This is a genomic window from Luteimonas colneyensis (assembly GCF_014836665.1).
In the GTDB taxonomy this organism is placed as follows: domain Bacteria; phylum Pseudomonadota; class Gammaproteobacteria; order Xanthomonadales; family Xanthomonadaceae; genus Luteimonas; species Luteimonas colneyensis.
Map to the genome: position 1 here is coordinate 400,245 of NZ_JACSQJ010000002.1, position 111,785 is coordinate 512,029.

At 70.0% G+C, this 111,785-nt stretch carries 109 protein-coding genes and 3 pseudogenes (2 of these 112 cut by a window edge); 58 read left to right on the plus strand and 54 right to left on the minus strand.

Features of this window, described 5'->3' with window-relative positions; translation table 11 throughout:
• Positions 1-52: the 3' end of a 3-oxoacyl-ACP synthase III gene (locus tag H9645_RS05970; RefSeq protein WP_191728802.1), read on the plus strand. Its footprint begins 965 nt before the window's first position; the window shows 52 of its 1,017 coding nt (coding positions 966-1,017); its start codon lies off the left edge, out of view; its stop codon occupies positions 50-52.
• Positions 53-118: 66 nt separating this feature from the next.
• Positions 119-910, plus strand: a complete 792-nt coding sequence (locus H9645_RS05975) for a TSUP family transporter (protein WP_191728803.1) — start codon at positions 119-121, stop codon at positions 908-910.
• A gap of 24 nt (positions 911-934) precedes the next feature.
• Here the strand turns inward: H9645_RS05975 and H9645_RS05980 are convergent, their stop codons facing one another.
• Together H9645_RS05980 and H9645_RS05985 are read right to left on the minus strand one after the other, a co-directional pair.
• Positions 935-1,963, minus strand: a complete 1,029-nt coding sequence (locus H9645_RS05980; protein ID WP_191728804.1) for an alpha/beta fold hydrolase — start codon at positions 1,961-1,963, stop codon at positions 935-937.
• 33 nt (positions 1,964-1,996) lie between these two features.
• Positions 1,997-2,737, minus strand: coding sequence for a UPF0149 family protein (locus H9645_RS05985; protein WP_191728805.1), 741 nt, complete (start codon positions 2,735-2,737; stop codon positions 1,997-1,999).
• 134 nt (positions 2,738-2,871) lie between these two features.
• On the opposite strand from H9645_RS05985, the gene H9645_RS05990 reads away from it, so the two are divergent.
• Positions 2,872-3,789 (plus strand): alpha/beta fold hydrolase, encoded by a 918-nt coding sequence (locus H9645_RS05990; protein ID WP_191728806.1) that lies wholly within the window; start codon positions 2,872-2,874, stop codon positions 3,787-3,789.
• 152 nt (positions 3,790-3,941) lie between these two features.
• Here the strand turns inward: H9645_RS05990 and H9645_RS05995 are convergent, their stop codons facing one another.
• Positions 3,942-4,394, minus strand: a complete 453-nt coding sequence (locus H9645_RS05995) for a YkgJ family cysteine cluster protein (protein ID WP_191728807.1) — start codon at positions 4,392-4,394, stop codon at positions 3,942-3,944.
• A 224-nt stretch (positions 4,395-4,618) separates the two neighbouring features.
• Positions 4,619-5,281, minus strand: a complete 663-nt coding sequence (locus H9645_RS06000; protein ID WP_191728808.1) for a TenA family protein — start codon at positions 5,279-5,281, stop codon at positions 4,619-4,621.
• Between the two features lie 113 nt (positions 5,282-5,394).
• Between H9645_RS06000 and oleC the strand changes: the two genes are divergently transcribed.
• The 9 genes from oleC (at position 5,395) to H9645_RS06045 (ending at position 13,909) form a co-directional block, all read left to right on the plus strand.
• Positions 5,395-7,086 (plus strand): olefin beta-lactone synthetase, encoded by a 1,692-nt coding sequence (gene oleC, locus H9645_RS06005; protein ID WP_191728809.1) that lies wholly within the window; start codon positions 5,395-5,397, stop codon positions 7,084-7,086.
• Positions 7,087-7,103: 17 nt separating this feature from the next.
• On the plus strand, positions 7,104-8,108 hold the full coding sequence (gene oleD / locus H9645_RS06010) for a 2-alkyl-3-oxoalkanoate reductase (RefSeq protein WP_191728810.1): 1,005 nt from the start codon (positions 7,104-7,106) through the stop codon (positions 8,106-8,108).
• A 61-nt stretch (positions 8,109-8,169) separates the two neighbouring features.
• Positions 8,170-8,328, plus strand: coding sequence for a DUF1328 domain-containing protein (locus tag H9645_RS06015; RefSeq protein ID WP_189498052.1), 159 nt, complete (start codon positions 8,170-8,172; stop codon positions 8,326-8,328).
• Positions 8,329-8,397: 69 nt separating this feature from the next.
• Positions 8,398-9,054: a ubiquinone biosynthesis accessory factor UbiJ gene (locus H9645_RS06020; protein WP_191728811.1), complete on the plus strand. Its 657-nt coding sequence runs from the start codon at positions 8,398-8,400 to the stop codon at positions 9,052-9,054.
• Positions 9,051-10,721, plus strand: a complete 1,671-nt coding sequence (ubiB, locus tag H9645_RS06025) for a ubiquinone biosynthesis regulatory protein kinase UbiB (protein ID WP_191728812.1) — start codon at positions 9,051-9,053, stop codon at positions 10,719-10,721. Before H9645_RS06020 ends, ubiB begins: the two co-directional genes overlap by 4 nt.
• Before the next feature lie 8 nt (positions 10,722-10,729).
• Positions 10,730-11,566 carry a pseudouridine synthase gene (locus H9645_RS06030; RefSeq protein WP_191728813.1) on the plus strand — a complete coding sequence of 279 codons (837 nt, stop codon included), beginning with the start codon at positions 10,730-10,732 and terminating at the stop codon, positions 11,564-11,566.
• A gap of 60 nt (positions 11,567-11,626) precedes the next feature.
• On the plus strand, positions 11,627-12,049 hold the full coding sequence (arfB, locus tag H9645_RS06035; protein WP_191728814.1) for an alternative ribosome rescue aminoacyl-tRNA hydrolase ArfB: 423 nt from the start codon (positions 11,627-11,629) through the stop codon (positions 12,047-12,049).
• Positions 12,050-12,066: 17 nt separating this feature from the next.
• Entirely contained in the window at positions 12,067-12,672 is a 606-nt protein-coding gene (locus H9645_RS06040; RefSeq protein WP_191728815.1) for a lysophospholipid acyltransferase family protein, read from the plus strand.
• A gap of 58 nt (positions 12,673-12,730) precedes the next feature.
• On the plus strand, positions 12,731-13,909 hold the full coding sequence (locus H9645_RS06045) for an isoaspartyl peptidase/L-asparaginase family protein (protein WP_191728816.1): 1,179 nt from the start codon (positions 12,731-12,733) through the stop codon (positions 13,907-13,909).
• Positions 13,910-13,960: 51 nt separating this feature from the next.
• Here the strand turns inward: H9645_RS06045 and H9645_RS06050 are convergent, their stop codons facing one another.
• The gene (locus tag H9645_RS06050) at positions 13,961-14,923 is read right to left on the minus strand and encodes a LysR family transcriptional regulator (protein ID WP_191728817.1); all 963 of its coding nucleotides are present in this window, start codon (positions 14,921-14,923) and stop codon (positions 13,961-13,963) included.
• 114 nt (positions 14,924-15,037) lie between these two features.
• On the opposite strand from H9645_RS06050, the gene aceB reads away from it, so the two are divergent.
• Together aceB and aceA are read left to right on the plus strand one after the other, a co-directional pair.
• Positions 15,038-16,654: a malate synthase A gene (aceB, locus tag H9645_RS06055; protein WP_191728818.1), complete on the plus strand. Its 1,617-nt coding sequence runs from the start codon at positions 15,038-15,040 to the stop codon at positions 16,652-16,654.
• Positions 16,655-16,760: 106 nt separating this feature from the next.
• Entirely contained in the window at positions 16,761-18,056 is a 1,296-nt protein-coding gene (gene aceA / locus H9645_RS06060) for an isocitrate lyase (RefSeq protein ID WP_191728819.1), read from the plus strand.
• 87 nt (positions 18,057-18,143) lie between these two features.
• Here the strand turns inward: aceA and H9645_RS06065 are convergent, their stop codons facing one another.
• The 5 genes and pseudogenes from H9645_RS06065 to H9645_RS06085 form a co-directional block, all read right to left on the minus strand.
• On the minus strand, positions 18,144-18,821 hold the full coding sequence (locus tag H9645_RS06065; protein ID WP_191728820.1) for an RES family NAD+ phosphorylase: 678 nt from the start codon (positions 18,819-18,821) through the stop codon (positions 18,144-18,146).
• Complete coding sequence (locus tag H9645_RS06070; protein WP_191728821.1) at positions 18,821-19,219, minus strand: MbcA/ParS/Xre antitoxin family protein; 399 nt, start codon at positions 19,217-19,219, stop codon at positions 18,821-18,823. Before H9645_RS06070 ends, H9645_RS06065 begins: the two co-directional genes overlap by 1 nt.
• A gap of 78 nt (positions 19,220-19,297) precedes the next feature.
• Positions 19,298-19,903, minus strand: a pseudogene (locus H9645_RS06075) (ATP-binding protein); the annotation flags it as partial.
• Between the two features lie 375 nt (positions 19,904-20,278).
• Positions 20,279-20,791: a cyclophilin-like fold protein gene (locus H9645_RS06080; protein WP_225218033.1), complete on the minus strand. Its 513-nt coding sequence runs from the start codon at positions 20,789-20,791 to the stop codon at positions 20,279-20,281.
• A 36-nt stretch (positions 20,792-20,827) separates the two neighbouring features.
• Positions 20,828-21,718, minus strand: a complete 891-nt coding sequence (locus tag H9645_RS06085; protein WP_191728823.1) for a LysR family transcriptional regulator — start codon at positions 21,716-21,718, stop codon at positions 20,828-20,830.
• 158 nt (positions 21,719-21,876) lie between these two features.
• Here H9645_RS06085 and H9645_RS06090 point away from each other — a divergent pair, with 158 nt between their 5' ends.
• From H9645_RS06090 to H9645_RS06105, 4 genes are all read left to right on the plus strand, one after another.
• The gene (locus tag H9645_RS06090) at positions 21,877-22,959 is read left to right on the plus strand and encodes an alpha/beta hydrolase (protein WP_191728824.1); all 1,083 of its coding nucleotides are present in this window, start codon (positions 21,877-21,879) and stop codon (positions 22,957-22,959) included.
• Positions 22,960-23,040: 81 nt separating this feature from the next.
• Entirely contained in the window at positions 23,041-24,279 is a 1,239-nt protein-coding gene (locus H9645_RS06095; RefSeq protein WP_191728825.1) for an MFS transporter, read from the plus strand.
• Positions 24,280-24,487: 208 nt separating this feature from the next.
• Positions 24,488-25,645 carry an MBL fold metallo-hydrolase gene (locus tag H9645_RS06100; protein ID WP_318240497.1) on the plus strand — a complete coding sequence of 386 codons (1,158 nt, stop codon included), beginning with the start codon at positions 24,488-24,490 and terminating at the stop codon, positions 25,643-25,645.
• A gap of 106 nt (positions 25,646-25,751) precedes the next feature.
• Positions 25,752-26,375: a tyrosine-type recombinase/integrase gene (locus H9645_RS06105; protein ID WP_191728827.1), complete on the plus strand. Its 624-nt coding sequence runs from the start codon at positions 25,752-25,754 to the stop codon at positions 26,373-26,375.
• Between the two features lie 136 nt (positions 26,376-26,511).
• Here H9645_RS06105 and H9645_RS06110 read toward each other — a convergent pair whose 3' ends face one another.
• Positions 26,512-27,075 carry a hypothetical protein gene (locus H9645_RS06110; RefSeq protein WP_191728828.1) on the minus strand — a complete coding sequence of 188 codons (564 nt, stop codon included), beginning with the start codon at positions 27,073-27,075 and terminating at the stop codon, positions 26,512-26,514.
• Complete coding sequence (locus H9645_RS06115; RefSeq protein ID WP_191728829.1) at positions 27,072-27,560, minus strand: RNA polymerase sigma factor; 489 nt, start codon at positions 27,558-27,560, stop codon at positions 27,072-27,074. The genes H9645_RS06110 and H9645_RS06115 overlap by 4 nt, the downstream gene beginning before the upstream one ends.
• Positions 27,561-27,727: 167 nt before the next feature.
• On the opposite strand from H9645_RS06115, the gene H9645_RS06120 reads away from it, so the two are divergent.
• From H9645_RS06120 to H9645_RS06135, 4 genes are all read left to right on the plus strand, one after another.
• A complete protein-coding gene (locus H9645_RS06120) occupies positions 27,728-29,173 on the plus strand; it encodes an amidohydrolase family protein (protein WP_191728830.1) in 1,446 nt (481 codons plus the stop codon).
• 2 nt (positions 29,174-29,175) lie between these two features.
• Positions 29,176-29,724 (plus strand): hypothetical protein, encoded by a 549-nt coding sequence (locus tag H9645_RS06125; protein ID WP_191728831.1) that lies wholly within the window; start codon positions 29,176-29,178, stop codon positions 29,722-29,724.
• A 56-nt stretch (positions 29,725-29,780) separates the two neighbouring features.
• Complete coding sequence (locus tag H9645_RS06130) at positions 29,781-29,999, plus strand: hypothetical protein (protein ID WP_191728832.1); 219 nt, start codon at positions 29,781-29,783, stop codon at positions 29,997-29,999.
• A gap of 395 nt (positions 30,000-30,394) precedes the next feature.
• Positions 30,395-32,524 carry a nuclease-related domain-containing protein gene (locus H9645_RS06135; protein ID WP_225218034.1) on the plus strand — a complete coding sequence of 710 codons (2,130 nt, stop codon included), beginning with the start codon at positions 30,395-30,397 and terminating at the stop codon, positions 32,522-32,524.
• Between the two features lie 276 nt (positions 32,525-32,800).
• On the opposite strand, the gene H9645_RS06140 is transcribed toward H9645_RS06135, so the two are convergent.
• Complete coding sequence (locus H9645_RS06140; RefSeq protein ID WP_095209458.1) at positions 32,801-33,424, minus strand: cation efflux transmembrane domain-containing protein; 624 nt, start codon at positions 33,422-33,424, stop codon at positions 32,801-32,803.
• 94 nt (positions 33,425-33,518) lie between these two features.
• On the opposite strand from H9645_RS06140, the gene H9645_RS06145 reads away from it, so the two are divergent.
• Entirely contained in the window at positions 33,519-33,914 is a 396-nt protein-coding gene (locus tag H9645_RS06145; RefSeq protein WP_095208871.1) for a MerR family transcriptional regulator, read from the plus strand.
• An 8-nt stretch (positions 33,915-33,922) separates the two neighbouring features.
• Here the strand turns inward: H9645_RS06145 and H9645_RS06150 are convergent, their stop codons facing one another.
• From H9645_RS06150 to H9645_RS14395, 6 genes are all read right to left on the minus strand, one after another.
• On the minus strand, positions 33,923-34,516 hold the full coding sequence (locus H9645_RS06150) for a cation efflux transmembrane domain-containing protein (RefSeq protein WP_095208872.1): 594 nt from the start codon (positions 34,514-34,516) through the stop codon (positions 33,923-33,925).
• 1 nt (position 34,517) lies between these two features.
• On the minus strand, positions 34,518-37,694 hold the full coding sequence (locus tag H9645_RS06155) for an efflux RND transporter permease subunit (protein ID WP_191728980.1): 3,177 nt from the start codon (positions 37,692-37,694) through the stop codon (positions 34,518-34,520).
• A gap of 22 nt (positions 37,695-37,716) precedes the next feature.
• Positions 37,717-38,688, minus strand: a complete 972-nt coding sequence (locus H9645_RS06160; RefSeq protein ID WP_189495807.1) for an efflux RND transporter periplasmic adaptor subunit — start codon at positions 38,686-38,688, stop codon at positions 37,717-37,719.
• Positions 38,685-39,965, minus strand: a complete 1,281-nt coding sequence (locus H9645_RS06165; protein ID WP_189495809.1) for a TolC family protein — start codon at positions 39,963-39,965, stop codon at positions 38,685-38,687. Before H9645_RS06165 ends, H9645_RS06160 begins: the two co-directional genes overlap by 4 nt.
• 56 nt (positions 39,966-40,021) lie before the next feature.
• Positions 40,022-40,414, minus strand: a complete 393-nt coding sequence (locus H9645_RS06170) for a hypothetical protein (protein ID WP_162202221.1) — start codon at positions 40,412-40,414, stop codon at positions 40,022-40,024.
• Between the two features lie 61 nt (positions 40,415-40,475).
• A complete protein-coding gene (locus tag H9645_RS14395) occupies positions 40,476-40,577 on the minus strand; it encodes an SEC-C metal-binding domain-containing protein (protein WP_095209460.1) in 102 nt (33 codons plus the stop codon).
• 422 nt (positions 40,578-40,999) lie between these two features.
• Between H9645_RS14395 and H9645_RS06180 the strand changes: the two genes are divergently transcribed.
• Positions 41,000-42,532, plus strand: coding sequence for a type I restriction enzyme endonuclease domain-containing protein (locus tag H9645_RS06180; RefSeq protein ID WP_191728834.1), 1,533 nt, complete (start codon positions 41,000-41,002; stop codon positions 42,530-42,532).
• A 500-nt stretch (positions 42,533-43,032) separates the two neighbouring features.
• On the opposite strand, the gene H9645_RS14400 is transcribed toward H9645_RS06180, so the two are convergent.
• From H9645_RS14400 to ubiK, 8 genes and pseudogenes are all read right to left on the minus strand, one after another.
• Complete coding sequence (locus tag H9645_RS14400) at positions 43,033-43,413, minus strand: GIY-YIG nuclease family protein (RefSeq protein WP_191728835.1); 381 nt, start codon at positions 43,411-43,413, stop codon at positions 43,033-43,035.
• Complete coding sequence (locus tag H9645_RS06190) at positions 43,410-44,579, minus strand: hypothetical protein (RefSeq protein ID WP_191728836.1); 1,170 nt, start codon at positions 44,577-44,579, stop codon at positions 43,410-43,412. Before H9645_RS06190 ends, H9645_RS14400 begins: the two co-directional genes overlap by 4 nt.
• Before the next feature lie 653 nt (positions 44,580-45,232).
• Positions 45,233-45,592, minus strand: a complete 360-nt coding sequence (locus H9645_RS06195; RefSeq protein ID WP_191728837.1) for a helix-turn-helix domain-containing protein — start codon at positions 45,590-45,592, stop codon at positions 45,233-45,235.
• Positions 45,593-45,595: 3 nt separating this feature from the next.
• Positions 45,596-46,711 (minus strand): tyrosine-type recombinase/integrase, encoded by a 1,116-nt coding sequence (locus H9645_RS06200; protein WP_191728838.1) that lies wholly within the window; start codon positions 46,709-46,711, stop codon positions 45,596-45,598.
• Positions 46,708-46,941: a hypothetical protein gene (locus tag H9645_RS06205; protein ID WP_191728839.1), complete on the minus strand. Its 234-nt coding sequence runs from the start codon at positions 46,939-46,941 to the stop codon at positions 46,708-46,710. Before H9645_RS06205 ends, H9645_RS06200 begins: the two co-directional genes overlap by 4 nt.
• A 192-nt stretch (positions 46,942-47,133) precedes the next feature.
• Positions 47,134-47,418 (minus strand): hypothetical protein, encoded by a 285-nt coding sequence (locus H9645_RS06210; RefSeq protein ID WP_191728840.1) that lies wholly within the window; start codon positions 47,416-47,418, stop codon positions 47,134-47,136.
• Between the two features lie 504 nt (positions 47,419-47,922).
• Positions 47,923-48,843: pseudogene (locus H9645_RS06215) on the minus strand (YifB family Mg chelatase-like AAA ATPase); the annotation flags it as partial.
• A 10-nt stretch (positions 48,844-48,853) separates the two neighbouring features.
• Positions 48,854-49,150: a ubiquinone biosynthesis accessory factor UbiK gene (gene ubiK, locus H9645_RS06220; protein ID WP_191728842.1), complete on the minus strand. Its 297-nt coding sequence runs from the start codon at positions 49,148-49,150 to the stop codon at positions 48,854-48,856.
• 142 nt (positions 49,151-49,292) lie between these two features.
• Here ubiK and H9645_RS06225 point away from each other — a divergent pair, with 142 nt between their 5' ends.
• The 3 genes from H9645_RS06225 (at position 49,293) to H9645_RS06235 (ending at position 50,503) form a co-directional block, all read left to right on the plus strand.
• Positions 49,293-49,631: a P-II family nitrogen regulator gene (locus H9645_RS06225; protein ID WP_132998728.1), complete on the plus strand. Its 339-nt coding sequence runs from the start codon at positions 49,293-49,295 to the stop codon at positions 49,629-49,631.
• 76 nt (positions 49,632-49,707) lie between these two features.
• Positions 49,708-50,166, plus strand: a complete 459-nt coding sequence (locus tag H9645_RS06230; RefSeq protein WP_191728843.1) for a hypothetical protein — start codon at positions 49,708-49,710, stop codon at positions 50,164-50,166.
• Positions 50,132-50,503, plus strand: coding sequence for a membrane protein insertion efficiency factor YidD (locus H9645_RS06235; RefSeq protein ID WP_191728844.1), 372 nt, complete (start codon positions 50,132-50,134; stop codon positions 50,501-50,503). The genes H9645_RS06230 and H9645_RS06235 overlap by 35 nt, the downstream gene beginning before the upstream one ends.
• Here the strand turns inward: H9645_RS06235 and speE are convergent, their stop codons facing one another.
• Positions 50,504-51,358: a polyamine aminopropyltransferase gene (speE, locus tag H9645_RS06240; RefSeq protein WP_191728845.1), complete on the minus strand. Its 855-nt coding sequence runs from the start codon at positions 51,356-51,358 to the stop codon at positions 50,504-50,506.
• Between the two features lie 111 nt (positions 51,359-51,469).
• On the opposite strand from speE, the gene H9645_RS06245 reads away from it, so the two are divergent.
• Both H9645_RS06245 and speA read left to right on the plus strand, forming a co-directional pair.
• A complete protein-coding gene (locus H9645_RS06245; RefSeq protein WP_191728846.1) occupies positions 51,470-53,317 on the plus strand; it encodes a M48 family metallopeptidase in 1,848 nt (615 codons plus the stop codon).
• An 88-nt stretch (positions 53,318-53,405) separates the two neighbouring features.
• Positions 53,406-55,295, plus strand: a complete 1,890-nt coding sequence (gene speA, locus H9645_RS06250) for an arginine decarboxylase (protein ID WP_191728847.1) — start codon at positions 53,406-53,408, stop codon at positions 55,293-55,295.
• A gap of 24 nt (positions 55,296-55,319) precedes the next feature.
• On the opposite strand, the gene H9645_RS06255 is transcribed toward speA, so the two are convergent.
• The 6 genes from H9645_RS06255 to radC form a co-directional block, all read right to left on the minus strand.
• Positions 55,320-55,784 (minus strand): DMT family transporter, encoded by a 465-nt coding sequence (locus H9645_RS06255; protein ID WP_191728848.1) that lies wholly within the window; start codon positions 55,782-55,784, stop codon positions 55,320-55,322.
• Between the two features lie 40 nt (positions 55,785-55,824).
• A complete protein-coding gene (locus tag H9645_RS06260; RefSeq protein WP_191728849.1) occupies positions 55,825-56,583 on the minus strand; it encodes an SDR family NAD(P)-dependent oxidoreductase in 759 nt (252 codons plus the stop codon).
• Positions 56,584-56,593: 10 nt separating this feature from the next.
• Positions 56,594-56,947 carry a hypothetical protein gene (locus H9645_RS06265; RefSeq protein ID WP_191728850.1) on the minus strand — a complete coding sequence of 118 codons (354 nt, stop codon included), beginning with the start codon at positions 56,945-56,947 and terminating at the stop codon, positions 56,594-56,596.
• A 121-nt stretch (positions 56,948-57,068) separates the two neighbouring features.
• The gene (locus H9645_RS06270; RefSeq protein WP_191728851.1) at positions 57,069-57,887 is read right to left on the minus strand and encodes an SPOR domain-containing protein; all 819 of its coding nucleotides are present in this window, start codon (positions 57,885-57,887) and stop codon (positions 57,069-57,071) included.
• Positions 57,888-59,576 (minus strand): arginine--tRNA ligase, encoded by a 1,689-nt coding sequence (gene argS, locus H9645_RS06275; RefSeq protein ID WP_191728852.1) that lies wholly within the window; start codon positions 59,574-59,576, stop codon positions 57,888-57,890. It abuts the gene before it with no gap.
• A gap of 95 nt (positions 59,577-59,671) precedes the next feature.
• Positions 59,672-60,346: a RadC family protein gene (radC, locus tag H9645_RS06280; protein ID WP_189498102.1), complete on the minus strand. Its 675-nt coding sequence runs from the start codon at positions 60,344-60,346 to the stop codon at positions 59,672-59,674.
• 199 nt (positions 60,347-60,545) lie between these two features.
• Between radC and coaBC the strand changes: the two are divergent.
• The 3 genes and pseudogenes from coaBC (at position 60,546) to H9645_RS06295 (ending at position 64,572) form a co-directional block, all read left to right on the plus strand.
• Positions 60,546-61,759: pseudogene (gene coaBC / locus H9645_RS06285) on the plus strand (bifunctional phosphopantothenoylcysteine decarboxylase/phosphopantothenate--cysteine ligase CoaBC).
• A 25-nt stretch (positions 61,760-61,784) separates the two neighbouring features.
• The gene (dut, locus tag H9645_RS06290) at positions 61,785-62,243 is read left to right on the plus strand and encodes a dUTP diphosphatase (protein ID WP_191728853.1); all 459 of its coding nucleotides are present in this window, start codon (positions 61,785-61,787) and stop codon (positions 62,241-62,243) included.
• A 16-nt stretch (positions 62,244-62,259) separates the two neighbouring features.
• Positions 62,260-64,572: a phosphomannomutase/phosphoglucomutase gene (locus tag H9645_RS06295; protein WP_191728854.1), complete on the plus strand. Its 2,313-nt coding sequence runs from the start codon at positions 62,260-62,262 to the stop codon at positions 64,570-64,572.
• Positions 64,573-64,580: 8 nt separating this feature from the next.
• On the opposite strand, the gene H9645_RS06300 is transcribed toward H9645_RS06295, so the two are convergent.
• Complete coding sequence (locus tag H9645_RS06300; RefSeq protein ID WP_191728855.1) at positions 64,581-65,597, minus strand: polysaccharide deacetylase family protein; 1,017 nt, start codon at positions 65,595-65,597, stop codon at positions 64,581-64,583.
• On the opposite strand from H9645_RS06300, the gene H9645_RS06305 reads away from it, so the two are divergent.
• Entirely contained in the window at positions 65,596-66,519 is a 924-nt protein-coding gene (locus H9645_RS06305) for a glycosyltransferase (protein ID WP_191728856.1), read from the plus strand. The genes H9645_RS06300 and H9645_RS06305 overlap by 2 nt on opposite strands.
• 19 nt (positions 66,520-66,538) lie before the next feature.
• On the opposite strand, the gene H9645_RS06310 is transcribed toward H9645_RS06305, so the two are convergent.
• Both H9645_RS06310 and pyrE read right to left on the minus strand, forming a co-directional pair.
• Complete coding sequence (locus tag H9645_RS06310) at positions 66,539-67,180, minus strand: hypothetical protein (RefSeq protein ID WP_191728857.1); 642 nt, start codon at positions 67,178-67,180, stop codon at positions 66,539-66,541.
• A gap of 26 nt (positions 67,181-67,206) precedes the next feature.
• Positions 67,207-67,869 (minus strand): orotate phosphoribosyltransferase, encoded by a 663-nt coding sequence (pyrE, locus tag H9645_RS06315; protein WP_191728858.1) that lies wholly within the window; start codon positions 67,867-67,869, stop codon positions 67,207-67,209.
• A gap of 123 nt (positions 67,870-67,992) precedes the next feature.
• Here pyrE and H9645_RS06320 point away from each other — a divergent pair, with 123 nt between their 5' ends.
• The 4 genes from H9645_RS06320 to H9645_RS06335 all read left to right on the plus strand — a co-directional run bounded on the left by H9645_RS06320 (position 67,993) and on the right by H9645_RS06335 (position 71,784).
• Positions 67,993-69,204: a cytochrome-c peroxidase gene (locus tag H9645_RS06320; protein ID WP_318240498.1), complete on the plus strand. Its 1,212-nt coding sequence runs from the start codon at positions 67,993-67,995 to the stop codon at positions 69,202-69,204.
• A gap of 111 nt (positions 69,205-69,315) precedes the next feature.
• Positions 69,316-70,140: an exodeoxyribonuclease III gene (locus H9645_RS06325; protein ID WP_191728859.1), complete on the plus strand. Its 825-nt coding sequence runs from the start codon at positions 69,316-69,318 to the stop codon at positions 70,138-70,140.
• Positions 70,137-71,435: an AmpG family muropeptide MFS transporter gene (locus H9645_RS06330; RefSeq protein WP_225218036.1), complete on the plus strand. Its 1,299-nt coding sequence runs from the start codon at positions 70,137-70,139 to the stop codon at positions 71,433-71,435. Before H9645_RS06325 ends, H9645_RS06330 begins: the two co-directional genes overlap by 4 nt.
• A gap of 79 nt (positions 71,436-71,514) precedes the next feature.
• Positions 71,515-71,784 carry a hypothetical protein gene (locus tag H9645_RS06335; protein ID WP_191728983.1) on the plus strand — a complete coding sequence of 90 codons (270 nt, stop codon included), beginning with the start codon at positions 71,515-71,517 and terminating at the stop codon, positions 71,782-71,784.
• 115 nt (positions 71,785-71,899) lie between these two features.
• Here the strand turns inward: H9645_RS06335 and H9645_RS06340 are convergent, their stop codons facing one another.
• Positions 71,900-73,039 carry an anhydro-N-acetylmuramic acid kinase gene (locus H9645_RS06340; RefSeq protein WP_318240499.1) on the minus strand — a complete coding sequence of 380 codons (1,140 nt, stop codon included), beginning with the start codon at positions 73,037-73,039 and terminating at the stop codon, positions 71,900-71,902.
• 13 nt (positions 73,040-73,052) lie between these two features.
• Entirely contained in the window at positions 73,053-74,546 is a 1,494-nt protein-coding gene (locus H9645_RS06345) for a M23 family metallopeptidase (protein WP_191728860.1), read from the minus strand.
• A gap of 189 nt (positions 74,547-74,735) precedes the next feature.
• On the opposite strand from H9645_RS06345, the gene tyrS reads away from it, so the two are divergent.
• Positions 74,736-75,953, plus strand: coding sequence for a tyrosine--tRNA ligase (gene tyrS, locus H9645_RS06350; RefSeq protein ID WP_318240500.1), 1,218 nt, complete (start codon positions 74,736-74,738; stop codon positions 75,951-75,953).
• 46 nt (positions 75,954-75,999) lie between these two features.
• Here the strand turns inward: tyrS and H9645_RS06355 are convergent, their stop codons facing one another.
• The 3 genes from H9645_RS06355 to H9645_RS06365 form a co-directional block, all read right to left on the minus strand.
• Positions 76,000-76,398: an MAPEG family protein gene (locus H9645_RS06355; RefSeq protein ID WP_191728862.1), complete on the minus strand. Its 399-nt coding sequence runs from the start codon at positions 76,396-76,398 to the stop codon at positions 76,000-76,002.
• Between the two features lie 172 nt (positions 76,399-76,570).
• On the minus strand, positions 76,571-78,271 hold the full coding sequence (locus H9645_RS06360) for a M28 family metallopeptidase (RefSeq protein WP_191728863.1): 1,701 nt from the start codon (positions 78,269-78,271) through the stop codon (positions 76,571-76,573).
• A 63-nt stretch (positions 78,272-78,334) separates the two neighbouring features.
• Positions 78,335-79,021, minus strand: a complete 687-nt coding sequence (locus H9645_RS06365) for a DUF4097 family beta strand repeat-containing protein (protein WP_191728864.1) — start codon at positions 79,019-79,021, stop codon at positions 78,335-78,337.
• A gap of 63 nt (positions 79,022-79,084) precedes the next feature.
• Between H9645_RS06365 and gpmI the strand changes: the two genes are divergently transcribed.
• From gpmI to H9645_RS06380, 3 genes are all read left to right on the plus strand, one after another.
• Positions 79,085-80,629: a 2,3-bisphosphoglycerate-independent phosphoglycerate mutase gene (gpmI, locus tag H9645_RS06370; RefSeq protein WP_318240501.1), complete on the plus strand. Its 1,545-nt coding sequence runs from the start codon at positions 79,085-79,087 to the stop codon at positions 80,627-80,629.
• Positions 80,626-81,909, plus strand: coding sequence for a murein hydrolase activator EnvC family protein (locus H9645_RS06375; protein ID WP_318240502.1), 1,284 nt, complete (start codon positions 80,626-80,628; stop codon positions 81,907-81,909). The genes gpmI and H9645_RS06375 overlap by 4 nt, the downstream gene beginning before the upstream one ends.
• 94 nt (positions 81,910-82,003) lie before the next feature.
• Positions 82,004-83,557 (plus strand): S41 family peptidase, encoded by a 1,554-nt coding sequence (locus tag H9645_RS06380; RefSeq protein WP_191728866.1) that lies wholly within the window; start codon positions 82,004-82,006, stop codon positions 83,555-83,557.
• On the opposite strand, the gene H9645_RS06385 is transcribed toward H9645_RS06380, so the two are convergent.
• Complete coding sequence (locus H9645_RS06385; protein WP_191728867.1) at positions 83,551-84,243, minus strand: rhomboid family intramembrane serine protease; 693 nt, start codon at positions 84,241-84,243, stop codon at positions 83,551-83,553. The two genes, H9645_RS06380 and H9645_RS06385, sit on opposite strands and share 7 nt — an antisense overlap.
• Before the next feature lie 146 nt (positions 84,244-84,389).
• Between H9645_RS06385 and H9645_RS06390 the strand changes: the two genes are divergently transcribed.
• Positions 84,390-85,730 carry an OmpP1/FadL family transporter gene (locus H9645_RS06390; RefSeq protein ID WP_191728868.1) on the plus strand — a complete coding sequence of 447 codons (1,341 nt, stop codon included), beginning with the start codon at positions 84,390-84,392 and terminating at the stop codon, positions 85,728-85,730.
• Between the two features lie 167 nt (positions 85,731-85,897).
• On the opposite strand, the gene putA is transcribed toward H9645_RS06390, so the two are convergent.
• A complete protein-coding gene (gene putA, locus H9645_RS06395; protein WP_191728869.1) occupies positions 85,898-89,158 on the minus strand; it encodes a bifunctional proline dehydrogenase/L-glutamate gamma-semialdehyde dehydrogenase PutA in 3,261 nt (1,086 codons plus the stop codon).
• A 217-nt stretch (positions 89,159-89,375) separates the two neighbouring features.
• Here putA and coxB point away from each other — a divergent pair, with 217 nt between their 5' ends.
• Genes coxB through H9645_RS06415 form a run of 5 tightly spaced genes read left to right on the plus strand, consistent with a single transcriptional unit; the run spans position 89,376 to position 93,641 of the window.
• Positions 89,376-90,347 carry a cytochrome c oxidase subunit II gene (gene coxB / locus H9645_RS06400; RefSeq protein ID WP_191728870.1) on the plus strand — a complete coding sequence of 324 codons (972 nt, stop codon included), beginning with the start codon at positions 89,376-89,378 and terminating at the stop codon, positions 90,345-90,347.
• A gap of 23 nt (positions 90,348-90,370) precedes the next feature.
• Positions 90,371-92,020 carry a cytochrome c oxidase subunit I gene (gene ctaD / locus H9645_RS06405; RefSeq protein WP_189498136.1) on the plus strand — a complete coding sequence of 550 codons (1,650 nt, stop codon included), beginning with the start codon at positions 90,371-90,373 and terminating at the stop codon, positions 92,018-92,020.
• Positions 92,013-92,144, plus strand: a complete 132-nt coding sequence (locus tag H9645_RS14290) for a hypothetical protein (protein WP_263598379.1) — start codon at positions 92,013-92,015, stop codon at positions 92,142-92,144. Before ctaD ends, H9645_RS14290 begins: the two co-directional genes overlap by 8 nt.
• On the plus strand, positions 92,141-92,734 hold the full coding sequence (locus H9645_RS06410) for a cytochrome c oxidase assembly protein (RefSeq protein WP_191728871.1): 594 nt from the start codon (positions 92,141-92,143) through the stop codon (positions 92,732-92,734). Before H9645_RS14290 ends, H9645_RS06410 begins: the two co-directional genes overlap by 4 nt.
• A gap of 22 nt (positions 92,735-92,756) precedes the next feature.
• On the plus strand, positions 92,757-93,641 hold the full coding sequence (locus tag H9645_RS06415; protein WP_191728872.1) for a cytochrome c oxidase subunit 3: 885 nt from the start codon (positions 92,757-92,759) through the stop codon (positions 93,639-93,641).
• Between the two features lie 101 nt (positions 93,642-93,742).
• Here the strand turns inward: H9645_RS06415 and H9645_RS06420 are convergent, their stop codons facing one another.
• Positions 93,743-93,961, minus strand: a complete 219-nt coding sequence (locus H9645_RS06420; RefSeq protein ID WP_189498142.1) for a twin transmembrane helix small protein — start codon at positions 93,959-93,961, stop codon at positions 93,743-93,745.
• Positions 93,962-94,021: 60 nt separating this feature from the next.
• Between H9645_RS06420 and H9645_RS06425 the strand changes: the two genes are divergently transcribed.
• Genes H9645_RS06425 through cyoE form a run of 4 tightly spaced genes read left to right on the plus strand, consistent with a single transcriptional unit; the run spans position 94,022 to position 97,443 of the window.
• On the plus strand, positions 94,022-94,741 hold the full coding sequence (locus H9645_RS06425) for an SURF1 family protein (protein WP_191728873.1): 720 nt from the start codon (positions 94,022-94,024) through the stop codon (positions 94,739-94,741).
• Positions 94,738-95,328 (plus strand): hypothetical protein, encoded by a 591-nt coding sequence (locus H9645_RS06430; protein ID WP_191728874.1) that lies wholly within the window; start codon positions 94,738-94,740, stop codon positions 95,326-95,328. The genes H9645_RS06425 and H9645_RS06430 overlap by 4 nt, the downstream gene beginning before the upstream one ends.
• A complete protein-coding gene (locus H9645_RS06435; RefSeq protein WP_191728875.1) occupies positions 95,328-96,521 on the plus strand; it encodes a COX15/CtaA family protein in 1,194 nt (397 codons plus the stop codon). The genes H9645_RS06430 and H9645_RS06435 overlap by 1 nt, the downstream gene beginning before the upstream one ends.
• A gap of 1 nt (position 96,522) precedes the next feature.
• Entirely contained in the window at positions 96,523-97,443 is a 921-nt protein-coding gene (gene cyoE / locus H9645_RS06440) for a heme o synthase (protein WP_191728876.1), read from the plus strand.
• 78 nt (positions 97,444-97,521) lie between these two features.
• On the opposite strand, the gene H9645_RS06445 is transcribed toward cyoE, so the two are convergent.
• The 7 genes from H9645_RS06445 to rpsU all read right to left on the minus strand — a co-directional run bounded on the left by H9645_RS06445 (position 97,522) and on the right by rpsU (position 104,251).
• Positions 97,522-98,367: an energy transducer TonB gene (locus tag H9645_RS06445; RefSeq protein WP_191728877.1), complete on the minus strand. Its 846-nt coding sequence runs from the start codon at positions 98,365-98,367 to the stop codon at positions 97,522-97,524.
• Positions 98,368-98,718: 351 nt separating this feature from the next.
• Positions 98,719-99,138, minus strand: a complete 420-nt coding sequence (locus H9645_RS06450; protein WP_191728878.1) for a hypothetical protein — start codon at positions 99,136-99,138, stop codon at positions 98,719-98,721.
• Between the two features lie 16 nt (positions 99,139-99,154).
• Positions 99,155-100,405, minus strand: a complete 1,251-nt coding sequence (locus H9645_RS06455; RefSeq protein ID WP_191728879.1) for a DNA/RNA non-specific endonuclease — start codon at positions 100,403-100,405, stop codon at positions 99,155-99,157.
• 188 nt (positions 100,406-100,593) lie between these two features.
• Positions 100,594-102,333: a DNA primase gene (dnaG, locus tag H9645_RS06460; RefSeq protein WP_191728880.1), complete on the minus strand. Its 1,740-nt coding sequence runs from the start codon at positions 102,331-102,333 to the stop codon at positions 100,594-100,596.
• Between the two features lie 129 nt (positions 102,334-102,462).
• Positions 102,463-103,371 carry a YihY/virulence factor BrkB family protein gene (locus tag H9645_RS06465; RefSeq protein WP_191728881.1) on the minus strand — a complete coding sequence of 303 codons (909 nt, stop codon included), beginning with the start codon at positions 103,369-103,371 and terminating at the stop codon, positions 102,463-102,465.
• A gap of 111 nt (positions 103,372-103,482) precedes the next feature.
• Entirely contained in the window at positions 103,483-103,929 is a 447-nt protein-coding gene (locus H9645_RS06470) for a GatB/YqeY domain-containing protein (RefSeq protein ID WP_189498160.1), read from the minus strand.
• Positions 103,930-104,035: 106 nt separating this feature from the next.
• Positions 104,036-104,251: a 30S ribosomal protein S21 gene (gene rpsU / locus H9645_RS06475; protein ID WP_132328402.1), complete on the minus strand. Its 216-nt coding sequence runs from the start codon at positions 104,249-104,251 to the stop codon at positions 104,036-104,038.
• A gap of 135 nt (positions 104,252-104,386) precedes the next feature.
• On the opposite strand from rpsU, the gene tsaD reads away from it, so the two are divergent.
• The 5 genes from tsaD (at position 104,387) to H9645_RS06500 (ending at position 108,798) form a co-directional block, all read left to right on the plus strand.
• Positions 104,387-105,427, plus strand: a complete 1,041-nt coding sequence (gene tsaD / locus H9645_RS06480; RefSeq protein ID WP_191728882.1) for a tRNA (adenosine(37)-N6)-threonylcarbamoyltransferase complex transferase subunit TsaD — start codon at positions 104,387-104,389, stop codon at positions 105,425-105,427.
• A gap of 91 nt (positions 105,428-105,518) precedes the next feature.
• The gene (gene folB, locus H9645_RS06485; protein ID WP_191728883.1) at positions 105,519-105,875 is read left to right on the plus strand and encodes a dihydroneopterin aldolase; all 357 of its coding nucleotides are present in this window, start codon (positions 105,519-105,521) and stop codon (positions 105,873-105,875) included.
• A gap of 21 nt (positions 105,876-105,896) precedes the next feature.
• Entirely contained in the window at positions 105,897-107,183 is a 1,287-nt protein-coding gene (locus tag H9645_RS06490) for a mechanosensitive ion channel family protein (RefSeq protein ID WP_191728884.1), read from the plus strand.
• Between the two features lie 145 nt (positions 107,184-107,328).
• Positions 107,329-107,835 (plus strand): 2-amino-4-hydroxy-6-hydroxymethyldihydropteridine diphosphokinase, encoded by a 507-nt coding sequence (gene folK, locus H9645_RS06495; RefSeq protein WP_191728885.1) that lies wholly within the window; start codon positions 107,329-107,331, stop codon positions 107,833-107,835.
• A 129-nt stretch (positions 107,836-107,964) separates the two neighbouring features.
• Positions 107,965-108,798 (plus strand): DUF6159 family protein, encoded by an 834-nt coding sequence (locus tag H9645_RS06500; RefSeq protein ID WP_191728886.1) that lies wholly within the window; start codon positions 107,965-107,967, stop codon positions 108,796-108,798.
• 18 nt (positions 108,799-108,816) lie between these two features.
• Here H9645_RS06500 and H9645_RS06505 read toward each other — a convergent pair whose 3' ends face one another.
• Positions 108,817-109,554 (minus strand): pteridine reductase, encoded by a 738-nt coding sequence (locus H9645_RS06505; protein ID WP_191728887.1) that lies wholly within the window; start codon positions 109,552-109,554, stop codon positions 108,817-108,819.
• Positions 109,555-109,642: 88 nt separating this feature from the next.
• On the opposite strand from H9645_RS06505, the gene H9645_RS06510 reads away from it, so the two are divergent.
• Together H9645_RS06510 and H9645_RS06515 are read left to right on the plus strand one after the other, a co-directional pair.
• A complete protein-coding gene (locus tag H9645_RS06510) occupies positions 109,643-110,824 on the plus strand; it encodes a class I SAM-dependent methyltransferase (RefSeq protein WP_191728888.1) in 1,182 nt (393 codons plus the stop codon).
• Positions 110,821-111,246 (plus strand): VanZ family protein, encoded by a 426-nt coding sequence (locus H9645_RS06515; protein ID WP_318240503.1) that lies wholly within the window; start codon positions 110,821-110,823, stop codon positions 111,244-111,246. Before H9645_RS06510 ends, H9645_RS06515 begins: the two co-directional genes overlap by 4 nt.
• A 46-nt stretch (positions 111,247-111,292) precedes the next feature.
• Here H9645_RS06515 and H9645_RS06520 read toward each other — a convergent pair whose 3' ends face one another.
• A protein-coding gene (locus tag H9645_RS06520; protein ID WP_191728889.1) for a multifunctional CCA addition/repair protein crosses the window boundary here: on the minus strand, positions 111,293-111,785 show its final stretch. It continues 749 nt past the right edge of the window; only the last 493 of its 1,242 coding nucleotides appear in the window; the start codon falls outside the window, past its right edge — the gene reads right to left on this strand; its stop codon occupies positions 111,293-111,295.

Here is a 111,785-nt window from a genome sequence, read left to right on the forward strand (position 1 = left end):
GCTGGGCATCGGCTCGGGGCTGAACTGCTCGATGGCCGAGGTGGTCTGGTAAGGCCGGACCGCTTCGACGCCTGACCGGGGCCGGCTTGTCCGGCCCCGCGTCGTTTCCGGAGGCTGCATGGAATTCGGGTTCGAGGTACTCGCGTTGCTGGCGCTGGCGGCCTTCGTCGCCGGCACCATCGACGCGCTGGCCGGCGGCGGCGGCCTGATCACCATCCCGGCGCTGATGGCCGCCGGCATCCCGCCGGTGCAGGCCATCGCGACCAACAAGCTGCAGTCCAGCTTCGGCACCACCAGCGCCGTGCTGGCCTTCGCGCGGCAGGGGCGGATCGACTTCCAGCGCTTCCTGTGGCCGGCGGTGGGCGCGTTCGCCGGCTCGGTGGGCGGCGCGATCGCGATCCAGCTGGTGGATCCGTCCTTCCTCGCCGGCCTGGTGCCGGTACTGCTGGTGGCGATGGCGGCCTATTTCCTGCTCGGTCCCAGGGCCAGCGAGGCCGAGCGCCACGCGCGGCTGGGCCAGGCCGCCCTGGTCACGATCATGTTCGCGCTGGGCTTCTACGACGGCTTCTTCGGGCCCGGCACGGGTTCGTTCATGGCGACCGTGCTGGTGGCGCTGTTCGGCTTCGGTCTGGTGTCGGCCACGGCGCATACCAAGCTGCTGAACCTGTCGAGCAACCTCGCCGCCCTGGCGACGCTGGTGATCGGCGGCCAGGTGCTGTGGACGGTGGGTCTGGTGATGGCGGTCGCGAGCATCGCCGGTGGGCAGCTGGGCGCGCATCTCGCACTGGGCAAGGCCGGCGCGCGGCTGATCCGGCCGCTGCTCGTGGTGATGTCGCTGGCGCTGACGGCGAAGCTGCTGGCGGAGCCTGGGAATCCGCTGGTGGAGTGGGTGAGGGGTGTGCCGGGCTGAACGGTCGATCAGCGCCTGCCTTTCTCAGCGCGAAATCCGCCGCACCAGATCCCGATGAAACCGCTCCGGCGCCTGGATATGCGGCGAATGCCCCAAGTCCTCGTATTCCACCAGCACCGCGCCCGGGATCGCCTCTGCGGCCTTGCGCCCCAGCGCGCGGTAATCCCCAAGCCTCGCCTGCACCTCCGGCGCCGCCGCACCCCTGCCCAGCGCAGTCCTGTCATGCACGCCGATGAACAGCGTGGTGGGAACGTCCAGCCGCGGCAGCTCGTACACCACCGGTTGCCACATCAGCATGTCGAACGTCAGCGCCTGGTGCCACGCCACCACCTCGCGGCCCGGGCCCGCGTACATGCCGGCCTGCATCCGCGCCCAGCGCTCGAACTCCGGGCGCCACTCGCCGGCGTAGTACACCGCGGTCTGGTAGTCGCGGATGCTGTCGTAGGTGGTGCGCAGCTCGGCGGCGTAGACCTGTTCCACCGGCTGGTAGGGCACGCCCTCCGCCTTCCAGTCCTCCAGCCCGATGGGGCCGATGAGCGCGAGGTGCTCGACGGCGTCGGGATACATCAGCGCGTAGCGCGTCGCCAGCATGCCGCCCATGGAGTGGCCGACCACCACGCTGCGCTCGATGCCCAGCGATGCGAGCAGGCCGCGGGTGTTGTGCGCGAGGCCCGCGAGCGCGTACTGGTAACCCTCGGGCTTGCTGGACTTGCAGAAGCCGATCTGGTCGGGGGCGATCACGCGGTATCCGGCGTCCGCGAGCGCGGTGATGGTCTGCTCCCAGGTGGCGGCGCAGAAGTTCTTGCCGTGCAGGAGCAGGGCGGCGCGGCCGTTGGCCTCACCGGTCGGCGGTACGTCCAGGTAGGCCATTTCGAGCTGCCGGCGCTGCGATTCGAAGGCGTGGGTGCGGACGGGGTGGGGATAGTCGAAGCCTTCGAGGCGGGGGCCGTAGGTGGTGTCGCCGGCTTCGGATGCCGCGACCGCCGTGCCGGCCATGGCGAGGAGACTGGCGATCAGGGTCGCCGCGCCGGTCGATCCGGTCCACTTGCCCATGATCTGCTCCTGTCAGTTGGTGCGCGGGTGCGCTCAGTGCGTCCCGCAGCACTTCTTGTACTTTTTCCCGCTGCCGCAGGGACAGGCTGCATTGCGCTCCGGCCCCGCATCACGGCGGATCGGCGTGCGCGGCGTCAGCGCGTCCACCCGGTGGTGGTTGAGGTCGGCCATCATCCCGGGGATGTCGATGACGATGCCCAGGCGCTCGCGGTAGTCGACGGGCATCGGTTCGGCAGTGGGGTCTTCGGGGTTGATGGCCTCGCCGCTGGCCAGCCGGTCCAGGCCGTCGAAGATGTCCTCGATCCAGTCGTGGTCGTCCAGCCAGCGGTCCCACTCGGCCTCGCGCAGCATCACCGCGGTGAAGAAGCCCTGGGCCCAGTCGGCGCCGACGTCGAGCTCGTCCTCGCGCAGGGCCTCTTCGCCGGTGAGTTCGGGATCCTCGGGCAGCCACATCAGCGGGGCGAGGTGGTCGGGCAGGTCGCCGTCGTCGTAGCGCACGCGTGCGGTGCACATGTTCAGGTGGCCCATCAGCAGCTGCTGGACCTCGGCGGCCTCGGCCTCATCGTCCCAGGTCGGCGCCTTGCCGCCCCAGACCACGGGCTGCCATTCCTCCGGCGGCACCGACGAAGGCGAGACCGCCAGCGCGGTCAGGAAGCCGTCCAGCGCCTCGAGGTTGAAGCCCTTGAAGGGCACGGCGCGCCGGTCGAGGAGATCCGCGAGGCGTTCGATGCGCGCTTCGTCGAGGTAGGGAGGGGCGGAGGTCGGGCTGGACATGGCGCTCTGCGGAAGGCGGGGAGCATGCATGGTAGTCGCGCCGCGGCGATGGCGGGACGTCCGGCCCGGTGGACCGCCATTGCGATCGGCGAGGGCGTCCTACAATGGCGGCTGTTGTCCGCCATGGCGCCACCATGCATCTCCCGGGTTATCCCTCGACTCCGCATCGCTTCCAGGTTCGCCCCGGCATCGGGATGTCCTATCTCGACGAGGGCCCGCGCGACGGCGAGGTCGTGGTCATGGTCCACGGCAATCCTTCGTGGAGCTACTACTGGCGCACGCTGGTGGCGGGCCTGTCCGATCGCTACCGCTGCATCGTCCCCGACCACGTCGGCATGGGCCTGTCCGACAAGCCCGACGACGCGCCCGACGCCATCCCGCGCTACGACTACACCCTGCAGTCGCGGGTCGATGATCTCGGCGCGCTGCTGGAGCACCTCGGCATCGACGGCCCGGTGACGCTGGCAGTACACGACTGGGGCGGGATGATCGGCTTCGGCTGGGCGCTGTCGCACCAGGCGCAGGTGAAGCGGCTGGTGGTGCTCAACACCGCGGCCTTCCCGATGCCGGACGCCAAGGCCATGCCGTGGCAGATCGCGCTGGGCCGCGACTACAACGTCGGTGAGATGGTGATCCGCGGCTTCAACGCGTTCTCCTCCGGTGCGTCCTGGCTGGGCGTGGAGCGGAAGATGCCGGCCGATGTGCGCCGCGCCTACGTGGCGCCCTACGACAGCTGGAAGAACCGCATCTCGACCGTCCGCTTCATGCAGGACATCCCGCTGTCGCCGAAGGACCGGGCCTGGCCGCTGCTGGAGGAGTCCGGTCGCCGGCTGCATGAATATGCGGGTCTGCCGGTCTTCCTCGGCTGGGGGCTGAAGGACTTCGTGTTCGACCACCATTTCCTCGAGCGCTTCCAGGCCGAACTGCCGGGCGCGGAGGTCATGGCCTTCGACGACGCCGGGCACTACGTGCTGGAAGACCGGCACGAGGTGCTGGTGCCGGCGATCCGCGATTTCCTGGATCGCAATCCCATCCCGTCCCCCGGCCCCTGACACTTCCCTGTAGGAGCAGCTATAGCTGCGACCCGGCGCCTCCGGTCGCAGCTATAGCTGCTCCTACAGGAGGGTGGCGGCGGTCGGGCGGCAGTCAGACGGCAGTAGACGGTGGTCAGGGCGGTGATCATGGCGCCGATCAGGGTTCGCAGTCAGGCGGCGATCGGCGGCGGCAGCGCGGGCGGCGGGGTGCCGCGGTCGTTGGGGTTGTCGCTGCCGTCGGGATTGCCGTCGCGGTCGTTGGCCGCGGCTTCGCGCCAGATCCAGTCGGCCGGGGTCAGCGGCGGCAGGCCGTGGGCGATGCGGGCCTGGTCGCACTGGCGGCTGGGCTCGCCGTATTCCCAGGAGGCCGCCACGTCGCGGCAGGCCTGCGGACGCACCGGATGGATGCTGCAGCGTGAAAACCGCCCGATGTCGGCGTCCAGGGCCACGCAGCGCGGATCGCCGCCGCCTTCGGTGCCGCGCATGGCGCGCTCGTGGCTGCGCAGCGGGACGGTCAGCTCCGACGGCACCAGGCCGCCCAGGGCGGGCTCGGCCTCGGACCAGTGGAAGCTGACGCGGTAATGGGCGCAGCAGGCGCCGCAGCTCAGGCAGGGATGGGGCACGCGGGCGGGTCGCGGAGTGGCGGGCGCGGAATTTTTCGGCAAGCCGCGGTGGCGCGCAAGGGGAATCGGCGCCGGACGGTGGTTCGGTGCATCCGGGCGGATCCGACCGGGTCGGCGAGGCCCCAACCACTGCTGGCTCATGCTGCTTCGGCCCATCCGCATCATTGAGGAAGTCCCCGATGTCCGGCGCCGTCCGCGTCCGCAGGCGTGTTTTTGACGAGGAACTACGCGGCCTCCAAGCCCTGCTCCCAGAAGTCGGCTTCCAGCCGCGAGGCCTTGCGGAAGATCGCCACCAGCTCGGGATAGCGATTGTCGCTGGCGTAGCGGCGGCCGAGATCGTCCAGCCACGCGTGTGCGGCCACGCCCGCCTGCTGGAAGGCCTCGCCGGAGTATTCGGCGATCCAGTCACGGTAGGGATGCCCGGCCGGAATGGCGTCGACGCCGTCGGGCGCAAGCCGGCGGCCGATCTCGGCATAGCCCAGGGTGCAGGGGATCAGTGCCACCTGCAGGTCGAGCAGGTCGCCGGACATGCCGATGTCGAGCACGAAGCGGGTGTAGGCCACGGTCGCCTGCTGCTCTTCGGTGGCCTCCACCTCGCCGGCGGAGAGGCCCCAGCGCTCGCAGACGCGCAGGTGCAGGCCCATCTCGTCGAGGATCGCACCCAGGCCGCCGCGGGCCGCCTGCATGTCGGCCAGCGTGCGGCTCTTGTATGCGGCCAGCGCATGCGCGCGCGCGAACTGGATCAGGAACAGGTAGTCCTGCACCAGGTAGTTGCGGAAGGCGGCCCCGGGCAGGCTGCCGTCGCCCAGGCCGCGTACGAAGGCGTGGTCGACGTAGGCGTTCCAGTCATCGGCGGCGCTGGCCTTGAGGCGTTCGAACAGCGACATGCGCGGTCTCCGGTGCGCGGCCCGGCCGCGGGGCCGGCGATTGTCGGACATCGCGGAAGGCGGAGCCACGGTCCCGCCATGAAGCCGCGGGCGGGAGCGGCGATAATCGCCCGATGACCGAAGCCTGCAACATCGCCGCGGCGCTGCCGCGCATGGCCGCCGTGGCGCCCGACCGGATCGCCATGCGCTGCCCCGGCCGCGATGGCCGCTACGACGTGGCGATCAGCTACGGCGAGCTCGACCGCCGCAGCGACGCCATCGCCGCGGGCCTGGCGAAGCGCGGCATCGGCCGCGGCAGCCGCACGGTGGTGATGGTGCGGCCGACGCCGGAGTTCTTCCTGCTGATGTTCGCGCTGTTCAAGGCCGGTGCTGTGCCGGTGCTGGTGGACCCGGGCATCGACAGGCGCGCGCTGAAGCAGTGCCTGGACGAGGCCGAGCCGGAGGCCTTCATCGGCGTGCCACTGGCGATGTTCGCGCGCGTGCTGCTGGGCTGGGCCAAGTCGGCGACGCTGCGCGTGGGCACCGGGCGGCGGGCGCTGTTCGCCGATGCCACCCTGGCCGAAATCGAGCGCGAGGGGCAGGGTGCAGGCCCGCAGCTCACCGCCACCGCGCCCGACGACGTCGCAGGAATCCTGTTCACCAGCGGCTCCACCGGCGTGCCCAAGGGCGTGGTCTACCGCCACCGCCACTTCGTCGCCCAGGTCGACATGCTGCGCGAGGCGCTCGGCATCACCGCCGACGGCGGCGTCGACCTGCCGACCTTCCCGCCGTTCGCGCTGTTCGATCCGGCGCTGGGCATGACCTCGATCATCCCCGACATGGATCCCACGCGGCCGGCGAAGGCCGATCCGCGCAAGCTGCACGCCGCCATCGAGCGCTTCGGCGTGACCCAGCTGTTCGGCTCGCCGGCGCTGATGCGGGTCCTGGCCGACCATGGCCAGCCGCTGTCGACCGTCGCCCGCGTGACCTCGGCCGGCGCGCCGGTGCCCGCCGACGTGGTGGCGAAGATGCGCACGCTGCTGCCTGCCGACGCCGGGTTCTGGACGCCCTACGGCGCCACCGAGTGCCTGCCGGTGGCGGTGATCGAGGGCCGCGAGCTGGTGACCCTGCGCGAGCGCACCGCGACCGGCGCCGGTACCTGCGTCGGCCGCCCGGTGCCGCCGAACGAGGTCCGCATCATCCGCATCACCGACGAGGCGATTCCCGAGTGGTCCGATGCGCTGCTGGTGAAGCCCGGCCAGGTCGGCGAGATCACCGTGGCCGGGCCCAGCGCCACCGACACCTATTTCAGGCGCGAGGCGCAGACGCGGCTGGCGAAGATCGCGGAAACGCAGCCGGCGGCGGCCGGTGGCGAAGGCGCCCGCCGCATCGTCCACCGCATGGGCGACCTCGGCTATGTCGACGCCGAAGGCCGCCTCTGGTTCTGCGGGCGCAAGTCGCAGCGCGTGGTCACCGCGGCGCGCACGCTGTGCACCGAACAGGTCGAGCCGGTGTTCGATACCCATCCCGAAGTCCGCCGCACGGCGCTGGTCGGCATCGGCGAGCGTGGCGCCCAGCGGCCGTTGCTGTGCGTGGAGTTGAACGCCGGCATCGCGAAGGCCGAGCGCGCGCGCATCGCCGACGAGCTGCGCCACCTCGGCGAAGGCTTCGTGCACACCGCGCACGTCGACACCTTCGCCTTCCACCCCGCGTTCCCGGTCGACATCCGCCACAATGCGAAGATCGGCCGCGAGAAGCTGGCCGTCTGGGCCGCGCGCGAACTCCGCGCCGGCAGGGCTTTCGAACCGGCGACCGCGCCGGACTGACGGCAGCGAGGAACGAGGTGCGGGTACTGGTCACCGGCGGCGGCGGATTCCTGGGGCAGGCGCTGTGCCACGGCCTGGTCGAGCGCGGCCACGACGTCTCGAGCTTCAACCGCGGCCACTATCCGGAGCTCGACGCCATCGGCGTGCGCCAGCTCCGCGGCGACCTTGCCGACCGCGACGCCGTGATCGCCGCCTGCGCCGGCATGGACGCGGTGCTGCACAACGCCGCCAAGGCCGGCGCCTGGGGCAGCTACGACAGCTACCACCGCGCCAACGTCATGGGCACCGGCCACGTGCTGGCCGGCTGCCGCGAGCACTTCGTGCCGAAGCTGGTCTACACGTCCACGCCCAGCGTGACCCACCGCGCCACCCATCCGGTCGAGGGCGGTACCGCCGACACCGTGCCCTACGGCGAAGACCTGAAGGCGCCGTACGCCGCCACCAAGCTGATCGCCGAGAAGATCGTGCTGGCCGCCAACGACGAATCGCTCGCCACCATCGCGCTGCGTCCGCGGCTGATCTGGGGCCCCGGCGACACCCAGCTGGTGCCGCGCCTGGCCGAGCGGGCGCGCGCCGGGCGCCTGCGCTTCGTCGGCGACGGCCTCAACCGCATCGACACCACCTACATCGACAACGCCGCCCAGGCGCACTTCGACGCGCTGGAGCACCTCGGCATCGGGGCCGCCTGCGCCGGACGCGCATACTTCATCAGCAACGGCGAGCCGATGCCGATGCGCGACATCCTCAACGGCCTGCTGCGCGCGATGGGCGCGCCCGAGGTCACGGCCACGCTGCCGTTCCCTGTGGCCTACGCGATCGGCGCGGCCTGCGAGGCGGCCTGGCCGCTGCTGCGCCTGCGCTCGGAGCCGCCGCTGACCCGCTTCCTGGCCGAACAGCTCAGCACCACGCACTGGTACGACATGGCGCCGGCCACGCGTGACTTCGGTTACGTGCCGCGCGTGTCGATCGCCGAAGGGCTCGAGCGGCTGGCGGCCTCGCGGCGCGCTGCCGTCACTTCCTGACGACCCCCGCTTGGCAACCATGGCTCCAGCCGTCCGTGTCCCGACGGACTGGAGAACCGACATGCTCAGCTACGCCGTCATCTTCCTGGTCATCGCCGTCATCGCCGCCGTCCTCGGCTTCAGCGGTATTGCCGGTGCCGCCAGCAACATCGCCTGGATCCTGTTCCTGGTCTTCCTGGTGCTGGCCGCGATCTCGTTCTTCCGCGGCCGGAAGGTCTGAACCACGCCGCCGCGACGGCCATCGTGCCGTCGCGGCGGAGGCGCGGGGCGGGCCGTTACAATGCCGGCCATGGCCCCATCCCCATCTCCCCTGTCCGGCTTGAAGCCGCTGGCCGGCCGCGCGCTGGAGTCGGCGCTCAACCGCGCATTGTCCCTCGATGACGACACCCGCCAAGCGCTGTCGCGGCTGGACGGACGCCGCGTGGCCCTGCACCTGGCCTCGCCGCCGCTGGCGATGTCGATCCGCGTGGACGGCGAGGCAATGCGCGTCGGCCCGGTCGACGGGGCCGGTGAACCGGACCTTGCCGTGCGCACCACGCTCGGCGGCCTGCTGGGCCAGCTTCGCGGCCTGCTGGCGCCTGGCGACGACCACCACGCCACGCCCAGCGGGCGCCTGCGCATCGAGGGCGACGCCGAGCTTGCGCGCGCGCTGCAGCGGCTCGCCCAGCGCTTCGATCCCGACTGGCAGCGGCCCTTCGTCGCCGCCTTCGGCGACGTCGTGGGCGTGCAGGTGGCCAATGCCGCCGCGTCCGCGCTGAAGGGCGCGCGCCGGGCGGGCGAAGGCCTCGCCGCGACCGCGGCGGAGTACGTGGTCGAGGAGTCGCGCGACGTGGTCGGGCGCCACGAACTCGAAGCCTTCCACGATGACGTCGACGTGCTGCGCGACGACGTCGAGCGCCTGGCCGCGCGCGTCTCGCGCCTGGCCGCGGCCGGGGGCGCACGGTGAGGTCGGGCCTGCACGCGCTGAGGATCGGCCGCGTCCTGCTCCGCTACCGCCTGCACACCCTGGCCGAAGGCACGCCGGCTGGCCGCTGGCTGTGGCTGCTGCGTCCCTTCGTGCCGCGCGCCAGCCGCGAGGTCGCCGACCTGCCGCGCGGCGCCCGCGTGCGCCTGGCGCTGCAGGAGCTCGGGCCGATCTTCGTCAAGTTCGGCCAGGTGCTGTCGACGCGCCGCGACCTGGTGCCGCCCGACATTGCCGACGAGCTGGTGCTGCTGCAGGACCAGGTGGCCCCGTTCGACGGCGAGCTGGCGCGCGCGATCGTCGAACGCGAGCTCGGCCGCCCGGTGACCGAGGCCTACTCGCGCTTCGACACCGTGCCGCTGGCCTCGGCCTCCGTGGCGCAGGTGCACGCCGCGCTGCTGCCGGCCACCGGCGACGCGCCGGCGCGCGAGGTCGTGGTGAAGGTGCTGCGGCCCGGCATCGACGCGCGCATCGACGCCGACATCCGGCTGCTGGCGAACATCGCCGCCTTCGTCGAGCGCACGCATCCGAACGCCGACAGGATCAGGCCGCGCGAGGTGGTGGACGAGGTCGCGAGCACGCTGGCGGCCGAGCTCGACCTGCAGCGCGAGGGCGCCAACGCCTCGGTGCTGCGCCGGCACTGGGAGGGCTCGACCGACCTGTACGTGCCGGCGCCGGTGTGGTCGCACAGCACCGAACGCATCCTGACCCTCGAGCGCGTCAGCGGCATCCCCAGCGACGACCTGGCTGCGATAGAAGCCGCCGGCCTCGACCGGAAGCTGCTTGCGGCCAAGGCGGTGCGGGTGTTCTACACCCAGGTCTTCCGCGACAACTTCTTCCACGCCGACGCCCACGCCGGCAACATCTGGGTCGACGATGACCCGTCGCGGCGCGCCAATCCGCGCTTCATCGCGCTCGATTTCGGCATCGTCGGCCAGCTCTCCGGCGACGACCAGTACTACCTCGCCGAAAACTTCATGGCGATCTTCAACAAGGACTATCGGCGCATCGCCGAGCTGCACGTGCAGGCCGGCTGGATGCCGTCTGACCTGCGCCTCGACGAGCTGGAAGCCGCCGTGCGCGGCGTGTGCGAGCCGTACTTCACCCGGCCGCTGGCCGAGTTCTCGCTGGGCGAGGTGCTGTTCAAGCTGATCCGCACCGCGCAGCGCTACCAGCTGACCCTGCAGCCGCAGCTGATCCTGCTGCAGAAGACGCTGCTCAACGTCGAGGGCGTGAGCCGGCACCTGGATCCGTCGATCGACATCTGGGCGGTGGCGCGGCCGGTGCTCGAGCGGATCCTGGCCGAGCGCTACAGCCCGCAGCGCCTGGGCGCCGAGTTCCGCCGCCGCCTGCCCGAGCTGGCCACGCGCGCGCCGGAGATGCCCGGCCTGCTGCACGCCTGGCTGACCCAGCAGGTCGAAGGGCGGCACCAGCTGGGCATGCGCTCGAAGGAGCTGGCCGAACTGGTCGGGGTGATGCGCGCGATGCAGCGCCGCACCGTGGCCGCGATCCTCGGCGTCGGCCTGCTGGTGGTGGCGGCCGTGCTGTACGGCCTCGACGCCGGCGGTCCGCGGCTGTGGTCGGTGCCCGTCACCGCCTGGATCGCCGGCGTCGGCGGCCTCTGGGCGATCATCGCCGCGCGCCCGCGCTGACCGCGGCCATGGCCGACCCCGTAAACACCGAGCCGCCGGATTCCCGCCCGGCACAGCCCCCCTCCGGGAAGCAAACGCTGACTCCTACACCACAGCGCGAGGTCGCGGCTGTAGCTGCTCCCGCGGGGGAGGAGGTCTTGCCGGCGGAGTCACCGGCCCTGCGCGTACTGCATCTGGAAGAGGGATTCGCGGTTGTCGACAAGCCCGCCGGCCTGATGGTCCACGACAGCAAGCTGGCGCGCGGCGAAGACGACTTCGCCGCCGATCGCCTGCGCGCGCAGTTCGGCCGCCCGATCCATCTCGTCCACCGCCTCGATCGCGCCACCAGCGGCTGCCTGCTGCTGGCCTTCGACCGCGACACCGCCTCCGCGCTCGGCAAGTCCCTGATGGCGGGCGAGGTGGACAAGGCCTACCTCGCGGTCTGCCGCGGCTGGCCCCCCGAAGACGCCTTCACCGTCGACCATGCGCTCGACGGCGGCCCCGGGAAGCCGCAGAAGAAGCCGGCCGTCACCCGGTTCGAGCGCCTCGCGATGGCCGAGCTGCCGATCCCGTCGGCGGGATTCGAGACCTCGCGCTATGCCCTGCTGCGCGCCTGGCCGCAGACCGGCCGCTTCCGCCAGATCCGCCGCCACCTCAAGCACCTCTCGCACCACCTGATCGGCGACACCAGCCACGGTGACGGCCGCCACAACCGCAGCTTCCGGATGATGGGCATCCACCGCATGCTGCTGCACGCCGAGCGGCTGGCCTTCCCGCATCCGCGGGAGCCGGCGCGGCGGGTGGAGGTGGTGGCGCCGCCGGACGCGGAGTTCGCGCGCGTGCTGGCATTCTTCGAGCCGCGATGATGGCGTCGGCGGTGCCTGGAGGCGGACAGCCGTGATCGTCGCGCAAGCCACCGGTTGCCAATGCCCATGACGACGACAAGCACCATCGACATTCCGGATGCCGAGCTCGTGGAACGCTTCGTGCGCGCCTCCGGCCCGGGCGGACAGAACGTCAACAAGGTCGCGACCGCGGTCGAGCTGCGCTTCGACATCGCGAATTCTCCGTCGCTGCCGGAGCCGGTGCGCGAACGCCTGCTCGCCCGGCGCGACCGGCGTGTCACCGACGACGGCGTGCTGGTGATCAGCGCCCAGCGCTTCCGCACCCAGGACCGCAACCGGCAGGACGCGCGCGAGCGCCTTGCCGCGTTCATCGAGGCCGGCCTGCGGGCGCCGAAGCCGCGCGTGGCCACGAAGCCGTCGCGCGCCGCGAAGGCGCGGCGGCTGGATGCCAAACGGGAGCGTAGTACGATCAAGCGCGGACGCGCCGGGCGCGACTGGGATTGACGGCGCCAGGGGGAGCCATGACCGCAGCCAGCGACGATCTCCTGCCCGAGCTGCCACCGAGGGTGCCGCGGGTGAAGCCGAACCGCTTCACGCGCTGGTTCGGCCGCAGCATCCTCCGCCTCGGCGGCTGGCGCATGGTCGGTGAGTTCCCCGACGTGCCGCGCGTGGTGCTGATCGGCGCGCCGCACTCCTCCAACTGGGACGGCATCTGGGGCTTCGCCGCCAAGCTCGGCCTCGGGCTGGACATCAAGATCCTCGGCAAACGCGAACTGTTCTGGTGGCCGCTCAGCCTGCTGCTGGATGCGCTTGGCGTGATCGCGATCGACCGCGGACGCTCCTCGGGCGTGGTCGAGCAGGTGGCCGCGATGCTGCGCGGCCGCGAGCAGCTCTGGTTCGGACTGGCGCCCGAGGGCACGCGCAAGCCGGTGGAACACTGGAAGAGCGGCTTCCTGAAGATCGCGCGCGCGGCCGACGTGCCGGTGCTGCCGGTGTATTTCCATTACCCGGAGCGGGTGATCGGCGTCGGCCCGCTGTTCCACGTCGGCGACGACGCGGAGGCCGACATGCGCCGCATCCGCGAGTGGTACCGGCCGTGGAAGGGGCGTAACCGCGGTACGGTATGAGGCTGCCTGCCGGCGACGTTCGCCGGCGGCGAACGGACGTTTTCCGGAGCGCGACGGGATGAAGCGGAACGATGGAGCAGGCCTGCTGGCCACGGCGCTGGCCTGCGTGCTGCTTGCAGCGTGCGGCGGGGCGACGGACAACGGCGCAGCCGGTGATGGCGCGGGTGGCGCGGACATCGCGGGCGTGTCGGTCACGGCAGCCGGCACCTCCGCTGCCGCTCCTGCAGCCGGACCCGTGCTGGCCATCCACGGCGGTGCCGGGGTGGTGAGGGCGGGCCTGTCGGCGGAAGACCAGGCGGCCGCGCGTGCGGGACTTGAGCGGGCGCTGCTAGCCGGACACGCGAAGCTGGCGGAAGGTGCGTCGGCAATGGACGCCGTGATCGCCGCGATCACCGTGCTCGAGGACGACCCGGCCTTCAACGCCGGCCACGGCGCGGTGTTCACCCACGAGGGCCGCAACGAGCTCGACGCCTCGCTGATGGATGGCCGCGACCGCAGCGCGGGCGCGGTGGCCGGCGTGCATCGGGTCCGCAATCCGATCCTGCTTGCGCGCGCGGTGATGGAGCATTCGCCGCACGTGATGCTGGCAGGCGCCGGTGCGGAGGACTTCGCCGAAGCGCAGGGCATCGAGCTGGTGGACCCGGGCTACTTCCGCACCGAGCGGCGCTGGGAGCAGCTGCAGCGCGCCCTGCGCGAAGACGCTGCCGAGGGTGCGGAGGCCGGCGCCGGCATCGCCCCGCCCATGGATGCCGGCGCCCGGATGGCCGCGGATCGCGCCCGGCACGGCGAAGGCCTGAAGTACTTCGGCACCGTCGGCGCGGTGGCGCTGGACGCGGCCGGCCACCTGGCCGCGGGCACCTCCACCGGCGGCATGACCAACAAGCGCTGGGGCCGCATCGGCGACGCGCCGATCATTGGCGCCGGCACCTGGGCCGACGACCGCTGCGCGGTCTCGGGCACCGGCTGGGGCGAGTTCTACATCCGCACCGCCGCCGCGCACGAAGTCTGCGCCCGCGTCCGTCACCGTGGCGAAGGCATCGCCATCGCGGCCGAAGCCGTGATCAACGGCGACGTGGTGGATGCCGGCGGCAATGGCGGTGCAATCGCGCTCGACGCCGCGGGCAGCATCGCCTTCCCCTTCAACACCGAAGGCATGTACCGCGGCTGGATCGGCGCCGACGGCGTGCCGCACGTCGCCGTATTCGCCGATGAGGCGCTGGTGGTGCCGGGGGACTAGGGCGTTTTGCCACGGCGCATCCGCGCAGATCCCGGCAAGGCTTCTCCAGCCTCAGCGCTCGGAATGCCCCGGATCCTCGTGGCTGCGGCGCACGAACAGATCGGGTCTGATCAGGTCGATGAAGGCGCGCGCCTGCACTGACAGCACCTTGCCCTTGCGCACCACCACGCCGTAGCTGCGCGCGGGGAACCACGCGTCCAGCGGCCGGATGGCGAGGCGCTCGCGGTCGGCGTCGTCCAGGCAGATCGAGCTCACGATCGAAATGCCCAGGCCCATCGCCACGTACTGCTTGATCACCTCCCAGCCGCCGACCTCCAGCGACACCGTGTAGGGCACGCGCGCCTGCTGGAACACCAGGTCCACCAGGCGCCAGGTCACCTGCCGCTGCGGCGGCAGGATCAGGCCGTGCTGCGAGATGTCCTCCAGCGTCAGCCGCGGCGCGGTGGCCAGCGGGTGGTCCCGCGGCGTGATCAGCATGGGCTGGAAGGAGTAGACCGGCACGTAGCTGAGGTCGGCGGGCACATCGAGCATCGAGCCGATCACGAGTTCCACCGTATCGGCGCGCAGCAGGTCGGTGCCGTCGGCGCTGATGGTGTTGTGCAGGCGCAGGCGCACCTCGGGGTGCTGCTCGCGGAAGGCGCCGACGATGCGCGGCAGCAGGTAGAGGATGGTCGAGCTGTTGGCCGCGATCTCCAGCTCGCCGGCCTCCATGCCCGCCAGCTGGCGTCGGAAGGCGGCGGGCAGGGCGTCGATGCCCTCGACCAGCGGACGGGCCAGCTCGTACAGCGCCTCGCCCTCCGGGGTTGGCAGGAGGCGGCGCCCGTTGCGCTCGAACAGCGCCGCGCCCAGCTCCCGCTCCAGGGCCTGGAGCTGCTGGCTGACGGCCGGCTGGCTGACGTACAGAGCCTCGGCGGCCCGCGACACCGAACCCAGGCGCGCGACCTGGCAGAAGGCCCGAAGCGGCTTCAGGCGGTCGCCCTTGTAGGCGAATCGGGGAGGGTTCGAGGGCGCCAATGCCGCATTCCGCCTTGTTTATAAGTACAACTTATCCATCGCATTGATATATATGTTTTGTCAAATATCCGGTGCCCGGGGATGGTGGTGGCCCAGCCGCAGCCGGAGCCGACGATGTCCGCAGCCCCCCATCCCGCCGTTCTCCAGGCCCGCCCCGCCGTGGGGGCGGACCCCGCGCCGGATCTGCTGGATGCGCGCGCCCTGGCCCTCCTTGCCGGCCTGCACCAGCGCTTCGAACCTCGCCGGCGCGCGCTGCTTGCCGCCCGCCGCCAGCGCCAGGCCTTCTTCGACGGCGGCGGCCTGCCGGACTTCCGCGCCGACACCGTCGCCATCCGCGAGGGCGATTGGCGGGTGGCGCCCCTGCCCGCGGCGCTGCGCGACCGCCGGGTCGAGATCACCGGCCCGGTGGATCCGAAGATGGTCATCAACGCGCTCAACTCCGGCGCCAGCTGCTACATGGCCGACTTCGAGGATTCGACTGCGCCCACCTGGGATGCCCTGCTCACCGGCCAGCGCGCGCTGCGCGAGGCCGTCGCCGGCACGCTCGCTTTCGATGCCGACAGCGGCAAGTCCTACCGCCTGAAGCCCGAGGCCGAGCGTGCGGTGCTGATCGTGCGCCCGCGCGGCTGGCACCTGGACGAGAAGCACCTGCTGGTCGAGGGCGAGCGCATCAGCGCCAGCCTGTTCGACGCCGGGCTGTTCTGCCTGGGCAACGGCGCCGCGCTGGTGGCGAAGGACCGCGGTCCCTACCTCTACCTGCCCAAGCTGCAGTCGATGGAGGAGGCCGCGCTCTGGAACGACGTGCTCGCGCACATCGAGCATGCGCTGGGCCTGCCCGCCGACTGCATCAAGGTGACGGTGCTGATCGAGACGCTGCCGGCGGTGTTCGAGATGGACGAGATCCTGCACGCGCTGCGCGGCCGCATCGCCGGGCTCAACTGCGGACGCTGGGACTACATCTTTTCCTACATCAAGACCTTCCGCGCCCATCGCGACCGGGTGCTGCCCGAGCGCGGCCAGGTGGGCATGACGGCGCCCTTCCTGAAGGCCTACTCCGAGCTGCTGATCCGCACCTGCCACCGCCGCGGCGCGCATGCGATGGGCGGCATGGCGGCGCAGATCCCGATCTCCGGCGACCCCGAGGCGAACGAGGCCGCGCTGGCCCGCGTGCGCGCCGACAAGGAGCGCGAGGCCGGCGCCGGCCACGACGGCACCTGGGTCGCGCACCCGGCGCTGGTGCCGATCGCGAAGCGGATCTTCGACGCCGCGATGCCCGGGGCGAACCAGCACGGCGTGGCGCGCGAGGACGTGGTCGCCGACCGCGACGCGCTGATCGCACCGTCGCGCGGGACCATCACCCGCGCCGGCTTCGAGGGCAACGTCGAAGTCTGCGTGCGCTATCTCGCCGCCTGGCTCGACGGTAACGGCTGCGTGCCGATCCACTGGCTGATGGAGGACGCCGCCACCGCCGAGATCGCACGCGCCCAGCTGTGGCAGTGGCTGCATGCCAGCGACGGCGGCGGCGAGCCGCTGTGCCTGGACGACGGCAGCGAAATCGACGACTGCCTGTTCGAGCAGTCGCTGCTGAACCTGCCCTCGCGCCTGGCCGCGCTCGGGCCGATGCCCGGCGCCGGCCGCGTTGCCGAAGCCATCGGGATGCTGGAGACGCTCACCCGCAGCGACGTGCTCGAAGAGTTCCTGACGATCCCGGCGTACGAGTGCCTCGCATAAGCACCTGGACCCGGGCCCCTGTCCATCCATTCGTCCCTGTAAAGCTTTTTCATCGCGGCGACGCCGCATTCGCACGACAGACCGGATCCACCGGAGGACTCCCGACATGAGCACCAAGCTTCCGACCGCCGAACAGATCACCCAGACCTGGGCCAACGACCCGCGCTGGGCCGGCATCACCCGCAACTACTCCGCCGAAGACGTGGTGCGCCTGCGCGGCACCGTGCACGTCGAGCACTCGCTCGCCCGCCTGGGCGCGGAGAAGCTGTGGGCTTCGCTGCACGAGCGGCCCTACGTCAATGCGCTCGGCGCGCTCACCGGCAACCAGGCCATGCAGCAGGTCAAGGCCGGCCTGAAGGCGATCTACCTCAGCGGCTGGCAGGTGGCCGCCGACGCCAACCTCGCCGGGCAGATGTACCCCGACCAGTCGCTGTACCCCGCCGATTCGGTGCCGGCGGTGGTCAAGCGCATCAACAACGCCCTGCTGCGCGCCGACCAGCTGCAGCATGCGGAAGGCGACGACAGCATCGACTTCCTGCAGCCGATCGTGGCCGACGCCGAGGCCGGCTTCGGCGGCGTGCTCAACGCCTTCGAGCTGATGAAGGGCATGATCGAAGCCGGTGCCGCCGGCGTGCACTTCGAGGACCAGCTGGCGGCGGTGAAGAAGTGCGGCCACATGGGCGGCAAGGTGCTGGTGCCCACCCGCGAGGCGGTCGAGAAGCTCAACGCCGCGCGCCTGGCCGCCGACGTCTGCGGCGTGCCGACCCTGCTGGTCGCGCGCACCGACGCCGAGGCCGCGGACCTGCTGACCAGCGACATCGACGACAACGACCGCCCGTTCACCACCGGCGAGCGCACCGTCGAGGGCTTCTTCAAGACCCGCAACGGCCTGGATCAGGCGATCAGCCGCGGCCTCGCCTATGCGCCCTATGCGGACCTGGTGTGGTGCGAGACCGGCAAGCCCGACCTCGGCTTCGCCCGCGCCTTCGCCGAGGCCATCCACGAGAAGTATCCGGGCAAGATGCTGGCCTACAACTGCTCGCCCAGCTTCAACTGGAAGAAGAACCTCGACGACCGCACGATCGCGAAGTTCCAGGACGAGATCGCGGGCTACGGCTACAAGTTCCAGTTCATCACCCTGGCCGGTTTCCACGCGCTGAACTACTCGATGTTCAACCTCGCGCACGGCTACGCGCGCCGGCAGATGAGCGCGTTCGTGGAGCTGCAGGAGGCGGAGTTCGCCGCCGCCGAAAAGGGCTTCACCGCGGTCAAGCACCAGCGCGAGGTCGGCACCGGCTATTTCGACGCGGTGACCCAGGCAATCCAGCAGGGGCAGTCCTCGACCACGGCACTGACAGGGTCGACCGAGGAGGAGCAGTTCCAGGAGAAGGCGGTGGCCTGATGCCAGCGGCTCCAGTCCGGCCCGGCCGTCTGCAGGATCCTGCAGGCGGCCGGAGCCGGGCGGCTTCCACATCCGCGTGGGAAGCGCTCAGAACGGAATGACCCGGGCCTCGGTGACGTGCGAGATCGTCTCGCCGTTCCAGTGATACTGCAGGTGCGGGCCCTGCCGCACCGGCTTGAGCATGTCCGGGTGGAAGGCCGCCAGGCAGGTGCCGCCGGGCGCGCGCACGCTGTCGTAGACGATGCCGTTGCTGCCGGCCGTGCGCAGTTCGACGGCGAAGCGCTGGCTGGCGACGTAGCTGTCGGGATCGTGCAGCTCCGGGTGGCCGCCGCTGATGTCGTGGAACCGGCCGTCGACGTCACCGAGGTAGCAGCGCATGTCGAGCACGCAGGCCGGCTCGCGGGTGGCGGCGAGGAAGCGCGACTTGTGGAATACGGTTTCGGCCACCGCGGTCTGCTGTTCGCGAGCGCAGTAGTAGACGCCGAACCAGCCCGGGCTGAAGCGCGAGCCGTCGGGATTGAGGTGGGTGAACGCCGCCATGATTGGCGTCGTGCCCGGCCCTGAGATGCGGCGCTCCGGCGGCACCAGTCCGATCGCACCGAACTCCTCGCGCATGCGCGGATTGGTCATCGACTCCAGCTCGATCAGCGCGGGGATGTCGGCCGGATCGGCTATGGCATCGAACACGCCCACCGGCGGGAAGCGGCTGGGCACCACCCGGTAGCCGGGGCGGAAGCGCACCCGCGCGGTGGGCGCTGCCGGCATCAGCCCCAGCCCCGCTGGGCGTCGAGGTACTGGCGCACCACGAACAGGTCCGCGACCTGGCCGCCGAGCATGCGCTCCAGCGCCGTGCGGCCGCCGAACAGCGGTGCGGTGTTGGCGCGGCCGATCCATTCGTCGGCCTGGCGGCCATTGCTGAAGAGGATGTGCAGGGCCTTGTAGATGCCGAGCACGTAGCTGATGCGCTCGAGCACGTCCTGCGGAAGCTGCCCGGAGAGGTCGCGTTTCCAGCGGTAGAAGGTGGAGCGGCCGGGGCTGCCGAGCAGCACGCGCTCCTGCTCGTTGCTCAGGCCCCACTGCCCGGCGATGTTGAAGAAGGCGCGCAGCGCCGGGCCTGCGAGGTCGCGGCGCACGGGGGCTTCGGCGATTCGGAGCTGGGTCATGGCGTCTGTCCTGTGCGGGACTACGCAATGACTTTAGTCCCTATCGGGACTGGGCGCAAGCCGCATTCCAGTCTCCGTTCAGGCCGCGGCTCCCTGGGCTCGCGGGTCGAAGCCGCGATAGCCGAGTGCCTCGGCGAGGTGCGCGCTGCCGATGGGTCCCGTATCGGCCAGGTCCGCGATGGTCCGCGCCACGCGCAGGATCCGGTGCATGGCCCGGGCAGAGAGCTGCAGGCTCTCGATCGCGTGCTCGAGCAGGGCCTGGTCACTGGCGGCCAGCCGGCAGTGGGCGGCGGTGCCCTGCTGGTCGAGATGGGCGTTGAGCACGCCGGCGCGCTCAAGCTGCACCGCCCGCGCGGCCTCCACGCGCCTGCGCACCGCGGCACTGTGCTCCCCGGCCGCCGCGTCGGGGCGCAGCTCGGCCGGCGCCATGCGAGGAACGTCCACGTGCAGGTCGATGCGGTCGAGCAGCGGGCCGGAGACGCGCATGCGGTAGCGCTGCACGGCGTCGGCGCTGCACTGGCAACGTCCCGAAGCATCGCCAGCCCAGCCGCAGGGGCAGGGATTCATCGCCGCCACCAGCTGGAAGCGCGCCGGGAACTCGCTCTGCCGCGCCGCGCGCGAAACGGTGACCGTGCCGGACTCCAGCGGCTGGCGCAGCACTTCCAGCACGTGCCGGCTCCACTCCGTCTGGGATGTTGGAGTACAGAGCGGGGCTTTAACCACAAAGAACTGATGCCACGGGGTGGATTCCTGTCCCCAGGGGGAGCGCGTCTCGCCCATTCAAGGCTCTAAGTCATCTCTCAGGTAACACGCGGCGGGAGACAAGCAAATGCTTTATCGTGCCGATGCTAATTTGTCGTTTCTTGATAATTGTGGCTAAAAATGGAACGTGGGAGCCGGCTCAAAGCTAACTGTCAGAGATCTGGCACCAACGACGTGGATCAGCAGGACCGACCTAATGCGACCACCTAGCGCAAGACGGTCAGCTCTGGGGGAAACGACCGCTTCCGGCCAAAAGCGGACATCACCGCCCTCGTCGTGCAGCTGGCCCGATGCCGCTCAATCCTTCGCAAAGCGCACGTGGGCCGTACCACGCCCGAGAGCTTCGGCCAACCCGGCCGCGTCGTCGACATGGCCGATGCGCGTATACGAGTAACTCGATTGGAATGTCTCGTAGAAAACGACGAGCGTGGTCGAGCCATAGAGCATCACGTCGCCGCTTTGGATCATTCCCGGACGCGTAGCCTGCGTCGGCAATGCGTCCGGCAGCTCGGCATGCTTTTCGTTGCCATTGAGCTCGGCCATCGTCAGCGTAAAAGGCAGACGGCTCGTCAGCGTGCGTGCGGCCTCGGTATCGGCCAGCGAAACGGCGAAGCGCCGTTCGCCGATGGTCATCCACATGCGTTGGCGCTCCTGTTGATGAGCTCGGGTCCCGTCGTGCGGGGCTCCCGATGTATCCATAGCCGGCTCCTTTGCACGGCAGCCTCCGAACATGAGCATGCCGATCAGACAGACCATTGCCGGCAGGATGCGCGTCCACCGGCCCCGATCACGAGTACGCCAGGTCGTCATCAGTCGTCTCCTCCCTGGCCAGCCCGTCTGCACGGCTCAGGTTCGATAACGCAGCGCATCCAGCACCAACGAGAACGCGGGCGATGGATGGCGCCGACTCGGGTAATAGAGGTGGAACCCCGCAAACGGCGGGCACCACTCCTCAAGCACGCGCACGAGTCGCCCCTGTTCGAGGTGGGGGCTGAATTCGTCCTCGGGCAGGAACGCGATGCCCATGCCATCCAGTGCGGCGGCCACGATGTGGGGTGAGGTGTTCATGATCACTTGTCCCTCGACTCTGACCTCGAGTTCGCGGCCGCGGCGATCGAACTCCCAGGCGTAGAGCCCGCCTGACACTTGTCGCTGTGCGATGCAGCGATGTGCTGTCAGGTCGCTCGGCTGTTTCGGCTTGCCATGGCGGGCGAAATAGTCGGGCGAGGCGGCGGCTGCCATCCGCATCTTCGGCCCGATCGGCACCGCGATCATGTCCTTGTCGACCTGTTCGCCAAGCCGGACCCCCGCATCGAAGCGGTCTGCGACGATGTCGCGGAGCCCGTAGCTCACGTCGAACTCGATCTCGATCTCGGGGTACTCGCGAAGCACGGGCACCAGCTTTGGCCAGAGGTTCGCGCGAAGCACGTGGTCGGCGCAGGTGATGCGCACGGTGCCTGCCGGCTTGTCGCGCAGGGCGGTGAGCGCCGCCAACTCGTCTTCGATCTCATCGATTCGGTGGCCGATCGCGTTTACCAGGCGCTCGCCCGCCGGCGTGAGCGACAGGCTGCGCGTCGTGCGCGTCAGCAGCCGGATATCGAGCCGCGCCTCGAGCGCCTTGATCGTCTGGCTGAGCGCGGACTGCGTGATTCCAAGCACCTTGGCTGCACGGGTAAAGCTCCCCTCCCGGGCGACGGTCACGAAGGCCAGCAGATCGTTCAGGTTGCGTCGCGCCATGCAAGCAGTCTGGCACAGCGCTTTGATAAGCGGAGCTAATAGGGGGTAGTAGGTCCAAGTATCTAATCAACACGATCGCGCAGGTCCAGACTGCTCTCCGTCCCTACGCACCTGCCACCAATCCCCGGTCCCGCCGGTGCCACCACTGGAGCGATCCCATGACTGTCCTGACTTTCCGCCACTCCTTCGCTTTGACCGGTCTCGCGCTCGGCATCGCCCTTTTCGGCGCATCGACGCAGGCAGCGGCGCAGCCCGCCACCCTCGATCAAAGAGCCCCCGCCATGACGCTCACGCAGGAGTGGGACAAGACCTTCCCACGAAGCGACCGGGTCGATCACCGGAAGGTGACCTTCACGAACCGCTACGGCCTGACGCTGGCCGCGGACCTTTACGTGCCGAAGAACCGCACCGGCGAGCGCCTGCCTGCGCTCGCGGTCGGCGGCCCGTTCGGCGCCGTCAAGGAGCAGTCTTCCGGCCTGTATGCACAGACCATGGCCGAGCGCGGGTTTGTCACGCTTGCATTCGACCCCTCGTACACCGGCGAGAGCGGCGGTCAGCCGCGAAACGTCGCCTCGCCCGACATCAACACCGAGGATTTCAGTGCGGCCGTCGATTTCCTCGGCCTGCAGGCGACTGTCGACCGCGAGCGCATCGGCATCATCGGCATCTGCGGCTGGGGCGGCATGGCGCTGAATGCGGCGGCGGTCGACAAGCGCGTCAAGGCGGTCGTCGTGAGCACGATGTATGACATGAGCCGCGTCATGTCGAAGGGCTACAACGACAGCGTGACGCTGGAGCAACGCACCCGCACCCTGGAGCAGTTGAGCAAGCAGCGCTGGGAAGACGCCGAGAACGGCGCTCCGGCCTACGGCCCTGTCATGAACGAGCTCAAGGGCGGCGAAGCCCAGTTCCTCGTCGACTACCACAACTACTACCGCACGCCGCGCGGCTTCCACCCGCGCGCGGTCAACTCCAACGCATCGTGGACGGTGACGAACCCGGTGTCCTTCATGAACATGCCGCTGCTCACCTACATCAAGGAAGTCTCGCCGCGGCCCATCCTGTTCGTGCATGGCGAGAATGCGCACTCGCGCTACTTCAGCGAGACCGCCCATGCGGCCGCGTCGGGGCCGAAGGAGTTGATGATCATCCCGGGTGCGAACCACGTGGACCTCTACGACCGCGTGGACGTGATTCCGTTCAAGCGGATCACGGAGTTCTTCTCGACGAACCTGAAGTAACCCCGAGGCTCCTATAGCCAGGGCCGAGCCTCAGGCCGGTCCTTCTGTTTCCGCATGGGCTCCTTCCGAGGACTGGATGCAATGAATCCAACTGTTTCCGCTGCCACAGGCCGCGCTTCGTCCTGGGGCGGCGTGTTCGCTCTCGCGCTCGGCGCATTCGCCCTCGTCGCCTCCGAGTTCATGCCGGTGAGCTTGCTGACGCCGATGGCCACGGATCTGCGCGTCAGCGAGGGGCAGGCAGGACAGGCAATCACGATCTCCGGCGCGTTCGCGTTGCTGACGAGCCTGTCGATCGCCGCGCTCGCCGGGCGGCTCGATCGCAAGCACCTACTCATCGGTCTGACCGGGCTGATGGTGGTGTCAGGAACCGTCGCCGCGTTCGCGCCGAACTACGTCGTGTTCATGGCCGGCCGCGCACTCATCGGCATTGCCATCGGCGGTTTCTGGTCCATGTCCGCTGCCACGGCGATGAGGATCGTTCCAAACGACCACGTCCCGCGCGCGCTTGCAGTCGTCAACGGCGGCAACGCGCTTGCCACCGTGCTGGCCGCACCGCTGGGAAGCCTGCTTGCGTCAATGGTGGGATGGCGCTGGGCGACGTTCGCGGTCGTGCCCATCGCCGCGCTCGCGCTCATCTGGAAAATGGCGGCGCTGCCGCCGATGAAGCCCCGCACAGCGGTGCGCCGGCGCTCTCTATTTGGCCTTATGAAGGAGCGGCGCATCGTGCTGGGCATGGCGGCGGTCGCGGCGTTATTCATGGGCCAGTTCACGCTCTTCACCTACCTGCGGCCGTTCCTCGAAACGGTCACCGGGGTCACGGCGGGAACCCTCTCCATGTTGCTGCTGATCATCGGCATCGCCGGCTTCATCGGCACCGTTCTGATCGGCCCGTTCCTCAAGGCGGGGCTGTATCGCACGCTCATCGCCATCCCGCTGCTGATGGCCGCGATCGCGATGACCTTGCCCTTCGTCGGAAGGTCCGTGGCAGCGACCGCCATGCTGCTGGCGGTTTGGGGTCTCGTGGGAACCGCCGCCCCCGTGGGCTGGTGGACGTGGCTTGCGCGGACGCTCCCAAATGATTCGGAAGCCGGCGGCGGCCTGATGGTGGCGGTCGTCCAGTTGGCGATCGGGCTCGGTGCCGGCGTGGGTGGATTGATCTTCGACCGGGCCGGCTACCAAGCAACGTTCGGTGCGAGCGCCGCAGTGCTCCTCGTAGCCGCCGCGCTTGCCTGGCTCGCTTCCCGCGCCTCGCTGCATGGTGCAACGCGCAATCAGAACGTTCCCGACCACACGACAGCCCTGGAAGTAGTCCAAGCATGAAGAGGTGTCAGTCTGAAGAAGATCCGCAGGTCAACTGATGCGGAATCGCGTGGATAAGACCCGGCTTCGCAACTTGACCTCCGCTTGCAATTTCGATGGGGCGTCTCTGAATCCTGACGCTGTCCCGGCTCTGCCCAGAAGATGGCGTCGATGGCTCAGCAGGGCCGCAATTGTCATTGCCTCACTCGTCGTTATCGTGGCTGCGGTCGTGGGCGTCGTGTACATGCTGGCTAGCTCCTCGCTGGGCCGCACACCCGAGGGGGCTCGCCTCGAACGGGTGAAGCTGTCACCGCAATGGGATGGCGAGTCGTTCTTCTCGGGACGTGCCTCGTGGTCGCCCGAGTCCAATCCGTCGGAGCCGTCCGCCGCCGCGGCGCCACCGCCCTCGGTCGCCGTGGTTCGCACCGATCCCGCTGTGCTGGAAACGGCACCGGCAACGGGCCTAAGAGTGACCTGGTTCGGCCACTCGAGCACCCTCGTGCAGATCGACGGCATCAACGTCCTCATCGATCCGTTCTGGAGCGAACGGGCCAGCCCGGTACCAGGCATCGGGCCGCGCCGCTGGTATGCGCCGCCGATCGCGCTGGCCGATCTTCCGAAGATCGACGCCGTGATCGTCTCGCACGATCACTACGACCACATGGACGCCGCCACGCTGCGCGCCCTGGACCGTGAAGGTATCCGCTTCGTCGTGCCGCTCGGCGCGGGTGCCCACCTCGAAGACTGGGCGATTCCCGCGGGTCGCATCGTGGAGCTTGACTGGTGGCAGTCCACCAATGTGCACGGTGTCCGCATCCATGCCACGCCTGCGCGCCATTACAGCGGACGGGTCGAGTTCCGGGGCAACGACGCGCTGTGGGTTGGCTATGCGCTCGTAGGACCGCGGAACCGCGTCTACTACACAGGCGATACCTCGTACATGCCTGAGATGGAGGAAGTCGGCCCAAGGCTCGGCCCGTTCGACGTCGTGCTGACAGACTCGGGGCAATACAACCCGGGATGGCCAGACGTGCACCTGGGTCCGGAGCAGGCGGTAGAACTGGCTGCCGCTGTCGGGGCAAAAGCAATGATGCCGATCCATTGGGGCCTGATCCGACTTGCGCATCATGCGTGGCCCGAACCGGCCGAACGGACCCTCGTTGCTGCTGCCTGCCATGGCGTGGGAGTCGTGATCCCGCCTCCCGGACTGCCCGTTGAGCCGGCCGGAAACAACCCGATCCAGAGGTGGTGGCCGCAGATTCCGTGGATGACCTCGACCGAAGCACCCGTCCGCTCCAGCAGGAACGGCGACGGCGCATCACGCTTTCAGCCACGCCCTTGCGTTGAGCAGCCGACGGTACATCCCATGCGCGCTCTGACTCGCTAGCTGCCGCGAGCAGCCTTTTCAGTCCTGCGATGTCCGCTTTGGGTCGATCACGCCCGTCTGGCACCCGTGAGAGAACCATCCCATCCCCTACCAATAGGAGATGGCCATGTCAGTCCTTCACAGATCGCAGCCCTGCCAGCCCTGGAACAAGGGAAAGCTGGTCGGCCAGAAGGCACCGCTCAAGCTCAAGGACATCTGGGCGATCCGGGTCCGGCTGCAGCTACGCAAAAAGGTCCGTGACCTGGCGCTGTTCAACTTGGCGATCGATTCCAAGCTCCGTGCCTGCGATCTGGTCAGACTCCGGGTTTCTGACGTGTCCCATGGCGGCCAGATGGCTTCTCGGGCCATGGTGATGCAGCAAAAGACGGGAAGGCCCGTCCAGTTCGAGATCACAGCAATGACGCGTGAAGCAGTCCAGACTTGGATCCAGAAGGCCGACCTGAACCCATCGGACTTCCTCTTCACCAGTCGGATCGCTGCCTCACCTCACCTGTCGACGAGGCAGTACGCCAGGATCGTCCATCGATGGGTCGAGGATGCCGGGTTGGAGACAGGATCCTATGGGACGCACACGATGCGCAGGACGAAGGCGTCGCTGATCTATCGTCGAACCCGGACCCTCAGGGCTGTCCAGCTTCTCCTAGGCCATACGAAGCTGGAGAGCACAGTGCGGTACCTCGGGATTGAAGTAGACGACGCTCTTGAGATAGCCGAGCAGACGGATGTCTGATGTATGGGGTCGATCCTCGGCCCGGGAAGGTCGAGGAGCGGCTAGGAGCGGTCGCCCGCGCTATCCAGAGGCACTCGCTCGCAACATCCCGAGACACGCTACACGTCGCGTCACTCTCGACCCGCCGCGACCAGCGTCAGCCACCGATCAGCCGCTGAACTGCGCGGTATTCCCGCAGCCAGCGCTGGCGCAACGTGCGGCTCAGCCAGAGGGTCGCCCCGAGCGATGCGACGGCCATGGCCAGCAGGGCCAGTCCGGCATCGCGCCACGCTTCGCCGGCCAGTAGCCAGACGCCCGCATTGGCCACCAGCGCATAGGCGAGCAGCAACCATCCTGTCATCCGTGCCAGCCACAAGTCGCGCAGGCCGGTGCGAAGCTGGGCGAGTCGAAGCCGTGCATACGTGCTCGCGCTACCGGTGGCATCCGTTGCGTGCCGGCGTGGCGCGCGCAGCACGACGGCCCACGCCATCGGCAGGAACACCACGAAGAACGGCATCAGAAGCCAGTGCGCGGGATCAACCTGGCCACTCAGCAGCGCCTGGCCGAACACCAGGAAGGCCACGACCGTCAGCGCCACTTCAAGGGTGCGCAGCAGTCGCAGCCGCAGCTGGCGACGGCGAACGCGGCCGGTCAGGTCCTGCTGCATGGCGGAGTGCGTCTGGCCCTGCCAGGCATCCTTCAGAAGATCGTCGAATTTCATGCAATGCCCTCTGCTTTTGACAGGGATTTCAGGCGCTCGCGGGCGCGATGCAGGCGCACGCCGACGTTTTCCGCACTGATGCCCAGCATGTTGCCGATCTCCTGGTAATCGAAACCTTCCAGTTGCAGCATCAATACCTGCCGCAACATGAGTGGCAGCGTAGCCAGCGCCTCGAACAGCCACTGCGTGCGGGCGCAGGCATCGGCCATGGCCGGGTCCGCGACGTCGTGCAGCGCATCGTCAAACGGCACCGGCGACGGCATCCGGGTTTCCGCGCGCACGTGGCTGGCGCCCAGGTTGTGCGCGATGCGCAATACGAACGGCAACAGCCGGTCCGCTTCGCGCAGCCGCGGGAGGCTCTCCCAGATGGCGAGTAGCACCTCCTGCAGCAACTCCTCGCGCACGGCGGGGTTGAGCTCATAGCCGCACACCGCACGCCAAAGCTGCGGATGGAAGGCTTTTACCTGTGGCCAGAGTGGATGCATGGAGTCGTGTCTGGAGTGGGTCGGCCGTCGACCAGTGGGATGGCCAGCAATACCTCAGTCGGCGCTGGGGGCGCATTTCTTACATGGAAACAAATTTTCTTTTTTTAGTAAGAAATTCCCGGCTTCCCGCCACTCATCAGGCGATCCCACTCGAAAGGACACACATGATGCGACCTTCCACCCTCGCAAGCCTGCTGCTCCCTGCCGCGTTGTACGCACCAGCCCTCGTGCTGGCCGGCGCGCCATCCGTCGACGGCGCCTTGGCGCTCGACAATGTGCATATCGTCGAGGCCGAAGACAACCGCGTCAGCCCGCGCCGATGCGTGCGCGTGGAAGGCGCCGGCATCACCACCATCACCGCGGCCGGCGAACCCGCCTGCCTGCGTGGTGCCCGAGCGATCGACCTGGAGGGCCGCTATCTGGTGCCAGGCCTGATCGACATGCACGCCCACCTCACCCTGGGGCCCATGGAGATCAAGCGCGAACGCGGCCGGGCCGTGATGCAGGCGCTGCCCGATGACGAGATCGCCGAACACAATGCTAGGCGGCTGGTGGCATTCGGCGTCACCACTATCCGCAATCCCGGTGGCGACCTGCACGCAGCGGCGCGGTACGAGGCACGCCTGGCCGCTGGCGAGCTGATCGGCCCCGAGAGCTTCAACGCAGGTCCGGTCATCAACAACGCCGACCTCCCCGGCCTAGCCACCGCGGCGCGCAACGCCGAGGACATGGAGCGAGTGGTCGGTGCACAGGTCGAGGCCGGTGCCGACTGGATCAAGCTCTATACCGGCCTCTCGCCCGAACTGCTGAAGGCCGGCATCGACGCCGCGCACCGGCATGGTCGTCCCGCCGTCGCGCACCTGGAAAGCATCGCGTGGCCCGACGCACTGGCGATGGGACTGGACGGCATCGTCCACCTGATGCCGCTGAGCCCGGACCTGTTGACTGCGAAGCAGCGCGCGGCGTGGCAAGCCACGGCCCGTGGCAGTACGTATTCGTTCTTCGAGTGGTGGGAGCACTTCGATCCCGAAGGGGCGCACGCCGACCAACTGGTCGCCGCCTATCAGGAGCATCGCCCAATCTTCGACGCCACGCTGGTCGCCTTCCATGCCGCCTTCGTGCAGGACCAGGACAACGCATACAGAGACGACGCACGCCGCCATGCCCATCCGAAACTGCTGGCGCATTGGAACGAATGGTTCACCTTCGCCATCGGCTGGCAGCCCGAGGACTTCGAGCGCGCGCGCGCCGTGTGGCCGAAGGTGCAGCGGATGGCCGCGCGGCTGTATGCCACCGATGCGCGCATGACCCTGGGCACCGACATGAGCAACCCGTGGATCGCCCCGGGCATCAGCCTGCATCGCGAAATGCAACTGCTGGCCGAAGCCGGCGTGCCGAACGCACGACTGCTCTTGGCCGCCACCCGCCATGCCGCCGAAGCGCTGGGCGCCGGCCAGCGCCTGGGGCGAGTCGCTCCCGGTTTCGAGGCCGACTTGCTGGTGCTCGACGCTGACCCGCTGGAAGACATCCAGCACACACGCGACATCCACGCCGTCGTACTCAACGGCACGTTGCTCACCGCCGCCGCACTGAACCAACTCAAGGGAGAATGACCATGAAGCGCACGTTCCAACACATCGCCGCCCGCACCCTGCTGGCAGCAGGCTTGGCCCTGGGTCTGGCCAGCACCGCCCACGCCGGCCCCGAGGACTGGGAATCCCCTGAGGCCATCGTGCATGCTCTGTATGAAACGATCTCCGCCGACGCCGGCGCAAAGCGCGACTGGGACCGCTACCGCGCCTTGTTCCTCGATGGCGCCCGCCTGTCGGTGGCCATGGATTCCAGTATCGGAAGCGGCATCATGGGCATGGACAGCGAAGAGCTGATCACCCAGACCGAGAGCGCTTACGCCGCCACGGGCTTCCATGAGATCCCCTTGGTTACCAAGGTCGAGCAGCACGGACTGCTGGCCTCGGTGATGAGCAGCTTCGAGATCCGCCTGCGCCCCAGCGACAAGGAACCGCTCATGCGCGGACTGAACCACTTCCAACTGCTCAACGACGGTGAACGCTGGTGGATCGTGTCCAACGTGGGCACGGTGGAAACGCCCACCTCGCCGCTGCCCGAAGCATTCCAGCTGACGACCCGGGGAGGTGCGAAATGAGTGGCCCCGTTCCAGTCACGCCCGCGGATTCGCACGCGACCCAACGCCGCAAGTGGATGTGGATCAAGCTGGCCGGCACCGCATGCCTGCTGTCGTGGGTGGCACTGGCGGTAGGCATCGGGCTGAAGGTAGACACCGGGGCGATGCTCGTCCTCGCCACATTGGCCGCGGTGACCACCGAAGGCACGATCTGGTTGGCGGCCCTACTCCTCGGGGTAAGCGCCTACCAAGCGCGCCGGCGCCTCTGGGAGAAACTCCGCCTGCGCATGCGTTGAACGACGGCCAAGCGGTCGCCGCTGGGCAGCGACCGCTTGGGGTCGGAAGCGGTCTTGTCAGCGATTAAGCGCGAAGTCGGATCGGCGGCGCCTCGGCCGCCGTCGACCGAACGGCAGTCTGCGCGCCTAGGGGATGCTGCCCCGACACCGGGCGCCCTTGCACGTCCTGGTAGCGGTGGGTCCCCGCGGGCCCGAGCGGTGCGTGGGCCGATCGCGCAAACTATGCGCCATCGTCGCCTTGCCGACCTTCCAAGGGCGTCTGGCCCTGCCCGTAAAAACGCGCTGGCGCCACCCCCACCTGCCGTGCCCCGCCCATGAAGAAGACGCCCCACCCGTCCCGAACCCCCGCCTTGCCCTCACCGCCCGATGCGGCTCGGCGTTCCGAACAGGCCGTGATGGTCGACCTCGAGGCCTTGTGCACCCGGCCGGGCTACATCCACGCCGTCGCGGCTTTGTGCTTTCGCGACAACATGATGTTGATCGGCGAGCACCTGACGGAGTCGGACCTGCAGGATCGGTTCAATCCAAATCGTTTGCTGCGGACCGAGATCAACACGCTGCTAGGGCTGATGCTCAAGGCACCCATCGACTGGTCCGTCCCGACGCGTGAAGTGCTCGGCGAGCACATCCAGGCGAGTGATCGGCTTCTGCAGGAGCTGCACGACGCCCTGTCGGGTGCGTTCGATCTGGGTGAAATGCTCCAAGTCCTGGAATGCGGCGAGACCCACAATCCCTTCGACTCGGGCGAGGTGCTGCGCGAGCCGATCTTCTACGCGGCCGAGTCGGCGTACAACTTCCAGTATCTGGACCTGGCGGCCCGCCGCTACGCCGCCGACGCTGACTGGTTGGCGGCGAACGTCGGCTTCACCATGGAGCAGGCGTGCGCGGTAGCGAACGCGGCCGATCAGTTGCTGATGCACCAATTCCCCGCCATGGTCGAGTCGCTCCGCGACGTGCCGGTGGAGCAGTGGTCCCTGCTCCATGCGTTCAGGATCAATCCTGCGCGCCTCGCGGACGCCACCGGCCTCTCGCGGGAGCTGGTCGAATGCATCCTGCTGCGTTTCACCGTGCCGGACGGGGACTCGAATCCGCGTTTCACCTCGCTCCAGGAGTTCAACCAGATCGCAGCGACGCCGCTGCTTCGCACGCCGCAGGGCGACTTCATCCTGCTGCAGAACTACGCGCTCGCGGAGGCGCTGTACGACTCGCCGTTCTACTGGATGAACGACGACAAGCCCTACCGGCCGCAGCGGGACAAGCATCGGGGTGAATTCACCGAGGACTTCGTTGCTGAGCGCCTGGCGCGCGTCTTCGGCGCCGATCGCGTCCACACCAACGTCGATCTTTGGCACGGCAAGACGAAGGTCGCCGAGATCGACGTGCTCGTGCTGTGGGCCGACCGCGCCGTCATCGTGCAGGCGAAGGCCAAACGGCTGACGGTGGAAGCGCGCAAGGGCAACGACCAGATCATTCGAGATGACTTCAAGAAGAGCGTACAGGACGCTTACGACCAAGGATTGGCCTGCGCTGAAGTTCTCGGCGCCGCGGGGTATACGGCGTCTCGCAACGACGGCTCCACCATCGACGTCTCGGGCATCACCGAGATCTTCATGTTCTGCGTGGTCAGCGACCACTACCCGGCGCTGAGCTTCCAGGCCCGGCAGTTTCTGAAAACCCGCGACGTGGAGCGAGTCCGCGCGGCACTCGTCTGCGATGTCTTCCTGATCGATGTGCTCACCGAGTTCCTGGAGACGCCCCTCCAGCTGCTGAGCTACATCGCCCGGCGCGCGCGGTACGACGACGGCTTGCTGGCCGCGCAGGAGCTCACCATCCTGGCGTACCACCTCAAGCACAACCTCTGGCTCGAGGACCGCACCTCGATGCTGCAGCTCGCCGAGGACTTCACCGCGGGCGTCGACGTCGCGATGACGGTGCGCCGGCGCGGCTTTCCGGGCGACGCGACCCCGGAGGGCTTTCTCACCCGCTTCGAGGGCAAGGCCCTCGGCCGCATCGTGCGCGAGATCGAGCGCCACCCCGAACCGGCCGTGCTCGAGCAAGGCTTTCAACTGCTCGAGATGAGCGGGGACGCCTTTGACGACCTGAGCCGCATGGTGGAACGCATGGCCCTTCGCTCGTCGCAGGACGGCGCGCCGCACGACGTCGCGCTCATCTTTGCCGACGGCAGCGGTGTCACGTTCATGAGTTCGAATGCGCCGGACCACGAGGCGGCCGAGCGGCTGGCGGCGCTGTGCGTTCGACGCAAGTATCGGCAAAAAGCGGATCGCTGGTTCGGCGTATGCGTCAGTGGAGGGGACGCGCGGCTTCGGTTCGGTCTTCGACTGGCCGAGCCGTGGGTGCAGGACGACACGATGGACGCATCCACCCACGGCATGACCCAGCCCCTCACCCCGAAGGCGGCGTACGAGCGCGCGTTTCGAGGTGGCCGAAGCAAGCCCAAGGTCGGGCGGAATGACCCCTGCCCGTGTGGATCAGGGCGGAAGCACAAGAAGTGCTGCATCGCCTGATTGCGTGCGCCGATAACGGCGCATTAGCGTTCCAGTCGCTCCTCACCAGCTCGCCGGTGTTGACCGGACGATGTCCGCTTCCGGCCAGAAGCGGACGTTCTGGCTGACCCGAACTGCCGCTTCGAATCCACTCTTTCAGAGGGTCGGCAGGGATTCGTGTAAAAAACGGCCAAAGGTGAGCTAACTGCCTGTCATAGCTGACTTTCTTGGCCGCTCCAGCCACGCTTCAGAACGGAGCATTTCTTCTTCGAGGACCGGACAACGGGCCGTAACTCGTTATTTCACCTCGTCCCGGTAACTCCGCCAAGCCATGCGGAGTACCCGAGCGGAGGACCGCAGAAACATCAGCAACAGTCCACCGGCGATGACCAGATCGGGCCAGCCGGCATCGAACAGCCACACGCCGGCGGCTGCCAGCAGCACCGCAACACCCTCGTACAGGTCATTGCGCGAGCACTCCCAGGCCGATGACATGTTCACGTCGCCAAAGCGGTACGGGGTAAGCAGCCACAGGCACAAGGCGTTGAACGCAAGATTGATCACGGCGGCGATGCCGATGGCCTCGAAGATCGGCACCTCCGGGTGGGCCAGGCGCCAGCCGATCTGGATGGCGACCGCAACCGCGGCACCGAGGATCAGCAATCCCTTGAACAACGCCACCCTGGCCTTGGCGCGCAGGCTCGCGCCGATCACTGCCAGGCTCAGCAGATAGGTCAACGCATCACCGAGGTTGTCGAGGCTGCCCGACAGCAACGAGGACGAGCCGCTGTAGATCGCTGCGGTGATCATCATCACGAAGCTGGCGATGTTGATTGCCAGCACGATCATCAACACGCGCCGCTGCCCCGCCTCCAGGGCGCGGATATCCACCGTGCTTCCGCAGCCGCACGAATCACTCATGATCATGTCTCCGAGTCGAGCGGGCGTCCGAGGATTTGCGGCCCGCTTCCAGGTCGGCGATCCTAAACCCCGGAGTCGCTACAGAGTCAAGCCCATGAAGATCGGAGAGGTCGCGGAGCGCAGCGGGTGCCATCCCGAAACCGTGCGCTACTACGAGCGCATCGGGTTGTTGCCTGCCCCGCCGCGCACGGCGGGCGGGTATCGCGACTACCGTCCCGCCGACGCGGATCGGCTGCGCTTCATCAGCCGCGGACGCGAACTGGGCTTCTCGCTGGAGGAGATCCGCAGCCTGCTGGGCCTGGCCGAAGACGACGGGTTGTCCTGCCAGGATGTCGACCGTCTTGCCCGCGGGCACCTGCTGGACATCCGGAACCGGCTAAACGACCTTCAGCGGATGGCCTCGGAGCTCGAACGGGTGATTGGCAGTTGCAGCGGCGGCGAGCGCGGCCAGTGCGCCATCCTCGACACGCTGCGCCACCCGCCATCCTAGGTCGGCACTCAAGCGTCCTCTTCGCCACGGGCATCCTGCAGGATCTCGATGCCCCCTTTCAGGGCGATCGCCGCCACTGCGAGCCCCACGACGAGGTCGGGCCAGGCCCGCCCGGTCCACAGCACCAGTCCGCCACCCACGAGCACGCCTGCGTTGGCGATGAAATCGTTGGTGCTGAAGGTCGTCGCGGCACGCACGTTCACATTGGCCTGCCGGATTTTCTTGAGCAGCCACACGCATGTCGCGTTTACCAGGCCGGCCCCCAGCGCCATCACCATCATCGTCGTACCAATGGGCTCGGCGTCACCCAGGAACCGACGGCCCACGTCGACCAGGATCCCAGCGGCGAACAGGATCAGCAGCCAGCCGGACACTTTGGCCGCCGACCGTTTCCAGGCTTGTGAGCGACTGAGTGCGAGCAGGGTGATGATGTAGACGGCGCTGTCGGACGCATTGTCCAGTCCATTTGCGATCAGAGCGCTTGAGCCGGCGGCGACGCCCGTGACCCCGAACCCCGCGGCAAGCGCGAGGTTCAGGGCGAGGACGATCAACAGGATCCGGCGCTGGTGCGCGTCGTGTATCTCGATCTTCTCTTCACTCAACTCAGTGGGCCTCCAGTTGCGGCTTCGCTGCGTCGCCGCGATGCAGAAGACGGTAAAGGGTGGGCAGGACAAGCAGGGTGAGCAGCGTTGAAGACACGATCCCGCCGATCACGACGGTGGCGAGCGGACGCTGCACCTCCGCGCCCGCGCCGACATTGAGCGCCATGGGGACGAAGCCGAGCGACGCGACCAGGGCGGTCATCAGCACGGGCCGCAGCCGCCCGAGGGCGCCGTTGAAGACCGCGTCGTCCAGCGACTGGCCTTGTTCGCGCAGGTTGCGAATGAAGGCGATCATGACCAGGCCGTTGAGCACGGCCACGCCGGACAGCGCGATGAAGCCGACGCCTGCGGTGATCGACAACGGGATGCCGCGCAGTGCCAGTGCGGCCACACCGCCCGTCAGGGCCAGCGGCACCCCGCTGAACACGATCACCGCATCCCTGGCCGAGCCAAAGGCCATGAACAACAGGCCGAAGATGAGGACCAGGGTCACCGGTACCACGACGGCGAGCCGTTGGCTGGCCGAGATCAACTGCTCGAACGTGCCGCCGTAGTCGATCCAGTAGCCCTCGGGCACGTCCACCTGCTGCCCGACGCGCTGCTGCAGCTCTTCGACAAAGCTACCCAAGTCGCGATCACGCACGTTGGCGGTGACCACCACCCGGCGCTTTCCATTCTCGCGGTTGATCTGGTTGGGCCCCAGCAGGCTTTCGATCTTCGCGACCTCCCGCAGCGGTACGGTCCGCGCGGTCGCCCAGCGTGGCTCCAGGCTCGACCGGTCCGCGTTCGCAACGTCGGGCAAGGGGATCGGCAGATCCTGAAGGGCAGTCGGATCGACACGCATCTGTTCCGGCAACCGGACCACGATGTCGAAGCGGCGGTCGCCCTCGAACAGCTGGCTGGCAACCTGACCACCGACCGCGGTGGCAATGGTCTGCTGCACGATCCCCGGATTCAGGCCAAAGCGCGCCAGCGCCGCACGATCCGGGACGATCGTCAGCAGTGGCAAGCCGGTCGCCTGTTCGGTCTTGACGTCCGCCGCGCCATCGACCTGCCTGGCAACCGCCTCGACCTGTTCGGCGACCTCGATCAGCATGTCCAGATCATCGCCGAACACCTTGACCGCCACGTCCGCACGCACGCCGGAGATCAGCTCGTTGGTCCGCATCTCGATCGGCTGCGTGAACTCGTAGTTGTTGCCTGGAAGCGTCGCCACCGCCGCCTCGATCTCCTCGAGCAGCACGTCCTTGGGCTTGCTCGGGTCGGGCCACTGCGCGCGTGGCTTCATCATCAAGAAGGTGTCCGCCACGTTCGGCGGCATCGGGTCGGTGGCCACCTCCGCCGTGCCGATCTTGCTGAAGACCCGCTCCACTTCAGGAACCTGCTGCAGGCGCTCCTCAACGGCGAGCTGCATCTTCACCGACTGCTCCAGGCCCGTGCCTGGGATACGGATCGCGTGCATGGCGATGTCGCCCTCGTCCAGGCTGGGAATGAACTCGCTGCCCAGGCGCGTGGCGACCAGCAGGGACACGGCAACCAGGGCGAGTGCCCCGCCAAGGACCCAGTTCTGCCGGCGGAGCGACCAGGCAAGCAAGGGCTCATAGCGGCCTCGCGTCCACTGGACCAGCCGGTTCTCCTTCTCCTGGACGCGATTGCCCATGAAGATCGCGATCGACGCGGGAACGAAGGTCAGCGACAGCACCATGGCGCCGGTGAGGGCCAGCACCACCGTGATCGCCATGGGATGGAACATCTTTCCCTCGATCCCGGTCAGGGCGAAGATCGGCAGGTACACCGCGGCGATGATGAACATGCCGAACAGGCTGGGCCGGATGACCTCGACCGTGGCGGTAGCCGTCAGGTCGTTGCGTTCTTCACGTGTCAGCGTCCGGCCAAGCCGATGCTGCATCTCGCCAAACCGGCGCAGGACGTTCTCGATGATGATGACCGCGCCATCGACGATCAGCCCGAAGTCGAGTGCACCCAGGCTCATCAGGTTGCCCGAGACGCCTCCGCGCACCATTCCGGTGATCGTGAACAGCATGGCCAGGGGGATGACGGCTGCGGTGATCAGCGCGGCGCGGAAGTTCCCCAGTAGCAGGAACAGGACCACGATCACCAGCAGGGCGCCCTCGACCAGGTTCTTCGAGATCGTCTGCATGGTGCGTTCGACCAGCCCGGTGCGGTTGTAGACCGCCGTTGCGATAACGCCTTCTGGCAGGCTCGCGTTCGCGTCCTGCAGCTTCGCCGCCGCGGCCTGCGCGACGCTGCGGCTGTTGGAGCCGACCAGCATCGACACGGTGCCCAGCACGACCTCTTCGCCGTTCTGGGTGGCCGCGCCCGTACGAAGCTCCGGGCCTTCACCCACCTGCGCCACGTCGGCAACCCGGATCGGCAGGCCTTCGCGCCGGTCCAGCACGATGTTGCGGATCTCGTCGATCCCGCCGACCTGGCCGGGCACGCGCACCAGGTACTGCTGGCCGTTGCGCTCGATGTAACCGGCGCCCATGTTCTGGTTGTTGGCCGCCACCGCGTCGACGATGTCATGCAGCGTGAAGCCGAGTGCGACCAGCCTGGACGGGTCCGGCGTGATGTGGATCTGCCGCTCGAAGCCGCCCATCGTGTTGACTTCGGTCACGCCCGGGGTGTTGCGCATCTGCGGCCGGATCACCCAATCCTGCAGGGTGCGCAGGTCGGTGGCGGTCCACGGCGTGCCGTCCGGTTTGACCGCCTCGGGCGCGGCATCGATGGTGTACATGAAGATCTCGCCCAACCCGGTCGAGATCGGCCCCATTTCGGGTTCCAGTCCCTCTGGGATCTGCGAGCGGATCTGCTGCAGGCGCTCGGCCACCTGCTGCCTGGCGAAGTACAGGTCGGTGCCGTCCTCGAACACCACGGTGACCTGCGACAAGCCGTAGCGCGACAGCGAGCGCGTGTAGTCGAGCCGGGGCAAGCCGGCGAGTGCCGTCTCGATCGGATAGGTGACCCGCTGCTCGGACTCCAGCGGAGAGTAGCCGGGCGCCTCGGTGTTGATCTGCACCTGGACGTTCGTGATGTCCGGCGTTGCATCGATCGGGAGCCGGGTGAAGCTCCAGATGCCTACTCCGATCAGCCCGAGGGTCAGCACCAGCATCATCCAGCGATGCCGGATCGAGAACCGGACGATCCGCTCCAGCAGGCCCGGCTGGCGGCCTATGGCGTCAGTGGTCATGCGCCGCGCCTTCCTTGCCGATGTCCGCCTTGATCAGGTAGCTCTCCGCGACGACCACCTCCTCGCCTTCACTCAGGCCCGAGAGGATCTGCACCTGCGTGGCATCGCGGGCACCGAGTTCGACGTGTCGGGTCAGGTACGTCTCGCCCTCACGTACGAACACGGACTCCTGGCCATCCATCGACTGCAGCGCGGTCAGCGGCACCATCAGGTCCACCGGTTCCTGTGCGACCGTGATCCGCGCCTTGACTGCTGTGCCCGGCCGCCATTGGTTGTCGGCGTTGTCGATCGTCGCGCGTGCCACCGTGCTCTGGCTGGCGGTGGCCATGCCCGGCAGCACGCGTTCGAGCGTGGTTCGGACGGTCTCGCCATCGCTCATGCGGGTGACCGCCACCGGCACGCCGGGCTGGATGTGCTGGGCGTCCGCGCCAAAGATGTGGAGGTCGACCCAGAGCTGCGAAAGATCGGCGATTTCGAACAGGGGCGCACCTTCGCTGGCCAGGCCGCCGACCGAGGCACTGCGCTCGACGACCACGCCGGAGATCGGCGCGGCGACGCTGTAGGTGCTCAGGCTCAGGTTGCTCTCGATCGTCGCCAGCACCTGGCCGGCGCGGACCGGGTCGCCGACGTTGGCGCGCAGCGAACGGATCGGGCCCGGGAAACGGGCGGTGACCTGCGCAACGCGACCCTCGACCGGGGTCAGCAGGCCTTGCACCTCATGCTCGTCGGCGATCACGCCGGGGCCGGCGGGCTGCGTCTTGATACCGGACTTTTCAGCGACTTCCGCAGCGATGACCGTGCTGGCGACTTCATCCGCCTCATGGCCGTGTTCGTCGGCCTCCGTTCCGTGGTCGGCGGCGTCGTTCGCATGTGCGTCCTTGGCCGGCTGGTCCGGCTCGCCACCGCAGGCTGCGAGGACCAAGGCCAGCGCCAGTGCCGGGATCAGGTGGACAGGCTTCATGGGGTTGCTCCTTGGTTGTGTTGCAGGCCCGGGCCGGCGACGAATGCCTGGCCGGTCAGCCGCTGGATCTCGATCAGGGCGCGCTGGGCTTCCAGCGCCGCCGCCAGCTGTTGCTGCCGTGCGGCGGCGTGCTCCGCCTGCAGGCTCGACCACTCCAGATAACTGGCGGCGCCTGCGCGGTACGCGGTGGCGGCCGCGGCTTCGGCCTTGGCCAGACGTGGAAGCACGTCCTCACCTAGCCGCTGTGCTTCCAGGCGGGCCACCCCGAAGCGGCCATGCGCCTCAGCGAGGGTGGAGTAGAGCGACAGCCCCATGGCCTCCCGTTCGATTTCCAGCGCTGTCAACTCGGCGCGTGCGGCACGGATGCCCGGCTGTGCCCGGCGAGTGGTGCCCAGCGGGATAGAGACACTGCCGACCAAGCCGAAGTCATCGCCCTCCGCCATCCGTCGCACGCCCACCTGCCAGTCGAAGTCGGGGGTCGCTTCGCTGCGTGCCAGCTGCAGGCGCGCCTCGCCAATGCGCTGCTGGTCGACGAACTGCGCCAGCTCGGGAGTGCGTTGCAACCAATCGGCGAGTACCGCGAAGTCCGCGACCTGGGGCACATCCAGCGGATCGCCGCCGACGATCTCAAATGCGGGATTTCGCTCGCCCCACAGGGCCGCGAGGTGCTGGCGGGCGGCCGCCTCACGTTGCCGGGCACGGGCGCTATCCAGTTCGGCCCGCGCAAAGGCCGCCTGGGCGGTGAGTACGACCGACTCGGGCGAAGCGCCAGCCTCGTGACGCCGGCGCGCCGCAGCAACGGTGCGATCGCGCTGGTCGACGCCCAACTGCGCAAGCTCGCCTTCGCGTTGCGCACCGACGACTGCTAGGTAGCGGCGGGCCACTTCGGCCAGGAGATCCAACCGCCGCGCCTCGCGCCCGATGGCCAGCGCATCGATCCGGCTTTGCGCGAGCGTGCGGCGGGCATCGAGCTTGCCGCCGCGCTCCAGCACGGAGGCGAGGCTCAGCGTGATCTCGGCGCCATCCAGGCCGCTGGCCGGGCCGGTACCGAGCACGTTCTCGACCTCGGCTCCAGCGACCAGCGCCGGGCGCAACGAGGAGCGATCCAGTTCGGCTTTCAGGGCCTCATGGCGGGCGCCAAACAGGCGCAGATCGGGGTGTGTATCGGCAACGCGGAGGAAAGCGTCGTCCAGGGTGAGGGGGTCGGCGGCGTGCGTGGGGAATGCCACGGCACACACGGCGACGAACGCGGCCAGGGCCGCTGATCGCAAACGCATGGGGGTTGCTCCGATGAATCGAATTGACGGGAGTCGGCATCAGGCCGACGGCGCGGTCATCCGAAGATCGGAGGCTTGAATGGGCTCGGCAGACGCAAGGCGGCCGGGGGCGACGCTTTTTCGACCCCCATTCGACCGGCGACCGGTTGAGTGGAAAATGAATCCAGAACCGGCAACACGGCCGCGGCTGAACCACAGCAATGGGCGAAATCCAGCAACAGGTGCAACGTCTCCGATCCGTCCTGATCGTGCGCGTCCGCCGCGGCGAACTCCGGGTCCAGATCGTTGGCATGCGGGCCGTGGCTGTGCGCGCCAGACGGATCGTGCGCGAGCTCATGCATCTCGCCGGCGGCTGTCATCACCGGTTGGAACGCCAGCCCCAACGCAAGCACACCCAGCACGACGACGCGCAGGAGCGGCAACAAGAAGCGGGGATGCAGGCGGGTCATGGCCGCGCAGGGTACCTGCGGATGATGGGGTTATACAATTCCGCTGAATGCGTCGAGAGGGCTACAGGGAAAAGGCGCGTTCCAGTTGTCGGCCATGGCACCGCTTGTACTTGTTTCCGCTGCCGCACTGGCACGGCTGGTGATCGCGCAGCCCCGACGACAGTGCGTGTCCAGGAACTGGTGCGCCTGCTGCAGCGGTTCGATTTCATGCGCGGGGACACTGACCTCGCCGGGAGCCGCCGGGATGCCCCGGCTCAGTCTCTTCCTAGGGGCTCTTGCCGTTGCATGGGCTGCTAGCCCTTCGATGGCAGACAACAATACCCGGACTGCGCTCTACGAGGTCATGCGGTCGGGCTTGGCTGCCTGAGTGATCCGTGGGACGAAGTGGTGCGCGATGTTCCAACGAGACGTCCGCTTTGGGTCGGAAGCGGCCCATCCCCACGATATCCATCTCTATGCGCACGGAGACAGAGACGGAGCGGAAATCGAGCTTACGGTCGGCCCGAGGAGCGTCAGGCAGCCGCGAAAGGATCCGGGATTCGTAGCTGACCGGGACGATTGCTTCGTCGTCCAGAAGCGCTGGCCATGGCCGAAGGTCGGCTGGCAACGCTGGCCGCCGACCTGGTCGCTCACTGGCAGGCGCGCAAGGAGTCCATCGCCGGAAAGGCAATGATCGTGGCGGTCTCGCGCGAGGCCGCGGTGCGGCTCTACGACGAACTGGTCAAGCTCCGGCCCGAGTGGGCAGGTGACGACGTCGGGAATGGCCGGCTCAAGGTGGTGATGACCGGCAGCTCGGCAGATCCGGCTCACTTCCAGCCTCATCGGACGGACAAGCGTCAGCGCAAACTGCTGGAGAAGCGCTTCAAGGACGCGGACGATACCCTGGAACTGGTGATCGTCCGCGACATGTGGCTGACCGGCTTCGACGCGCCGCCGGTCCACACGCTTTATGTGGACAAGCCGATGCAAGGCCACGGCCTGATGCAGGCCATTGCACGCACCAACCGCATCTGGAAGGACAAACCGGGCGGCTTGATCGTCGACTACATTGGCGTCGGCGAAGAACTTAAGAAGGCCATCAAGCAGTACACCCGCGATGCTGGCAGTGACCGCGAGCCGGTGGACACATCCGGGCGCGCCTTGCAGATCCTGCTGGACACCCTGGACGTGCTGCGCAAGGAGTTCTTCCAAGGGTTTGACTACAGCGGCTTCCAGCACCCCCAACGGGCGCTGGCACTGCTGGGGCCGGCGATGGAGCACGTTCTGAAGCTGGACCCCGAGCCGGACGAGAAGGGCCGCAATCGCGGCGTGCGGGCCTACCTGGATCAGGTGGCGAAACTCACCACCGCCCAAGCCCTTGCCGGCACCCTGCCCGAAGCGATGGCGGTGCGCGAGGAGATCGCCTTCTTCCAGGCCGTCCGGGTAAGTCTGATCAAGCTGACCCGTGCTGGCAGCAACCTGTCTCGCTTCGAGAAGGAGGCCGCGTTGCGGCAGCTGGTGGCTAAGGGCGTGCTGGTGGAGGGTGTCAACGACATCTACGGCACGCTGGGCATGTCCAAGCCCGACATCAGCCTGCTGGACGAGCAGTTCCTCGCGCAGATCCAGGCGATGCCGACCAGGAACCTGGCCGCCGAGCTGCTGGAACGGCTGATCGCCGACCAGATCAAAGCACGGGGCCAGAAGAACGCGCTGCAGGGCAAGGAGTTCGCCGCCAAGCTGGAGGAGGCGGTCAACAAGTACCAGAACCGCGGCCTGACCACGATCGAGGTGATCGAGGAGCTGATCAACCTGGCCAAGGAGATCAACGAGGCCCGCCCCCCGGACGGGATGACTGAGGAAGAGTTCGCGTTCTATCAGGCGCTGGCCGAGAACGAGTCCGCCGTGCGCGAGCTGGGGCATCCCGTCTTGCGTGCCCTGGCACAGGAGCTCACCAACAAGTTGCGCAAATCAGCCACGATCAACTGGCAGAATCGCAAGGATTCCCGCGCCAGGATGATCGCGATGGTTAAGGTGCTGTTGGCCATCCACAAGTACCCGCCGGACAGGCAGGCCGAGGCGACTGAGAAAGTGATCGCCCAGGCGGAGCTATTGGCAGATGCGTGGGCTGCTGAGCGTTAAGCCAAGTGCAAGGAGGCAAGGGCCCCGCAGGGCCCTCGCAGTCGCACTGGGACTTCTACCGCCCCAACCCCCTTCTCGGCGCCCCAGACATGCGATGTCGATGGCGTTGTTCCGTTCTGATTGTGTTCCTGGGTGCTTCGCGACACGCACATCTTCCTGCGGCGCGTGACGCCGGCGCCAGAAGGGTTATATGTGGCGTCGTGTCGGATAAAGCCTACTCACGTAGACCATGGGCGCTGAGACCTCGGTCATCCAGGACGTCGTGCCGAAATGGATCGGCCTTGTGCCGGTGTAGGGCATGCATCCCTACGCCTCCCGAGGCTTCGTAGCTCCGAGAGCGGCCGCCGACTGGCACTTAGCGTGGTGGGGCGAGCTCTGCTGAATAAGAAGCTTTGCCAGATTGTCGTCCATCCGCTTCAAGATCTCCCTGCGTCTCGCAAGCGCGTCGTCCTCAACGATTTGCCCGCTCGACCCTCAGTTCCGTCGATCAGCGAGACATCTTAACCTGACCACGACATGTCATCGTCCTTTCCTCGTATGTCACAGAATGCGCCGGCGCTGTATCGGAACACGAAGGGCGGCGAGCCTCTACTTTGGACGTACACCTGCCATCTCAAATCCAACGACGAAATTTCAGCAAGAATCAGCTTGCGAGCTCGGGGAAGTCGCTTGAACCGATACTCTACCTTCAACGCCTCTGCTCTTGATCCAAGCGGTAGAGCGCCGAGCAGTTTGGTTGGCTCTAGCAATCTCATTGACTTCGCACCTTTGCCGGCTACGTGTTGGCGGAACCTGGAAATGGGATCGATCGAGACGCCGATGTAGATGCCGCGCTTGCAGAGAATGAAGTAGACCCAGACTTGGCCCTCGCAAGCTGTCATGACGTGGGCACAAGGGAGTCAATCAGCTTCAGGTGGGCTGGTGCGAGCGCCTTCACGTACTTTGTGACGCAGGTTCGCGTCAGGCCAAGCATGCCAGTGGCTACGGAAGGGTGGAACGCTTCTGACTGAACCAGCTGGGCGATACTTGATGACTGAAGTTGCTGTGGCTTCACGCCGTACGGGCGGAGCCAAGCGTGCAGTGTGTCGGTACTTAACGGGCTTCCGGCCCTGCGTCCAGGAAACAGAAATGGCGATGCGTCTGTTGCTTCGACCACCGAGAACTCACGACGCGTATCCATCCACACTGCCATTCGTTGGCTAACATCTGGGTCAAGGGGAACCCACTCTTGAGCGAACTGAACTTCCCATAGCTCGTCACGGAGCCGAGCCTGCTCACGTCTGAGCCGTAGGACACGATACGGCGCCTGCCCGTACAGGAGGCAAAGGAGCGATACGATCGCCAAGGCTCGATCGGGTGGGCTGTCGGCCTGCATCAGGATCTGAATGAGATCCTCGTAGGCGTCAGCGCTGAGGATCCCGTCTGGCAGCCCACGAGATCCACCGATTCGTGGAAGTTTTAGGCGGTGGAATCGAGGCGTTTCGGTGTTCAGGTACGCGACAAACCGCCCAAGTCGATTGGGGACGAGGTTGGATTGTGACAGAAGCGCCTGAATATCGCGCTGGGTGATGTCTTGAATAGTAGTGCCCCCGCGCTTTTCAGCGGTCTTTAGAAGATGGGTTGCACCATACATAGCCGACAGCACGCCCTTGGGTGTCATGGGTTCGCGTGTACGTCGGTGGCCACGAGACGCTAAGAATGACCGGCGCTCCAGCAGGTGAGTTTGGAACGAATCGAGCGCGTCCTGTGCCCACTCACTGCGGAGCTCGGCTTTCAGTGTGCAGACCCGCCATGAGGTCAGCGCCCACGAGACCTCTGGATTGGACAAGGATTCGATCAGGCCACTTGAAACAAGATAGCCACAGGCGCGTTGGTAGCGGTACATTTCCCGCGGGCCAATGAGCTGGGCAAGTCGTACATTGGTGAGCTTCGATGCGGATTCGAAGTGACGATCGAGATGCGCGAAGAGACCGACGTCTTTGCGGATGTACCCCGGAATGCTCCTGGACCCTTCGACCCGCTCAAGGAGGAGATCCGTGTAGGCCATGAAGGCTTGCCGCACCCATGTGCGACGCAAGCTTGCGCCGAGGCGCTTAGCGATTTTTGGTATGACGAACCTAGCCGCGTGAAACGAGCATCGTCCGTGGGCGAGACGATAGGACAGCCGTCCGCATTCGACGCATGGAAAGCGCTGTAGAGGACCTTTCGAGCAACTTCGACAAATGAGTGCGCCGTCCTTGTCAGCGTAAGCGAATATCCGCTTGCGCTGTCGGCAAGATGGGCAGATCGGCAAACGCCTCCGTAGGCACTTCGGACAGGCGAGGTGCGTAATGCCGAAGGTGCGTGCGCGTGAGCATAAGCGCGACTCACCTTTGCAATACCAGCACGGGCGCTTCGGTTTAACCTTGTGGTAGCAACACCGGCCAATGATGCCGCCGTCAGGAAGCCGCTTCATGACCCGTGGAACCTGTCGCTTGCAGATGGCGCAGCACTTCTTGGCGAGATCTCGCGCGTTTCGGCATGCACGGCAGCGTGGTGTCTTTGCGCGTCGTTCGGCGCGGGTTCGACGGGCGCAGTCAGAGCAGTCGCGCGGCACCAGGAAGTGGACGTAGCAGTGCTTGCAGTACGTACCCAGCATGGTGATCGTGGCCGGCGCGCCGTGTTTCCCGCATTGGCGACATGGCACGACGGTGGGGGAGCTCACGAGCGCCACCTGCCTTCAGGAAGCGCCGGCACGGCGGGCCCAACGAGCTTCGCAAGATCCTTGGCCTTTGGAGATTCTGGCTCTCGCATCGGGACAACGTTCTTGGTACGTCGCGGCTGATCGACCAGCACCAGAAGGTCTTGGGGTGTCACGCCGAAGCAATGGCAGAAAAGCGCGAGCACATGCAGATTCATGCGCTTTGGCTGACCGCGATAGATTCGCGTCAGCTGGCTTTCGCTCAGTTCCAATCCAAGCGGCTTCAAGCGGACGTAGAGCGCGCGACACGACAACACGCCGTGCTCCGCCGCCACGGTCTGGCCGCGCCAGTGGATCCTCTTGGAGGAACGACGCGGCATCCGTTAGGTGCTGCGACGGTTCTTGCCGTGCGGCTTCTTGGTGCGCGAACGCGCGACGGGGCCATTGACCATTGCGCGCAGGCGTGCGGCCTGTGCCCCCTTGGGGAGCTTGACATAGATTTGGGTCGTCGCCAGGTGGCGATGGCGTCCCAGCATCTGGGCAAATTCTAGGTCGATCCGCTCGCTGGCGTGTGTCAACGTGGATCGTCGGTTGGCGTGGCTTCCGCGTCCCTTGACCCAGAGCCCGGCCTCCTTGAGGTATGCACGGTAGTCCTGCATGTACATCCATTTCGAAAGACGGGTTCCCATCCGGTTCAAGAACACCGCCTTTCGCGCATCCTCGCCCTTCTCTGGAAAGCTAGGGCGAACAACGGAAAAGTACCAATCCGCGATCTGGCGAAAAGCGGGGCTGACGACGGGCGCGATAGCCACAGGCTTTGGGGAACAGCGTGAGGCTTTGCCGCGGACTTTCACGGCCCCGTAGCGACCGAGGGCGGCGCGGGTGGCGACCACAGACTGGAAGTCGCCTCGATTCAGCGCAACAAGCTCATGGATGCGGAGGGCGGCGTAATACTGCAGGGCCGTCATGACCTTGTTGCGTTGGTGTGCCCTCAGGGCAACCAGACAATTTGAGTGGGCTGCGATCTTGAGGTCAATCACATGCTGGAGCCGCCCGAACTCTTCACGTGTCAGTGCTTCAGTGGCATCGCCCTCGGATTCATCTTCAATGCGGTGAACCACAGCGGTGCGCGCGTTCACCGGATTCTCCAGGCGGTGCCCGCAGGCGTGGACGACCAGTGCCTGGAACTCCGGGTCGCCTACCAGGTATGCGTAGAAGCCCTTGACGGCTTGTTGATAGGTGCGCTGCGTGGAAATCTTGATCATTCGTTTGTCGAGCACTGAGAGCATCCAGCGTTCGTAATCCCGTGGGGTGATCTCCCACACCGGCTTGCCTACGAACGCGAGCATGCGCGTCACCAGCGTGCGGTAGTTTTTGATGACGTCGCTCGTCACGCGGCGGATTTTCAAGTGCTGGTCGAAGTACAGCTCGAATGCCACCGCGTCGGAGAGCGCCGACGTGGGCAGCGGTGAGGTTTTAACGAGCGTCAGCGCAGTCATGGCGACGACCTCCGCTGTGGCCCGAATTCGGGCGTGGGAAACCGCGTGCTGAGGTAGTGGGCCAAGTTGGCTCCCGCGTTGGCGCGGGATGTCTTCCTCTTGGCAGGCCGGTGCGCGGCTCGCATGCGCACCTCCAGGGCGATCAATGGGGCCATCGTGTCGGGGATGCGAATTTCCGGGCGCAGGGACGCGCCGTCGCGGCCGATCGCGCGAATTTTGATGATGATCATCGTGAGTCTCCAATCGCTCAGGACACACCTCGCCTGTGCGAGCCGACGAGCGGTCGCATTGCAAGGGGATCAGGGGTTGACCGCGGCGCGGTCGGGGCCGGAGAATCGGAGCTGCTAGCAAGCACCTCCGATTGTGACCAAGCCCGGGCTACCACCCGGGTTTTGTCGTTCTCGGCATCCAGTGTCATTAGTTCATGGCGCGACCTCCTTGCCAGGATGGGGCGCGAGGAACTGCATGCACGTCAGGCCTTGGGCCTGCAGCCATTGCGCAAGCACATGGGTTTTGATGAAGAGGCCGCGACGGTGGCGCAGGCGCATGAAAGGCACTGGGGTCTTGCCGCGGCGCCAAGCGCAGCGCGCCGCCTCCAGCGAGGAGAAAGACAACCAGCGCCAGGCGACGGCAACGGGCACATAGGGGCCATAGTGTCGAACGAGGTTGCGCTCGAGTGCCGGAATGTCAGTCTGAGCGGTTTGCATCAACCTGACCAAAGTGTTGGCGGGATCCCACGAACGCTGCGCGGCTCGCGCGGTCGCGTCAACCCTGGACGCGGGCGAGTGGCGTGTCAGGTCGCGCTTTGTCTGTTGAGTTTTACCTGGCCACTTGAAGGCAACTCGCCTTTGGATGGGTCTGACCGGAATGACCGCTTTTTACCGAAAAGCGGTAGCGAATCAACAGGGTAGGGGCGTCTGGTCACGCAGATCGGTCTCGTCTCCTGCGCGGATGCGGAGAATCGGCCGTTTGTCGGAAAGTGTCTCCAATCTTTCGCTTCGCCGGGATCGGCATTGGGCTCGGCGCGTCGATGCGCGGAGGTCCAGCTAGGCACCGCATCCTGGGCGGTCAGTTACGCATTTAATGCGGAAAGTTAGTGTCGGCATTTAATGCGCGGCGTTAAATGCGGAAGGGGTGCGCCAAGCGCTTGAAGGATGAAGAAAAAGCGCAGGCATCCGGCGCTCCCTGAACGTACTCCCGTATTCCAACATCGGAAGTTCGTCGAGGAACAGCACGCCGTGGTGCGCGAGCGAGATCTCGCCCGGTCGCGGCTCGCTGCCGCCGCCGGCCAGGGCGATGGCGCTGGCGGTGTGGTGCGGGGCGCGGAACGGCCGCTGCCGCCAGCGCGCCGGGTCGATGCCGCGGCCGCTCACCGAGGCGATGGCCGCGGCTTCCAGGGCCTCGGCCTCGCTGGCTTCGGGCAGGATGCCGGGCAGGCGCGAGGCGAGCAGGGTCTTGCCGCAGCCGGGGCTGCCGGCCAGCAGCAGGTGATGCCCTCCGGCGGCCGCGATCTCCAGCGCACGACGCGCGCGCAGCTGGCCGCGGACGTCGGCCAGGTCGGGGATGCCGGGCGCGGGGCCGATGGCCTCGGCGCAAGCCACCGCCTTTGGCAAGGGACGCTGTCCGGTCACGTGCGCGCACACCTCCGACAGCGTGCGCGCCACCCGCACGTCCACGCCGCGGGCCAGCGCGGCTTCGGCACCGTTCGCCGCGGGCACCACCAGCACCCGGCCGGCCTCGCCGCAGGCCAGCGCTGCCGGCAGCACGCCATCCACCGCGCGCAGCTCGCCGGTCAACCCGAGTTCGCCAATGAACTCATGCCCGGCCAGCGCGGTGCGCGGCAGCTGTTCGCTGGCGGCGAGGATGCCGAGCGCGATCGGCAGGTCGAAGCGGCCGCCGCCCTTGGGCAGGTCGGCCGGCGCCAGGTTGACCGTGGTCACCCGCGGCGGGAACTCGAACTGCGCGCAGCGGATGGCGGCGCGGACCCGGTCCTTCGACTCGCGCACCGCCGCCTGCGGCAGCCCGACCATCGACATGCGCGGCAAGCCGCCGCTCATATAGACCTCGACGGTCACTTCCGGCGCGCGCACGCCGGCGCGTGCACGGCCGTGCACGATCGCGAGTCCCGCCATGGCGGTGGCCTCAGTGCGGCTGTTGCGGCTGTTGCGGCGCTGCCGGCGCGGTGCCGCCGGCGGCACCCAGCTGCGCTTCGAGCTGCGACACCTGCGCCTGCAACGCCTCGAGCTTCTCGCGCGTGCGCAGCAGTACCGCCTGCTGCACGTCGAACTCCTCGCGCGTCACCAGGTCCAGCCGCGCCAGCCCGGCCTGGAGCACCGACTTGAAGTTTTCCTGCAGCTCCTCGCGGCCCTCGCGCAGGCCCGGGGGCACCAGGCTGCTGAGGCGGCGGGCGAGGTCGTCGATATGGCCAAGGTCGATCATGGGAAGTTCTCCGGTGTGGCCTGCAGCGTGGCCGAGGCGCGGGCCGCGCACCATCGGGCACGGGCGCGCGTGGGGGTGGGAAAAGGCCCGTCCGACGCCCGGGCCGCGGTATCCTGAGCGCTCTGCAAGCGGAGGCCGCGTGATGAAGATGATCATGGCGATCATCAAGCCGTTCAAGCTCGACGACGTCCGCGAGGCGCTGTCGGAGGCCGGCGTGGCCGGCATCACCGTGACCGAAGTGAAAGGCTTCGGCCGCCAGAAGGGCCACACGGAGCTCTATCGCGGCGCCGAGTACGTGATCGACTTCCTGCCCAAGATCAAGCTCGAGGTCGCGGTCACCGACGACCAGGCCGAGCTGGTCACCGAGGCCATCCTCAAGGCCGCCTCGACCGGCAAGATCGGCGACGGCAAGGTCTTCGTCTACGACCTCGAGCGCGCGGTGCGCATCCGCACCGGCGAACTGGACGCGGACGCGCTCTAGCCTCCGCATCGGAAGATTGCGGTTGCCCGATGCGCTCCGCTACCCTTCCGGTTCGTCAAACGGGAGGGGGCCCGTGATGAAGGCATTTGTCATCGCGTTCGTGGTGTTCGTCGCCGTGTCTATCGTGACCGGCTGGATGCAACTGGGGTGGCTCGGCACCATTGCTGCGCTTGTGGTGGCTGTGGTGGTGTATTCGAGGGTGTCGCGGTCGTCGTCCGCCGCCACAGGAAGCGAGGTCGCGGCCGGCAATGCCGGCGCCGCCACATTTTCGTGGAAGGGCATCGACGTGTATCAGGACCAGGGCTTCTTCACCTACCGCGGCGGCCGCTACGAGATCGCCAACGTCGTCAGGATCAGCTACGAAACGTCCGGCAATCGTGGTTGCCTGGGCGGCACGCACTACAAGATCCACATCCACATGAATGACCTGAAGATGCCGCGCGTGACCGTGGGCGCGGGCAACGTGACGCACGGTGGAAACGACGAGACCGAGCGCAACTATGAGCGCCTGGGCATCGTGCTCGGCTGCCGCTGACCGGTGTGGGCGGGCGCTGCTCGCCTTCGGCATTCACGCCTACCGCGCCTGCCTGCGCCCGCTGATCGGCCGCGAATGCCTATTCGCGGTCGGTTGCTCCGAACACGTGTTGCGGACCGCCCGGCGTGACGGGAGCCGGGCGGCATTGCGCGCGTTCGCCGTGCGCGTGCGGACCTGTCGGGGCGACTTCTCGATCGGCAGTCGCGCCGGCGTGCCTCACGCGCTGACACGCGATGGCATCATCCTGCCGCTCGACCAGCTGGCGGCGGGGACGAGACGGGCCGTCGAGCTGGCCTATACCGAGGCTCGCGAGCGCATCGGGCCGTCGGCCGGCTGATCAGGGCGTCGCCAGCGCTTCAGCCACGAACGGCGGCAGCACCTGCGCCGCCTTGTGCATGTCGGCGCTGTAGTACTTCGTCGCGAAGCCCTTCGCCGCCGCGTCCGCCTCGCGGAAATCGAACCCGCGCCCACCCTTGCGCGCCAGCGTGCAGCTCCACCAGCCGGTGGGATAGCAGGGCTGCGGGAAGGGCAGGGTCTGGAAGCTGTCGAAGCCGGCCTTGCCCATCTCGGCGCGGATGTCGCGGATCAGGTCCAGCAGCACCAGCGGCGACTCCGACTGCTGCACCAGGATGCCGTCGTCCTTCAGCGCGCGAAAGCAGCTGTCGAAGAAGGCCTGGTTGAACAGCCCGGTGGCCGGGCCGACCGGGTCGGTCGCGTCCACGATCACAACGTCCAGGCTGCCCGGCGCGCAGTTGGCCATGTAGGCGATGCCATCGTCGAAGAGCACCTCGGCGCGCGGATCGCCATTGGACTCGCACAGTTCGGGGAAATACTTCTCCGCCATGCGCGTGACCTGCTCGTCGATGTCGCACTGCACGGCCCTGGCCACCCCCGGGTGGCGCAGCACCTCGCGCAGCGTGCCGCAGTCGCCGCCGCCGATGACCACCACGTTCTTCGGGTCCGGGTGGGTGAACAGCGCCGGGTGCGACATCATCTCGTGGTAGAGGAAGTTGTCGCGCGTGGTCACCATCATCGCGCCGTCGATCAGCATCACGTTGCCCCAGTCGGTCGATTCGTAGATCTCGATCTTCTGGAACGGCGACTGCACCTCGTCGAGCTTGCGCGTGACCCGGTAGCCGATGGCGGAGCCGGAGGGTTCGAAGTTCTCGTAGAGCCAGTGCGGGGCGCTCATGGGCGGGGTCCTGGAAGCGTGGGCGAGGGCGCGGATTGTAGCGGAGCGCCAGCGACGGGCCGTACGATGCGCCAGGCGGCGCGGGGGCGCCGAGGGGAAGGGGAAACGGGAATGATGACGGTCCGGGAGCGGCGCGCGCTGGTCGCGCGCCTGGAGGACGAGGCCAAGGCCTCGCCGCGCGCGTACAGGATCCGGCTGGCGCTGCTCGCGGGGCTGGGTTTCGCGGTCCTGGGCGGCGCAGTGCTGCTGGCGCTCGGGATGTCGGTGGGGCTGGTGCTGGTGCTGCTGGCGATCAGCCCGATCCTGCTGCTGAAGCTGGCGAAGGTGATCTGGATCCCCATCGCCTTCGGCTGGATGGTGCTGCGCGCGCTGTGGGTGCGCTTCGAGCCGCCGGCGGGCCATCGCCTCGCGCCAGGCGAGGCGCCGCGGCTGCAGGACGAGGTCGAGCGCCTGCGCGTGGCGGCGGGCGCGCCGAAGCTCGCGGGCATCGTGATCGACGACGAACTCAACGCGGCCGCGGCCAGCGTGCCGCGCGCGCTCGGCCTGCTCGGCCACCGCCACTACCTGGTGCTGGGCCTGCCGATGATGCAGCTGCTCGACCGCGAGCAGTTCGCCTCGGTGGTCGCGCACGAGTTCGGCCATTTCGGCGGCGGCCACGGGCGCTTTACCGGCTGGATCTACCGCGTTCGCAGCAGCTGGTACCGGCTGCTGGACGCGCTGTCCGGACGTGGAAGCTGGACCGGGCGCGTGTTCTCGCGCTTCTTCGACTGGTATGCGCCCTATTTCGACGCCTACAGCTTCGTGCTTGCGCGTGGCAACGAGTACCAGGCCGACGCCACCGCGGCGCGCATCGCCGGGGCCGAGGTGGCGGGGCAGGCGCTGGTGCGCGTGAACGTGGGCGCGGCGCGGCTGCAGCAGGACTTCTGGCCCGGCGTGCTCGAAGCCAACCGCGGCCGGCCGGAGCCGCCGGCGCTGCTGTACCGCGACATGGCGGCCAGCCTGCGCCAGGCGCATGCCGACGACGGCGCGCGCATCGCGCTGCAGCTGGCCGCGTCCCCGGGCATCGAGGACACCCACCCGACGCTGGCCCAGCGCCTCGAGGCGCTGGGCGTGGCGCCGGCCGAGCCGCCGCCGCCGCAGGAGTCGGCGGCCGACGCGCTGCTCGGCACGCTGCTGCCGGAGCTCGAGCAGCAGTTCAGCGCGCAGTGGCGCGAGCGCGTGGACCAGGGCTGGCGCGAACGCCATCGCCAGCACGCGGCCGACGTGGAGCGCCTGGGCGAGCTGGAGCTGGCGGACACGCGCACGCCTGAGGAGGTGGTCGAGCACGCGCGCCTGGTGGAGCTGCTCCATCCGGAGGTGGACGCGCTGGCGCTGTACCGCCGGGCCGCGACCGTGGCGCCCGACCACCCGTTCCTGCAGTACCGCATCGGCACGCTCCTGCTCGCCCGCGACGACCGCGACGGCATCGCGCACCTGCGGCGGGTCATCGCGTTGGACCCGGCCAGCGAGGGCGATGTCCTGCTGGAACTGGCCGCGTTCCATTCGCGCGTGGGCAATGACGAGGCCCTCGAGGTGGTCGAGGTCCAGCTCGCACGCCTGCGCTCGCGGATGGAGGCCTCGAGCCGCGCGCGCGCGGCCGTGTCGCGCGGCGACCGCTTCGAGCCGCATGGCCTGTCCGCGGATGCCCTCGACGCGGTCCGTGATGCCCTGGATTCGACCGGCTGCGTGGCCAAGGCCTGGATCGCCCGCAAGGTGCTGGCGGACGATCCCCACGGCACGCCGCACTACGCCGTGCTGGTGGCGCTGCGCCGCTTCAGCTGGAGCCAGGACAGCGCGCTGCAGAAGGTGGTCGACGCGCTGGAACTGCCGGGAAGCTTCATCGTCTTCACCGCGCCCAACCAGCGGGCGATCGCGCGCCGCGTGCGCAAGGCCGCAGGCAGTCCCGACTTCGTGCGCTGAGGCGGCGCGCCGTGCGCGGCGTGGATCCGGCGCGCACGGCGCGGGGGCTAGAATGCGCGCCTTCCCCAGCGCTGACGGATCCCCGCCCATGACCGCATGGTCCATCGACCAGGCCCGCAAGACCTACTCGATCCCGCACTGGGCCTCGGGTTACTTCGATGTCGACGCGGCGGGCCGCGTGGTCGCGCGTCCGCAGGGCGCGGGCGGTCCGGCGATCGCGCTGGCCGACGTCGTGGACGACGCGCTGGCGCAGGGCGCGAACATGCCGCTGCTGGTGCGCTTCCCCGACATCCTCGGCGACCGCCTGGCCGCGCTGCAGGCGGCGTTTGCCCAGGCGCAGGCCGACTGGGAGTACCGGGGCGGCTACACCGCGGTCTATCCGATCAAGGTCAACCAGCATCGCGGCGTGGCCGGCACCCTGGCCTCGCACGCCGGCGAGGGCTTTGGCCTCGAGGCCGGCAGCAAGCCCGAGCTGATGGCGGTGCTGGCGCTGTCGCGTCCGGGCGGCCTGGTCATCTGCAACGGCTACAAGGACCGCGAGTACATCCGGCTCGCGCTGATCGGCCGCAAGCTCGGCATGAACGTCTTCATCGTGGTCGAGAAGCCCTCCGAGCTGAAGCTGGTGATGGAAGAGTCGGAGGCGCTGGGCGTCGAGCCGGTGCTTGGCGTGCGCATGCGCCTGGCCTCGCTGGGCGCGGGCAAGTGGCAGAACTCAGGCGGCGACAAGGCCAAGTTCGGCCTCAGCCCGCGCCAGCTGCTGGACCTGTGGAAGTCGCTGCGCGACGCCGGCATGGGCGGGGCGCTCAAGCTGCTGCACTTCCACATGGGCTCGCAGATCTCCAACGTGCGCGACATCGCGCGCGGCATGCGCGAGGCCACGCGCTACTTCATCGAGCTGTCGAAGCTGGGCGCGGACATCGACTACGTCGACGTCGGCGGAGGCCTGGGCATCGACTACGAGGGCACGCGCTCGCGCAGCTACAACTCGGTCAACTACAGCATGGGCCAGTACGCCTCGAGCATCGTGCAGCCGCTGGCCGACGCCTGCGCCGAAGCCGGCCTGCGCCAGCCGCGCATCGTCACCGAATGCGGCCGCGCCATGACCGCGCACCACGCGGTGCTGGTGGCCAACGTGTCCGAGGTCGAGGCCGCGCCGGAAGGCCGCGTGCCGGACGCGCACGACGACGAGCCCGCGGTGGTGCGCCACCTGCGCGAACTCCATGCCGAACTCGACGAGCGCCCGGCCGTGGAGTTGTTCCACGAAGCCGCGCACCACCATGCCGAAGGCCTGAGCCTGTACGCGCTCGGCCAGCTCGACCTGGTGCACCGCGCGCGCATCGACGACCTGTTCTATGCGATTGCGCACGCCGCGCGGGCGCGCCTCACCTATGACGAGAAGAGTCACCGGCCGCTGCTCGACGAGCTCAACGAGCGCCTGGTCGACAAGTACTTCGTCAACTTCAGCGTGTTCGAGTCGATGCCTGACGTCTGGGCGATCGACCAGGTGTTCCCGATCGTGCCGATCGAGCGCCTGGACGAGGCGCCGACGCGACGCGGCACCATCGCCGACCTCACCTGCGACTCCGACGGCAAGATCGACACCTACGTCGAGAACGAGGACCTGGACAGCTCACTGCCGCTGCACCCGCTGCGCGCGGGCGAGAGCTACCGCCTGGGCTTCTTCCTGGTGGGCGCCTACCAGGAGATCCTGGGCGACATCCACAACCTCTTCGGCGACACCGATGCGATCGAGGTCAGGGTGGACGGCCAGGGCCATGCAATCGCGCAGCAGCGCCGCGGCGACACCACCGACGTGATGCTCGACTACGTGGGTTACGTGCTCGAAGACCTGCGCGCGGAGTACGACGCCAAGGTGGCGGCCGCGAAGCTGCCGGCCGACGAGTCCGCGCGGCTGCGCGAGGCGCTGGAGGCCGGGCTCACGGGCTACACCTACCTCGACGACGCGCCGATCGACTGACGATCGCGCGCCGCCGCGCCGCCGCTACAGTGGCGGCGAAGGCGTGCGCCACGGCGCGGCCACGAGCAGGACACCCAGCAGCACCAGCGTCGCGCCGGCGATCCGGGTCCAGTCGGCCGGGCGCTGCGCCTGCAGCACGCCGAAGTGATCGAGCGCGAGCGAGGCCACCACCTGCCCGAGCACCGCCAGGCAGATCGCCGCGGCCGCGCCCACGCGCGGGATCAGCAGGGTGAACACCGCGACGTAGACCGCGCCGAGTACGCCGCCGAGCCAGATCCACGCGGGGAAACGGGCGTCGGGCGCCGCGCCCCACGGCGTGCGCGATGCCAGCAGCCAGCACCCCAGCACCACGCTGCCGACGAGGAACGAGACGAAGGCGGCCATCACCGGCCCATGCAGCGCGCCGGCCAGCCGCGCGTTGACCAGGCCCTGAAGCGGCAGCACCGCGCCGATGGCGACGATGGCCAGCATCGCCAGCCACTGGCTCATGCCGCGCACCCCGGTCCGCGGACCCGTGGCGCGCGCGCGGTCACCGCGCCGACCCGCGGTCGATCTGCAGCCCCGCCAGCGACTGGCTCACCGGCATCACTTCCAGCCGGTTGATGTTGAGGTGCGGCGGCAGGTTGGCGATCCACCAGGTGGATTCGGCCACGTCGGCCGCGGTGATCGGCTGCGCGCCGGCATACAGCGCGTCGGAGGCGGCCTGGTCGCCGCCGTTGCGCACGAGGGTGAACTCGGTTTCGGCCAGTCCGGGCTCGATCACGCTCACGCGCACGCCGGTGCCGTGCAGGTCCGAGCGCAGGTTGAGCGAGAACTGCTCGACGAAGGCCTTGGTGGCGCCGTAGACGTTGCCACCTGCATACGGATACACGCCGGCGATGGAGCCGATGTTGACGATCGCGCCGCGCCGCTCGATGAGCACCGGCAGCAGGCGGTGGGTGATCGTGACCAGCGCGGTGACGTTGGTGTCGATCATCTGGCGCCACTGCGCGAGGTCGCAGGCCTGCGCAGGCGCCGTGCCCAGCGCGAGGCCGGCGTTGTTGACCAGCAGGTCGAGGTCGCGGAAGGGCGCGGGCACGGCGTCGAGCGCGGCGGCCATCGCGTCGGCGTCGCGGATGTCGAAGCAGGCGGCGTGGACGCGGTCGCGGCCGAGGCGGTCGGCGAGGGCGTCGAGGCGGTCCTGGCGGCGACCGGTGGCGATCGCGCGCCATGCCCCGGACGAGACGAAGCGCTCCACGATCGCGGCGCCGAAGCCGGCGGTGGCGCCGGTGACGAGCAGGGTTTTCATGCGCCCGATTCTACGCCGCACCCTTGCGCGTGGACGGCTTCGGCGGAGGACGGTCGGCGGCCTTCGACGCCGCGCCGCGGCGACGGCCGGTCGCGGTCTTGCCGGCGGTGCGCGACTTCGCGGCGCGGTGCTTCTCGAGCATGTCCTCGGCCAGCACCACGTCTTCGGAAATGATGCCCGCCGCGCGTGCGATGGCGATCCGGGCCTCGGCGCGGTTCTCGTCAGGGTTGGCCTTCAGCAGTTCGCGGATGACTTCGCGCAGCGCCGCTTCGGCGTCGCGCTTGAGCCGGAGGTCGCTGCTTTCGCGGAACAGCGCCAGCAGCGCGTCGACCAGCGGCTTGACGAGTGCGGCTTCGATGGGCATGGAGGCGTCCTCCCCGGGGGAAGGACAGCCTGGACCCCGGCCATCGCAGCGACCGCGACGGGCCTGGAACCAGCCGGCGGGCCGACTGGCGGGCGGCCCCGGGGGGGGCGTCAGGCCGGGCTCAGCGGGCGCGGATCGCCAGCGCCTCGAGGCCGCCGTTGCCGAGCTTCTGCTTGGCCTCGGCCAGCTCGGACGCGGTGCCGTAGGGGCCCATGCGCACCCGGTACATGGCGCGGCCGTCGATCTCGGCCTGCTCGACGCGGGCGACCAGGCCGAGCATCGCGATGCGCGCCTTCAGCGCCTCGGCATCGGTGTTGCTGGCGAAGGAGCCGGCCTGGAGGATGTAGCGGACGCCGTCGGCGGCGGCCGGTGCGGAGGCGGCGGGCCTCGCCGCGGTCGCGGCCGCAGCCGCGTCCGGCGCCTGGGCTGCGGGCCGCGGCGGCGTGGTGGCCTGCCCGGGCTGCGCCGCGGCATCGGCGGCGAGGTCGGCCGCGTCGGCATCCAGTTCGCGCTGCTGCGCCGCGCGCTCGCGCGCCAGCAGTTCGTCGCGGCGCGCCTGCTCGGCGCGCGCGCTGGCGGCCAGTTCGGCGTCGGTCATGGCCACTTCCTGGCCCGGCAGCAGCGTGTAGAAGTCGTACTGCGTCTCGGCCGGAGCCTCCTCCTGCGCGTCGCCGGACCGGGATCGGGCAGGACGGGCGGGGGCCGGGGCGTCGTCGGCCACGCTTTCGCCGGCATCGCCGCGGGCGGCGGCCGGCGTCGCGTCGGGGTTCGGCGTGGGCCGGAAGAAGCCCGGTTCGCCATCGGACTCGAGCAGCTTCGGGGCCGCCAGCACCACCACGATCGTCAGCAGCACGCCGATGATCAGCCACGCCCAGCCCGGCAGCGGTGTGCCACCGCCGCCGGTACGCCGCGCCTGGGACTTGCCACGCTTGACCGCCACTTACATCGCCTCCGGGGCCTGCACGCCCAAAACAGCCAGTCCGTTCGCCAGCACCTGGCGGGTGGCCAGGGCCAGCGCCAGGCGGCCGTCGCGGACGTCCGCGTCGTCCACCAGGAACTGGTGATCGTTGTAATACGACTGGAAGGCCTGGGCCAGCTCCAGCAGGTATTGCGCCACCAGGTGCGGTTCGAGCAGCTGGCCGGCCGCGGCCAGGAGCTCCGGCCAGCGGCTGATCGACGTGACCAGCTCCAGGGTGGCGGGGTTGTCGAGGTCGAGCGCCTGCGCCAGGCCGTTGTCGAGGTCGAAGCCCAGGCCGCGCTCCTTCAGCTGCCGCAGCAGGCCGCAGATGCGCGCGTGCGAGAGCTGCACGTAGTACACCGGGTTGTCGAGCGACTGGCTGCGCGCCAGATCGATGTCGAACACCAGCTGCGAGTCCGGCTTGCGCGCCACCAGGAACCAGCGCGTGGCGTCGCGGCCGGCCTCGTCGATCAGGTCGCGCAGCGTCAGGTAGCTGCCGGCGCGCTTGGACAGCTTCACTTCCTCGCCGCCGCGCATCACCGTGACCATCTGGTGCAGCACGTACTCCGGATAGCCCTCCGGGATGCCCTTGTCGAGCGCCTGCAGGCCGGCCTTCACCCGGGCCAGCGAGCCGTGGTGGTCGGCGCCGAGCTCGGTGATGGCGCGCTCGTAGCCGCGCTGCCACTTCGACAGGTGGTAGGCGACGTCGGGCACGAAGTAGGTATAGGTGCCGTCGGACTTGCGCATCACGCGGTCCTTGTCGTCGCCGAAGGCGGTGGTGCGCAGCCACAGCGCGCCGCCGTCCTCGTAGGCGTGCCCGCCCTCGACCAGCTGGCGCACGGTCTCCTCCACCTTGCCGTCGGCATACAGCGACGACTCGAGGAAGTAGACGTCGAACGACACACCGAAGGCGGCGAGGTCGCCATTCTGCTCGTTGCGCAGGTATGCGACGGCGAAGCGGCGGATGGCATCGATGTCGTCGGCGTCGCCGGTGGCCTTCACGACCTGGCCCTCGACGTCGACGCTCTCGTGGTCGAGGAAGGCGCGGGCGACGTCGGCGATGTAGTCGCCGCGGTAGCCGTCCTCCGGCCAGCCGGCGTCGTCGGGGCGGATGCCGCGCGCGCGCGCCTGCACCGACTTCGCCAGGTTCTCGATCTGGACGCCGGCATCGTTGTAGTAGAACTCGCGCTTCACGTCCCAGCCGTTGGCGTCGAGCACGCGCGCGATGCAATCGCCGATCACCGCCGCGCGGCCGTGGCCGACGTGCAGCGGTCCGGTGGGGTTGGCCGAGACGTACTCGACGCCGGCGACGCGGCCCGCGCCGCTGGCGTTGCGGCCGTAGGCATCGCCCTGCGCATGCACCTCGCGCAGCTGCCGCTGCCAGGCATCGGGCGCCAGGCGGAAATTGAGGAAGCCGGGGCCGGCGATCTCGACCGCGGCGATGTCGCCGCCGGTGGGGATCCCCGCGGCCAGCGCCTGCGCGATCGCGCGCGGATTGCTGCGCGCGGGCTTCGCCAGCACCATCGCGGCGTTGCTGGAGAAATCGCCGTGCGCGCGGTCCTTCGGACGCTCGATCACGAAATCGGGCGTGGCCAGGTCTGCGGGCAGGATGCCCTGGTCGCGGAGGGCGGCGATGCCCTGTTCGACCAGGGCCTTGAGCGTGGATTTCACTGGGCTGGGGGCTTGGAGCGTACGGCCGCACATTGTACGCGAGGCCCAGCCCCGGCTCCGCCCCGAACCGGGCGGTTGCTGAACCGGCCGGGGGGCTACACCCAGCCGCGCGCCGCCAGCGACACCGGCGCGCCGTCACCGATCACGAAATGGTCGAGCAGGCGCACGTCCACCAGGTGCAGGGCCTGCTTCAGGCGCGCGGTGACGGCGCGGTCGGCGGCGCTGGGCTCGCTGCTGCCGCTGGGGTGGTTGTGGCCGACGATCACCGCCGCCGCGTTGTGCCCCAGCGCCCGGCGCACGACTTCGCGCGGGTGCACCTCGGCGCCGTCGACGGTGCCCCGGAACAGTTCCTCGAAGGCGAGCGCGCGGTGGCGGGTGTCCAGGAACAGCGCGGCGAAGACCTCGCTGGGGTGGCCGCGCAGGCGCTGTGCGAAGTAGCGCCCGGCGGCCTGTGGGTCGGTCAGGGCCTCGCCGCGCTCCAGGCGGGCGGCCAGGTGGCGGCTGGCCAGCTCCAGCGCCGCGCCCATCTGGCAGGCGCTGGCCGGGCCCAGGCCAGGCAGCTTCACCAGCTCGGCGGCCGGGAGCTCGAGCAGCCGCCGCAGCGGCCCGTGGTCGGCGAGCAGCTTGCGCGCGGTGGTCACCGCGTCCAGTCCGCGCACCCCGGAGCCGAGGAACAGCGCCAGCAGCTCGGCGTCCGACAGCACCGCGGCACCGCGGGCCAGCAGCTTCTCGCGCGGGCGTTCGCCGCTGGGCCAGTCGCGGATGTGCATGGGCGGTCTCCAGGAGGATGGTCGTCGGCCGCCGGTGCATCCACGACAGGGGAGCCGCGTGGCGGTGATCAGGGGGCGCCTGCACCGGCAGCCGACGTGGGTCCATTGCACGCGATCGGCGCCTGCGCCGCCGCCGGCCGGTCGCGGGCGTTCGGGTAAGCTGTCGGACCCTTCCCGGGTCAGGACACTCCGAGCGCGCATGGCCAGTGCCGACAGCCACCTCGACGGCGAACGCATCCTGCTCTGCGTGTGCGGCGGCATCGCCGCGTACAAGTCCGCCGACCTCGTGCGCCGCCTGCGCGATGCCGGCGCGCAGGTGCGGGTGGCGATGACCGAAAGCGCGACGCACTTCGTCGGCGCCACCACCTTCCAGGCGCTGTCGGGCGAGACCGTGCGCACCTCGCTGTGGGACCCGGCGGCCGAGGCGGCGATGGGCCACATCGAACTCGCGCGCTGGGCGACGCGGGTGCTGGTGGCCCCGGCCACGGCCAACACGCTGGCGAAGCTGGCCACCGGCTTCGCCGACAACCTCGTCACCACGCTGTGCCTGGCCACCACCGCGCCGCTGGCGCTGGCACCGGCGATGAACCACCGCATGTGGCTGCATCCGGCCACGCAGGCCAACGTGGCGCGGCTGCGCGAGCGCGGCGCGCTGGTGGTGGGGCCGGTGGACGGGCCGCTGGCCGAGGGCGAGTCGGGCCCCGGGCGCATGGCCGAGCCGCTGGACATCGTCGCCGCGCTCGCGACGCCGGCGGCATGAGCGGCGACCTCGCCGGCTTGCGCGTGGTGGTCAGCGCCGGGCCCACGTACGAGGACATCGATCCGGTCCGCTTCGTCGGCAACCGCAGCAGCGGCAAGATGGGCTTCGCCATCGCCGCGGCCGCCGCGCGCCGCGGCGCCACCACCATCCTGGTCGCCGGCCCGGTGGCGCTGGACACGCCTGCCGGCGTCGAGCGCCGCGACGTGCGCTCGGCCGCGCAGATGCACGCCGCGGTGATGGCCGCGCTGCCGGCCGACGTCTACGTCGGTGCCGCCGCGGTCGCCGACTTCACCCCGGCCGCGTTCGCCGAAGGCAAGATCAAGAAGACGCCCGGCGACGAGGGGCTGGTCCTCGAGCTGGTGCGCACCGCCGATATCCTCGCCGACGTCGCGACGCATCCGCGACGCCCGCGGCTCGTCGTCGGCTTCGCCGCCGAGACCGGCGACCTCGAGGCCAATGCGCTCGACAAGCTGGCACGCAAGCGCGTCGACATGGTCGCCGCCAACCGCGTCGGCGTGGCCGGCAGCGGCTTCGAGGCCGACGACAACACGCTGCATGTCTTGGACGCCGGCGGCGGCCGCGTGCTCGGGCCGGCAGCCAAGACCACGCTCGCCGACGCGCTGCTCGACCTCGTCGCCGCGCGCCTGCGCTGACCGACCGACAAGGACCGCCCTCCGCATGCCGCACACGCTGGACCTGAAGATCCTCGACCCGCGCATCGGCGGCGAATGGCCGCTGCCGGCGCACGCCACCGACGGCAGCGCGGGCCTCGACCTGCGCGCGGCCATCGACGCCCCGCTGGAGCTCGCGGGCGGCGACACCGCGCTGGTGCCGTCGGGCATCGCCATCCACATCGCCGATCCCGGCCTGTGCGCGATGGTGCTGCCGCGTTCCGGCCTCGGCCACCGCCACGGCCTGGTGCTCGGCAACGGCACCGGCCTGATCGACGCCGACTACCAGGGGCCGCTCATGGTCAGCCTGTGGAACCGCTCGCGGGAGGCGTACACCGTGCAGCCGGGCGACCGCATCGCGCAGCTGGTGCTGGTGCCGGTCGTGCGCGCGGGGCTGCGTGTGGTGGATACTTTCGACGAGAGCGCGCGGGGGGCGGGTGGCTTCGGCCACACCGGCGTGCGCTGACCCGGGGAGCAACGACGTGAAGCTATCGAACAAGACGCGCCAGGCCGTGCTGCAGTCGCGGCGGGCGCTGCAGCTGCTGGCGGCCCTGCTGGTCCTGCTGGCGGCGTGGCTGGCCTGGACCGGCTGGCAGCAGATGCAGGACGGCGCGCGCCGCGACCAGCTCGGCATCACCCGCGACGCGCTGGCGCAGGCCACGACGCGAGCGCTGCAGAACGAACTCCAGCGCTTCGACGAGCGCCTGGCCTCGACGCCGGTGCGCGACGCCCTGGCCGCCGGCGACTTCACGGCCGCGGCCGCGGCGCTCGGTCGCGACTGGCCGAACCTCGAGCACGCCGCGATCCTCGACACGGGGCTGGACGAGGAATACGCCAATGCGGAACAGGCGGGCTACGGGCGCATCGCGGTGGCCGAGGCCGCGATGACCGAAGGCAAGCCGGTGCTGTGGGTCGTGCGCGACGGCGAGGCCCCCGGGCTGGCGCTGGCCGCGCCGGCGCGCGTGGGCGACGCGATGGTCGGCGTCGCCTATGTCCGCCTGCCGGTGGCGCGCGCCTCCGCGGGGCTCGATGCCGTCGACGTGCCGGGTTCCACCTACCTCGCGCTGCGCCAGGGCGGATACACCCTCGCCGAGCGCGGCGACGCCGCGTACAAGGAGTCCGCCGAACGCATGGCGGTGCCCGTGGACGGGACCGGCCTGCGCGTGGCCGCCGGGCTGCCGCCGCGCCCGACCGCACTGTTCGGCCTGGCCGCGGTGCCATCGTTCGTGGCCGCGGCGATCCTGCTGCTGCTGGCCTACACGCTGTCGCGCCTGCCGTCGCTGGTCGGCAGGAGCGACGAGGACGAGGCCGGCCCCTCCCCCACCCTGGAGCAGACCCTGGAAATGGAACCGGTGAAAGACCCTGAAACCGCCGCCGCGCCGGTGCCGGTGCGCGAGGCGAAGGCGGCGGCGGTCGCGATCGACCCCGGCATCTTCCGCGCCTACGACATCCGCGGCATCGTCGGGCAGTCGCTCGACATCGGCGTGGCCGAGCTGATCGGCCATGCCATCGGTTCGCTGATGCACGAGCAGGGCCTGAAGGACATCGTCGTCGGCCGCGACGGCCGCCTGTCCGGCCCGGACATGGTCGCCGGCCTCACCGCCGGCCTGCGCAAGGCCGGCCGCGAGGTCATCGACATCGGCATGGTGCCCACGCCGGTGGTGTACTTCGGCGCCTACCACCTGCGCACCGGCTGCTGCGTCTCCATTACCGGCAGCCACAACCCGCCCGACTACAACGGCTTCAAGATCGTGGTCGGCGGCGAGACGCTGTCCGGCGCCGCGATCACCGACCTCTACGCGCGCATCGCCGACGACCGGCTGCACACCGCGCCGTCGCCGGGTGGCGTGACCGAGCGCGACATCGGCGACGACTACGTCGAGCGCATCGCCTCCGACGTCCAGCTCGACCGCCCGCTCAAGGTCGTGGTCGACGCCGGCCACGGCGTCGCCGGCGAGATCGGGCCGCGGGTGCTGGAAGCCATCGGCGCCCACGTCGAGCCGCTGTTCTGCGAGATCGACGGCACCTTCCCCAACCACCACCCGGACCCGAGCGAACCGCACAACCTCGCCGACCTGGTGGACATGGTGAAGCGCTTCGACGCCGACCTCGGCATCGCCTTCGACGGCGATGGCGACCGCCTGGGCGTGGTCACGAAGGGCGGCGAGAACATCTTCCCCGACCGCCTGCTGATGCTGTTCGCCGCCGACGTGCTCGAGCGCAACCCCGGCGCGGTGATCGTCTACGACGTGAAGTGCACCGGCCGCCTGCAGGGGCACATCCTGCGCCACGGCGGCAGCCCGCTGATGTGGAAGACCGGGCATTCGCTGATCAAGTCGAAGATGCGCGAGACCGAAGCCGAGCTGGCCGGCGAGATGAGCGGCCACTTCTTCTTCGGCGAGCGCTGGTACGGCTTCGACGACGGCATCTACGCCGCCGCGCGCCTGCTCGAGATCCTGGCCGCGCGCCCGGAGGAGCCGGGCGAGGTGCTGGCCGCGCTTCCGACCGGCGTCGCCACCCCGGAGATCAAGGTCGACGCGCCCAACGGCAACCCGCACGCCTTCGTCGAGCGCTTCCTGGCGCAGGCGAAGTTCGAGGCCGGCGCGCGCCCGTCGACCATCGACGGCCTGCGCGTGGACTTCCCCGACGGCTGGGGACTGGTCCGCGCCTCCAACACCACCCCGGTGCTGGTGCTGCGCTTCGACGCCGACAGCGAGGAGGCGCTCGACCGGATCCGCGCGGTGTTCCGCGAGCAGCTGCTGGCGGTGGACCCGGAGCTGCCGCTGCCGTTCTGATCGCCCGCTCAGACCGCCAGGCGCTCGATGGGCGCGCGGAAGAGGTCGAGGGCAATCCAGTCGGGACGGAAGCGGCCGTGCCGGTCGACCACTCCCGACTGGTCGAAGCCGATGCGGCCAAGCAGCCAGGACGGCTGGTCGTCGCTGGCATTGATGACCGGATCGCTGGTGAACGCGAGCTCGTAGCCACTGGCCCTGGCCCGCGCCAGCACGGTGTCGTCGTATCGGCCGTGCGGGAAGGACAGGGTGGCAGGCGGCGGCGCGGCGAGGTGCCGGCCGAGGATCGTGCGCGCCCCCGCCAGCTCCGCGTCCAGGTCCGCGGCGCGCGGCATCGGCACGTGGGTCTTGCCATGGGCGCCGATCGCCACGCCGCCCGCGGCCAGCGCGCGCAGCTCGTCGCCCGTCACCATCTGGCGGGTGCCATCGTCCATGGCGGCGGCGAAGGGCGCCAGCACGACCGCCCGCCGCTCCGGCGACAGGGCTTCCAGCGCGGCGATCACGGCGCGCAGGCCGTCGAGCGAATCGGCCGGAACCGGCGCCAGCGGATGCCCGGCCTCGGCCAGCGCGGCGAGCAGCGCGGGCATGCGCACGCGACCGAGCCGGAATGCCGCCACCAGCCGCTCCTGGAAGAAGGCCTCGTCGCGGTCGACCGCGTCGGCGACGGTGAACAGCAGCGCCGGCATGCCGGCCGCGCGCAGGCGCGGCAGCGCATGGTCGTGGTTGTCGGCCCAGCCGTCGTCGAAGGTGACCAGCAGGGCGCGGTCGGGCAGCGGCCGGCCGTCGCGGCGCGCCGCCAGCACGTCGTCCATCGAGACCGGGTTGTAGTGCCGCGCGAAGAACGCCAGGCAGCGGTCGAGCAGGCCGGCCTCGAGGGTGTAGTCCGGGTCGCATGATGCCCAGCGCGGATCCTGTTCGGTCAGCACGCGATGGAACATCACCACCGTCAGGGCGCGGCGGTTGCGGACGCGGTGGTACAGTCCAAGCAGGCCGCTGCGATAGAGCGCGCGCTTGACCAGGTCCGTCATGGCCGCCATCCCCGAAACCTCCGTCGTCATCCCCACTTGGAACCGGCGCCACCTGATCGCTCGTGCGATCGATTCGGTGCTCGCGCAGACGCGGCCGGTGGACGAGGTCATCGTCATCGACGACGGCTCCACGGACGGCACCGGAGCCTGGCTGGCCGATCGCTACGGAGAACGCGTTCTGTGCGTGCGGCAGGACAACGCCGGCGTCTCGGCGGCGCGCAACCGCGGCCTGGCGCTGGCGCGGGGACGCTATATCGCCCTGCTCGACAGCGACGACGAATGGCTGCCGGAGAAGACCGCGCGGCAGGTGGCCTTCCTGGAGTCGCATCCGGACATCGGCATGGTCCTGTGCGACGTGGAGCGGATGAATCCCGACGGCTCGCGGATCGACGTGTTCGACCGCCGCCGGCAGATCCCGCGGGACGGGCCGGCACTGCGCTGGGTGCTGCGCGAGCCAGCGCTGGCACCACTGTCGGTGCTGATGCGCCGCGAGGTGTACGAGACGGTGGGTGGGTTCGACGAAGGCCTGCGGACCGCCGAGGACCTCGACTTCCACCTGCGGGTCGCGGCGCGATGGCCGATCGGCGTGGTATCGGCGCCGCTGGCGCGCGCCCTGCGCGGTCACGACGGGCTGTCTTCGCTGGCTTCGACCGAGGACGACTACGTGACGGTGATGGAGCGCGCGGCGCACGCGGCGACCGGGCAGGTGCCCGAGGACGAGCGCCGCCAGGCGCTGGCCGCGGCCTACGTCAGGAACGCGGAGGAATACCTGTGGCGCGGGCAGTACCGGCAGGCCGGCCATCTGGCGCGCAAAGCCTGGGCGCTGGGGCCGGATGCGCCGCTGCGGCGCCGCCTGCTGCACCTGCTGCCGCGCGCGGGCAAGGCCTGGCTGCGGTCGATGCTGTCGCGACGGCCGGCGTGATCGCGGCCCCCGTGGGCCTTCAGCCCGGGGCGTCGAGGCCCTTCATGCTCCGGTAGCGCTCGAGCGCGCCGTCCAGGTCGCTGCCCAGCGAGGCGCGGTCGGCCAGCTGGCGCTCCATGATCGCCTGCTGGCGCACCAGGTCGCCGTGCTGGGCCTGGATTCCGTCGACCAGGGCCTTGCCCACGGGCTGCCCCAGCAGTTCGCGCTCGGCGGCCTGGCGCAGCAGCGACAGCAGGCTCTGGCGCAGGTTGGTGATGCTCAGCCCGGAGGTCTTCAGCGCTTCCTCCACCAGGGTGATGCGCTCGCCGTAGGCACGGCGCAGGTCGTTCTCGGTGGCGTAGGACTCCACCATCGCCAGGTCGCGGCGATGGCGCTCGGCCTCCGCCATCTCGGCCTCGGCCGCGGCGCGGGCGGCCAGCGCCGCTGCGGCGCGTTCGTCGCCGGTCAGCGCGCGCGGTACTTCGCCGGTACGGTTGCCGCTGGCGGCGTTGATCTCGGTGCGGGCGCGGTCGAGCGCGTCGGCCGGCAGCGTGTCGCCGCAGACCTGGACGCCGTTCTCGTCCCAGCAGTAGAGCTTCTTGTCCGTGGGCGCCTTCTGCGCCGCGGCGGCCAGGGGCAGCGCGGCGAGCAGGATGCCGGCGATGCAGCGGGTGGTCTTCATCGTGTCCGTCCCCCCGGTCGGTCGAATCAGGTGGCCGCGCTGCCGTAGCGCGCGCGGTAGGCGAGCAGGCGCTCGCGTTCGGCCGACAGTGTCGCGCTTTCGCCGGTGAACGCAAGCAGGTCGGCGAGGCTGGCGATGGCCACCACCGGCACGCCCTCGCCGGCGGCCACCTGGGCCGCGGCCGAGCGCCGGTCGGCCGCGGCCTCGTCCAGCACTTCCTGGCGGTCCAGCGCGATCGCCACGCCCGCGGCAATGCCGCCGGCCGCGCGGATCAGATCCAGCGCCTCGCGCACGGCGGTGCCGGCGGTGAGCACGTCGTCGACCACCAGCACGCGGCGTCCGTCGAGCGCGGCGCCCACTAGCGTGCCGCCTTCGCCGTGGTCCTTGGCTTCCTTGCGGTTGTAGGCCAGCGGCAGGTCGCGGCCGCGGCGGGCGTACTCGCAGGCCAGCGCGGTGGCCAGCGGGATGCCCTTGTAGGCGGGGCCGAACAGCAGGTCGAAGTCGAGTCCCGCGGCATCGATGGCGTCGGCGTAGCAGGCGGCCAGGGTGGCCAGCACGGCGCCGGAGTCGAAGCGCCCGGCGTTGAAGAAATAGGGGCTGGTGCGGCCGGACTTGAGCGTGAACTCGCCGAAGCGCAGGGCGTCGGCCTGCAGCGCCAGGCGCAGGAACCGGGTGCGGTGGTCGGGCATGGCGTGTGCAGGGCGGTCGCGGGAGCGCCATGGTAGCAACCCGGTGTGCATTGACCGGGATCAACGCTCCGGGGACACGGCATGGCTATGGTCGGCGTGACGGAATCCTTGTGGAGGAGCGACATGTACGACCGGACCAGGCTCGGGCTTGCGATCACGGCCATCCTGCTGGTGGCGGTGGCCTGCGGGAAGACGGACGGCGACCGCGCTGCCCCGGTGGCCGGGGGCGCCACGGCCGTGGATGCGCCCGCGGCCGCCACGCCGCCCGCCGGCGATCCGGTGGCGGTCGAAGGCGTGCCCGGTACCGCGCCGACCGCCGGCGCCGCGGACCCGGCGGACGCCGCGGCCGCCGGCGGCGGAAACACGCTGCGCACCACCGCCGCGGCGATGTTCGGCACCATCCCCGAGCGCGTGGAGGCGCTGCGCGGCAAGCCGCTGTCGGACGACCAGGTCGAACTCGGCCACATGCTGTTCTTCGACCCCCGCCTGTCGAGCAGCCAGCTCATCACCTGCAACACCTGCCACAGCCTCGGCACCGGCGGCGCCGACAACGTGCCGGTCTCGATCGGGCACGGCTGGCAGCGCGGCCCGCGCAACTCGCCGACCGTGCTCAACGCGGTGTTCAACGCCGCGCAGTTCTGGGACGGCCGCGCCGCCGACCTCGCCGAGCAGGCCAAGGGCCCGGTGCAGGCCAGCGTCGAGATGAACAGCACCCCGGAGCTGGTGGTGAAGACCCTCGAAAGCATCCCCGAATACGTCGACCGCTTCGGCAAGGCCTTCCCGGGCGAGGCCCGGCCGGTGAGCTTCGACAACATGGCGTTCGCGCTGGAGGCCTTCGAGGCCACGCTGGTGACGCCGGACTCGCGCTTCGACCGCTGGGTGCTGGGCGACGACGCCGCGCTGGACGCCACCGAGCGCCGCGGCCTGGAGCTGTTCGTGTCCTCGGGCTGCGCCTCCTGCCACAACGGGCGCAACTTCGGCGGCCAGGCCTATTTCCCGTTCGGCGTGATCGAGCGCCCGGGCGCCGAGATCCTGCCGGCGGGCGACAAGGGCCGCTTCGAGGTGACCGCCACGGCCAGCGACGAGTACGTGTTCCGCGCCGCGCCGCTGCGCAACGTCGAGCTGACCGCGCCGTATTTCCACTCCGGCCAGGTCTGGGACCTCGAGCAGGCGGTGGCGATCATGGGCACGGCGCAGCTGGGCCGCGAACTGGACGGGGACGAGGCCAGCGCCATCGCCGCCTTCCTGCGCACCCTGACCGGGCGCCAGCCGACGGTGGAGTATCCGATCCTGCCGCCGAGCACGGCGACGACCCCGCGGCCGGTCGCGCAGTAGGGCGCCGGCGACAGGAGGGAAGACGCCGGCCATCGCCGGCGCCGGTGCGCTAACCTTGGACCGCGACGGGCCTGTGCCCGCCGCGTCCGTCTTTCCAGCACCGGCAGCAGCATGCGCATCATCAGCTTCAACGCCAACGGCATCCGTTCGGCCGCCAACAAGGGCTTCTTCGACTGGTTCAGGGCCCAGGACGCCGACATCCTCTGCGTCCAGGAAACCAAGGCCCAGGAGCACCAGCTCGCCGCCGCCGATGGCAACGGCGTGCATCCCGACTTCCTGCCCGAGGGCTACCGCGCCTGGTTCAAGGACGCGAGCACGAAGAAGGGCTACAGCGGCGTGGCGATCTACAGCCGCCGCGAGCCCGACGAGGTGCGCACGGCGCTGGGCTGGGCGCCCTTCGACGACGAGGGCCGCTACATCGAGGCGCGCTTCGGCAACCTCAGCGTGGTCTCGTTCTACATCCCGTCCGGTTCTTCCGGCGAGCTGCGCCAGGGCTTCAAGTTCGAGGTCATGGACTGGCTGAAGGCGCACCTGGACGAATGGCTGGCCAGCGGCCGCGACTACGTGCTGTGCGGGGACTGGAACATCGTGCGCTCGCGCAACGACATCAGGAACTGGACCGGCAACCAGAAGAACTCCGGCTGCCTGCCGCCCGAGCGCGCCTGGCTCAACGGCATGATCGCCGACGCCTGCGGCGACGGCCTGTGCGAGCCGCCGGCGCAGGGCTGGCGCGATGCGCTGCGCGTGCTGCGCCCCGAGGCCGCCGAGTACACCTGGTGGAGCAACCGCGGCGCCGCGCGCGCCAACAACGTCGGCTGGCGGATCGACTACCAGTTCGTGACGCCTGGTTTGGCCGAGCGAGTCGAGGCCTGCGCCGTGCACGCCGAGCCCCGCTTCTCCGACCATGCGCCGCTGGTCGTGGACTACCGCGAATGAGCACGAAGCCTTCGGCCTGGCGCGCCTTCGCGCAGCCGTCGGCGTGGACGATGTTCTTCTTCGGCTTCGCCTCCGGCCTGCCCTTCCTGCTGGTGGCCGGCACGCTCGCCTACTGGCTGCGCGAGGGTGGGATCGAGCTGAAGGAGATCACCATGATCGCCAGCGCCGGCATGGCGTACTCCTTCAAGTTCGTCTGGGCGCCGCTGGTCGACCGCTGGCGGCTGCCGCTGCTGGGCCGCTTCGGCCAGCGCCGCGGCTGGCTGCTGCTGGCCATGGGCTGCGTGATGGCCGGCCTGCTGGCGATGGCGGCGCTGACGCCCGAGCGTCTGGCGGTGTTCGTCGCGCTGACGCTGTTCGTCGCCTTTGCCGGCGCCACGCTCGACATCGCCGTCGACGCCTACCGCGTCGAGATCGCACCGGCCCCGGCGCAGGGCGCGCTGGTGGCGACGTACTCGCTCGGCTACCGCATCGCCCTGATCGCGTCCGGCGCGCTGGCGCTGGTGCTCGCCGACCACGCCGCGTGGCCCGACGTCTACCGGGTGATGGCGGCGCTGATGCTGGTGCCGATGCTGGCCTGCCTGCTGGCGTCCGAGCCGGACGTCGTGCGCGTGCGCACGCAGGGCTTCGCCGCGGGGCTGCGCGAGGGCGTGGTCGAGCCCTTCGCCGACTTCTTCCGCCGCTTCGGCGGCGGAATCGGCCTGGTGGTGCTGCTGTTCATCCTGTCGATCAAGATCTCCGACCAGGCGATCGTCGGCGGCATCATCGGCCCGTTCTACCTCGACCAGGGCTTCAGCAAGACCGAGATCGCGGCGGTGACCAAGGTCTACGGCATCTGGGTCGGCATCGCCGGCGCCTTCCTCGGCGGCGTGGCGGTGGCGCGCTGGGGCATCCACTGGCCGCTGCTGGCCGCGATCATCCTCGGTGCCGCCAGCAACCTGCTGTACCTGGCGCTGATCGGCGCCGACGGCGACATCCGCCTGCTGACCCTGGTGATCTCGGGCGAGAACCTGGCCCAGGGCTTCCTCGGCACGGCGGCCGTGGCCTACCTGTCGGCGCTGGTCAACCAGCGCTACACCGCAACCCAGTACGCGCTGTTCTCGTCGCTGATCATGCTGCCGGGCAAGGTGCTGGGCTTCTTCTCCGGCGCGATCGTCGAGTCGAGCTCCGGCGGCTACGCCACCTACTTCCTGATCACCGCGGTGGTCGCGTTGCCGGCGGTGGGCCTGTTCTTCTGGCTCAAGCCGCGCGTGCGCGTGGGCGGCGAGGACGGGGCGGCGCTGGAGGACGCGCGGTGAGCGCGCACCCCTTGCCGCCGCGAGCGGGCCGTACTATCAATGGCGCGTTGACGTGAGCGGGGACGACTGGGCGCCGGCCATGACCGACATCGTGCTCAAGGACATCGACGAGCTGCTGCTGGAGCGCATCCGGCGCGTGGCCGACCGTCGGGGCTGGACGCTGTCGCACGCGCTTCAGCACCTGCTCGAGCAGGGACTCTATGCGGTGGAAGGCGAGGGCAAGCTCGGCTTCGACACCTCCGAGGCCGACGTGCTGCAGTCCGCGATCGCCGCCCTGGAGGGCGTGCCGGACGGCGTGTTCTCGCTGATCGGGCAGGTGCCCTCCGCCAAGCCCGACCAGCCCCTGTAGGAGCAGCTACGGCTGCGACCGCCATCGCGCCCACGGTCGCGACCTGCGGTAAAGCACGCAGGCTCCGGCACACCGATCGCGGCCATCGCCGCTCCCACGCGTCGGGAAGGAGCACTCAGGCCTGATGGATGGCACCCAGGATGCGCGGCCCGGCCGCGCCGGTCACCGCGGCCAGGTTGCCCGGCCGCCCCGCCAGCGTCTCCCGCGCCAGCCAGGCGAAGGCCATGGCCTCGATCGCGTCCGGGTCCAGGCCGTGCGCCGAGGTCGATTCCACCACCATCCCCGGCAGCTCCGCCGCCAGCGCCGCCATCAGCGCGGGATTGTGCACGCCGCCGCCGCAGGCGATCACGCGCGCGGTGTCCGGCTGGGTCGCACGCAGGGCGTCGGCCACCGTGCGTGCGGTCAGGGCGAGCAGGGTGGCCTGGACGTCCGCCGGCGCCTCGCCGCCCGACAGGCGCGATTCGACCCAGTCCAGGTGGAAGCGGTCGCGGCCGGTGGACTTCGGCGGCGGCTGCGCGAACCAGGGCTCGTCGAGCAGGCGCGCCAGCAGCGCGCCGTCGACACGCCCCGACGCGGCGAAGGCGCCGCCGCGGTCGAAGGCCTCGCCGCGATGGCGCAGGCCCCAGGCATCCATGAGGCCGTTGGCGGGGCCGGTGTCGAAGCCGCGCACCGGTCCCGAAGCCGGCAGGAGGGTGAAGTTGGCGATGCCGCCGAGGTTGAGTACCGCGCGCGATTCCGCCGGGTCGTGCAGGAGCGCGGCGTGCAGCGCGGGCACCAGCGGCGCGCCCTGGCCGCCGGCGGCGACGTCGCGGGCGCGGAAGCCGGCGACCGTGGTGATGCCGGTGCGTTCGGCGATGGTCGCGGCGCAGCCGAGCTGCAGGCTGTAGGGCAGGGGGCCGTGCGGGTCGTGGCGCAGCGTCTGGCCGTGCGAGCCGATGGCGGCGACGTCCGCGGCCGCGGTGCCGCTGTCGGCCAGCGCCTGCAGCGCGGCGTCGGCGAAGGCGCGGCCGATGGCGACGTCGAGCCGGCCGACCTCGTCCAGCGACAGCGTCGCATCCTGCTGGCCGAGCGCGACCAGCTGCGCGCGCAGGGCGGGATCCCAGGCGTAGGTGCGGGCGAAGCGCAGCGAGGGCCGCGCCGTGGAGGCGTCGCTGACGAAGTCGACCAGGGCGGCATCGATGCCGTCGGCGCTGGTGCCCGACATCAGGCCGAGGAAACAGCGCGGGCGCGGCGCCTGCACGGAGTGCGTGGCCACGGCTGGCGCCGGATCAGCCCCGCCCGCGACCCGCGGTGGCGTTGGCGCGGGCAGCAGCGACGCGCGTGTCGCCCGCGTCGTCGGCCGGCACCTGGGCGTAGATGATGTCCTCGACGGTGCGGATGCGCGCCAGCGCCGGACCGGTCTGGGCGCGGAAGGCGGCCAGCGCCGTGCCCTTCAGCGGCTCGGGCTCGGGCATGGTGTGCTGCAGCGGGTTGCGGTGCACGCCGTTGATGCGGAACTCGTAGTGCAGGTGCGGGCCGGTGGACAGCCCGGTGCTGCCGACGCGGCCGATCACCGTGCCCTGGCTGACGCGCTGGCCCTGGCGGATGTTGCCGAAGCCGGACATGTGCGCGTACAGGGTGGTGTAGCCGCGGCCGTGGTCGAGGATCACGGTGTTGCCGTAACCGCCCTTCCAGCCCTTGAACGCGACGCGCGCGTCGCCGGCGGCCATGATCGGCGTGCCGGTGCGGGCGGCGTAGTCCACGCCCTTGTGCATGCGCATCGTGCCGCGCACCGGGTGCCGGCGCGAGCCGAACTTCGAGCTCAGGCGCGCGTACTGGATCGGCATGCGGATGAAGCTCTTCTTCAGCGGCCGGCCGTCGGCGTTGAAGTACTCGGCCTTGCCGTCGCGCTCGTAGCGGAAGGCGGTGAACGGCGTGCCCTTGGCGGTGAACACGGCCGCCAGCACCTCGCCGGTGCGCAGCAGCTCGCCTTCGCGGTAGACCTGCTCGACGACCACGCTGAAGCGGTCGTTCTGGGTGACGTCGGTGTTGAAGTCGATGTCGTACTGGAAGATCTCGTCGGTCAGCTTGTTGATGCTGGCGCCCGACAGGCCGAGCTTGCGCGCGCTGTGGAACAGCGAGCGGCCGACCTTGCCGCTGACCACGGTGGTGCGCACCTCGAGCGGGCGCTCGAGCACGGTCTCGGTGACCTTGCCGTCCTCGATCGCGAGTTCGACGCGCTCGGTCTCGCCGCGGTCGTAGCGCAGCGCACGCAGCGGCGCGCGGCTGCCGTCGGCGGTCGGCGCGCCGAAGGCGAAGCCGAGCTGCGTGCCGGGACGCAGGCGGGTCAGCGCCTGGCGCGCGTCGGCGTTCTCGAGCAGGGCGTGCATGGTGGCGGCCGGGACGCCCAGATCGTCGAAGATGGCGCCCAGGGTCTGGCCCTTCTCGACGTTGACCAGCATCCAGTCGTTGAACGCGGCCTCGGTGCGGGCCGGCTGCGACAGCGCCGGCAACGCCAGCGACAGCGTGGTCAGGTGGGCGCGCGCCGGCACGTCGACGGCGGTGTTGAAACCGGGCACGATGGCCAGCAGCAGCGCACCGGCGGTGGCGGCGAGGCTGGCATGAGCCCACTGGCGACGCGCCCAGCGGCGACCCCCGATGGTTTCGGTCGCAGCGTCCTTCTGGCGGGAAGCGGTCTGGCGGGCCAGCTCGCGCAGGTTGCGGAGGCGGACGCGCGCACTGCGCTGCGCGTCGGACGGTGCGGACGATTCGGGCGTGGTCATGTGCGGATCGGACCCTTGGCCCTGGCGTGACGGGCGCGTCACGGGGCCACCATAATCACGCGAACACCATGCGTCAAACCCCTGATGCCGCTGGGATTTCCCGCCCGGCAAGATTTTAACCCGGTGTTAACAACGGAGGTAAACTCCGTCACGTTTTCACGACGCGCCGACGTCAGAACAGGAATTTCCGTGTCCCAGACCACCCCCTCCCAGGCCTTCCAGCTCATCTCCCGCGGCGTCGATGAGCTCCTCAAACCCGACGAGCTCGAGGCCAGACTCGCCTCCGGCCGCCCGCTGCGGATCAAGGCCGGCTTCGACCCCACCGCGCCCGACCTGCACCTCGGCCACACGGTGCTGCTGAACAAGCTGCGCCAGTTCCAGGAGCTGGGCCACACCGTGGTGTTCCTGATCGGCGACTTCACCGGGATGATCGGCGACCCGACCGGCAAGAGCGCGACCCGCAAGCCGCTCACGCGCGAGGATGTGCTGGCCAACGCCGGGACCTACCGCGAGCAGGTGTTCAAGGTGCTCGACGAGGCGCGCACCGAGGTGCGCTTCAATTCCGAGTGGTTCGGCCGCATGGGCGCCGCCGACATGATCCGCCTGGCCGGCCAGCACACGGTCGCGCGCATGCTCGAGCGCGACGACTTCGCCAAGCGCTACGCGGCGCAGCAGTCGATCGCGATCCACGAGTTCCTCTATCCGCTGGTGCAGGGCTACGACTCGGTGGCGCTGGAAGCCGACGTCGAATGCGGCGGCACCGACCAGAAGTTCAACCTGCTGATGGGTCGCGGCCTGCAGGAACACCACGGGCAGGCGCCGCAGGTGGTGCTGACCATGCCGCTGCTGGTGGGCCTGGACGGCGTCAACAAGATGTCCAAGTCGCTGGGGAACTACATCGGCGTCACGGATCCGGCGATCGAGTTCGTCAACAGGACGATGAAGATCGGCGACGACCTGATGTGGGACTGGATCGAGCTGCTGAGCTTCGATATCGGCATCGACGAGGCGGCGAAGCTGAAGGCGGAGGTCGCCTCCGGCGCGCTGAATCCGCGCGAGGTGAAGCTGCGCCTGGCGCGCGAGCTGGCCACGCGTTTCCACGACGCGGCCGCGGCCGAGACCGCGATCGCCGGCTGGCACGCGGCGGTGACCGGCCAGGGCGACACTTCGCTGCTGCCGCTGCAGGACGTCGCGGTGCCGGCCGAGGGCCTGCGCATCGCGGCGCTGCTGACCGCGGCGGGGATCACGCCGTCGAACTCCGAGGCCAACCGCAAGCTCAAGGAGCGCGCGGTCAAGGTGGATGGAGCGGTGGTCGAGGACGCGGGCGCGACCTTCGTGCCCGGTTTCGAAGGCGTGCTGCAGGTCGGCAAGCGCAACTTCGCGCGGGTGCGGCTGGTCGCCGGCTGAGGCCGGGCCGGCGAGGGCGCGCGCAGCCCGCGGGACGTGGCCGCGATCAGGCCACGCCGAGCGCCGCCAGCACCATCAGCGCGACCACGCAGGCGTAGCCGCCCATCCACGCCAGGCTGCGTGCCAGCGGCACGTCGGCGAGGTACAGCACGCCGTGCGCGATGCGCAGCAGCACGAAGGCGACGGCCAGCATCGCGATCCGCGCATGGTCGACGCCGGCGGCCTGCGCCATCAGCACGCCGGCGGCGAACGGCGCAAAGGCCTCGAAGGCGTTGAGGTGCGCGGCGTTCGCGCGCTGCACCTTGTAGTTCCCGGCCTGCTTGGCGATCCACGCGCGCGGGTTGCGGTTGTTGTAGCCGGGCGCGCCGGTCTTGGCGGCGAACGCCCAGGCGTAGGGCAACAGGGCCGTGATCAGGATGCACCAGTAGGCGGTGGCGAGGGTCATGGTGGAGGGCCGTGGACGGAGAGGCCGGAGTAGAGCAGCTTTCCCGCCGCAGCCGCCACTGTCCGTCCGGCCATGCCTGCGCTCACCCCTGCCGCCGTGGCGGACACGGAAACGGCGCCCTGCGGCGCCGTTCCGTCCCACGCGTGCGGCCGTCGCCGGCCGCGGCGGTGGCCTACTTTCCGGAGCGCATCGCGTCGCGCGCGGCCTTGAAGGCGTTGCCCTCGTACCAGTTCGGCCAGCCGCCCTCGTCGGCCAGGGTGCGGCCGACGCCGTACAGCGCCTCCAGGTCCTGGATCACGCCGTCGAGGTTCCAGGCGGGATCGAACTCGTCGGCGGGCTTGTGGTACGCGACTTCGGTGTAGCGGCGGCCGTACTCGGCGCCCGCCTCCTTGCCGCCTTCGACCAGGTCGTCGCCGCCCTTGGCGTACAGCGCCGGCACGCCGGCCTTCGCGTAGTTGAAATGATCGGAGCGGAAGTAGAAGCCGCCGGCCGGGTTGCCTTCCATCACCAGGCTGCGGCCCTGGGCGTCGGCGTAGCGCTTGAGGATGTCCTCGAGCTCGGAGTTGCCCAGGCCGGTCACGACCATGTCGCGCGCGGGGCCGGCCACGCTCATGGCGTCGAGGTTGACCACGCCCACGGTCTTCTCCAGCGGGAAGGCCGGGTGTGCGACCTGGTACTTCGAGCCGAGCAGGCCGGATTCCTCCAGGGTCACCGCGATGAAGGCCACCGAACGCTTCGGCTGGCCATCGGCCTTGAACTTCTCCGCGATCTCGATGATGCCGGCGATGCCGGTGGCGTTGTCGACGGCGCCGTTGTAGATCGTGTCGCCTTCGCCCTCGTGCTTGCCGAGGTGGTCCCAGTGGCCCATGTAGACCACGGCCTCGTCCGGCGCCTCGCTGCCGCGCAGGATGCCGACCACGTTGCGCGAGGAGCTTTCGCGGGTCGTGCTGTTCAGGTCGAACGACACGCGCGCGTCCAGCGGCACCGGCTTGAAGCCGCGCTGGTTGGCGGCGGTGTACAGGGCGTCGAGGTCCTGGCCGGCGTCGGCGAAGAGCTGCTTCGCCGCCTCGGCGCTCAGCCAGCCCTGCGCGGGCAGGCGCGGTTCCGGATCGTCGGAGGCGCGCAGGTCGAACTGCGGCCCGGACCACGAATTCTTGACCACGTCCCAGCCGTAGGACGCGCCGGCGGTGTCGTGGATGATCAGCGCGGCGGCGGCACCCTTGCGCGCGGCCTCCTCGAACTTGTAGGTCCAGCGGCCGTAATAGGTCATGCGCTCGCCTTCGAACAGCGAGGCGTCCTTGGCGTGGAAGCCCGGATCGTTGACCAGGATGACCACGGTCTTGCCCTTGACGTCGAGGCCTTCGTAGTCGTTCCAGCCCAGCTCCGGCGCGTCGACGCCGTAGCCGACGAACACCAGGTCGCTGTCGGCGACCTTGACCTCGGCCTCGCCGGTGCGGGTGCCGATCACCATGTCGGTGCCGAAGGCGAGGTCGCGCTGCTTGCCGGCCACGTCCAGGCGCAGCACGGTGGACTCGTCCGCGGTGGTCTCGACCATGGGCACGGTCTGGAAGAAGCTGCCGTCGTCGCCGCCGGGCTCGAGGCCGATGCGCTCGTACTGGGCCTTGATGTACTCGACGGTCTTCTCGCCGCCGGGCGCGCCGGGCGCGCGGCCCTCGAATTCGTCGGAGGACAGGGTCTTCACCATTTCGGCGAAGTCGTCCTTGCTCAGCTCCGGGCTGAAGGCGTGGCCGGAGGCGCCGGTGGCGGCCGGGGCCGCGGTGTCGGCGGTGGCGGGGGCGCTGGCGGGCTCGCCGCTGCATGCGGCCAGCGCCGTCGCGACGGCGAGGCTGAGCACGAGGTGGGTCGGTCGCATTCGTCGGGTCCTGCGTGGATGGAATCCCCGATTCTATGCGCTCGGCGCCGCGAAGGGGCCGGGTCAGTCGTCCGTGCGCGCGGGTGCGGTCGGCGTGGAGTAGCGCACCGGCTGCGCGCCGGTCACCGCGCCGATGCGTGCGCTGTCGTGCACGTACAGGACGACGTCGCGCTCGAACACCAGCGGTCCGTCGACCGCGGCGCCGGGGCCGATGACGACGCGGGGCAGGCGGGTGCTGACGCGCACCGGCATCCAGCTGGTGCCGGGCTTGCGCACCTCGACGCCGCCGCGCACGTGCGAGCCGATGCCGATGGTCAGGTCGCCGTTGGCGAGGCTGACGTCGCCCGTGACTTCGGTCGCCACCAGGCCGATGGCGCCGTTGGTGGTCTCCACCGGACCCACGCGACCGTGCCGGTCGATGAAGATGCTGCCGTTGACGGTGCGGACCTCGCCGGCCACGCGCACGCGCTCGCCGAGGCGGATGCTGCCATTGACCGTGGACACGCGTCCGACGGTGACGTCGTTGCCGGCGCTGATGCTGCCGTTGGTGGTCGAGGCCGTGTCCGCCGTGACCCGGTCCGCGAGCCTGACGCTGCCGTTGGTGGTGCCCAGGCGCCCGTACTCGCTGCCGGCGGTGGTCGTTACCGCGCCGTTGGTGCGGACGATGTCCTCGCTGGCGCGGACGGCGCCGGGGAACAGCGCGGCCAGGACCAGGAGGATGACGAGGAGGGTGGCGTGGATGGCGGCCATGGGGCGAGTCTGCGCCTGCCGGGCGCTACAATGCACCTGTCCAACGTCACAGGGTCGAACGTCGTGCCAGAAGCCGCTTCCGTCCGCCGCCCGAAGCCGGTGGTGCTGCTGATCCTCGACGGCTGGGGCCACCGTGACGACCCCCGCGACAACGCGCTCGCGCTCGCCGACATCCCGAACTGGCGCCGCCTCTTCGCCGCCCATCCGACCACGCTCGTCCACACCGAGGGCACCCACGTCGGCCTGCCGGACGGGCAGATGGGCAACTCCGAGGTCGGCCACATGAACATCGGCGCCGGGCGCGTGGTCTACCAGGACCTCACCCGCATCGACGCCGCGATCGCCGACGCCAGCTTCTTCGCCAACGACGAACTGCTTTCGGCCTGCGGCGCCGTGAACGCCACGGGCGGTACCCTGCACCTGATGGGCCTGCTCTCGCCGGGCGGCGTGCACAGCCACGAGGCGCACCTGTTCGCGATGCTGGAGCTGGCGAAGCGCGAGGGCGTGGCGCGCGTCGCCGTGCACGCCTTCACCGATGGCCGCGACATGCCGCCGCGCTCGGCCGCGCCGAGCCTGCGTGCGCTGCAGGACGCCTGCGCCGCCGCCGGCAACGCGCATGTCGCCAGCGTCAGCGGCCGCTACTTCGCCATGGACCGCGACCGCCGCTGGGAGCGCGTGCGCCGGGCCTGGGACGCGATCGTGGACGCGCAGTCGCCGCACCGCGCCGCGGATGCGCTGGCCGCGCTCGATGCCGCGTATGCGCGCGACGAGAACGACGAGTTCGTCGCGCCCACCGTCATCGACGGCGCGACCCCGGTCGCCGACGGCGACGCCGTGGTGTTCATGAACTTCCGCGCCGACCGCGCGCGCCAGCTCGCCGCCGCCTTCGTCGCGCCGGGCTTCGACGGCTTCGACGCGCGCCGCCCTGCGCTGGCGCGCTTCACCTGCCTCACCGAGTACGACGCCTCGCTGCCCGCGCCGCTGGCGTTCGCGCCCGACGACCTGCGCAACACCCTGGGCGAAGTGCTGGGCGCGGGCGGGCTCACCCAGCTGCGCATCGCCGAGACCGAGAAGTACGCCCACGTCACCTTCTTCTTCAACGGCGGCCGCGAGGCGCCGTTCCCGGGCGAGGAGCGCATCCTCGTGCCGAGCCCGAAGGTCGCCACCTACGACCTGCAGCCGGAGATGAGCTGTCCGGAAGTGACGGAGAAGCTGGTGGCCGCGATCGCCTCGGGCCGCTTCGACGCCGTGGTCTGCAACTTCGCCAACCCCGACATGGTGGGCCACACCGGCGACCTGCAGGCGGCGATCAAGGCCGTCGAGGCCGTTGACCGCGCGCTGGGCGAGGTCGCCGCGGCGGTGGCCGCGCAGGGCGGCGAGCTGCTGGTCACCGCCGACCACGGCAACGTCGAGATGATGCGCGACCCGGAGACCGGGGAGCCGCACACTTCGCACACCGTGGGCCCGGTCGACCTGATCTACGTCGGCCACCGCGCCGGGGCGACGCTGCGCACCGGCGGCGCGCTGCGCGACCTGGCGCCGACGATGCTCGACCTGCTGGGCGTCCCGAAGCCGGCGGAGATGACCGGCCGCAGCCTGCTGGCGTGAGCGACGCGGCGGCCCGCCTCCGCCGGTTCCGCCGTGCGCCGGTGATGGCGGCGCTGCTGCTGGCGCTGGCCATGCCGGCGGGGCCGCTGGCGGCGCAGGACAGCCGCGAGGCGCAGCGCCGGCTCGAGCGCGTCAAGCGCGAGCTCAACGAGGTCGGGCGCGAGCGGCGCCAGCTCGAAGGCCAGCGCGGGACCGCCAGCCGCGCCCTGCGCGAGGCCGACGAGCGCGTCAACCGCAATGCCCGCGAACTCGCCGCCACCGAGGCCGCGCTGGCGCGCCAGCAGCAGGCGCTGGCGGAGCTGGAGGCCCGCCGCGACGCCGCCGCCGAGGGGCTGTCGGCGCAGCGGGTCGAACTCGCCGCGCTGCTGCGCGCCGCCTACACCGTCGGCGGCCAGGCGCCGCTGAAGCTGATGCTGTCGCAGGACGATGCCGCCGGCGCCAACCGCAGCCTGGCCTACCACGGCTACCTGCAGCGCAGCCGCAGCGCGCGCATCGCCGAGCTGTCGGCGGAGCTGTCCGGGCTCGAGGAAATGGAGCGCAGGATCGCCGCCGAGCGCGAAGCCCTGGCCGCGACCGGCGAACGCCAGCGCAGCCAGGCCGCGGCGCTGGAAAAGGAACGCGGCGAACGCGCCAGGGCCGTCGCCGAGCTCGACGGCCGCTACCGCGACCGCAGCGCGCGCGAGAAGGCCCTGGGGGCCGACGCGAAATCACTCGAGGGCCTGCTCGCACGCCTGCGCGAGGCCGCGCGCCGCGCCGAGGCCGAACGCAAGGCCGAAGCCGCGCGTCGCGCCGCCGCCGCGCGCCGGGACTCCGCCGCCCCGGCACCCGGCAGTGGCGGTGGCCGCAGCCCGGTCCCGGACGCGCCGCGGGTGGCGGTGGCGCGCAGCGCGCCGGTGCAGGTCGGCGGCCTGTCCTGGCCGCTCACCGGCAGCCTGCTCGCCGGCTACGGCGGGCGCATGCCCGACGGCCGCCGCAGCTCGGGCGTGCTGGTGTCCGCAGCCGCCGGCACGCCGGTCACGGCGGTGGCCGAGGGCACGGTGGTGTTCGCCGAGTGGATGACCGGCTACGGCCTGATCCTGATCATCGACCACGGCAACGGCTACATGAGCCTGTACGCCCACAACGACAGCCTGCTCAAGGGCCCGGGCGACCGCGTGCGCCGCGGCGATGCGGTGTCCACCGTCGGCACCTCGGGCGGGCAGGGCGCGGCGGCGCTGTACTTCGAGCTGCGGCGCGACGGCAAGCCGGTCGATCCGAACACCTGGCTGCAGAAGCGCTGAACGACGACGGGGCGGCCAGGCGCGGGAGCGGCATAATCGGGTGGACCTCGCGCCCCGGCGCGGGGCCGTCCATCCCGCGAACCCGGAGTCCCGAATGCGCGCCAGCCTGTTGACGCTCGCCCTCGCCAGCCTGCTGGCCCTGCCCGCCGCCGCGCAGACGCCGCCGCCTGCGGAGCCGGAGGAGGCGACGCCGGTGGATCGTGCCAGCCAGGACGATCCCGTGCGTGACGCGCCGGAGCCTGGCGCACCGGAACAGGACGCACCGGAGCAGGAAGCGCCGGAGCAGGACCCACCAGAGCAGGAGACGTCGCCGCAGGATGGGCCGGCGCAGGACGGACCCGCGCGCGGGACCGATACCGACGTACCTGCCGGCACAGGCGGAACCGCGACCGGTGACCCCACCGACGGCGACGACGGGGAGACCGCCAACAGCGCGGTTCCGCTGGACGAGATCACCCGCTTCGTCCTGGTCTTCAACGCCGTGCGCGCCGGCCACGTCGACGAGGTCGGTGACCGCGAGCTGATGCAGGCCGCGATCCGGGGCCTGCTGCTCGACCTCGATCCGCACAGCGCCTACCTGCAGCGCAGCGACGCCGAGGCCTTCGAAGAGGGCACCACCGGCGCCTACGAGGGCATCGGCGTCGAGGTCATGCAGCTGCCCGACGGCAGCATGCGCGTGATCTCGCCGATGGACGGCAGCCCGGCGCAGCGCGCGGGCATCCGCTCGGGCGATGTCATCACCGCCGTCGACGGCCAGGCGCTGACGCCGGCCAGCCACGAAGGCCGGGGTCCGCTGCGCGGCCCGCCCGGCACCGAGGTCGGCGTGACGGTCCTGCGCGAAGGCGAGGCCGAACCGCTCGAGCTGCGCGTGGCGCGCGAGGTCATCCGCACCGCGAGCGTGCGCGGCAGCATCCGCGAGCCGGGCTTCGGCCTCGTGCGCATCGCCTCGTTCCAGGCCGACACCGCGACGGACTTCGCCGCCACCGTGGACCGCCTCAACGGCGAGGCCGGTGGCAACGGCCTGCGCGGCCTGCTGCTCGACCTGCGCAGCAATCCCGGCGGCCTGCTGACCTCGGCGGTGCAGATCGCCGACGACCTGCTGGAGAGCGGCGGCATCGTCAGCACCCGCGGCCGCATCCAGGTGGGCGACACCTCGTTCAACGCCACGCCCGGCGACCGCATGCAAGGCCGTCCGGTGGTGGTGCTGGTCGACGCGGGGTCCGCCAGCGCCTCCGAGGTCCTGGCCGGCGCGCTGCGCGACAACGAGCGCGCCTGCATCGTCGGCAGCCGCACCTTCGGCAAGGGCTCGGTGCAGACGCTGCTGCCGCTGGACAACGGCGACGCGGTCAAGCTCACCACCGCGCGCTACTACACGCCCGGCGGCACCTCGATCCAGGCCCGGGGCATCGAGCCCGACCTGGTGATCGATGGCAAGGGCGCGCCGGCCAGCGGCTACGCCGAGTCCGCGCTGCCGGGGCATCTCGCCGCCGACGGCGAGGAGGGCGGGCGGCCGGGGCAGGTGCTCGACGGCGACGAGCCGGTCAAGGCGGCGATGGACGCGCTGCGCCGGCTCGCCTCTGGCGGGACCTGCGCGCTGCCGGTGACGCCGGCGGCCGGGACGGCTCCTCCGGCGGACGGCGCTCAGTAACCCTTCTGGCGCCGCAGCCGCCGGGCGATCGCGCCGCGCGAGAGCAGCGCGAACGCCACGCCGAAGGCGAAGCCGGCGACGTGGGCCGACCAGGCCACGGCGCCGAAGGCCGGTCCGATGTAGGCGAACACCACCTGCAGCAGGGCCCAGATGCCGATCAGCAGCGAGGCCGGCGCGCGCACGAACTCGAGGAACAGGCCCAGCGGCAGCACCACGCCCAGGTGCGCGCGCGGGAACAGCGCCAGGTAGGTGCCGATCAGCGCCGAGACCGCGCCGCTGGCGCCGATCACGAAGCGGTCCGGCGCATCGACCACGAGCACGGTGACGAGGTTGGCGAACGCACCGCCGGCCAGGAACAGCGCCAGCATCCGCCACGAGCCGAGCGCGCGCTCGGCCGGCAGGCCGAAGATCAGCAGGAACACCAGGTTGCCCAGCAGGTGCGCCCAGTCGGCATGCACGAACAGCGCCGTGAGAAGGCGCAACCCGCGCTCGCCGTCGCCCCACCAGTCCGCCAGCGCATCCGGTGCCAGGCCGCCGGTCAGTGCGCCCCAGCGCGCCATCAGCGCCTGCTCGACGGCCTCCGGCCGGGTGCTCGCCCACAGGTAGACGCACCACAGGACCGCGCAGAGCAGCGGGGTGGCCCAGCGGAAGGCGGGGCGCGCGTGCGTGGGGATCGAGACGAACATGACTGGGGAGCGGGGTGGGAAGGCGGACGTGGTGGCCAAGATACCCGCCCGGAGGCGTGACGCGGGGCACCTGTGCAACACCATCCGCCACGGTATAGTGCGCGGCACTCCAACAACTGCAAGCCACTGCCAGGAGCCTTCCCGCAATGCGTATTTCCCCCGTCTACAAGGCCTCGGCCCTCGCGCTCGGCATCGCCGGCGCCCTGGCCTTCGCCCCGGTCCACGCGTCCGGTTTCCAGCTCAAGGAAAACAGCGTCAAGGGCCTCGGCGCCGCGTTTGCCGGCACCGGCATCAACGAAGGCGACGCCTCCGTCGTGATCAACAACCCGGCCGCGATGACCCGCTTCGAGGGCACCACGGTCCAGGCCGACCTCTCGGTGATCGACCTGAGCTACCAGTTCGAGGGCAGCGGCACCGACGCGTTCGGCCGCCCGCTCACCGGCGGCGACGGCGGCAACGCCGGCGACGTCACTCCGATCCCGGCGTTCTCGGTGATCCACAAGCTCGACAACGGCCTGGCGCTGGGCGCCATGGTCAGCGCGCCGTTCGGCCTGAAGACCGAGTACGAGCCCGACTGGCAGGGCCGCTACTTCGCCGACACCTCGGACGTGAAGATCATCAACCTGACCTTCTCGGCCGCGCTGGACATCACCGACCGCTTCTCGGTGGGCCTGGGCGCGATCTACTCCAAGGCCGACGTGACCCTGTCCAAGGCCGTCGACTTCGGCACCCTGCTCTATTCCAACCCGGCCACCCGCCCGCTGCCGTTCGCGGTGCCGCAGGCGCGTGACGGCCACGCCGAGATCCAGGGCGACGACACCGGCTTCGGCTGGGTCGCGGGCTTCACCGTGCGTCCGACCGACCGCTTCTCGGTGGGCGTGAACTACCAGTCCGAGATCGACTACGAGCTGCGCGGCACCGCCGAGTGGCAGGTGCCGGGCGACGTGCGCGCGGTGTTCAACAGCAACCCGATGACCGCCCAGCTGTTCCAGAACGGCGGCGCCGGCGCCAAGCTGACCACGCCCTCGACCTTCTCGGTCGCGGCCCGCTACGAGTTCACCGACCGCTTCGCGATGATGGCGAAGTGGGCCGAGACCGGCTGGTCCTCGCTGCAGGAAGTGCGCATCGACTTCGACAACCCGGATCCGGACTCGGTCGAACCCTTCGAGTGGGAAGACACGCAGTTCGCGTCGCTGGGCGCCGAGTACAAGCTCAACGACGCCTGGACCCTGCGCGGCGGCGTCGCGATCGACGAGACCCCGACCAGCATCGAGCACCGCACCCCGCGCCTGCCCGACGCGGACCGCAACTGGTACTCGATCGGTGCCACGTGGGACGTGAGCGACGCGCTGTCGGTGGACTTCGCCTTCACCCACCTGAAGCCGAAGGATCCCGAGGTCGACTTCACCAGCGGCGGCAGCACCATCGCCGGTCCGTTCGACGGTGACGCCAACCTGTTCGGCGTGTCGGCGCAGTACCGCTTCTGATCGCTCCGGCGTGATGGAAAAAGCCCCGCATCCGCGGGGCTTTTTCTTTCCTCAGCCTTCCGTTCGCCCGCGTCCCCGTAGGAGCAGCTACAGCTGCGACCGCGATCGCCGCCAGTACGGGTCGCAGCTGTAGCTGCTCCTACAGGATGGCGGGCGGCGGAGGGGGCTCAGTCGCCCAGCGTCAGCAGCGAGGCGTTGCCGCCGGCGGCGGTGGTGTTGATGGTCACCGTCTTCTCGGTGGCGAAGCGCGGCAGGTAGTGCGGACCGCCGGCCTTGGGGCCGGTGCCGGACAGGCCCTGGCCGCCGAAGGGCTGCACGCCCACCACCGCGCCGATCTGGTTGCGGTTGACGTAGATGTTGCCGACCTTCGCGCGCGCCACGATGCGCTCGACGGTCTCGTCGATGCGCGAATGGATGCCGAGGGTGAGTCCGAAGCCGGTGGCGTTGATCGCGTCGACGACCTGGTCGAGTTCGCTCGCCTTCCAGCGCACCACGTGCAGCGCCGGGCCGAAGTTTTCGCGCTCCAGGCGGCCGATCGAATCGATCTCCCAGGCGCGCGGCGCGAAGAAGGTGCCGTGCGCGGCGGCGTCGGGCAGCATGGCCTGCGCGATGAGCCGGCAGCCGGCCATTTCGCCGGCGTGGTCCTCGAGCAGGCGCAGCGCGTCGGCATCGATGACCGGGCCGACGTCGGTCGACAGCTGCCCCGGGTCGCCGACCACGAGTTCCGCCATCGCGCCGGCCAGCATGTCGACCACCTTGTCGGCGATGTCGTCCTGCACGAACAGCACGCGCGCGGCCGAGCAGCGCTGGCCGGCCGAGGTGAAGGCCGAACCGATCGCGTCCTTGACCACCTGTTCGGGCAGCGACGACGAGTCGGCGATCAGCGCGTTCTGGCCGCCGGTCTCGGCGATCAGCACGCCGATGGAGGCGTCGCGGGCGGCCAGCGCACGGTTGATCGCGCGCGCGGTGGCGGTGGAGCCGGTGAAGGCCACGCCGGCCACGCGCGGGTCGGAAGTGAGCGCGGCGCCGACGCTGGCGCCGTCGCCGGGCACCAGCTGCAGCACGGCCGCCGGGATGCCGGTCTCGTGCAGCAGGGCGACGGCCGCGTGCGCGACCAGGTTGGTCTGCTCGGCGGGCTTGGCGATCACGCTGTTGCCGGCGGCGAGCGCCGCGGCCACCTGGCCGCAGAAGATCGCCAGCGGGAAGTTCCACGGGCTGATGCAGACGAACACGCCGCGGCCTTCGAGCTGCAGCACGTTGGACTCGCCGGTGGGGCCGGGCAGGGCCTGCGCACCGAACTGGCGACGGGCCTCGCCGGCGTAGTAGCGCAGGAAGTCGACCGCCTCGCGCACCTCGGCGACGCCGTCGACGATGGTCTTGCCGGCCTCGCGCGTGCACATGGCGATGAACTTCGGCATCTGCCGCTCCATCACGTCGGCGGCGTGCTCGAGGATCGCGGCGCGCGACGCGGCCGGGGTCGCGTTCCAGGCCGGCTGCGCGGCGACGGCGTTGGCCAGCGCGCGCTCGACCGTGGCGGCGTCCGCGGCCTGCCAGCGGCCGACCACGCGGCGGCGGTCGGCGGGGTCGGTGACGTCGGTCCAGGCGGCGGCGGTGGTCGCGCCGGGCACCAGCGGCGCGGCCTGCCACTGCGCCGTTTCGGCGTCAATGGCGGCGGCCAGGGTGCGCAGGTCGTCGTCGTTGGCGAGGTTGATGCCCATGGAATTGGTCCTGTCGATGCCGACGCTGCGGAACAGGTCGGCCGGTAGCGGGATGCGCGGATGCGGGATGGAGTCGAACGCGGACACGACCTCGACCGGGTCGCGGACCAGGTCCTCGATCGCCACGTCCTCGTCGGTGATGCGGTTGACGAAGCTGGAGTTGGCGCCGTTCTCGAGCAGGCGGCGCACGAGGTAGGGCAGCAGGTCCTCGTGGCTGCCGACCGGCGCGTAGACGCGGCAGGGCACGTCCAGGCGGTCGGCCGGGATCACCTCGTCGTAGAGGTCGTCGCCCATGCCGTGCAGCTTCTGGAACTCGAACGGCCGGCCGGCGCCCATGCGGTGCACGGCGGCGATGGTCTGCGCGTTGTGGGTGGCGAACATCGGATAGACCGCGTCGCCGGCGTCGAGCAGGCGGCGCGCGTTGGCCAGGTAGCTGACGTCGGTGTTGGGCTTGCGCGTGAACACGGGATAGCCCGCGTGGCCCTCGACCTGGGCGCGCTTGACCTCGGCGTCCCAGTACGCGCCCTTGACCAGGCGCACCGGGATCCGGCGGCCGCCGCGGCGCGCGAGCCCGGCGATCCAGTCGATCACGAACGGCGCGCGCTTCTGGTAGGCCTGCACCACGATGCCGAAACCGCTCCAACCGGCCAGCGACGGGTCCGACCAGGCGGCTTCGATCACGTCCAGCGACAGCTCCAGGCGGTCGGCCTCCTCGGCGTCCACGGTCAGGCCGATGCGGTGGCCCTTCGCGCGCCGTGCGAGGTCCAGCAGGCGCGGGGCCAGTTCCGCCAGCACCCGTTCGCGCTTGGCGTGCTCGTAGCGCGGGTGCAGCGCCGAGAGCTTGACCGAGATCGAGGGCGCGACGATCTCGTCGGCGGCGCCGCCGGCGCTGCGGCCGATGGCGTCGATTGCGCTGCGGTAGGCCTCGAGGTAACGGTCGGCGTCGCGCTGGGTGAGCGCGGCCTCGCCGAGCATGTCGTACGAATAGCGGTAGTTCGCGTTGCGGCCCTTGCGTGCGCGCGACAGCGCCTCGCCGATCGTGCGTCCCATCACGAACTGGTGGCCCATGATCTTCATCGCCTGGCGCACGGCCAGGCGGATCACCGGCTCGCCCACGCGGCCGACCAGGCGCTTGAAGGCGCCGTGCACGTCGCGCCGGGTGTCGTCGGCCAGGTCGACAAGGTGGCCGGTCAGCATCAGGCCCCAGGTGGAGGCGTTGACCAGCACCGATTCCGACTGGCCGACGTGGCGCTTCCAGTCGGCCTCGCCCAGCTTGTCGCGGATCAGCGCGTCGGCGGTGTCCTGGTCGGGAATGCGCAGCAGCGCCTCGGCCACGCACATCAGCAGCACGCCCTCCTCGCTGCCGAGGTCGTACTGGCGCATGAAGGACTCGACCACGCCCTGGTCGCGCGCGCGCAGGCGCACGCGGCGCACCAGGCCGGCGGCGGTGGCGGCGATGGCGGCGGTGTCGGCGGGCGGCTGGCGCGCCTCGGCGAGCAGCGCGCGCACGCGGGTGGCTTCGTCCGCCAGCCAGTGCTGCGTGATCGCCGCGCGCAGCGGGTCGGACGGCGGCGGAAGGTCGCCGGGGAGTGGCTTGGTCACGGTGGTCCGGACATCGAGGGTGGGAGAGGAGGATTCTAGTCCTCCGGGTGCGCTTTGCGCCCTGTTCGCGAGGGCGTCCGCGGGCCCGCCGGGGCGCCCTTGGCGCATTTTTTCGCACGTCGTATTGACCGGGCGCGTTGCAGGCCCGCGATGGATGTGCTTGCCGGTCCGCGTACGCGACGGCTACCATCACTACGATCAGGCGCCCCCGGCGGGGCGTGGCCGGTTCGACCGCGCGCGGCAGAGGCCGGTGCGGATGGGCCATCCGACCAACGTAGATGGCAGGCGGCCGCCGGGCCGCGATCGAACATTTGGGGTTGCGCGCATGATGCAGGGGCGATTCTCGCGGTGGATTCTGGCGCTCGTCGCCGCGGCGCCGATGGCGGCCATGGCCCAGGTGGCCGATCCGTCGCGATGGCAGCTGAACATGGGGCGGGGCGTGACCGCGACCTCCCAGAACGCCTACGAGGCCCACATGCTGGCGCTGTGGATCTGCCTGGCCATCGGCCTGGTGGTCTTCATCGCCATGGGCTACGCGATGTTCGCGTTCCGCAAGTCCAAGGGCGCGGTGGCCGCCAAATGGAGCCACCACACCGGCCTCGAAGTGCTCTGGACGGTGATCCCGGTGATCCTGCTGGTGATCATGGCCTGGCCGGCCACCAGCAAGCTGATCGCCATGTACGACACCCGCGAATCCGCAATGACGGTCAAGGTGACCGGCTACCAGTGGATGTGGAAGTACGACTACCTGGGCGAGGACGTCTCCATCACCAGCCGCCTTGACCGCGAACACGACCGCATCCGGCAGGCCGGCGAGCGCCCCGACCCGGCGGCGCACCCCTACTACCTGCTCGAGGTCGACAACGAGCTGGTGGTGCCCGTCGACACCAAGATCCGCTTCGTGATCACCGCCGACGACGTCATCCACTCCTGGTGGGTGCCGGCGCTGGGCTGGAAGCAGGACGCGGTGCCGGGCATCGTCAACGAGGCCTGGGCCGAGATCCGCGAGCCGGGCGTGTACCGCGGCCAGTGCGCCGAGCTCTGCGGCAAGGACCACGGCTTCATGCCGATCGTGGTGCGCGCGGTGCCGAAGGACGAATACGCGACCTGGCTGGCGTCGATGAAGACGGTGGACACCGGGGTCCCGACCGATCCCTCGCTGGTGCCCGAGGGCGGCGACGGCAACGCGCCGCGGTCCATCGACCCGGACATGATCGAAGACATCCAGCAGGGCGAGGAGCCCACCGCCCCGCAGGCGCCCGCCGCCGCATCCGCCGACGCCTCCAGCGCCGCCTGACCGAACACGAAAGGCCGATCGCCATGTCCACCCATACCGCAACCGCCGACCACCACGACCACAAGCAGGGCTTCGTCGAACGCTGGTTCTTCTCCACGAACCACAAGGACATCGGCACGCTGTACCTGCTCTTCAGCTTCCTGATGTTCATCGTCGGCGCGGCGATGAGCGTGGTCATCCGCTTCGAGCTGGCTGTGCCGGGCCTGCAGCACGTCAGCCCACACTTCTTCAACCAGATGACGTCGATGCACGCGCTGGTGATGATCTTCGGCGGCGTGATGCCGGCCTTCGTCGGCCTGGCCAACTGGATGATCCCGCTGCAGATCGGCGCGCCGGACATGGCGCTGCCGCGCATGAACAACTGGTCGTTCTGGATCCTGCCGTTCGCCTTCGCGATGCTGCTGCTGACCCTCTTCCTCCCGGGCGGCGCGCCGGCCGGCGGCTGGACCATGTACCCGCCGCTGTCGCTGCAGGGCGGCTCGAGCATGGCGTTCGCGATCTTCGCCATCCACATGATGGGCATCAGCTCGATCATGGGCGCGATCAACGTCATCGCCACCGTGCTCAACATGCGCGCACCGGGCGTCGACCTGCTGAAGATGCCGATCTTCCCGTGGACCTGGCTCATCACCGCGTTCCTGCTGATCGCGGTGATGCCGGTGCTGGCGGGCGCGGTGACGATGCTGCTGACCGACAAGTTCTTCGGCACCAGCTTCTTCAACGCCGCCGGCGGCGGCGACCCGGTGATGTACCAGCACATCTTCTGGTTCTTCGGGCATCCCGAGGTCTACATCATGATCCTGCCGGCCTTCGGCGTGGTCTCGGAGATCATCCCGACTTACAGCCGCAAGCCGCTGTTCGGCTACCAGGCCATGGTGTACGCCACCGCCGCGATCGCGTTCCTGTCGTTCATCGTGTGGGCGCACCACATGTTCACGGCCGGCATGCCGCTGGGCGGCGAGATCTACTTCATGTACGCGACCATGCTGATCTCGGTGCCCACGGGCGTGAAGATCTTCAACTGGGTCAGCACGATGTGGCGCGGCTCGCTGACGTTCGAGACCCCGATGCTGTTCTCGATCGCCTTCGTGATCCTGTTCTCGATCGGCGGCTTCTCGGGCCTGATGCTCGCGATCGTGCCGGCCGACTTCCAGTACCACGACACCTACTTCGTCGTCGCGCACTTCCACTACGTGCTGGTCACCGGCTCGGTGCTGGCGCTGATCGCCGCCGTCTACTACTGGTGGCCGAAGTGGACCGGCCGCATGTACAACGAGGCCTGGGGCAAGTTCCACTTCTGGTGGACGATGGTGTTCGTCAACCTGCTGTTCTTCCCGCAGCACTTCCTGGGCCTGGCCGGCATGCCGCGCCGCATTCCGGACTACAACGTGGTGTTCGCCGACTGGAACCTGATCAGCTCGATCGGCGCGTTCGGCATGTTCGTCACGCCCTTCATGATGTTCGGCATCCTGTTCCACTCGCTGAAGAAGGGCGCCGTGGCGCCGCAGCGTCCGTGGGAAGGCGCGCGTGGCCTGGAGTGGACCGTGCCGTCGCCGGCGCCGCACCACACCTTCGGCACGCCGCCGGTGATCCGTCCGGGCGACCTCGCCCATGGCGACCTGGATCCCGAAGGCCACGAGATCGAGCCCGTGAACGAGGCCGGTCGTGCCTGACCAGCACGACCCCGTGCGCGTCGCCGCCCAGCGGCGGCGTGCCCTGCGCATGGCGCTGATCCTGGGCGCGGTGGCGCTGGCGATCTACGTCGCCTTCATCCTGTCGGGCGTGCTGGCGTCGTGACCGGCAAGGCCGCCAGGACCGCCGGCATCGGCAAGATGCTGCTCGCAGCGCTGGCCGCGTTCGCGTTCACCTTCTCGCTGGTGCCGCTGTACCGCATCGCCTGCGAGAAGGTGTTCGGCATCCGCCTCGACAACACCGCGGCGAGCGCGGATGCCGGTGCAGGCGCCGCGGCCGAGGCGCGCATGGTCACGGTGGAGTTCGATGGTGGCGTCAACTCCTCGCTGCCGTGGTCGTTCCGGCCCAACCAGGCGCGCATGCAGGTGCAGGTCGGCCAGCAGTACGAGACCACCTACTACGCGCACAACGACGGCGACCGCGCGATCGTCGGCACCGCCACGCCTTCGGTGGCGCCGGCGCGGGCCTCGGGCTACTTCGCCAAGACCGAATGCTTCTGCTTCACCGCGCAGACGCTGGCGGCCGGGGAAACCCGTGACATGCCGGTGCGCTTCATCATCGATCCGTCGCTTCCGGCGGACGTCAAGACGATCACCCTGTCCTACACTTTCTTCAAGAACGACATCCTGACCGAGCGCGAACAGCAGTCCGCCGCGGTCGGTGCGTCGTCCAACGTGCCGCACGCGGCACCCTGACCCGGCAACGACGGAACCCGACATGGCACAGACCCAAGCCGAGCACCACGACCCGAACGTCTACTTCGTCCCGCACGACAGCAAGTGGCCGGTGTTCGCGTCGGTGGCGCTGTTCATCCTGTTCTTCGGACTGGCGAGCTGGTTCAACGAGGTGTCGTGGGGCAGGACGATGTTCTTCGTCGGCGCCGCGGGCCTGATCCTGATCCTGTTCAAGTGGTTCGCGGACGTGATCCTCGAATCGGTGTCGGGCTACCACAACCGCCAGGTGGACGGCTCGTTCCGCATGGGCATGGTGTGGTTCATCTTCTCGGAAGTGATGTTCTTCGCCGCCTTCTTCGGCGCGCTGTTCTACGCCCGCCAGCTGTCGCTGCCGTGGCTGGGCGGCGCGGGCGACGGCGTCATGACCAACTCGCTGCTGTGGGAGGGCTACAGCGCGGCCTGGCCGTCGGCCGGTCCGGGCCAGGTCGGCGGTGCGTTCCAGACCATCCCGGCCTGGGGCCTGCCGCTGCTCAACACGCTGATCCTGCTGACCTCGGGCGTCACGCTGACCATCGCGCACCATGCGCTGAAGGCCGACAACCGCCGCCAGCTGCTGGTGTTCCTGGGCATCACCGTGCTGCTGGGCTGCCTGTTCCTCTTCTTCCAGGTCGAGGAATACATCCACGCCTACCGCGACCTCAACCTGACCCTGGGGTCGGGCATCTACGGCTCGACCTTCTTCATGCTCACCGGCTTCCACGGTGCGCACGTGACGCTGGGCACGATCATGCTGGCGATCATCTGGTTCCGCTGCCTCAAGGGCCACTTCACGAGGGACAACCACTTCGCGTTCGAGGCCGTGGCCTGGTACTGGCACTTCGTCGACGTGGTCTGGCTGGCGCTGTTCCTGTTCGTCTACGTGGTCTGAGGCACGCGCCCGCCAGGGCGGCCGTCATGGAATGACGAAGGCCGGCGATCGCCGGCCTTCGTGTCTGCGCCGGGGCCGCGCGCGCGGCCCCGGTCCCGGGCTCAGCCCTGGATGCCGTGCGGCGTGATCCACCCCATCCAGATCGAGAGGAGCACGATCAGGATCAGCGCCACCGACAGCGCGATGCGCCGCGTCAGCGCATTCACCGTGCGCTTGGTGGTGCCCTTGTCGACCAGCATGTAGTACAGGCCGGCGCCAAGGTTCCATACGATCAGGATCAGGAATCCGATGATGAGCAGGGTTTTCAGCGAGTCACTCATGCGCTTGGCCTCCGCGGCCGGTGTGATCGGCGCAGTATCGCACCCGGTCGACGCGCGGACATGAGCCGTGGCACCGGCATGGTGGTCGGGTGGATGGCGGCGCTGCTGGCGATCGCCGGCTTCTCGGCGCTCGGTCACTGGCAGCTCGGCAGGCAGCAGGAAAAGCAGCTGATGCTCGACCAGGTCGCGGCGACGATCGCCGCGAAGACGCCGGTGCCGCTGGCCGTCGCCGCCGACCCGGCGCGCACCCGCGGCTACGACTGGAGCGCCGGCCCGGGCCACTTCGCCGAGGCACCGGCGGTGCTGCTCGACAACCAGCAGCGCAACGGCCGCGCGGGCGTGCGCGTGTATCGCGCCTTCGTGCCCGACGCGGGTACCGGGGCGGTGCTGGTCGAGCTCGGCTGGCTGCCGCTGCCTCCCGAGCGGACGCTGCCCGAGGTGCCGCGGCTGGCGGGGCCGCGCGAGGTCGCCGGCCTGCTGGCGCCGCCGCCTTCGCATGGCATCGGGCCCTCGGGCTTCGAACAGCAGGCCAATGGCAGCCTGCTCGCGATCGGGCTGGATCCCGCCGCGCTGGCCGCGCCGCTGGGCCTGCCGCGGCTTGCGCCGAGGGTCCTCAAGCTCGACCCGGCGCTCGACATCGGCTACGCCCGCGACCTCGACGTGCTGCCCAACACCCTCCCGCCCGAACGCCACCTCGGTTACGCCGTGCAGTGGTTCGCGCTCGCCCTCGCGGTGCTCGCCACCGCGCTGATCCTGACGACCCGCAGGCAACGCCCATGAACGATCCCCGCACCGCCCCGTCCATCCCCGCGCGCGAGCGCAACCGCAACCGCGGGCTGCTCGTGCTGATCGTGGTGGTGTTCTTCGGCAGCGCGCTGGTGGCGGGCGCGCTGCGCTTCTCGGGCTGGCGACCGGCCGGCATGAAGAACCACGGCGAGCTGCTGCAGCCCCCCGGCGACCTGCGCCAGGTCGTGCCGCGCCTGGCCGGCGGCGGCGAGTACCCCTGGAATCCGGCCGAGCGCACCTGGCGGATCATGGTCGCGCCCCCGGCCGACTGCACCGACGCCTGCGTCGCGCTCAGCCACGACCTCGACAAGGTCTGGCGGCTGTTCGGGCACAACGCCGACCACGTCAACATCCTGTGGGTCGGCGAGCCGCCCGAGGGCGCGCTGCGCAACCGGGTCTGGAACGTGGTCGAGCCGGCGCCGGAGCTCAGTGCCCAGCTGCCGCGGGTCGAGGAGGGCGGACCGCAGGGCGCGCCGGTGTATGTTGTCGATCCCAACGGCTTCGTGATCCTGCGCTATGCGCCGGGCTTCGACCCCGGCCACCTGCGCACGGACGTGGCGCGCCTGCTCAAGCTCAAGTGATGACCACCGTTTCCACTCCTCGCGGCCAGTCCCCCCAGCACGGCGTCCGCCACATCCACCGCCACTTCCACCGAATCGCCTGGCTGGCCGTGGCGCTGGCGCTGGGCGTGATCGTGTTCGGCGCCTTCGTGCGGCTGTCGCACGCCGGCCTCAGCTGCCCGGACTGGCCGACCTGCTACGGGCGCGCGACCTGGCCGAAAGCGGTCGAGCACGCGGCCGATCACGCCGCCAGCGCGATTCGAACCTTCGAGGACCACAAGGCCTGGCGCGAGCAGGTGCACCGCCACATCGCCGCGCTGCTCGGCGTGCTGGTGCTGGCGATGGCGCTGCTGGCCGCGCGCCGGCGCCGGCTTGGCATCGCCCAGGTGCTGGCGGCCGCCGGCCTGGTCGCGATCGCGATTCCCACCTACATGGCCGGCGCGCACGTCGCCGCCTCGGTGCTGGCGGTCGCCGGCGAAGCGATCCTGCTGGCCGCCGCGCTGCGCTGGCGCGGGCAGGACCTCGCGCGCGAATCCTCGCTGACCCTGGCGGTGATCATCTTCCAGGCGCTGCTCGGCATGTGGACTGTCACCTGGCTGCTCAAGCCGGTGGTGGTGATGGGCCACCTGATGGGCGGCCTGCTGACGTTCTCGCTGCTGGTGTGGATGGCCTGGCGCGCGCTCGACCGGCCGATCGTGCTGGCCGATGCCGGGCGCCTGCGCCGGCTGCTGTGGGCCGCGCTGGCGGTCCTCGGCGTGCAGATCGCGCTCGGCGGCTGGGTGAGCGCGAACTACGCCGCGCTGTCCTGCGGCGCCGGCGGCTGGTCGATGGAGAATTTCCCGCAGTGCGCGGGCCTGTGGCTGCCGCCCACGGATTTCCGCGAGGGCTTCGTGCTGTGGCGCGGCATCGGCGTGGACTACGAGGGCGGCGTGCTCGACGGCGCTGCGCGCATCGCGATCCACGTCACCCACCGCCTGGGCGCCGTGGCCGCGGCCGCGATGCTGCTGTGGGCCGCGGCGCGCATGCTGCGCACGCCGGGCCTGCGCGGCTGGGGCGTGCTGCTGGCGCTGCTCACGGTGGCCCAGGTCACGCTCGGCATCCTCAACGTCAAGCTGTCGCTGCCGCTGCCGGTGGCGGTGATGCACAACGGCGGCGCCGCGCTGCTGGTGTTCGTGATGGTGTCGCTGCTGGCGCGCCTGCGCGGGGTGGACTGAGGTGGGCGCGCAGTTCGGCCAGTACTGGCAGCTGACCAAGCCGCGCGTGGTCGCGCTGATCGTGTTCACCGCGTTCGTGGGCATGTTCATGGCGGTGCCCGGCCTGCCGCCGCTGCGCCAGTCGGTGTTCGGCTTCATCGGCATCTGGCTGGCCGCGGCTTCGGCGGCGGCGATCAACCACCTGATCGACCAGCGCATCGACAAGGTGATGGTACGCACCGCCGACCGGCCGCTGGCCACGGGCGCGCTCAGGCCGGCGCAGGTGCTGGCGTTCGCAGTGTTCCTGGGCGCGCTGTCGATGGCGATCCTCGTCGCCCTGGTCAACCCGCTGACCGCGCTGCTGACCTTCGCCTCGCTGATCGGCTACGCCATCGTCTACACCGGTTTCCTCAAGCGCGCGACGCCGCAGAACATCGTCATCGGCGGCATCGCCGGCGCCGCGCCGCCGCTGCTCGGCTGGGCCGCGGTGACCGGCATGCGCAACGAGTGGGACTGGGCGCACGCGCTGCTGCTGGTGCTGATCATCTTCGTATGGACGCCGCCGCACTTCTGGGCGCTGGCGATCTTCCGCCGCGAGGACTACGCCCGCGCGCTGGTGCCGATGCTGCCCGTCACCCATGGCGTCGAGTACACGCGCTGGCAGATCCTGCTGTACACCGTGCTGCTGCTGGTGGTGACGGTGCTGCCCTGGGCGGTCGGCATGAGCGGCCTGTTCTACCTCGGCGGCGCGCTGGTGCTGGGCCTGGTGTTCCTGTGGCACGCTTGGCGCCTGATGGACCCGCCGGATGATTTCTACCCGATGCGGGTCTTCAACTACTCCGTGGTCTACCTGATGGCGCTGTTCGCCTTCCTGCTCGTGGACCACTGGCTGCTGCCGTTCCTGCAGCCTTCGCCCGTGTTCGAGTTGCAGCAGGTGGGCTGATTCCGTAGCGAAGGCAGCGCCCGGCCCCGGGCGCGCCGCCGTCGTGGCCCACGCGCGATGCCGATAGCCTGCCGGACATCAGGTGTCCGGTTGCAGCTTCGTCAACAGCTGCGGGCCTGCGCCGTGTTGCCGGATCGTCCCGTCCGCGAGCGCGTCCCCCCCGTCCCTGTCCACTTTCTGCAGCCAGGGTGCTGTCTGGCGAGGACCCGGGATGTAGCCGATCCAGCGTCCATAGTCGTCATGGGCCTCTCCTTGCATGACGAACGCAGTCGATGTCGTGATCGTCCAGTAGGGCGCGGCTGCCTGGTCTCCCGTGCTCGGCGGTAGAAACACCCACTCACGCGCGGCCTTGATCGCCGCTTCCGAAAAGAGCGTGCGCAGGCGGTCCGACCATGTGCCGTTCGCCGCCGAGCGCAGGTTGACCTGCTCGACGGCGACATCCAGGACCTCGCCCTCACGCCCGATCTTCAAGGCAAGGTAGACGGTACCGCTCGTATACAGGCGCAGCGCCGTGGATGGGTAGCGCGGCGGTGGCCGGGACACCGCGCGGACGGAACCGGTGTCTCCTTCGTCATATGCGCCGAAACTCGCGCTGCTGATCCTGACTTCAATGCCCTCGTCCGTGGCGGGTGCGGCGACCAGGCGCAGCGTCATGCGCGAGCGGGCCGGCACGCTGGTTCCGTCGACGATGACGGGCTCGAAGTGCCAGCCAGGCACCGCCTTGTCGACCACGTCGGCGACGAAAGGCGGCAACTTCTCCTTGTGATCCAGCACATAGGCCGACACCGAGCCATCCGGCTCGATATCGATCGTGCCGGTCACGAGCATCGAAGCCTGTGCCTGTGCGCGGATCTCGCGTTCACTCTGCGCGGCCGCGGCGAACGGCGCTGAAATCAGCACCAGCGCCAGGATCAATCGCAACATCGGTGTACTCCCTGTCTGGTCCCGAGGGTGCCGGGACGCTGGTACGAAGCCGGGGCGCCGAAGTGTGGCCCGGAAGAGTTCAGCTTTCCGGCTGCAGCGGGGTCAGCAGGCGTGGGCCAGCCCCGATTTCCTCGAAGCTCCCGGCGGCGACTGCATCATTGAAGCCCGCATCCTCGCCGGTGAGCCAAGGGACGGATTGGCGCGGGCCGGCCTCGGCTTGCACCATGACAGGCGCCGTGGCCAGCCAAAGCGCGACGAAAACCCGCAACATCCCTGTCACCCCTCCGGATCCCCAGGGCGGACTCTATCGTCAATGCCGCGGGGTGGACAGGGCCCGGGGCGGGGCAGGCGTCAGCCCGGGTCTTCGTCGGCACCTACCGGGCGTGCACGCGTGGCGACCGCAGCCAAGGTCTGCGGCGTGACGTCCCAGCGTTCCGGCACGTCGTACTCGAACTCCACCGCCATGCGCCCGCCGTCGCGCCACAGCCGCAGCACGCAGGCGCCCCATGGATCCTTGCCGGGCACGCGGGTGGCGTCGCGCAGGTCGTCGAAGGCCGGGCCCAACGCGTCGGCATCCGGCGTGGCGGCCGCGTACGCGCCGTCGGCGTCATAGCGGAAGCCGGCCATGCGGCGGGCGAGGGCGCCGTCGCCGTAGCGGACGATCAGCGCGTAGCCGTGCCACTCGCCGTCGGCCACCGCCGGATCGGCCACCAGCAGGCGGCCGATGCGGGCGATCAGCTCATTGCGGTCCAGCGTGGGGCCTGCGTGCATGCGCGACAGTCTGGGCTCAGGCGGCGGCCCTGTCGATCAGGTCCGGCATCTCGCGCGAGGCGATGGCGTCGAAGGACTGGCCGCCGCTGTTGCCGAAGGCGAGCAGCGAGGGGTCGTAGACCACGCTGCCGGTGACCGGATCGATGACTTCGTAGTCGACATGCACCTCGTCGGGGCGGGCGGCGTCGGTGCGCACCAGGTCGATGTCGATCCGCACCTCCATGCCGGCGCCGATCCAGTCGCTCCACTCCTGCTCCATCTTCGCGTAGGCGCCCTGGTTGAAGCTCGAGAACTGCGGGAACATGTTCACTTCGCCGTGCCCCTGCGCGAAGCGGTAGGCCACCAGGTGGCCGACGTCGTCGCCGCTGCCCTTCATGTCGTTGTCGACGCGGAAGCCGCTCTGGGCGTTGGCCTCGATGCGGTCGGAGTCACGGCCGCGGCTGGTCGGCTCCCAGGTCAGCACGGCCTCCGCGCCGCTGGGGCGGCCTTCGGCGTCGAGCGTCCAGGTGATGTCGTTGACCTCACCCGAGCCGGCTTCGGTGACGGCGCCGGTGACTTCGCCCGGCGCCACGTCCTCGCGGACCTGCACGGTGGCGTCGGGCACCTGGCCGGTGAGCAGCATGCGGGTGTACTGGGCGCGGTCGGTGCCGGCCGGGTCGGACAGCATCGTGGTGTGGCGGGTGAAGTCCTCGCGCTCGAGCGCGGGCGAGCCGGGCCCGCCGTCGCGTGGGGCGTCGAACAGCCGCTCGGCGCCGCTCATCACGCGCAGGCCCTTCTTTTCCGTCATTTCCAGCGACAGGCGCAGGTCGTCGATCGAGGCGAGGTCGTTGGCCGCGGCCAGTTCGCGGAAGGCGGGCTCCAGCGCGGTGCCCACGTAGTCGGCGCCGTGCACCTCGATGCGGGTGCGCGGCGGGATCGTGGCCGGGTCGAAGGGGTTCACCGCGGCCATCGCCGCCGGCGTCGCCTCCTCGTTGCGCAGGGTGACCTCGTAGCGCACCGGGACCTGGGTGCCGGCGCCGTCGGGGCCGCGCACGGTCATTTCGCCGCTGGCTTCGTAGTGGGTGTTCCACTGGTCGGAGCGCTCGCCGCTGGTCTCCACGCTGCGCGGGTCGAGCTCGAAGGCGACCTCGTCGGGCCTGGCATCCAGCAGTGAGGGATCCAGCCCCTCGGGGCGGCCGGCATCCGGGCCACGCAGGCAGCCGCCCGCGTCGCTCCAGGACTGCGGCGGAGGCAGGGGGGCAAGAAGGCTCTGGGCTTCGAACGACATGCGTCAGGCACCGGGCTTCGGGAGCTTTCCGGACAATACGGTGCCGTACCTGGCGCCGCCATTGGGGGAAACCCCTGTCTCCGGCGTGTCATGTGACGGACGCTCGCGGCTGCAGCCGCTCCTGCAGGGTGCTGCGAGTGCCCGCGGACGTGGCTACGGCTGCGATCGCTTCAGTCCGCACACGCCGGTCACCTCGCCGGCCCCCCGCGCGCCTGCAGCAGCTCGCGCAGCTCGGCCTTGTCGGCCGCGTCCAGGCCTTCCTCGCGCTGCTTCGCGTTGAGCTCGTCGATGCGCTGCTGCAGGGTCTGGCGGTCCAGCTGCGCCACCGCATCGATGAATTCGCGCCGCCAGCCGGCCTCGTCGCCGGGCATGTCGATGGCCGCCAGCCTGTGCAGGGCGTCGGCTTCGGGCCGGCCCTCGAAGGCGGCGAGGATCGCGCCGGTGCCGATGTCCGGGCGCGCGCTGACGATCGCCACCAGCTCGGTCAGCAGCCCCACGCCCGGCTGGCGCAGGGCGACGAAGCGGAAGGGCGGCTGCAGTTCCAGCGCCAGCTGCGGCTTCTGCAGCAGCAGGGTGATCGCGCCGCGCACCAGGCTGCGGCGCGGGGCCGTGCCCGCCGGCGCGCGCCGGGCGCGGGCGGCCGGCACGTGCACCTCGGGCGGTGCGGCGCGCGCGCCGACGCCGGTGAGTTCGGTCAGCCGCTGCTGCATCAGGTCGGCGAAGGCGCCGTCGGGCAGCTGCGCCAGCATCGGCTTCGCGCGTTCGGCCAGGCGCGCCTTGCCGTCGAGCGTGGCCAGGTTGATGCCGTCCTCGGCCAGGTGGTCGAACAGGAACTGCGACAGCGGCGTGGCCGCCGCCAGGCGGGCCTCGAAGCCGGGCGCGCCCTCGTTGCGCACGATGGTGTCCGGATCCTCGCCGTCGGGCAGGAACAGGAAGAAGGCCTGGCGGCCGTCCTTCATCCGCGGCAGCACCGACTCCATCGCGCGCGCGGCCGCGCGGCGGCCGGCGGCGTCGCCGTCGAAGCAGAAGTACACGTCGGGCGCGTTGCGGAACAGGAGCTCTGCGTGGTCCGGCGTGGTCGCGGTGCCGAGCGTGGCCACGGCCTGGGTGATGCCGTGCTGAAACAGCGCCACGACGTCCATGTAGCCCTCGACCACGACCAGCCGCGCGATCTTCTGGTTGGCCTGGCGCACCTGCCAGAGCCCGTACAGCTCGCGGCCCTTGTGGAACAGCGGGGTCTCGGGCGAGTTGAGGTACTTCGGCGAATCCTCCGCGCGCAGCACGCGGCCGCCGAAGGCGATCACGCGGCCGCGGCGGTCGTGGATCGGGAACATCACCCGGTCGCGGAACTTGTCGTAGACGTGGCCGCGGTCGTTCTTCGACAGCATGCCGGTGCGTTCGAGCAGCGACACGCGCCGCGGGCTGCTGCCAAGCGCGTCCTTCAGCGCCGAGAAGCCACCGGGCGCGTAGCCGATGCCAAACTGTTCGCGGATCGCGCCGTCCATGCCGCGGCGCGAGAGGTAGTCGTCGGCCTCGGTGCCGGGCACCAGCGCGGCGCGGTAGAAGCGCGCGGCCTCGTCGAGCACCGCGTACATGTCGCGGAAGTCGGGGTTCTCGTTCTGCTGCCGCGTCTCGCGCGGCACCTCGATGCCCGCGCGCCTGGCCAGTTCGTCGACCGCGTCGAGGAACTCGAGCCGGTCGAAGTTCATCAGGAACGAGATCGCGGTGCCGTGCGCGCCGCAGCCGAAGCAGTGGTAGAACTGCTTGGTCGGCGACACCGTGAACGAGGGCGAGCGCTCGTCGTGAAAGGGGCAGCGCGCCGAATACTCGCGGCCCTGGCGCTTCAGCGGCACGCGCAGGCCGATCACCTCGACGATGTCCGTCCGGGCGAGCAGGTCGTCGATGAAGGCGTCGGAGAGGCGGGCCATGGGCACCGCCATGATCGCATGCGGCCCCGCCCCCCTGTAGGAGCAGCTACAGCTGCGACCTGGGCTGCGCCTGGGCTGCACACCTGGGCCAGGCTGCGTCGCTGGCCCGGGTCGCAGCTGTAGCTGCTCCTACAGGGGGGCGGGGCGGTGGCGCCGTGCGGCCCGCTCTTCCAGCCGCCGGCGGACGTCGCTGAAGCGCCAGCGCTCGTCGATCACCGCGGTGATCATGGCGCCCACGAAGAACACCACCGCCGCGTAGTACAGCCAGACCAGCAGCACCACCAGCGTGCCCATCGATCCGTAGGCGCTGCCGGGCGCCGCCTCGGCGATGTAGAGGCCGATGCCCCAGCGCCCGAGCACGAACAGCAGCGCGGTCAGCACGCCGCCGAGGAAGGCCTGTTGCCAGCGCACGCGCCGGTCGGGCAGGTAGTGGTACATCAGCGCGAACGCCAGCGCGTACAGCGCCAGCGAAGCGAGGTTGCCAAGCACCGGCAGGGTGGGCGAGCCGGCGAACCAGATCTCCAGCGCCGTGGTCAGCGCCGCCGACACCAGCAGCAGGAAGCCCAGCGCCAGCACCACGCCGAACGAGAACACGCGTTTGCGCAGCCAGGCCTGCAGCCCGCCGCGCACCTGCTCGCCCGAGGTGTGGAAAATCAGGTTCAGCGTGCCCTGCAGGCGCGCGAACACCGCCGTGGCGCCGAAGAACAGCAGGCCGGTGCTCCAGAGCCCGGCCAGCGAACCGACGTCGGGCTCGGTGCTGGCGTTCTCCAGCACGGTGTTGGCCACTTCGCCCGCGCCGGTGCCGGCGATCGCCTGCACCTGCTCCAGCAGCGCCTGCTGCGCGGACGGGTACAGCGACGCGGTCAGCCACAGCAGCAGCACCAGCAGCGGCGCCAGCGACAGCAGGGCGAAGAAGGTCAGCGAGGCCGCGTGGGTGAGGATGTCGACCTCGACGAAGCGCTGCACGATGGCGTAGGGCAGCGACTGCTGCAGGCGTTCGAAGCTGGCCCTGAGGCGACCGGTGATGAATTCAGCCATGCGCCGGAGGATGCGGAGCGCCCCGTGCACGCCACGTGGCGGCGATGCCTCCGTGCAGGAGCCGGTGCGTGCAGGAGCCGATGCAGCGGCTCCTGCAGGCGTGGCGGCGGATCAGCCGGCCAGCGACTTCTTCAGCAGCGCCGAGACCTGGCCCATGTCGGCCTGGCCGGCGAGCTTCGGCTTCAGCACGCCCATGACCTTGCCCATGTCGGCCGGGCCGGCGGCGCCGGTCTCGGCGATGGCGGCGTCGATCGCGGCCTGGACCTCGGCCTCGCCCAGCTTCTCGGGCAGGTAGCGCTGGATCACCTCGATCTCGGCGCGCTCGATCGCGGCCAGGTCCTCGCGCGCGGCGGCCTCGAACTGGCTGACCGAGTCCTTGCGCTGCTTGACCATCTTCTCCATGACCGCCAGCACCTGGGCGTCGTCGAGCTCGACGCGCTCGTCGACCTCGCGCTGCTTGATCGCCGCCTGTACCAGGCGGATCACGCCCAGGCTGGCCTTGTCGCCGCCCTTCATGGCGGCCTTCATGTCGTCGGTGAGGCGCTGCTTGAGGCTCATCGTGGATGCTCCGGGTTGCGTGAACACGAAAAGCCGGCGACGCTCGCGCGTGCCGGCTTCAGGGTGCGACCTCGACCGCGGCGCCCGGGGGCGCCGGCAGGCCGGATCAGTACATGCGCTGGCGCTTGGTGACGTCGCGCGAGGTGCGACGGGCCTGGCGCTTCACCGCCGCGGCGGCCTTGCGCTTGCGCTCCTGCGTCGGCTTCTCGTAGAACTCGCGCTTGCGGGTCTCGGCGAGGACGCCGGCCTTTTCGCAGGTGCGCTTGAAGCGGCGGAGGGCAAACTCGAAGGGCTCGTTTTCGCGGACTTTGACGCTGGGCATTGGGAATCTCTGGTGTCGGAGTGCGCCGGTTTCCTGCCGGCGAGCCGCGTATGATAGCCCCTGTCCCCGGCCCGCGCAAATGGGCCTGGGTGGTCGCAGCTGTAGCGACCCGCCCTCCCGTCCCCACAGGCCCCCATGCGCGTCCTCGGCATCGAAACCAGCTGCGACGAAACCGGCGTCGCCGTCTACGACACCGGCCGCACGGGCGCGGACGGGCTGCTGGCGCACGCGGTCTACAGCCAGATCGCGCTGCACGCCGAATACGGCGGCGTCGTGCCCGAGCTGGCCAGCCGCGACCACGTGCGAAAGCTGCTGCCGCTCATCCGCCAGACCCTGTCCGAGGCCGGCCTGGCGGTCGACGACCTCGACGGCGTCGCCTACACCGCCGGCCCCGGCCTGGTGGGCGCCCTGCTGGTCGGCGCCGGCGTGGCGCGTTCGCTGGCCTGGGCGCTCGACCTGCCCGCGGTCGGCGTCCACCACATGGAAGGGCACCTGCTGGCGCCGCTGATGGAGGACGACCCGCCGGAGCCGCCCTTCGTCGCCCTGCTGGTGTCGGGCGGGCATACCCAGCTGGTGGCGGTGGACGCCATCGGCCGCTACCGGCTGCTGGGCGAGACCCTGGACGACGCCGCCGGCGAGGCGTTCGACAAGACCGCCAAGCTGATGGGCCTGCCCTATCCCGGCGGACCGCAGCTGGCCGCGCTGGCGGAAGCCGGCACGCCCGGCCGCTTCAGCTTCCCGCGCCCGATGACCAATCGCCCGGGCCTGGACTTCAGCTTCAGCGGCCTCAAGACCCAGGTGATGCTGGCCTGGCGCGACAGCGACCAGACCGACGCCACCCGCGCCGACATCGCCCGTGCCTTCGAGGACGCGGTGGTCGACACGCTGGCGATCAAGTGCGAACGCGCGCTGGACGAAGCCGGCTGCGACACCCTGGTGGTCGCCGGGGGCGTGGGCGCCAACCGTCGACTGCGCGCGCGGCTGCAGGAGATGGCGGCGAAGCGCGGCGGCCGCGCCTGCTTCCCGCGCCCGGCGCTGTGCACCGACAACGGTGCGATGATCGCCTTCGCCGGCGCGCTGCGCCTGGAGGCCGGCCAGCGCGCCCCCGACGCCGTGCACGTCACCCCGCGCTGGGACATGGCGACGCTGCCGGAAGTCCGACCGGGCGCGGCCTGAGCGCCGCGCCGGATCGCGGCCCTGTCGCTGCCGGAGCCGACGCGCCGACGCGCCGCGTTAAGCTGTCCCGCCCGTCCGGATCGCGCGCGCCATGGACCACGTCTTCATCGAAGGCCTCGAGATCGAGGCCCTCATCGGCATCTACGACTGGGAGCGCCGGATCCGCCAGACCCTGGTGTTCGACCTCGAGATGCGCTTCGACAACCGCGTGCCCGCGGCCAGCGACGACATCGCCGATACGCTCAACTACAAGGCGGTCAGCCAGCGTCTGGTGGAGTATGTGTCGCAGTCGGACTTCGGCCTGGTGGAGACGCTCGCCGAGCGCTGCGCGGAGATCGTGCTGCGGGAATTCAACGTTCATTCGCTACGCTTGAAGCTCAGCAAGCCCGGCGCCGTGCGCGGCGCGCGCGCGGTCGGCGTGGTGATCGAGCGCGCGCGGGGCGGCTGACCCGTCGCAACCGGAGATCCCATGCAAGACCATCTCGACGCGCTGCGCGAAATGCTGGCGCCTTATCCCTGGGCCTATTCCCTGATCGTGCTGTCCGCGCTGCTGCTCGTGGCGTGGCTGGCCAACCTCATCACCCGGCGCGTCCTGCTGCGCGGACTGCGCCACGTGATCGCGCGCGTGGCCGCGCTGACCGGCCACACCGGCGACTCCATCAGCCGCATGCGCGTGATCTCGCGCCTGGCCAACGTGGTGCCGGCGCTGGTGATCGGCGCCGGCATCGGCATGGTGCCGGACCTGCCGCCGCAGCTGGTCGCCTTCGTCAGCGGCCTGTGCAAGGTGTTCGTGATCTTCACCGTCGCGCTGGCCTTCGGGCATGCGCTCGACGTCGCCAACGAGGTCTACGAGCGCCGCCCGGACGCGCGCAACAAGCCGATCAAGGGCTATCTGCAGGTGGCCAAGATCATCGCCCTGGTGATGGCGGCGCTCGCCTCGGTGGCGCTGCTGGCGGGCGTGGAACTGGTGCATGTGCTCACCGGCCTGGGCGCGGCCAGCGCGGTGCTGATGCTGATCTTCCAGGACACGATCCTGTCGTTCGCCGCCAGCCTGCAGATCAGCGGCGACGGTCGCGTGCGCATCGGCGACTGGATCGAGATGCCCAGCCAGAACGCCGACGGCGACGTGATCGACATCGCGCTGCACACGGTCACCGTGCAGAACTGGGACAAGACCATCACCACGGTGCCCACGCGCAAGCTGATCAGCGACTCGTTCAAGAACTGGCGCGGGATGACGGAGTCCGGCGGCCGGCGGATCAAGCGCGCGATCTACCTCGACCAGCATTCGACGCGCTTCCTCGACGCCGACGAGGTGGCGCGATTCCGCCGCTTCCGCCTGCTCGATGCGTACCTCGACGGCAAGTCCAGCGAACTGCAGGCCTGGAACGCGACGCTGGCCGAGCGCGGCGCCGAGCCGGTCAACCGCCGCCGGGTCACCAACCTCGGCACCTTCCGCGCCTACGTGCAGCAGTACCTGCAGAACCACCCGGGCGTCCACCAGGACATGACCCTGCTGGTGCGCCAGCTGCAGCCCACCGACCACGGCCTGCCGCTGGAGATCTACTGCTTCACCTCCGACGTGGCATGGGCGGCCTACGAGGGCATCCAGTCCGACATCTTCGACCACCTGCTGGCGATCCTTCCCGAGTTCGGGCTGCGGGTGTTCCAGGCGCACAGCGACGCGCCGGTCGAAGTGCGGCTGCGGCGCGAGGACGATCCGGGCGCCGCGAGCCGCGCCGACGCATCCGGCTGAGGCCGGCCGGACGCGCCGTCGGCGACGTGGGGCCCGGCCACCCCGGGCCTGCCATGCCGGCGGGATCGCGGCCGTGGCGCTTCCGCGGGCGGGCACGGCGCGCGATCATGTGCGCCCCACGCGAACGCGTCCCGGAGCGCGCGCCATGCACACCGCCTGCCTCAGCCTCGGCAGCAACGTCGACCCGGAGCGCCACATCGCCATCGCCTTCGCGGCCCTGCGCGAGCGCTTCGGCGACATCCGCGCCTCGGCCGCCTACCGCACGCCGGCCGTCGGCTTCGAGGGCGCCGACTTCGTCAACGCCGCCGCGGTCATCGACAGCGACCTCGACGTGCTGGCGCTCAACGACTGGCTGCACGCGCTCGAGGACGCCCACGGCCGCGACCGCAGCGGCCCGCGCTTCGGCGACCGCACGCTCGACATCGACATCGTGCTGTTCGACGACCTGGTGTGCAGCGGCCCCGGCAACCTGCGCCTGCCGCGCGGCGAGCTGCGCCATGCCTTCGTGCTGCGGCCGCTGGCGGAGATCGCGCCCGGGGTGGTGGAGCCGGTGAGTGGCCGCCGCCTGGACGAGCTGTGGGCGGCATCCGCGGAGCGCGGCGTGGCCATGCACGAAGTGACGCTGCCGGTGGAGGCGGGCGCGACCGGCTGACCGGCGATCGCGACCGGCGCCGGTTTTGCCGCGGTCACATCCGTACCGCCGCCGCCGTCATGGACACCATGCGCTGGACGAGGCGGCAAACCGGCCGCCGCGGGGCGCGGTGACAAGGGAGGGAGTGCGATGTTCGACAGGTTTTCGCGCAGCTGGGACATGGTCAAGGCGAGCGCCGCGGTGCTGCGCTCGGACCGCGAGCTGATGCTGTTCCCGGTGCTGTCGGGGCTGGCCACGCTGATGGTGCTGGCGACCTTCGCGCTGCCGACTTTCGCGCTGCGGCTGTTCGCCGACGGCTGGAGCCTGGGCGGGGCGCTGGTCGGCTTCGCCTTCTACTTCTGCACCTACAGCGTGATGATCTTCTTCAACTGCGCGCTGGTGGGCGCGGCGATGATCCGCCTGGAAGGCGGCGATCCGACGCTCTCCGACGGACTGGCCGCGGCGCGTTCGCGGCTGGGCGCGATCTTCGGCTATGCCGCCATCGCCGCCACCGTGGGCGTGCTGCTGCAGGCGCTGAAGGGCAAGGACAACAACTTCATCGTGCGCCTGGTCGGCAGCGGGCTGGGCATGGCCTGGACGCTCGCGACCTTCCTGGTGGTGCCGGTGCTGGTCAGCCGCGACATCGGCCCGGTGGACGCGCTGAAGCAGAGCGTGTCGCTGCTCAGGCGCACCTGGGGCGAGAACGCCGTCGGCCAGCTCGGCATCGGTGCCGCCTTCGGACTGCTGACCACGGGCGCGGTGCTGGCCTCGGTGCTGCTGGTGGTGCTGGCGGCGCAGGCTTCGTTCGCGCTGGCGATCGTGGTCGGCCTGCTCTGCCTGCTGGCCGTGCTGCTGCTGGGCGTGTACCAGGCGGCGCTGACCGGCATCTACTCGGCCGTGCTGTACCGCTATGCGGTGGCCCACGAGCTGCCGCCGGCCTTCCAGGGCACGGACATCGCCCACGCGTTCGCGCCGAAGCGCTGACGCCGGCCGGCCGCCGCCTCAGCCGAGGTGGCGGCCGCCGTCGACCGCCAGCACGCCGCCGGTGGTGTAGCCCGCGTCGCGCAGCAGCCACAGCACCGCGCCGGCGATTTCCTCCGGCGTGCCGGTGCGGCCCAGCGGCGTCATCGCCATGAGCCGCGCCTGCAGCGCCGGGTCGATGCCGGCGTCGGGCCAGAGGATCGCGCCCGGCGCCACCGCGTTCACCCGTACCTCGGGCGCCATCGCCACCGCGAGCGCGCGCGTGGCCGCCTCCAGCGCGCCCTTGCTCACGGCATACGCCGCGAGGTCGGCGCGCGGCGCGCGGGCGTAGACGTCGGACAGGTTGACGATCGCGCCGCGCGCGGCGCGCAGGTGCGGCGCCGCAGCCTGGGCGAGGAAGAACGGCGCCTTCGCGTTCACCGCCATCATCGCGTCCCAGTGCGCGGGATGGATGCCGCCGAACGCGGCCGGCTCGAAGCCCGAGGCGTTGTTGACCAGCGCGTCGAGGCGGCCGAAGCGGCCCACAGTGCGCGCCACCAGTTCCGGCAGGCGGTCGAACTCAGCCAGGTCGGCCTGCAGCGCCAGCACGCTGCCCGCGCGCGCGGCATCAAGCTCCGCGGCCAGCGCCGTGGCCTCGCCGGCCGAACCGCGATAGTGCAGCGCCAGGTCGTAGCCTGCCGCGTGCAGCCGCCGCGCGATGGCGGCGCCCACGCGGCGCGCGGCGCCGGTGACGAGCGCGACGGGGTGGCCTCCGGGCATGAGCGGCTCCGTAACAGGTGACGGGACACGATAACGTCCCCCGGCGCGCCTTTCCGTATCCTGTCGCGCGCACGCCACGGAAATCCCCATGCCGCTTCCCCCGCTCGACCCCGCGGCGCAGGCCCACAGCGACCGCCTGCGCCAGCTGATCCACGCCGTGATCGCCGATGCCGGCGGTGCGATCCCGTTCTCGCGCTTCATGGAGCTGGCGCTGTACGCGCCCGGCCTGGGCTACTACAGCGCCGGCAGCACCAAGTTCGGCCGTGCCGGCGACTTCGTGACCGCGCCCGAGCTTGGCAGCCTGTTCGCCGAATGCGTGGCCGAGGCGCTGGCGCCGCCGCTGCGCACGGTGGGCGAGGGCGCCGTGTTCCTCGAGATCGGCGGCGGCAGCGGCGCCTTCGCCGAAGCCGCGATCCTGCATCTGGACGCGCTCGGCGCCATGCCCGCGCGCTACGCCATCCTCGAGCCCAGCGCCGACCTGCGCGAGCGCCAGCGCGAGCGCCTGCGCGAACGCCTGCCCGAAGCGCTCAACGCGCGCGTCGAGTGGCTCGACCGTCCGCTCGGCGAGGAGGAGTGGAGCGGCGTGCTGTTCGCAAACGAGGTGATCGACGCGCTGCCGACGCCGCGCTTCGTGATCCGCGGCGGCGAAGTGCGCGAGGAGGGCGTGGCCAGCGCCGGCGACGGCTTCCGCGTGGTCGAAGTGCCCGCGGACGCGCTGATGGAGGCGGCCGTGCGCCACGTCGAGCGTGACCTCGGCGTCCCCTTCGCCGACGGCTACCGCTCCGAACTGCTGCCGCAGCTGCCGTACTGGATCCAGGCGGTCATGGGCCGCATGCAGTCCGGCGCGATGCTGTTCATCGACTACGGCCATCCGCGCCGCGAGTACTACGCGCCCACGCGCGACCGCGGCACGCTGCGCGCCTTCCACCGCCACCACGTGGTCGACGACGTGTTCGCGCGCGTGGGCCTGCAGGACATCACCGCGTCGGTCGACTTCACCGCGCTGGCCGAGGCCGGCACCGGCGCCGGCTTCGAGTTCGCCGGCTACAACAGCCAGGCCGCCTTCCTCATCGGCAACGGCCTGCAGCAGCGGCTGGAGGCGCAGGAGGCGCGGGCATCGAACGACACCGCGCGCTTCGCCCTGCGCCGCCAGGTGCAGCAGCTGACCCTGCCGAGCGCCATGGGCGAGCGCTTCCAGGCCATGGGCTTCGAGCGCGGCGTGCCCTTCGAGGCGGCATTCCTCGGCGGCGACCTGAGCTTCCGGCTGTGAGCCACCGGCCGCGCGTCGGGCGTTCGCTCAAGCCGCTGCGCTGGCCCTGGGCCTGGTGTGTGCTGTGGTGCCTGGCGATCGCCGCGGTCGTGGCGTTCTCGCTGATGCCGGCGGTGGACCTGCCGGACGCGCCGGGCAGCGACAAGCTGCACCACTTCTTCGCCTATTTCGCGCTCGCGGCCAGCGCGGTGCAGCTGTTCGCGCGCTGGCCGTCGCTGCTGGGCGCGGGACTGGGCCTGGTGCTGCTGGGCATCGGCCTGGAGCATGCGCAGGGGGCGATGGCGTTCGCGCGCATGGCCGACCGCATGGACGCACTGGCCAATACGCTGGGCGTGGTCGCCGGGCTCGCCACGCGGCTGACGCCGCTGCACGACCTGCTGCTGCGGATCGAAGCGCGCCTGGTCCCGCCCACGCGCGGCTGAGCGGCATGCGCGCTGATCGCGCCGCGTCGCGCGCGGCGCAGGGTGGTCAGGCCGTGTCGCGCCGCAGCGTTCGCACGCGACCGATCGCGGCGATGCGCGCCTTGCGCAGCGCCTCGCCGAATGCGGGGCCCTCGAGCCCGAGGTGTGCGATGTCGGCCCCGGTGACCGCGGCGGCGGCGTCGCGCAGGCGCACCAGTTCGTCGGCCTGCGGATAGGGCCGGTCCTCCAGCCCCGCGCGGCCGCGCTTGTCGGCTTCGCAGACGGTGGCCAGGCGGCGGATGCGTTCCGGACGGCGGAAGCCGTCGCAGCGCGCCAGCAGGTCGTGCACGGTCTGGTCGCGCAGGTCGCCCAGGCGGTGCACGTTGAGATGTTCGCGGCAGGCGACCACGGCCAGGTCGCGGTGTGCGGCCGGCACGCGCAGGCGCTCACACAGTTCGCGCACAGGACGCACGCCGCGCTGCTCGTGCTGGATGTGCCTGGGCAGCTCGTCGGCCGGCGTCAGCGCCTTGCCGAGGTCGTGCACCAGCGCGGCGAAGCCG

Bases quoted from the DNA above. Each gene is read 5' to 3' on its own strand.
- H9645_RS05975 (WP_191728803.1), top strand. From the start codon at position 119: ATGGAATTCGGGTTCGAGGTACTCGCGTTGCTGGCGCTGGCGGCCTTC.
- H9645_RS05980 (WP_191728804.1), bottom strand. From the start codon at position 1,963: ATGGGCAAGTGGACCGGATCGACCGGCGCGGCGACCCTGATCGCCAGT.
- H9645_RS05985 (WP_191728805.1), bottom strand. From the start codon at position 2,737: ATGTCCAGCCCGACCTCCGCCCCTCCCTACCTCGACGAAGCGCGCATC.
- H9645_RS05990 (WP_191728806.1), top strand. From the start codon at position 2,872: ATGCATCTCCCGGGTTATCCCTCGACTCCGCATCGCTTCCAGGTTCGC.
- H9645_RS06000 (WP_191728808.1), bottom strand. From the start codon at position 5,281: ATGTCGCTGTTCGAACGCCTCAAGGCCAGCGCCGCCGATGACTGGAAC.
- oleC (WP_191728809.1), top strand. From the start codon at position 5,395: ATGACCGAAGCCTGCAACATCGCCGCGGCGCTGCCGCGCATGGCCGCC.
- H9645_RS06015 (WP_189498052.1), top strand. From the start codon at position 8,170: ATGCTCAGCTACGCCGTCATCTTCCTGGTCATCGCCGTCATCGCCGCC.
- H9645_RS06020 (WP_191728811.1), top strand. From the start codon at position 8,398: ATGGCCCCATCCCCATCTCCCCTGTCCGGCTTGAAGCCGCTGGCCGGC.
- H9645_RS06030 (WP_191728813.1), top strand. From the start codon at position 10,730: ATGGCCGACCCCGTAAACACCGAGCCGCCGGATTCCCGCCCGGCACAG.
- arfB (WP_191728814.1), top strand. From the start codon at position 11,627: ATGCCCATGACGACGACAAGCACCATCGACATTCCGGATGCCGAGCTC.
- H9645_RS06040 (WP_191728815.1), top strand. From the start codon at position 12,067: ATGACCGCAGCCAGCGACGATCTCCTGCCCGAGCTGCCACCGAGGGTG.
- H9645_RS06045 (WP_191728816.1), top strand. From the start codon at position 12,731: ATGAAGCGGAACGATGGAGCAGGCCTGCTGGCCACGGCGCTGGCCTGC.
- aceB (WP_191728818.1), top strand. From the start codon at position 15,038: ATGTCCGCAGCCCCCCATCCCGCCGTTCTCCAGGCCCGCCCCGCCGTG.
- aceA (WP_191728819.1), top strand. From the start codon at position 16,761: ATGAGCACCAAGCTTCCGACCGCCGAACAGATCACCCAGACCTGGGCC.
- H9645_RS06065 (WP_191728820.1), bottom strand. From the start codon at position 18,821: ATGCCGGCAGCGCCCACCGCGCGGGTGCGCTTCCGCCCCGGCTACCGG.
- H9645_RS06070 (WP_191728821.1), bottom strand. From the start codon at position 19,219: ATGACCCAGCTCCGAATCGCCGAAGCCCCCGTGCGCCGCGACCTCGCA.
- H9645_RS06080 (WP_225218033.1), bottom strand. From the start codon at position 20,791: ATGACGACCTGGCGTACTCGTGATCGGGGCCGGTGGACGCGCATCCTG.
- H9645_RS06085 (WP_191728823.1), bottom strand. From the start codon at position 21,718: ATGGCGCGACGCAACCTGAACGATCTGCTGGCCTTCGTGACCGTCGCC.
- H9645_RS06090 (WP_191728824.1), top strand. From the start codon at position 21,877: ATGACTGTCCTGACTTTCCGCCACTCCTTCGCTTTGACCGGTCTCGCG.
- H9645_RS06095 (WP_191728825.1), top strand. From the start codon at position 23,041: ATGAATCCAACTGTTTCCGCTGCCACAGGCCGCGCTTCGTCCTGGGGC.
- H9645_RS06105 (WP_191728827.1), top strand. From the start codon at position 25,752: ATGTCAGTCCTTCACAGATCGCAGCCCTGCCAGCCCTGGAACAAGGGA.
- H9645_RS06110 (WP_191728828.1), bottom strand. From the start codon at position 27,075: ATGAAATTCGACGATCTTCTGAAGGATGCCTGGCAGGGCCAGACGCAC.
- H9645_RS06115 (WP_191728829.1), bottom strand. From the start codon at position 27,560: ATGCATCCACTCTGGCCACAGGTAAAAGCCTTCCATCCGCAGCTTTGG.
- H9645_RS06120 (WP_191728830.1), top strand. From the start codon at position 27,728: ATGCGACCTTCCACCCTCGCAAGCCTGCTGCTCCCTGCCGCGTTGTAC.
- H9645_RS06125 (WP_191728831.1), top strand. From the start codon at position 29,176: ATGAAGCGCACGTTCCAACACATCGCCGCCCGCACCCTGCTGGCAGCA.
- H9645_RS06130 (WP_191728832.1), top strand. From the start codon at position 29,781: ATGTGGATCAAGCTGGCCGGCACCGCATGCCTGCTGTCGTGGGTGGCA.
- H9645_RS06135 (WP_225218034.1), top strand. From the start codon at position 30,395: ATGGTCGACCTCGAGGCCTTGTGCACCCGGCCGGGCTACATCCACGCC.
- H9645_RS06140 (WP_095209458.1), bottom strand. From the start codon at position 33,424: ATGAGTGATTCGTGCGGCTGCGGAAGCACGGTGGATATCCGCGCCCTG.
- H9645_RS06145 (WP_095208871.1), top strand. From the start codon at position 33,519: ATGAAGATCGGAGAGGTCGCGGAGCGCAGCGGGTGCCATCCCGAAACC.
- H9645_RS06160 (WP_189495807.1), bottom strand. From the start codon at position 38,688: ATGAAGCCTGTCCACCTGATCCCGGCACTGGCGCTGGCCTTGGTCCTC.
- H9645_RS06165 (WP_189495809.1), bottom strand. From the start codon at position 39,965: ATGCGTTTGCGATCAGCGGCCCTGGCCGCGTTCGTCGCCGTGTGTGCC.
- H9645_RS06170 (WP_162202221.1), bottom strand. From the start codon at position 40,414: ATGACCCGCCTGCATCCCCGCTTCTTGTTGCCGCTCCTGCGCGTCGTC.
- H9645_RS06180 (WP_191728834.1), top strand. From the start codon at position 41,000: ATGGCCGAAGGTCGGCTGGCAACGCTGGCCGCCGACCTGGTCGCTCAC.
- H9645_RS14400 (WP_191728835.1), bottom strand. From the start codon at position 43,413: ATGACAGCTTGCGAGGGCCAAGTCTGGGTCTACTTCATTCTCTGCAAG.
- H9645_RS06190 (WP_191728836.1), bottom strand. From the start codon at position 44,579: ATGGCCTACACGGATCTCCTCCTTGAGCGGGTCGAAGGGTCCAGGAGC.
- H9645_RS06195 (WP_191728837.1), bottom strand. From the start codon at position 45,592: ATGCCGCGTCGTTCCTCCAAGAGGATCCACTGGCGCGGCCAGACCGTG.
- H9645_RS06200 (WP_191728838.1), bottom strand. From the start codon at position 46,711: ATGACTGCGCTGACGCTCGTTAAAACCTCACCGCTGCCCACGTCGGCG.
- H9645_RS06205 (WP_191728839.1), bottom strand. From the start codon at position 46,941: ATGATCATCATCAAAATTCGCGCGATCGGCCGCGACGGCGCGTCCCTG.
- H9645_RS06210 (WP_191728840.1), bottom strand. From the start codon at position 47,418: ATGCAAACCGCTCAGACTGACATTCCGGCACTCGAGCGCAACCTCGTT.
- ubiK (WP_191728842.1), bottom strand. From the start codon at position 49,150: ATGATCGACCTTGGCCATATCGACGACCTCGCCCGCCGCCTCAGCAGC.
- H9645_RS06225 (WP_132998728.1), top strand. From the start codon at position 49,293: ATGAAGATGATCATGGCGATCATCAAGCCGTTCAAGCTCGACGACGTC.
- H9645_RS06230 (WP_191728843.1), top strand. From the start codon at position 49,708: ATGAAGGCATTTGTCATCGCGTTCGTGGTGTTCGTCGCCGTGTCTATC.
- H9645_RS06235 (WP_191728844.1), top strand. From the start codon at position 50,132: ATGAGCGCCTGGGCATCGTGCTCGGCTGCCGCTGACCGGTGTGGGCGG.
- speE (WP_191728845.1), bottom strand. From the start codon at position 51,358: ATGAGCGCCCCGCACTGGCTCTACGAGAACTTCGAACCCTCCGGCTCC.
- H9645_RS06245 (WP_191728846.1), top strand. From the start codon at position 51,470: ATGATGACGGTCCGGGAGCGGCGCGCGCTGGTCGCGCGCCTGGAGGAC.
- speA (WP_191728847.1), top strand. From the start codon at position 53,406: ATGACCGCATGGTCCATCGACCAGGCCCGCAAGACCTACTCGATCCCG.
- H9645_RS06255 (WP_191728848.1), bottom strand. From the start codon at position 55,784: ATGAGCCAGTGGCTGGCGATGCTGGCCATCGTCGCCATCGGCGCGGTG.
- H9645_RS06260 (WP_191728849.1), bottom strand. From the start codon at position 56,583: ATGAAAACCCTGCTCGTCACCGGCGCCACCGCCGGCTTCGGCGCCGCG.
- H9645_RS06265 (WP_191728850.1), bottom strand. From the start codon at position 56,947: ATGCCCATCGAAGCCGCACTCGTCAAGCCGCTGGTCGACGCGCTGCTG.
- radC (WP_189498102.1), bottom strand. From the start codon at position 60,346: ATGCACATCCGCGACTGGCCCAGCGGCGAACGCCCGCGCGAGAAGCTG.
- dut (WP_191728853.1), top strand. From the start codon at position 61,785: ATGCCGCACACGCTGGACCTGAAGATCCTCGACCCGCGCATCGGCGGC.
- H9645_RS06305 (WP_191728856.1), top strand. From the start codon at position 65,596: ATGGCCGCCATCCCCGAAACCTCCGTCGTCATCCCCACTTGGAACCGG.
- H9645_RS06300 (WP_191728855.1), bottom strand. From the start codon at position 65,597: ATGACGGACCTGGTCAAGCGCGCGCTCTATCGCAGCGGCCTGCTTGGA.
- H9645_RS06310 (WP_191728857.1), bottom strand. From the start codon at position 67,180: ATGAAGACCACCCGCTGCATCGCCGGCATCCTGCTCGCCGCGCTGCCC.
- pyrE (WP_191728858.1), bottom strand. From the start codon at position 67,869: ATGCCCGACCACCGCACCCGGTTCCTGCGCCTGGCGCTGCAGGCCGAC.
- H9645_RS06320 (WP_318240498.1), top strand. From the start codon at position 67,993: ATGTACGACCGGACCAGGCTCGGGCTTGCGATCACGGCCATCCTGCTG.
- H9645_RS06325 (WP_191728859.1), top strand. From the start codon at position 69,316: ATGCGCATCATCAGCTTCAACGCCAACGGCATCCGTTCGGCCGCCAAC.
- H9645_RS06330 (WP_225218036.1), top strand. From the start codon at position 70,137: ATGAGCACGAAGCCTTCGGCCTGGCGCGCCTTCGCGCAGCCGTCGGCG.
- H9645_RS06335 (WP_191728983.1), top strand. From the start codon at position 71,515: ATGACCGACATCGTGCTCAAGGACATCGACGAGCTGCTGCTGGAGCGC.
- H9645_RS06345 (WP_191728860.1), bottom strand. From the start codon at position 74,546: ATGACCACGCCCGAATCGTCCGCACCGTCCGACGCGCAGCGCAGTGCG.
- H9645_RS06355 (WP_191728862.1), bottom strand. From the start codon at position 76,398: ATGACCCTCGCCACCGCCTACTGGTGCATCCTGATCACGGCCCTGTTG.
- H9645_RS06360 (WP_191728863.1), bottom strand. From the start codon at position 78,271: ATGCGACCGACCCACCTCGTGCTCAGCCTCGCCGTCGCGACGGCGCTG.
- H9645_RS06365 (WP_191728864.1), bottom strand. From the start codon at position 79,021: ATGGCCGCCATCCACGCCACCCTCCTCGTCATCCTCCTGGTCCTGGCC.
- H9645_RS06380 (WP_191728866.1), top strand. From the start codon at position 82,004: ATGCGCGCCAGCCTGTTGACGCTCGCCCTCGCCAGCCTGCTGGCCCTG.
- H9645_RS06385 (WP_191728867.1), bottom strand. From the start codon at position 84,243: ATGTTCGTCTCGATCCCCACGCACGCGCGCCCCGCCTTCCGCTGGGCC.
- H9645_RS06390 (WP_191728868.1), top strand. From the start codon at position 84,390: ATGCGTATTTCCCCCGTCTACAAGGCCTCGGCCCTCGCGCTCGGCATC.
- putA (WP_191728869.1), bottom strand. From the start codon at position 89,158: ATGCGCCAAGGGCGCCCCGGCGGGCCCGCGGACGCCCTCGCGAACAGG.
- coxB (WP_191728870.1), top strand. From the start codon at position 89,376: ATGATGCAGGGGCGATTCTCGCGGTGGATTCTGGCGCTCGTCGCCGCG.
- ctaD (WP_189498136.1), top strand. From the start codon at position 90,371: ATGTCCACCCATACCGCAACCGCCGACCACCACGACCACAAGCAGGGC.
- H9645_RS06415 (WP_191728872.1), top strand. From the start codon at position 92,757: ATGGCACAGACCCAAGCCGAGCACCACGACCCGAACGTCTACTTCGTC.
- H9645_RS06420 (WP_189498142.1), bottom strand. From the start codon at position 93,961: ATGAGTGACTCGCTGAAAACCCTGCTCATCATCGGATTCCTGATCCTG.
- H9645_RS06425 (WP_191728873.1), top strand. From the start codon at position 94,022: ATGAGCCGTGGCACCGGCATGGTGGTCGGGTGGATGGCGGCGCTGCTG.
- H9645_RS06430 (WP_191728874.1), top strand. From the start codon at position 94,738: ATGAACGATCCCCGCACCGCCCCGTCCATCCCCGCGCGCGAGCGCAAC.
- H9645_RS06435 (WP_191728875.1), top strand. From the start codon at position 95,328: ATGACCACCGTTTCCACTCCTCGCGGCCAGTCCCCCCAGCACGGCGTC.
- H9645_RS06445 (WP_191728877.1), bottom strand. From the start codon at position 98,367: ATGTTGCGATTGATCCTGGCGCTGGTGCTGATTTCAGCGCCGTTCGCC.
- H9645_RS06450 (WP_191728878.1), bottom strand. From the start codon at position 99,138: ATGCACGCAGGCCCCACGCTGGACCGCAATGAGCTGATCGCCCGCATC.
- H9645_RS06455 (WP_191728879.1), bottom strand. From the start codon at position 100,405: ATGTCGTTCGAAGCCCAGAGCCTTCTTGCCCCCCTGCCTCCGCCGCAG.
- dnaG (WP_191728880.1), bottom strand. From the start codon at position 102,333: ATGGCCCGCCTCTCCGACGCCTTCATCGACGACCTGCTCGCCCGGACG.
- H9645_RS06465 (WP_191728881.1), bottom strand. From the start codon at position 103,371: ATGGCTGAATTCATCACCGGTCGCCTCAGGGCCAGCTTCGAACGCCTG.
- H9645_RS06470 (WP_189498160.1), bottom strand. From the start codon at position 103,929: ATGAGCCTCAAGCAGCGCCTCACCGACGACATGAAGGCCGCCATGAAG.
- rpsU (WP_132328402.1), bottom strand. From the start codon at position 104,251: ATGCCCAGCGTCAAAGTCCGCGAAAACGAGCCCTTCGAGTTTGCCCTC.
- tsaD (WP_191728882.1), top strand. From the start codon at position 104,387: ATGCGCGTCCTCGGCATCGAAACCAGCTGCGACGAAACCGGCGTCGCC.
- folB (WP_191728883.1), top strand. From the start codon at position 105,519: ATGGACCACGTCTTCATCGAAGGCCTCGAGATCGAGGCCCTCATCGGC.
- H9645_RS06490 (WP_191728884.1), top strand. From the start codon at position 105,897: ATGCAAGACCATCTCGACGCGCTGCGCGAAATGCTGGCGCCTTATCCC.
- folK (WP_191728885.1), top strand. From the start codon at position 107,329: ATGCACACCGCCTGCCTCAGCCTCGGCAGCAACGTCGACCCGGAGCGC.
- H9645_RS06500 (WP_191728886.1), top strand. From the start codon at position 107,965: ATGTTCGACAGGTTTTCGCGCAGCTGGGACATGGTCAAGGCGAGCGCC.
- H9645_RS06505 (WP_191728887.1), bottom strand. From the start codon at position 109,554: ATGCCCGGAGGCCACCCCGTCGCGCTCGTCACCGGCGCCGCGCGCCGC.
- H9645_RS06510 (WP_191728888.1), top strand. From the start codon at position 109,643: ATGCCGCTTCCCCCGCTCGACCCCGCGGCGCAGGCCCACAGCGACCGC.